90 protein-coding genes, 8 tRNA genes, 2 rRNA genes, 1 other RNA gene and 1 pseudogene (1 of these 102 only partly in view) are annotated in these 115343 nt (G+C 30.3%); 19 read left to right on the forward strand and 83 right to left on the reverse strand.

The window, feature by feature from the left end:
* The first annotated feature begins 1238 nt into the window (after window positions 1-1238).
* Together tkt and dapE are read left to right on the forward strand one after the other, a co-directional pair.
* On the forward strand, window positions 1239-3251 hold the full coding sequence (tkt, locus tag Bamer462_RS02660; RefSeq protein ID WP_500837568.1) for a transketolase: 2013 nt from the start codon (window positions 1239-1241) through the stop codon (window positions 3249-3251).
* A gap of 187 nt (window positions 3252-3438) precedes the next feature.
* The gene (gene dapE, locus Bamer462_RS02665) at window positions 3439-4602 is read left to right on the forward strand and encodes a succinyl-diaminopimelate desuccinylase (RefSeq protein WP_500837569.1); all 1164 of its coding nucleotides are present in this window, start codon (window positions 3439-3441) and stop codon (window positions 4600-4602) included.
* Between the two features lie 93 nt (window positions 4603-4695).
* Here dapE and Bamer462_RS02670 read toward each other — a convergent pair whose 3' ends face one another.
* The gene (locus Bamer462_RS02670) at window positions 4696-4986 is read right to left on the reverse strand and encodes a hypothetical protein (RefSeq protein ID WP_500837570.1); all 291 of its coding nucleotides are present in this window, start codon (window positions 4984-4986) and stop codon (window positions 4696-4698) included.
* Window positions 4987-5032: 46 nt separating this feature from the next.
* A complete protein-coding gene (dapA, locus tag Bamer462_RS02675) occupies window positions 5033-5932 on the reverse strand; it encodes a 4-hydroxy-tetrahydrodipicolinate synthase (RefSeq protein ID WP_500837571.1) in 900 nt (299 codons plus the stop codon).
* A gap of 524 nt (window positions 5933-6456) precedes the next feature.
* On the opposite strand from dapA, the gene bcp reads away from it, so the two are divergent.
* Window positions 6457-6945 (forward strand): thioredoxin-dependent thiol peroxidase, encoded by a 489-nt coding sequence (gene bcp, locus Bamer462_RS02680; protein ID WP_500837572.1) that lies wholly within the window; start codon window positions 6457-6459, stop codon window positions 6943-6945.
* A gap of 189 nt (window positions 6946-7134) precedes the next feature.
* Here the strand turns inward: bcp and upp are convergent, their stop codons facing one another.
* The 10 genes from upp to Bamer462_RS02730 all read right to left on the reverse strand — a co-directional run bounded on the left by upp (window position 7135) and on the right by Bamer462_RS02730 (window position 17678).
* On the reverse strand, window positions 7135-7761 hold the full coding sequence (gene upp, locus Bamer462_RS02685; RefSeq protein ID WP_500838004.1) for a uracil phosphoribosyltransferase: 627 nt from the start codon (window positions 7759-7761) through the stop codon (window positions 7135-7137).
* Between the two features lie 1170 nt (window positions 7762-8931).
* A complete protein-coding gene (gene ureG, locus Bamer462_RS02690; protein ID WP_500837573.1) occupies window positions 8932-9552 on the reverse strand; it encodes an urease accessory protein UreG in 621 nt (206 codons plus the stop codon).
* Between the two features lie 74 nt (window positions 9553-9626).
* On the reverse strand, window positions 9627-10313 hold the full coding sequence (locus Bamer462_RS02695; protein ID WP_500837574.1) for an urease accessory protein UreF: 687 nt from the start codon (window positions 10311-10313) through the stop codon (window positions 9627-9629).
* 440 nt (window positions 10314-10753) lie between these two features.
* Complete coding sequence (gene ureC, locus Bamer462_RS02700) at window positions 10754-12457, reverse strand: urease subunit alpha (RefSeq protein ID WP_500837575.1); 1704 nt, start codon at window positions 12455-12457, stop codon at window positions 10754-10756.
* 2 nt (window positions 12458-12459) lie between these two features.
* Window positions 12460-12768 (reverse strand): urease subunit beta, encoded by a 309-nt coding sequence (locus tag Bamer462_RS02705; RefSeq protein WP_500837576.1) that lies wholly within the window; start codon window positions 12766-12768, stop codon window positions 12460-12462.
* Between the two features lie 29 nt (window positions 12769-12797).
* Entirely contained in the window at window positions 12798-13100 is a 303-nt protein-coding gene (locus tag Bamer462_RS02710) for an urease subunit gamma (RefSeq protein WP_500837577.1), read from the reverse strand.
* Between the two features lie 17 nt (window positions 13101-13117).
* Complete coding sequence (locus tag Bamer462_RS02715) at window positions 13118-13954, reverse strand: urease accessory protein UreD (protein WP_500837578.1); 837 nt, start codon at window positions 13952-13954, stop codon at window positions 13118-13120.
* Window positions 13955-14347: 393 nt separating this feature from the next.
* Window positions 14348-15925, reverse strand: coding sequence for a glutamine-hydrolyzing GMP synthase (gene guaA, locus Bamer462_RS02720; protein WP_500837579.1), 1578 nt, complete (start codon window positions 15923-15925; stop codon window positions 14348-14350).
* Between the two features lie 120 nt (window positions 15926-16045).
* Window positions 16046-17515 carry an IMP dehydrogenase gene (guaB, locus tag Bamer462_RS02725; RefSeq protein ID WP_500837580.1) on the reverse strand — a complete coding sequence of 490 codons (1470 nt, stop codon included), beginning with the start codon at window positions 17513-17515 and terminating at the stop codon, window positions 16046-16048.
* Window positions 17516-17519: 4 nt separating this feature from the next.
* Window positions 17520-17678 carry a hypothetical protein gene (locus tag Bamer462_RS02730; RefSeq protein ID WP_500837581.1) on the reverse strand — a complete coding sequence of 53 codons (159 nt, stop codon included), beginning with the start codon at window positions 17676-17678 and terminating at the stop codon, window positions 17520-17522.
* 425 nt (window positions 17679-18103) lie between these two features.
* On the opposite strand from Bamer462_RS02730, the gene mqo reads away from it, so the two are divergent.
* Window positions 18104-19666: a malate dehydrogenase (quinone) gene (gene mqo, locus Bamer462_RS02735; protein WP_500837582.1), complete on the forward strand. Its 1563-nt coding sequence runs from the start codon at window positions 18104-18106 to the stop codon at window positions 19664-19666.
* Window positions 19667-19735: 69 nt separating this feature from the next.
* Here mqo and der read toward each other — a convergent pair whose 3' ends face one another.
* From der to Bamer462_RS02765, 6 genes are all read right to left on the reverse strand, one after another.
* A complete protein-coding gene (gene der, locus Bamer462_RS02740) occupies window positions 19736-21148 on the reverse strand; it encodes a ribosome biogenesis GTPase Der (protein WP_500837583.1) in 1413 nt (470 codons plus the stop codon).
* A 341-nt stretch (window positions 21149-21489) separates the two neighbouring features.
* The gene (gene hisS, locus Bamer462_RS02745) at window positions 21490-22800 is read right to left on the reverse strand and encodes a histidine--tRNA ligase (RefSeq protein WP_500837584.1); all 1311 of its coding nucleotides are present in this window, start codon (window positions 22798-22800) and stop codon (window positions 21490-21492) included.
* Between the two features lie 24 nt (window positions 22801-22824).
* Entirely contained in the window at window positions 22825-23955 is a 1131-nt protein-coding gene (ispG, locus tag Bamer462_RS02750) for a flavodoxin-dependent (E)-4-hydroxy-3-methylbut-2-enyl-diphosphate synthase (protein ID WP_500837585.1), read from the reverse strand.
* A 302-nt stretch (window positions 23956-24257) separates the two neighbouring features.
* Window positions 24258-25388 carry a dual-specificity RNA methyltransferase RlmN gene (gene rlmN, locus Bamer462_RS02755; RefSeq protein ID WP_500837586.1) on the reverse strand — a complete coding sequence of 377 codons (1131 nt, stop codon included), beginning with the start codon at window positions 25386-25388 and terminating at the stop codon, window positions 24258-24260.
* Window positions 25389-25584: 196 nt separating this feature from the next.
* On the reverse strand, window positions 25585-26013 hold the full coding sequence (gene ndk / locus Bamer462_RS02760) for a nucleoside-diphosphate kinase (protein ID WP_500837587.1): 429 nt from the start codon (window positions 26011-26013) through the stop codon (window positions 25585-25587).
* 455 nt (window positions 26014-26468) lie between these two features.
* Window positions 26469-27641 (reverse strand): IscS subfamily cysteine desulfurase, encoded by a 1173-nt coding sequence (locus Bamer462_RS02765; RefSeq protein WP_500837588.1) that lies wholly within the window; start codon window positions 27639-27641, stop codon window positions 26469-26471.
* 807 nt (window positions 27642-28448) lie between these two features.
* Here Bamer462_RS02765 and Bamer462_RS02770 point away from each other — a divergent pair.
* Entirely contained in the window at window positions 28449-29252 is an 804-nt protein-coding gene (locus Bamer462_RS02770) for an inositol monophosphatase family protein (RefSeq protein WP_500837589.1), read from the forward strand.
* 93 nt (window positions 29253-29345) lie between these two features.
* Here Bamer462_RS02770 and glyA read toward each other — a convergent pair whose 3' ends face one another.
* The 7 genes from glyA to lepA form a co-directional block, all read right to left on the reverse strand.
* A complete protein-coding gene (gene glyA / locus Bamer462_RS02775) occupies window positions 29346-30608 on the reverse strand; it encodes a serine hydroxymethyltransferase (protein ID WP_500837590.1) in 1263 nt (420 codons plus the stop codon).
* Window positions 30609-31037: 429 nt separating this feature from the next.
* Window positions 31038-31526, reverse strand: coding sequence for a tRNA adenosine(34) deaminase TadA (tadA, locus tag Bamer462_RS02780; RefSeq protein ID WP_500837591.1), 489 nt, complete (start codon window positions 31524-31526; stop codon window positions 31038-31040).
* 209 nt (window positions 31527-31735) lie between these two features.
* Window positions 31736-32113: a holo-ACP synthase gene (acpS, locus tag Bamer462_RS02785; RefSeq protein ID WP_500837592.1), complete on the reverse strand. Its 378-nt coding sequence runs from the start codon at window positions 32111-32113 to the stop codon at window positions 31736-31738.
* A gap of 2 nt (window positions 32114-32115) precedes the next feature.
* Window positions 32116-32850: a pyridoxine 5'-phosphate synthase gene (gene pdxJ, locus Bamer462_RS02790; RefSeq protein WP_500837593.1), complete on the reverse strand. Its 735-nt coding sequence runs from the start codon at window positions 32848-32850 to the stop codon at window positions 32116-32118.
* 577 nt (window positions 32851-33427) lie between these two features.
* The gene (gene rnc / locus Bamer462_RS02795) at window positions 33428-34117 is read right to left on the reverse strand and encodes a ribonuclease III (protein WP_500837594.1); all 690 of its coding nucleotides are present in this window, start codon (window positions 34115-34117) and stop codon (window positions 33428-33430) included.
* 125 nt (window positions 34118-34242) lie between these two features.
* Window positions 34243-35238 (reverse strand): signal peptidase I, encoded by a 996-nt coding sequence (gene lepB / locus Bamer462_RS02800; RefSeq protein ID WP_500837595.1) that lies wholly within the window; start codon window positions 35236-35238, stop codon window positions 34243-34245.
* A 19-nt stretch (window positions 35239-35257) separates the two neighbouring features.
* A complete protein-coding gene (gene lepA / locus Bamer462_RS02805) occupies window positions 35258-37060 on the reverse strand; it encodes a translation elongation factor 4 (RefSeq protein ID WP_500837596.1) in 1803 nt (600 codons plus the stop codon).
* A 385-nt stretch (window positions 37061-37445) separates the two neighbouring features.
* On the opposite strand from lepA, the gene ung reads away from it, so the two are divergent.
* The gene (ung, locus tag Bamer462_RS02810; RefSeq protein WP_500837597.1) at window positions 37446-38117 is read left to right on the forward strand and encodes a uracil-DNA glycosylase; all 672 of its coding nucleotides are present in this window, start codon (window positions 37446-37448) and stop codon (window positions 38115-38117) included.
* A gap of 401 nt (window positions 38118-38518) precedes the next feature.
* Here the strand turns inward: ung and grpE are convergent, their stop codons facing one another.
* Entirely contained in the window at window positions 38519-39109 is a 591-nt protein-coding gene (gene grpE, locus Bamer462_RS02815) for a nucleotide exchange factor GrpE (RefSeq protein ID WP_500837598.1), read from the reverse strand.
* A gap of 131 nt (window positions 39110-39240) precedes the next feature.
* Between grpE and nadK the strand changes: the two genes are divergently transcribed.
* Together nadK and Bamer462_RS02825 are read left to right on the forward strand one after the other, a co-directional pair.
* Window positions 39241-40134 carry an NAD(+) kinase gene (gene nadK / locus Bamer462_RS02820; protein WP_500838005.1) on the forward strand — a complete coding sequence of 298 codons (894 nt, stop codon included), beginning with the start codon at window positions 39241-39243 and terminating at the stop codon, window positions 40132-40134.
* A 125-nt stretch (window positions 40135-40259) separates the two neighbouring features.
* A complete protein-coding gene (locus Bamer462_RS02825; protein WP_500837599.1) occupies window positions 40260-40595 on the forward strand; it encodes an outer membrane protein assembly factor BamE in 336 nt (111 codons plus the stop codon).
* A 107-nt stretch (window positions 40596-40702) separates the two neighbouring features.
* On the opposite strand, the gene Bamer462_RS02830 is transcribed toward Bamer462_RS02825, so the two are convergent.
* Window positions 40703-41149 (reverse strand): type II toxin-antitoxin system RatA family toxin, encoded by a 447-nt coding sequence (locus Bamer462_RS02830; protein ID WP_500837600.1) that lies wholly within the window; start codon window positions 41147-41149, stop codon window positions 40703-40705.
* A gap of 158 nt (window positions 41150-41307) precedes the next feature.
* Between Bamer462_RS02830 and smpB the strand changes: the two genes are divergently transcribed.
* The 4 genes from smpB to pssA all read left to right on the forward strand — a co-directional run bounded on the left by smpB (window position 41308) and on the right by pssA (window position 44790).
* On the forward strand, window positions 41308-41778 hold the full coding sequence (gene smpB / locus Bamer462_RS02835; RefSeq protein ID WP_500837601.1) for an SsrA-binding protein SmpB: 471 nt from the start codon (window positions 41308-41310) through the stop codon (window positions 41776-41778).
* Window positions 41779-41835: 57 nt separating this feature from the next.
* Window positions 41836-42228, forward strand: a transfer-messenger RNA (tmRNA) gene (ssrA, locus tag Bamer462_RS02840).
* Between the two features lie 374 nt (window positions 42229-42602).
* Complete coding sequence (locus Bamer462_RS02845; RefSeq protein WP_500837602.1) at window positions 42603-42932, forward strand: DMT family transporter; 330 nt, start codon at window positions 42603-42605, stop codon at window positions 42930-42932.
* A 481-nt stretch (window positions 42933-43413) separates the two neighbouring features.
* Window positions 43414-44790 carry a CDP-diacylglycerol--serine O-phosphatidyltransferase gene (pssA, locus tag Bamer462_RS02850; RefSeq protein ID WP_500837603.1) on the forward strand — a complete coding sequence of 459 codons (1377 nt, stop codon included), beginning with the start codon at window positions 43414-43416 and terminating at the stop codon, window positions 44788-44790.
* Window positions 44791-44873: 83 nt separating this feature from the next.
* On the opposite strand, the gene Bamer462_RS02855 is transcribed toward pssA, so the two are convergent.
* The 3 genes from Bamer462_RS02855 to Bamer462_RS02865 all read right to left on the reverse strand — a co-directional run bounded on the left by Bamer462_RS02855 (window position 44874) and on the right by Bamer462_RS02865 (window position 49999).
* Window positions 44874-47863: ribosomal RNA gene (locus Bamer462_RS02855) — 23S ribosomal RNA — on the reverse strand.
* Between the two features lie 353 nt (window positions 47864-48216).
* A tRNA-Glu gene (locus Bamer462_RS02860) sits at window positions 48217-48289 on the reverse strand.
* A gap of 137 nt (window positions 48290-48426) precedes the next feature.
* Window positions 48427-49999: ribosomal RNA gene (locus tag Bamer462_RS02865) — 16S ribosomal RNA — on the reverse strand.
* Together the 16S and 23S rRNA genes with 1 tRNA gene alongside form the textbook arrangement of a ribosomal RNA operon.
* Before the next feature lie 401 nt (window positions 50000-50400).
* Between Bamer462_RS02865 and purH the strand changes: the two genes are divergently transcribed.
* Window positions 50401-52035: a bifunctional phosphoribosylaminoimidazolecarboxamide formyltransferase/IMP cyclohydrolase gene (gene purH, locus Bamer462_RS02870; RefSeq protein WP_500837604.1), complete on the forward strand. Its 1635-nt coding sequence runs from the start codon at window positions 50401-50403 to the stop codon at window positions 52033-52035.
* Window positions 52036-52623: 588 nt separating this feature from the next.
* Here purH and rpoC read toward each other — a convergent pair.
* The 17 genes from rpoC to aroK all read right to left on the reverse strand — a co-directional run bounded on the left by rpoC (window position 52624) and on the right by aroK (window position 76223).
* Entirely contained in the window at window positions 52624-56889 is a 4266-nt protein-coding gene (gene rpoC, locus Bamer462_RS02875; RefSeq protein WP_500837605.1) for a DNA-directed RNA polymerase subunit beta', read from the reverse strand.
* A 91-nt stretch (window positions 56890-56980) separates the two neighbouring features.
* Window positions 56981-61006: a DNA-directed RNA polymerase subunit beta gene (gene rpoB / locus Bamer462_RS02880; RefSeq protein WP_500837606.1), complete on the reverse strand. Its 4026-nt coding sequence runs from the start codon at window positions 61004-61006 to the stop codon at window positions 56981-56983.
* A gap of 267 nt (window positions 61007-61273) precedes the next feature.
* Window positions 61274-61648 (reverse strand): 50S ribosomal protein L7/L12, encoded by a 375-nt coding sequence (rplL, locus tag Bamer462_RS02885; protein WP_500837607.1) that lies wholly within the window; start codon window positions 61646-61648, stop codon window positions 61274-61276.
* 95 nt (window positions 61649-61743) lie between these two features.
* Window positions 61744-62235, reverse strand: a complete 492-nt coding sequence (rplJ, locus tag Bamer462_RS02890; RefSeq protein ID WP_500837608.1) for a 50S ribosomal protein L10 — start codon at window positions 62233-62235, stop codon at window positions 61744-61746.
* A 328-nt stretch (window positions 62236-62563) separates the two neighbouring features.
* A complete protein-coding gene (rplA, locus tag Bamer462_RS02895) occupies window positions 62564-63268 on the reverse strand; it encodes a 50S ribosomal protein L1 (protein ID WP_500837609.1) in 705 nt (234 codons plus the stop codon).
* Between the two features lie 4 nt (window positions 63269-63272).
* On the reverse strand, window positions 63273-63698 hold the full coding sequence (gene rplK, locus Bamer462_RS02900) for a 50S ribosomal protein L11 (RefSeq protein WP_500838006.1): 426 nt from the start codon (window positions 63696-63698) through the stop codon (window positions 63273-63275).
* Window positions 63699-63848: 150 nt separating this feature from the next.
* On the reverse strand, window positions 63849-64394 hold the full coding sequence (gene nusG / locus Bamer462_RS02905; protein ID WP_500837610.1) for a transcription termination/antitermination protein NusG: 546 nt from the start codon (window positions 64392-64394) through the stop codon (window positions 63849-63851).
* Between the two features lies 1 nt (window position 64395).
* Complete coding sequence (secE, locus tag Bamer462_RS02910) at window positions 64396-64773, reverse strand: preprotein translocase subunit SecE (protein WP_500837611.1); 378 nt, start codon at window positions 64771-64773, stop codon at window positions 64396-64398.
* Window positions 64774-64850: 77 nt separating this feature from the next.
* Entirely contained in the window at window positions 64851-66035 is a 1185-nt protein-coding gene (tuf, locus tag Bamer462_RS02915) for an elongation factor Tu (RefSeq protein WP_500837612.1), read from the reverse strand.
* Window positions 66036-66098: 63 nt separating this feature from the next.
* Complete coding sequence (gene fusA, locus Bamer462_RS02920) at window positions 66099-68210, reverse strand: elongation factor G (RefSeq protein ID WP_500837613.1); 2112 nt, start codon at window positions 68208-68210, stop codon at window positions 66099-66101.
* 179 nt (window positions 68211-68389) lie between these two features.
* A complete protein-coding gene (rpsG, locus tag Bamer462_RS02925; RefSeq protein WP_500837614.1) occupies window positions 68390-68860 on the reverse strand; it encodes a 30S ribosomal protein S7 in 471 nt (156 codons plus the stop codon).
* A gap of 147 nt (window positions 68861-69007) precedes the next feature.
* A complete protein-coding gene (gene rpsL, locus Bamer462_RS02930) occupies window positions 69008-69382 on the reverse strand; it encodes a 30S ribosomal protein S12 (protein ID WP_500837615.1) in 375 nt (124 codons plus the stop codon).
* Window positions 69383-71157: 1775 nt separating this feature from the next.
* On the reverse strand, window positions 71158-71739 hold the full coding sequence (locus Bamer462_RS02935) for an anthranilate synthase component II (RefSeq protein WP_500837616.1): 582 nt from the start codon (window positions 71737-71739) through the stop codon (window positions 71158-71160).
* A 451-nt stretch (window positions 71740-72190) separates the two neighbouring features.
* The gene (trpS, locus tag Bamer462_RS02940; RefSeq protein ID WP_500837617.1) at window positions 72191-73198 is read right to left on the reverse strand and encodes a tryptophan--tRNA ligase; all 1008 of its coding nucleotides are present in this window, start codon (window positions 73196-73198) and stop codon (window positions 72191-72193) included.
* Window positions 73199-73441: 243 nt separating this feature from the next.
* Window positions 73442-74110 carry a ribulose-phosphate 3-epimerase gene (gene rpe / locus Bamer462_RS02945; RefSeq protein WP_500837618.1) on the reverse strand — a complete coding sequence of 223 codons (669 nt, stop codon included), beginning with the start codon at window positions 74108-74110 and terminating at the stop codon, window positions 73442-73444.
* A gap of 437 nt (window positions 74111-74547) precedes the next feature.
* Complete coding sequence (gene aroB / locus Bamer462_RS02950) at window positions 74548-75633, reverse strand: 3-dehydroquinate synthase (RefSeq protein WP_500837619.1); 1086 nt, start codon at window positions 75631-75633, stop codon at window positions 74548-74550.
* A gap of 53 nt (window positions 75634-75686) precedes the next feature.
* A complete protein-coding gene (gene aroK, locus Bamer462_RS02955) occupies window positions 75687-76223 on the reverse strand; it encodes a shikimate kinase AroK (RefSeq protein ID WP_500838007.1) in 537 nt (178 codons plus the stop codon).
* Between the two features lie 1261 nt (window positions 76224-77484).
* Here aroK and Bamer462_RS02960 point away from each other — a divergent pair.
* Window positions 77485-78075 carry an NfuA family Fe-S biogenesis protein gene (locus Bamer462_RS02960; RefSeq protein ID WP_500837620.1) on the forward strand — a complete coding sequence of 197 codons (591 nt, stop codon included), beginning with the start codon at window positions 77485-77487 and terminating at the stop codon, window positions 78073-78075.
* A 159-nt stretch (window positions 78076-78234) separates the two neighbouring features.
* Here Bamer462_RS02960 and asd read toward each other — a convergent pair whose 3' ends face one another.
* Window positions 78235-79341, reverse strand: a complete 1107-nt coding sequence (asd, locus tag Bamer462_RS02965) for an aspartate-semialdehyde dehydrogenase (RefSeq protein ID WP_500837621.1) — start codon at window positions 79339-79341, stop codon at window positions 78235-78237.
* A gap of 243 nt (window positions 79342-79584) precedes the next feature.
* On the opposite strand from asd, the gene Bamer462_RS02970 reads away from it, so the two are divergent.
* Window positions 79585-80178 carry a YhgN family NAAT transporter gene (locus Bamer462_RS02970; RefSeq protein WP_500837622.1) on the forward strand — a complete coding sequence of 198 codons (594 nt, stop codon included), beginning with the start codon at window positions 79585-79587 and terminating at the stop codon, window positions 80176-80178.
* A 504-nt stretch (window positions 80179-80682) separates the two neighbouring features.
* Here Bamer462_RS02970 and yigL read toward each other — a convergent pair.
* The 11 genes and pseudogenes from yigL to dapF form a co-directional block, all read right to left on the reverse strand.
* Entirely contained in the window at window positions 80683-81519 is an 837-nt protein-coding gene (yigL, locus tag Bamer462_RS02975; protein ID WP_500837623.1) for a sugar/pyridoxal phosphate phosphatase YigL, read from the reverse strand.
* Between the two features lie 371 nt (window positions 81520-81890).
* Window positions 81891-82835, reverse strand: a complete 945-nt coding sequence (gene corA, locus Bamer462_RS02980) for a magnesium/cobalt transporter CorA (protein ID WP_500837624.1) — start codon at window positions 82833-82835, stop codon at window positions 81891-81893.
* Between the two features lie 462 nt (window positions 82836-83297).
* A complete protein-coding gene (locus Bamer462_RS02985) occupies window positions 83298-83594 on the reverse strand; it encodes a 3'-5' exonuclease (protein WP_500837625.1) in 297 nt (98 codons plus the stop codon).
* Window positions 83540-83776, reverse strand: a complete 237-nt coding sequence (locus Bamer462_RS02990; protein WP_500837626.1) for a hypothetical protein — start codon at window positions 83774-83776, stop codon at window positions 83540-83542. Before Bamer462_RS02990 ends, Bamer462_RS02985 begins: the two co-directional genes overlap by 55 nt.
* A 180-nt stretch (window positions 83777-83956) precedes the next feature.
* Window positions 83957-84435: pseudogene (locus Bamer462_RS02995) on the reverse strand (3'-5' exonuclease).
* A 12-nt stretch (window positions 84436-84447) separates the two neighbouring features.
* Window positions 84448-84495 (reverse strand): hypothetical protein, encoded by a 48-nt coding sequence (locus tag Bamer462_RS03000; protein ID WP_500838008.1) that lies wholly within the window; start codon window positions 84493-84495, stop codon window positions 84448-84450.
* Window positions 84496-84520: 25 nt separating this feature from the next.
* Entirely contained in the window at window positions 84521-84712 is a 192-nt protein-coding gene (locus tag Bamer462_RS03005; protein ID WP_500837627.1) for a UvrD-helicase domain-containing protein, read from the reverse strand.
* On the reverse strand, window positions 84691-84957 hold the full coding sequence (locus tag Bamer462_RS03010) for a hypothetical protein (protein ID WP_500837628.1): 267 nt from the start codon (window positions 84955-84957) through the stop codon (window positions 84691-84693). Before Bamer462_RS03010 ends, Bamer462_RS03005 begins: the two co-directional genes overlap by 22 nt.
* Window positions 84958-85006: 49 nt before the next feature.
* Entirely contained in the window at window positions 85007-85090 is an 84-nt protein-coding gene (locus tag Bamer462_RS03015; protein WP_500838009.1) for a hypothetical protein, read from the reverse strand.
* Window positions 85091-85327: 237 nt separating this feature from the next.
* Window positions 85328-86044 (reverse strand): 5-amino-6-(5-phospho-D-ribitylamino)uracil phosphatase YigB, encoded by a 717-nt coding sequence (gene yigB, locus Bamer462_RS03020; RefSeq protein WP_500837629.1) that lies wholly within the window; start codon window positions 86042-86044, stop codon window positions 85328-85330.
* Between the two features lie 199 nt (window positions 86045-86243).
* Entirely contained in the window at window positions 86244-87068 is an 825-nt protein-coding gene (gene dapF / locus Bamer462_RS03025) for a diaminopimelate epimerase (RefSeq protein ID WP_500837630.1), read from the reverse strand.
* A 1112-nt stretch (window positions 87069-88180) separates the two neighbouring features.
* On the opposite strand from dapF, the gene hemC reads away from it, so the two are divergent.
* Entirely contained in the window at window positions 88181-89086 is a 906-nt protein-coding gene (gene hemC / locus Bamer462_RS03030; protein ID WP_500837631.1) for a hydroxymethylbilane synthase, read from the forward strand.
* A 58-nt stretch (window positions 89087-89144) separates the two neighbouring features.
* Entirely contained in the window at window positions 89145-89894 is a 750-nt protein-coding gene (hemD, locus tag Bamer462_RS03035) for a uroporphyrinogen-III synthase (RefSeq protein ID WP_500837632.1), read from the forward strand.
* Window positions 89895-90034: 140 nt separating this feature from the next.
* Here the strand turns inward: hemD and Bamer462_RS03040 are convergent.
* The 19 genes from Bamer462_RS03040 to rpmE form a co-directional block, all read right to left on the reverse strand.
* Window positions 90035-90108 (reverse strand) — tRNA-Pro (locus Bamer462_RS03040).
* Window positions 90109-90220: 112 nt separating this feature from the next.
* Window positions 90221-90306, reverse strand: a tRNA-Leu gene (locus tag Bamer462_RS03045).
* A 31-nt stretch (window positions 90307-90337) separates the two neighbouring features.
* Window positions 90338-90410, reverse strand: a tRNA-His gene (locus tag Bamer462_RS03050).
* 56 nt (window positions 90411-90466) lie between these two features.
* A tRNA-Arg gene (locus tag Bamer462_RS03055) sits at window positions 90467-90540 on the reverse strand.
* A gap of 595 nt (window positions 90541-91135) precedes the next feature.
* The gene (gene rho, locus Bamer462_RS03060; protein WP_500837633.1) at window positions 91136-92395 is read right to left on the reverse strand and encodes a transcription termination factor Rho; all 1260 of its coding nucleotides are present in this window, start codon (window positions 92393-92395) and stop codon (window positions 91136-91138) included.
* 430 nt (window positions 92396-92825) lie between these two features.
* Window positions 92826-93164, reverse strand: coding sequence for a thioredoxin (gene trxA / locus Bamer462_RS03065; protein ID WP_500837634.1), 339 nt, complete (start codon window positions 93162-93164; stop codon window positions 92826-92828).
* 222 nt (window positions 93165-93386) lie between these two features.
* On the reverse strand, window positions 93387-94868 hold the full coding sequence (gene ilvC / locus Bamer462_RS03070; protein WP_500837635.1) for a ketol-acid reductoisomerase: 1482 nt from the start codon (window positions 94866-94868) through the stop codon (window positions 93387-93389).
* Between the two features lie 63 nt (window positions 94869-94931).
* Entirely contained in the window at window positions 94932-96482 is a 1551-nt protein-coding gene (ilvA, locus tag Bamer462_RS03075) for a threonine ammonia-lyase, biosynthetic (protein WP_500837636.1), read from the reverse strand.
* A gap of 9 nt (window positions 96483-96491) precedes the next feature.
* Complete coding sequence (gene ilvD / locus Bamer462_RS03080; RefSeq protein WP_500837637.1) at window positions 96492-98342, reverse strand: dihydroxy-acid dehydratase; 1851 nt, start codon at window positions 98340-98342, stop codon at window positions 96492-96494.
* Window positions 98343-98419: 77 nt separating this feature from the next.
* Window positions 98420-99340 (reverse strand): branched-chain amino acid transaminase, encoded by a 921-nt coding sequence (locus Bamer462_RS03085; RefSeq protein ID WP_500837638.1) that lies wholly within the window; start codon window positions 99338-99340, stop codon window positions 98420-98422.
* A gap of 58 nt (window positions 99341-99398) precedes the next feature.
* Complete coding sequence (gene ilvM, locus Bamer462_RS03090; protein ID WP_500838010.1) at window positions 99399-99635, reverse strand: acetolactate synthase 2 small subunit; 237 nt, start codon at window positions 99633-99635, stop codon at window positions 99399-99401.
* A 7-nt stretch (window positions 99636-99642) separates the two neighbouring features.
* On the reverse strand, window positions 99643-101283 hold the full coding sequence (gene ilvG, locus Bamer462_RS03095; RefSeq protein WP_500837639.1) for an acetolactate synthase 2 catalytic subunit: 1641 nt from the start codon (window positions 101281-101283) through the stop codon (window positions 99643-99645).
* 1280 nt (window positions 101284-102563) lie between these two features.
* A tRNA-Trp gene (locus Bamer462_RS03100) sits at window positions 102564-102637 on the reverse strand.
* 18 nt (window positions 102638-102655) lie between these two features.
* Window positions 102656-102729, reverse strand: a tRNA-Asp gene (locus Bamer462_RS03105).
* Between the two features lie 155 nt (window positions 102730-102884).
* Window positions 102885-102957, reverse strand: a tRNA-Ala gene (locus Bamer462_RS03110).
* A 413-nt stretch (window positions 102958-103370) separates the two neighbouring features.
* Window positions 103371-104207, reverse strand: coding sequence for a glutamate racemase (gene murI, locus Bamer462_RS03115; protein WP_500837640.1), 837 nt, complete (start codon window positions 104205-104207; stop codon window positions 103371-103373).
* Between the two features lie 450 nt (window positions 104208-104657).
* On the reverse strand, window positions 104658-105548 hold the full coding sequence (metF, locus tag Bamer462_RS03120) for a methylenetetrahydrofolate reductase (protein ID WP_500837641.1): 891 nt from the start codon (window positions 105546-105548) through the stop codon (window positions 104658-104660).
* Window positions 105549-105955: 407 nt separating this feature from the next.
* A complete protein-coding gene (gene metB, locus Bamer462_RS03125; RefSeq protein WP_500837642.1) occupies window positions 105956-107104 on the reverse strand; it encodes a cystathionine gamma-synthase in 1149 nt (382 codons plus the stop codon).
* 290 nt (window positions 107105-107394) lie between these two features.
* The gene (gene rpmE / locus Bamer462_RS03130; protein WP_500837643.1) at window positions 107395-107661 is read right to left on the reverse strand and encodes a 50S ribosomal protein L31; all 267 of its coding nucleotides are present in this window, start codon (window positions 107659-107661) and stop codon (window positions 107395-107397) included.
* Window positions 107662-109052: 1391 nt separating this feature from the next.
* Here rpmE and Bamer462_RS03135 point away from each other — a divergent pair.
* The gene (locus tag Bamer462_RS03135) at window positions 109053-109802 is read left to right on the forward strand and encodes a ferredoxin--NADP(+) reductase (RefSeq protein WP_500837644.1); all 750 of its coding nucleotides are present in this window, start codon (window positions 109053-109055) and stop codon (window positions 109800-109802) included.
* A gap of 233 nt (window positions 109803-110035) precedes the next feature.
* Window positions 110036-110812, forward strand: coding sequence for a triose-phosphate isomerase (gene tpiA, locus Bamer462_RS03140; protein WP_500837645.1), 777 nt, complete (start codon window positions 110036-110038; stop codon window positions 110810-110812).
* 181 nt (window positions 110813-110993) lie between these two features.
* Here the strand turns inward: tpiA and pfkA are convergent, their stop codons facing one another.
* From pfkA to Bamer462_RS03165, 5 genes are all read right to left on the reverse strand, one after another.
* Entirely contained in the window at window positions 110994-111956 is a 963-nt protein-coding gene (gene pfkA / locus Bamer462_RS03145) for a 6-phosphofructokinase (protein ID WP_500837646.1), read from the reverse strand.
* Window positions 111957-112682: 726 nt separating this feature from the next.
* A complete protein-coding gene (cysE, locus tag Bamer462_RS03150) occupies window positions 112683-113435 on the reverse strand; it encodes a serine O-acetyltransferase (protein WP_500837647.1) in 753 nt (250 codons plus the stop codon).
* A 54-nt stretch (window positions 113436-113489) separates the two neighbouring features.
* On the reverse strand, window positions 113490-114509 hold the full coding sequence (gene gpsA / locus Bamer462_RS03155) for an NAD(P)H-dependent glycerol-3-phosphate dehydrogenase (RefSeq protein WP_500837648.1): 1020 nt from the start codon (window positions 114507-114509) through the stop codon (window positions 113490-113492).
* 461 nt (window positions 114510-114970) lie between these two features.
* The gene (gene grxC / locus Bamer462_RS03160) at window positions 114971-115252 is read right to left on the reverse strand and encodes a glutaredoxin 3 (protein WP_500837649.1); all 282 of its coding nucleotides are present in this window, start codon (window positions 115250-115252) and stop codon (window positions 114971-114973) included.
* 13 nt (window positions 115253-115265) lie between these two features.
* Window positions 115266-115343 carry the 3' portion of a rhodanese-like domain-containing protein gene (locus Bamer462_RS03165; protein WP_500837650.1) on the reverse strand. 312 nt of this gene lie beyond the right edge of the window, so only the last 78 of its 390 coding nucleotides appear in the window; its start codon lies off the right edge, out of view — the gene reads right to left on this strand; it ends in the stop codon at window positions 115266-115268.

The following is a 115343-nucleotide window of genomic DNA, read 5'->3' on the forward strand; positions in this document are numbered from 1 at the left end:
TAAAGACTACATCTAAATATTAAATTTTTACCAATAAAAATTATTTTATTATTTTAGTGGAATAATCCTGATGTAAAAATATTGATATATGAATTAATATATTTCTTATAGATATATAAAGTTCAGATATTGCAAATTGCGATGCACAATGCAACTTATATACAATATATATTTATTTTTAATAAAAACGTATTTCTATAAATAAAAAGTACGTAATAAATAATATTTAATTATAAGCATATTTTTTATGAATTAAAACAATCTAAAATATCACTAAATATTATTTTAGCTATGAAATGTAATACAAAGTCAATGATGAATCCATCCAGGAATTTAAAAAAAATCCTCCATAATTATAAAGAATATCACAAATATTAACGCTATTTATTATCGCAACCCACCAATTACTATCACTCATCCGTTTCTTGATTTAGAAACGATTCTTTTCGATTCTTATTATTCATCATCTAAATACACATTAATATATACTAAAAATTATAATATACCCCCTACATACAACTCACGTAAACAATAAGTTCACCGCTAATATCAGCTCTAAAATTTTAGAGAGTATTTCAGGAAGAATTTCTATTAAAGTAAATATAGGATTTCCCAATAATAAATATATACAATAAGAAATATTATATATTCATTGCAATCTATCAAAAAAAATACAAATATATATCATATTATTATCATAATTTCTACTAATTGGAAAAATATTAAAACAGCAGAAAAATTAAAAAACATATAATATCCAAATTAATTTAACACTTTTCCTTCTTTTACTCAAAAATATACACGTACATCAAACATACGCTTAATTTTATCATTTGTAGGTGTTGCTCACGATTGATATAATCAACATAATCTATTAAACAAATATATGATTTATAATTATCCTGACATGTAAATAATAAATAAAAAATTATTTTTTTCACAAATAACATCATTTAGATAATATTGTTATAAATATTAATTTAGTATAGTTGCTCTAACCATAACTATAAATAACTTAATTATTATAAATTTTCATACACAGCCGCCTGAATGTTATATGATTCCTTTTATAAACAAAATATTTAATCAATCTATTTTCACATATAAATCAACTTTTATAACACATAATAAATAAAATAATTATAGGAAAATTAACTACATATATGTAACAATTCTCTATATATTAATAACATCCAATAATCTTTTAATGAAAACACTCAATATTAGGGAAACACTTTATGTTAACAGAAAAAACATTAGCTAATGCTATACGCATACTAAGCATAGATGCTATACAACGAGCTAATTCTGGTCACCCTGGTTGTCCCATGGGTATGGCTGATATTGCTGAAGTATTATGGAGGGATTACTTAAATCATAATCCAAATAATCCAAATTGGATTAATAGAGACCGATTTGTTTTATCGAATGGCCACGGATCAATGTTGTTATATAGCATACTACACTTAACCGGATACAACATATCTATAGAAGATCTGAAAAATTTTAGACAATTAAATTCTAAAACACCTGGCCATCCAGAACATGGGCATACTGACGGGATTGAGGTTACAACCGGGCCATTAGGACAAGGCCTAGCTAATGCTGTTGGATTTGCAATTGCTGAACGGACACTAGCAGCTCAATTTAATCGCGCACAATTTAATATTATTAATCACTATACCTATGCGTTTTTAGGAGATGGATGCATGATGGAAGGTATTTCTCATGAAGCTTGTGCGCTAGCTGGAACTATGAAGTTAAATAAATTAATCATATTTTATGATAATAACGGCATTTCTATAGACGGAAATGTAACAGAGTGGTTCACTGATGATACTGCTATGCGCTTTGAATCTTATGGATGGCATGTGATACGCAGCATAGATGGCCATAATAGGAATGCTATTAAAACTGCAATTGATCAAGCCAGAACCACATTAAATAAACCATCATTATTAATATGCAATACTATTATTGCTTTTGGATCTCCTAATAAAAGCGGGACACACAGCGCTCATGGCGCTCCATTAGGACAAGAAGAAGTCGCTGCTACTCGGGCAGCTCTTTATTGGAATATGCCTCAATTTGTTATACCCAAAGAAATATATAAATTATGGAATGCCACGATACTAGGACAAAAAAAAGAAGATACTTGGCAAAAATTGTTTTATAAATACAAGATTGCTTATCCTAATTTAGCAAAGGAATTAATAAGACGCATACAACGAAAATTACCTGACGATTGGCGTAAAAAAACACAAAAATTTATTTCAAATTTACAAATGCACCCACAAAATATTGCTACCCGTCAAGCTTCTCAAATCATCATTGAATCTTTTTCTGAAAAATTGCCAGAGCTTTTCGGTGGATCAGCAGACTTAACACCCAGCAATTTAACAGCTTGGTCGCGATCTTCTTCCATTATGAAAAATCCTGCCGGAAATTACATTCATTACGGTGTACGTGAATTTGGAATGACTGCTATTGCTAATGGAATTGCTAATTACGGATCATTTTTACCTTATACTGCAACATTTTTGACATTTGTTGAATACGCACGTAACGCAGTTCGTATGGCGGCATTAATGAATAGCCACCATATCATGATTTATACTCATGACTCTATTGGATTAGGAGAAGATGGTCCAACTCATCAACCTGTAGAACAATTGGCAAGTTTACGTATGACCCCAAATTTAATAGTATGGCGTCCCTGCGATCAAGTAGAAACAGCAGTTGCCTGGAAATCAGCAATTGAACATCTTGGACCAACCGCACTAATTTTATCTAGACAAAATCTCATACAACAAGAACGTACATCAGCACAAATTAATAACATTGCTCGAGGAGGATACATTCTTAAAGACTGTCAAGATATCCCTGAATTAATTATAATTGCTACCGGCTCAGAAATAACACTAGCAATACATGCATATCATCGTTTAACCGATGAAGGATATAAAATACGAGTTATTTCTTTACCTTCTACTAATATATTTGATCAACAAGAAAAATCATACCGCGAATACGTATTACCAAATGAAGTAATTAGTAGATTAGCTATTGAAGCTAGTAGCGCTGATTACTGGTATAAATATGTTGGATTATATGGGGAAATCATTGGTATGAATACATTTGGAAAATCAGCTCCATCAAATCAATTATTCAAATTTTTTAACTTTACTGTGGATTATGTAGTCAATAAATCACATAAATTGCTAACAAATCCTAAACAAACCAATCAATAAAAATTATGATTAAAAAATATATTTATACATATACAGTAGTTAATATTGATAAACATATATATATATTGTAAATATATATATGTTTATCATCCTAATGACATACTATTTGTAAATGTAATTTACTCATGTGTAATCATTAAACTGAAGATGTTTTATCATTATAACTATTATAATAGGAAAATATAATATGGATTGCTCGTCATTAATAACATTAGCTCAGAAACTAATTCAACAGCCCTCAGTAAGCCCAAAACATCACAGTTGTCATGAAATAATTGCGGATTATTTACAAAAACTAGAGTTCAATATAGAACTAATGCGTTTTAATGACACTCTTAATATGTGGGCATATCGTGGTTGTAAAAAAAAACAAAATCGCACATTGTTATTTATTGGTCATACTGATGTAGTAGATCCTGGAAATCTTCAATGTTGGGATTATCCCCCATTCTCAGGATTAGTGCATAATAATATACTATATGGAAGAGGAGCAGTGGATATGAAAGGCGCGTTAGCAGCTATGTTAGTAGCTGCTAATAATTTCATACACCAACATCCAGACTATCAAGGCCGACTTGCATTTATTATCACTTCTGACGAAGAAGGAAGCGCCATTAACGGAACCGTAAAAGTTATAGATTCTCTAATGCTGCGCAAAGAACGTATAGATTACTGCATAGTAGGAGAACCATCAAGTCAGTATCAACTAGGCGATGTTATAAAAAATGGTAGGCGAGGTTCACTTACTGGTCAATTAATAGTATACGGATCACAAGGACATGTTGCATACCCTCAATTTTCAAAAAATCCAATACATTTAATTATTCCAGCGCTATCGGATCTACTAAACACTACATGGGATCAAGAAAAAAGTACATTATTTCCTCCTACTGCTATACAAATCAGCAATATCTATTCTAGCGATAGCAATAATAATAATATTATACCTCATAAAGTTATATTAAATTTTAATTTACGCTTCAATAATAAATGTTCTATTGATAATATTAAAAAACATATCAATGCAATACTTACACATCATACTTTAATTTATAATATTGATTGGAAACTTTCTGCAGAACCTTACTTTAGCAACCCTGGTAAATTAACTAATATTGTAATCAATGCGATTAAATATTACCAAAAATTTGAGCCTCGTTTAGAAACTACAGGAGGCACTTCTGATGGACGATTTATAGCTAAAATGGGAGCGGAAGTTATAGAATTTGGCGCATGTAATCATACTATCCATAAAGTTAATGAACATATTCATCTCATCGATTTAAAATTACTTAGCTCCATATATCAAAAGATTATAGAAGATGTACTTCTAACACATAATCAATTTTAATCACATCAATGATTCTAAATCTAGAATACAATATTATTATTGTTTATATAATTAAAAATAAAAAATGATAATAAATATATCAGTTTAATTTAATTAATCTTCGTTTTTAATTATACAAGATTCATGTAACATTTCATCCATAGACCAAACTAATGGAGGGCATATGTTTAATTGCTTGCCTATTTTTTGAGTGCTAATATTATCTGCGCTAATAAAAGGAATAACATAATCATCATATAATTTAGATGATGTAATCCCAATCCTTAAATCTTCTGGTAAATTTAATTCCGATAAAGATGTAGTGTTTAAATATGATACATCACCATTAATTTTGCACCGATCTACTTTATACGTTCCACAGGAACAATCTGATAATAATATCATGCACAAAATCTTTAAAAAATTTACACTGTAGCCCCTATATGCATAATTATGCATAATTAGATTTCGCATAAAATAATCCAGAATCTATTAAAGCTTGCTTTAACACATTGCGATGCGCTTCAGATAAAGAAGTCATAGGTAAACGTAACGTATCATGCGATATTAACCCCAACTCCTTGCAAGCCCATTTTACTGGAATAGGATTAGAATCAATAAATAACGCTTGATGCACAGGCATTAAGCGTTGATTGATATGTTGTGCATGTAAAAAATCGTTTTCATTTGCTAATTTACATAACTCAGCCATGTCCTTTGCTGCGATATTTGCTGTAACAGAAATTACTCCAGTACCTCCAAGTTTCATAAAATCTAATGCGCTTAAATCATCTCCGCTGAACAGCATAAAACCTTCATGAACCAACTGTTTTAATTGATTTACTCGATTTAAGTTTCCTGTTGCTTCTTTAATACCAACTATATTTTTTATTTGTGATAAACGAGAGACAGTCATTGGTAATATATCACAACCGGTACGCATCGGAACATTATATAGTATCTGCGGTAATGCTGTACTTTCTGAAATAGCTTTAAAATGTTGAAATAATCCTTCTTGATTAGGACGATTATAATAAGGAGTTACACTCAAACAAGCCGCTATATCACTATCATTAAATTTATTAGTTAATGACACAGCCTCTGCTGTTGAATTCGCCCCAGTGCCTGCTATAACAGGCAACCTACCATCGCTAAACTCTAAGGTCCGCATAACCACATCAACATGTTCTTCATGTGTCAGACCAGACATCTCACCAGTTGTACCGACAGAAACAATAGCTGATGTACCACTGACTACGTGATGATCAACAAGTTTTTTTAAACTTATTCTATCTACAGCACCCTGTGAATCCATCGGGGTAATTAACGCTACTATACTTCCCGTAAACATGAACTATTATCTCCAATAAACAGAATCTATAAGACATTTCTATTTAAATCAAACATTAAATAAAACAATAACAAATATCACGTACAATTATGCCATTATCTACACATAAGAACCATATTGTAACTTTTTTAATTACACAATAAATACTCAGTGAATTGATTCATCTGTAAATCATACAATCATATAAATAATCATATTAAATATTATATTGATATATACATATGTATATCATTTACTATCGTTTAATATTTTAAATTAACTGAAAATTATTTTCATTATATTTTTGATTATTAAGTAAATTATTCTTTGTTAACGGTATATGAAGACACATGATTAGAATTTAAAAATAGTTTTTTATAGCTTCCTAAATTAAACTCTAATTCTTATATAATCACGTATAAGCATAAAAAATTTTTGTTAAATAATTTATTCATATTCTATACAGGAATCAAAAATAGTATTAAAATTAACTGCAAATTATTTAATTCATACGATCTATTAATCATTAACGGGACATTGTTACTATGATATTACTACAACCTGGAGATACAGCGCCACACTTTAATTTACCCGATCAAAATGGTGTTTTAATTAATCTTGATTCTTTGATAGGAAAAAAAATTCTTATTTATTTCTATCCTAAAGCTATGACACCAGGATGCGCTATGCAAGCATGCAAATTAAGAGATAGTATAAATAAATTCAAAAAATTTAGCATAGAAATCATTGGGATTAGTAGCGACAAACCAGAAAAACTTTTAGAATTCTCTAAAAAAGAAATGTTAAATTTTACTTTACTTTCTGATGAAAATCACCAAATTACTAAAAAATTTGGGGTATGGGGAGCAAAAAAATTCATGGGAAAAACATATAATGGCATACATCGCGTTAGTTTTATAATAGACCAAACTGGTGCTATCGAACAAGTGTTTAAAAATTTTAAACCCATTGATCATGATCAAATTATATTACGTTACCTAAATACAAACAATATTGTTGGTATGAAATATTAAATATGAAATAATCGATTTTGTTATATCATTAATAATTATTAATTACATTGATCTACTCTATAAAATATATTCAGTAAGGAATTTTAAAAATACACAAATTATTATAATTTTATTTTTATCTGTTATTTTTAAGTCAAAATTCACAAATAACTTTTAAATAAATATTCTTTAATTATAAAGGATCATATATTATTTAGTTCCGAATGTTTTATCACCAGCATCTCCAAATCCTGGTATTATATAACCATATTTGTTAATTTTTTGATCTATAGACGCTAAATATAATTCAATATCTGGATGTTTTTTCCCTAAGGCGTCGATGCCTTTTGGAGCCGCTACTATTGATAAAACTTTTATATTGTTACATCCAAACTGCTTCAATAAATCAATAGCAGCAATTATTGATCCACCAGTAGCTAGCATAGGGTCTAATACCATAGCCATTCGTTCATTAATATTAGACACTAATTTATGAAAATATGGAACTGGCTCGAGAGTAATCTCGTTACGATAAATTCCAATTATGCTAATGCGTGCGCTTGGAAGATGCTCTAATACACCATTCATCATACCTAATCCGGCTCGTAAAATTGGTACCACCGTTATTTTTTTTCCTTTAATACGTGAAATTTTAACTAATCCACACCACCCTTTGATAGTTATTATCTCCGTTTCTAAATCATCAGTAGCTACATAAGTTAATAAACTTCCTAATTCTGAAGATAATTCTCTAAAACGTTTAGTACTAATATCACTCATGCGCATGAGTCCCAATTTGTGTTGTACTAATGGATGTTTAATTTCAACTATTTTCATATCAATTTCGTTCTCCATGAAAGCAAATACCCAAAATTGAGATATTATACTTTCTAATATCAATTAAATAATATCCTATATTTATTAAATAAATATAGGATATTATTTAATTGATATTAGTAGATCTTATTGATAGTATAGGAACTTATATAAAATATATTAAATCACTTATTCTCCTATATACAACACAAATTAAATTTAAATATTAAATATATATAACATGCTCTATTTATTATTACTATTATTTAAATAAATAATTGTTTTAACTACAACATTAGTATACAATTATGATAATTATGATGCATTATGTTTATCACAAAATAAATTTTTAAAAATACAGCACACATAAATATAATAACGAACACTTAATCTTAAATAAAATAATGTAAAAATATTCCTCAATTAAACTTATTACAAAAAAAATAGAAGTGTCTACTATTATAATATTTATACAATTCTAATAATTATTAGAACCCTATGCCTCTAGGTGTAACATGATTATATCATGATCAACATAATTAAATTATTTAACAAAAAAATCGTTTATAATGCATGATTAACCTTATACAAATAAGTCATCTTAAAAATAAAATTTAATAACTTTTATTAATTTTAATCTAATATTTTTCAGATTCAAAGCAACATATATTATCACGAAAAATATTATGTAATAATAATACATTTTTAATAAATAATCATTTTATCATTTAACAAAAACATATACCTTATTCAAGATTGTGATATTATAGTATAAAATGTCACATTCAAACTATCTCAATAAATTGCTAGTTCTTTTCATGAAAAGAAAGAAAAAAAAAATACGTGTTACTAAATGGATATTGTTAATAAGTTTTACGATATTATTTGCTAGGTTAATCTACGCCTCTATAAACGCATGGAATTATCATAAAAACAATAACAATGTTTATACCGTATTAAATAATAATATATAATTACACTGAACACTACACTATATATATGCATAATCATCAATATATGTCATAAACATTCTCAATTAATCTTATATCTTTACAAATATATGCTTTCCTCTAAGTTTGCAAGATATTTTAAAATAAAAAATATAGATATATATAAAACATAAAATAAATCAGTAGCTATACATGCATGTATAATTTTACACATTCGTTATTTATAAAATAATATCTTTTATTATAAAGATGGTCGTTGCGCCAAAATAAAATCAATAACAGATTGTACGCCATGACCCGTTTTTAAATTAGTAAAAGACCACGGTAAATCTTTACGCATATGATTTGTATCTCGAGTCATAATTACTAATGATGCTCCCACATACTCAGCTAAATCAACTTTATTAATTATTAAAAAATCTGAACGTGTAATACCTGGGCCACCTTTTCGAGGTATCTTATCGCCTGCAGCTACATCAATAACATATAAATTTAAATCTGATAATTCTGGACTAAAAGTAGCGCTCAAATTATCTCCACCGCTTTCAATAAAAATAATATCTAAATTATTGAATGTAGATATTAATTCTTCTACAGCTAATAAATTCATAGAAGCATCTTCACGAATTGCAGTATGCGGACATCCTCCAGTTTCTACTCCGATAATACGATCAGCCGATAAAGCATTTGCATCTATCAAAATACGCTGATCTTCTTTAGTATAAATATCATTGGTCACTACTGCTAGTTGATAGCTATCCTTCATTCTTTTACATAAAACTTCGAGCAACGCAGTTTTTCCTGATCCTACCGGACCCCCTACACCTATACGAAATGGCTGTTTATATTGATTAAATAGCACAATATACTCCTTCAATCAAAATTAACGATTATACAATATAATACTATATATATTATTATTAGAAGTAAATGTCTTTAGGATCTAAATAATCGAGAATATTGTGTTTCATGACAAGAAGATGCTATAGCTTGCAATGGAAAACTGCTTCCTAATTCATGGTCTGTTATCATATCAGCTTTCTTCCAAGCATTCGGAAGAAACTCCATCAAATGTCTTAGTAATTTCTGAGCAGTTCCTTGTCCAAAAGGAACTAATTTTACTCCTGCTATTACGGCAGATTCCAACATATTATAAGCATACCCTAACGCTAAATTTTCTAATGGAATATCCCACATACACCCTAACCACGCTATAGATGCTAGACCACTATGTTCTAAAGCAGATAACCAAATCTCATCATAAGTAAGTGGATACCATTGTAAAATTATTTTTGATAACGCTTTCCCGCGCTGTTTTTCTTCTAATCTAAACTCTCGAGTATCACGATATGACAATATTCTTAATGCGCATTTAAAAAAACTTACACCATCTCTAATTTGAGTATAATAATAACAACGCTTAAGCATAGGCCATTCTAAATATACCAATGGTCCATCAATCCATTGTTGTTGCCAACAAAAAAAGGTCTCCGTAGAATTAACCCAATTACATTCTACCGCCCACTCTAAACCTCGTGAATAAGAGAATCCTCCCACAGGAAAATTAGAACTAATCAATTGCATTAAAGATAATAACGAACTAATACTTCGAGTATCGTACATAGTATAACGATTTAGAATCATTTATAAATTACTGATTATAAATATTGTTTTAGCTTTAAATCATTTTCAACATATTAACCATTATCTAGTTCTATCCCTATTAAAAATAAAATATCAGATAACATTTTATCAAAAACACACTCATATATATTTTATATACATATCTATATCTCATCTCGCATTTATATTAGCAAAATATGCAAATATTCATATAACATTGAATACTTAATCAGATCACAAATACTCATCCTTTACATAGATATATAGATTAAAAATATATCCGTTATAACTTATATTTATAACTGTCGTCATACAACACAACCACAAAGATATATAATCATATCTTATCAAACTGATCAAAAACCTAATAATTTTAAAACATCTAACCACAAAACACTGGTCAATATATATATCCGTCTACAACACTATATTTCATATTGTTAAAATAAAAAATAACGTTGTGACATTGGTAATACAGATGCAGGTTCACAAGTTAACAAATCTCCATTTGCACGCACTTGGTAAGTCTGAGAATCTACCTCGATAATTGGTTGCCAAGAATTATTAATCATGTGATTTTTTTTAACATCTCTACACTGACGTGCCTCACCAATCAAACTAACCAACTTTAAACGACTTATTAATTCTGAATTATAAGCAACTTGAGATACAAAAGTCATACGTGTAGCATGTTTTGTATTACCTCGCGCTCCAAACATTAATCGATAATGTACTGGTTGTGGGGTAGGTATAGAAGCATTGGGATCTCCCATAACAGAAGACACAATCATACCACCTTTAATTATTAATTCTGGTTTAACCCCAAAAAATACAGGAGACCATAGTATTAAATCTGCTAATTTCCCTATTTCAATAGAACCAACTTCATGAGAAATTCCGTGAGTTATTGCAGGGTTAATTGTATACTTAGCAATATATCTTTTTATGCGAATGTTATCATTATATTTATCATCACCTAATAATAACCCTCTCTGTAATTTCATCTTATGAGCTGTTTGCCAGGTGCGCAAAACAACTTCTCCAACTCGTCCCATAGCTTGAGAATCAGAAGAAATCATAGATAAAGCCCCAAGATCATGTAGAACATCTTCAGCTGCAATTGTCTCCCTGCGAATTCTGGATTCTGAAAATGCCATATCTTCAGGAAGGTTGGCATTAAGATTATGACAAACCATCATCATATCCAAATGTTCATCTATTGTATTAACAGTATACGGCATAGTAGGATTAGTAGAAGATGGTAATATATTGTTAAATCCACACATACGTATAATGTCTGGAGAGTGCCCACCACCTGCGCCTTCAGTATGATAAGCGTGCACCGTTCTGCCTTTGATCGCAGATAAAGTATCTTCAACAAATCCTGATTCATTTAAAGTATCAGTATGAATAGAAACCTGAATATCAAAACGATCAGCTACATCCAAGCAACAATCAATAGCAGCAGGCGTTGCCCCCCAATCCTCATGCACCTTTAAACCAATCGCCCCAGCAATTATTTGCTCTTCTAAAGCTATAGGTAAAGAAGCACTACCTTTACCGGTAAATCCAATGTTAACAGGTAAAGTATCCGCTGCTTGTAGCATACGAGACAAAAACCAAGGACCTGGAGTACAGGTAGTTGCATTACTTCCCGTTGTCGGACCAGTACCTCCTCCAATAAACGTAGTAATCCCAGAACATAATCCCTCTTCTACCTGTTGAGGACAAATAAAATGAACATGAGCATCCACTCCTCCAGCTGTAACAATTTTCCCTTCTGCTGCTATTATTTCTGTACCAGGTCCAATGAATATTGTTACACCTGGTTGTACATCTGGGTTACCTGCTTTTCCAATACCTGATATACGGCCATTATTTATACCGATATCTGCTTTTATTATCCCCCAATAATCAATAATTATTGCATTAATTAAAACTAAATCAACACAATCTTTACTACTCATTTGTCCTTGACCCATACCATCTCTTATAACTTTACCGCCCCCAAATTTTACTTCTTCCCCATACACAGTAAAATCTTTTTCTATCTGTATCCATAATTCAGTATCTGCTAATCGCACAGAATCACCTGTAGTTGGTCCAAATAGAGAAGCATAATCATGTCTAGATAATATATGCATAATTAATTTAATTTACCCATAATAGCCTGACAAAAGCCATAAATTTTAGATAAACCTGAATATCTTACAAGTTCTACAGTCCTAGACTGTCCTGGTTCAAAACGTATTGCTGTTCCTGATGGAATATTCAAACGAAAACCACGAGCAATAACTCGATTAAATTTTAAAGCAGTATTAACTTCATAAAAATGAAAATGCGAACCAATTTGTATAGGTCTGTCTCCATAATTTATAACAGTTATTAACACTTGTTGTCTTCCAGCGTTCAATTCTATTTCTCCCTGAGAAATATGTAGTTCACCTGGTATCATATTATTGTTACTTATTATTAATAAATTAATTAAATTATTGGATCATGTATCGTCACTAATTTAGTGCCATCAATAAAAGTTGCCTCTACTTGTACATTACTAATCATTTCAGGTACTCCCGTCATAACGTCATCTCTAGTTAATACATGTTTTCCTATATCCATCAATTCAGCAACATTTTTCCCCTCACGAGCACCCTCTAAAATTACAGAACTAATTAATGCTATCGCTTCCGGATAATTTAATTTCAATCCTCGATTGCGACGTTTTTCTGCTAACATTGCTGCTGTGAAAAGCAACAATTTATCTTTTTCTCGAGGTAACAATTTCATAAATAAATTTTCCTTACTTATGTCAACCAAATACGAGGTATTATCGCTTCTCTTCCAATTATACAAGGACGTATAATATACCAAATATGATGAAGTAATTGTTTTAAACACTGATTATCATTACCTAATAACCGTACTATAAGTATCTCATCTAACAACGTAGCACCTCCAACTTGTAAATGATTACCTGATGCGATTAATTTACGCACCTTATTCAATATTTTGTTATCTGATGGAACAGCAAAAAGCAAAGCGCTGATTTGAAATCCGCCTAACTTTACAATACAATTTGATTCATTGATCAGCAAATGTTCCCGTAATCCAATAGAATCAGATAAACCGATATTTAAATAAATATCCACTTCTTCTGGATAAGCATGAATACCGAATGATAAATTTCTAAAACATAACATTTCAAAAGAAATAACTCTAGATCCCTGTTCTATAATAAAATGAGTATTTATTTTTACTTTTGTTTTAGGAAAAAAAATGCTGCTTTGAGGAACCCATTCTAAAGCAGCATCACGCTTTAATCTAAACGTTTGTTTCTGTGCCGCATACATACCATTACTACGATAAAATTTAGCAGCGCCAGGTGTTGTCAACAATGCCCGACTACCTGACTCCAGCTGAACGTCAAGCACCAACCTATCTCCTCCAACCAAACCACCAGGTGGATATAATAAATATACATGTGGAGTATTATCATTTGCTGCATAAAAACTTTTTTTCACGTAAAACGGACCAACATGCTTGCATTTAGTTAACACACTCCGCCCCTTACGCAAAGAAAAATTTAATTTTAACTCTCCTAACCAACCATCAATTAACTTCTGGGATAATTTTTTATTCATTAATACGAAATATGAAATATTTTTCACAATTAAAACAATAAATTCATCCACACACAAAAAATCACCATTATGGTGAAATCATACTAAACTGTGTTGAACATAATAAACAACTGTTACATACACACATATTGTCTTTGTTTCAATAAAAACTACACCATATATTATTATGTACAATATATATACACAAATAAAAATATTGAAATATATAGATGCCTAAAATACAATTTGTACAACACTTGATACACGATTTCGCTGCCATCAATTTTTATCAATAATATATATATACAATAAATGCATTATTCTCAAAATCACTACAAACACACATATCGCATTAAAATTATTAAATTACTAATCACATAAATCAATAAAACTAAAAAATTTAAATTTATATGTTTATTCCCACTCAATAGTAGCTGGGGGTTTAGAAGAAATATCATATACTACACGAGATACCCCCTCAACTTCATTAACAATACGATTAGATACCTGTTTCAAAAAATCATAAGATAAATACGCCCAATGTGCTGTCATAAAATCTGTAGTTTCTACCGCACGAAGAGCTATCACCCATTTATATTTACGCTGATCACCCTGTATGCCTACTGAATGGATTGGTAAAAACACTGCAAAAGCCTGACTCATTTTATAATATAAGTGTTCGCGCTTAAGTTCTTCAATAAAAATAAAATCTACTTTACGTAAAATATCGCAATATTCTCTTTTTACCTCACCCAATATCCTAATAGCTAACCCAGGACCGGGAAATGGATAACGATAAACTATATCATAAGGCAACCCTAAATCTAAACCAATACTACGAACCTCATCTTTAAATAAACTTCTTACAGGTTCCAATAACTGAACATTCATGATTCCAGAAAAACCACCTACATTATGATGCGATTTAATCACATTTTTAAAAGAAGATAAAGATACGCCAGATTCAATAACATCTGAATATATGGTACCTTGAGCTAACCATTTTACAGATATTAAATTATTAATTTGTTCTTCAAAAACTTCTGTAAAAACTCTACCAATTATTTTTCTTTTCTCCTCTGGATCACTAATTCCAATTAAAGCATCTAAAAATCGTTCTTCTTTTGATAAATGAATAATATCTAAATTACAATTTTTAGCACAAAAATTCTTAATTCGATCAAACTCATAATTTAACAATAATCCATTATCAATAAAAATACAGATAAATTGATTGCCAATTGCACGTTGTAATAACAAAGCTGTAACAAGAGAATCAATTCCACCTGAAAACCCAAGAGCTACTTTGTCATTCCCCACTTGCACACGAATATCCGTAACAATTTTATCGATGATATTAACTATCTTCCAAGAAGATTTACAACGACAAATACACATAATAAAACGTTCTAAAATATTTTTTCCTTTTTTAGTATGAGTAACTTCCGGATGAAATTGTACACCATACAAATGGCGATCCTCATTAGCCATCATGACAACCTGATTATATTTATTAATACCAATAACAGTAAAATCTTTAGGAACAGCAGTCACAACATCCCCATGACTCATCCATACATCAAGCGTTAAACGCCCTGTAACGCCATCAACATAATCATAAATATCGTTTATAAGAACACTTTTAGAAAGAATTGTTATTTGAGCACAACCAAATTCACGTCGCGTAAATGCATGGTTCACTTTCCCACCTAATTGCAAAGACATAATTTGCATACCATAACAAATTCCAAATATAGGGATGCCTAATTGAAAGACAAATTTAGGAATACACGGCGGATGACTATCGATAACACTATGAGGACCTCCAGAAAGAATAATACCATTAGGATTAAATGCATATAACTGAGATTCACTAATATTCCAAGAACATAATTCAGAATACACCCCTAATTCACGAATTATTCTTAATAACAACTGAGTATATTGAGATCCAAAATCTATTACTAAAATACGATGATCATTGCAGTTCACATTATAATTTATTTTATTATTTATACTAAACATTCATTAATTCACCATATATTTAATAACTAATCATACTCACTACACCCCATAAATAATGTATTTATATATATAGTTTTTAACTATCAATCATCTTAAACGATAATTAGGTGATTCCTTTGTTATAATTACATCATGCACATGACTTTCCTGCATACCAGAATAACTTACACGGACAAACTTCGCTTGAGTTCTTAAATCCTCAGTAGTAGAACAACCTGTCAAACCCATGCAAGAACGCAAACCACCCATCAATTGATGTATGATCGTCTCTAATTTACCTTTGTAAGGAACGCGTCCTTCTATACCTTCCGGTACTAGTTTATGAAAAGTCATAACATCTTGTTGTTGAAAATACCGATCAGCAGATCCTTGATTCATGGCTCCCAAAGAACCCATACCTCGATAAGTTTTAAAAGATCTACCCTGATAAAATTCTATATCTCCTGGCGATTCCTCTGTACCTGCTAACAACGAACCAACCATGACACAATGCGCACCGGCTACTATAGCTTTAGCAATATCTCCAGAAAAACGAATACCACCATCTGCTATAACCGGAATATTTGTTTTTTTTAATGCTTCTGCTACATTAGAAATAGCCGTAATTTGTGGAATTCCTACGCCAGTAACAATGCGAGTTGTACAAATTGAACCAGGTCCAATGCCAACTTTGACTGCGCTAACACCAGATTTTACTAATGCTAATGCACCCTCTTTCGTAACAACATTACCACCTATAATAGATAAATCAGGATACATGTTTCGAACCGTTGCAATACAATCCAAAACCCTATCTGAATGCCCATGAGAAGAATCAACAAGCAATACATCTAAACCAGCATCCACTAAACCCTCCACACGTTCTTTATAATCACTTCCCACTCCAATGGCAGCTCCAACACGCAAACTTCCATAATTATCTTTACATGCATGTGGTTTACGTTCTGCCTTTTCAAAATCCTTTGCTGTGATCATACCTTTAAGACGAAATAAAGAATCAATTAATAAAATTTTTTCTACTCTTTTATCATGCATCTTACGTAACACTATTTCCCTATTTTCTTTTTCCAAAGCCGTAACTAACCGCTCCTTGGGAGTCATAACAGAAAAAACAAGGTTTGATAAATCACTGACAAATCTAACATCACGACTTGTAACAATTCCCACCAACTCATTCGTATTCATCACCACTGGGTATCCAGCAAATCCATTACGAGCAGTTAACTCCTTTACTCGCAATAAAGTCGTATCGGGAGTAACACACTGAGGATTGGCCACTATTCCGCTCTCATAACGTTTAACCCGACGTACTTCATTAATTTGTTGATCTAACGACATATTTTTATGAATAAAACCTACACCACCTTCTTGTGCTAAAGCAATAGCTAAATCTGATTCAGTTACTGTATCCATTGCTGATGATATGACAGGAATATTTAAAGAAATAGAACTAGTCAAAAAACTAGTCAAAACAACCTCTGCAGGAAGCACCCTCGAACAAGAAGGAACGATTAACACGTCATCGAAAGTTAAAGCCTCTTTATCAAAACGCAACATTGCGTCAGGAAACACAATCAAAGGCTACATGAATTACATCACTACAAATACAACATAATCCCATTATCACACCTTCACGACTATTATAAAATACTAAAAACCTACTATAATCCCAAAATAATACACACCATAAACACAGGACACTAATAACTAAATTCAACACGAACATTTAACACCAACAATTCTAATTTCAAATGCTTAAGGTATACATAAGCTATTTTGTATGCTAAAATATATTATATTTAACATGAATTATATAATTAATCAAGTTTTAGAATATAAGTCATAAAAATTAATAATTACAGATTTGTTGAGATTATATGTATCCCAAATACAGTATGATTGCGATATATAGTCTTATGTAAATTTTTTATACAAATTATATTTGTACCTGAAAATATAATTTAGTAATCTTAATTATATATAATCTTAATAATTTAAATATAATCAAACATTATTTAATAATATACAGAAATAAACACAATAAGATACGTTATTTTATAAACAATATATATTGTTATTAAAAGTTTTGTTGTTTATTATTAAACTAAACAAATACGATACACATAACGTTATTAAATGATAAAAATGAGTGATGTTGCTATCATAACTCAACGACAACGGTCGGTTAAAATTACATCTTCGGCAGATGTAGTATTAATTGGTGCTGGAATTATGAGTGCAACCTTTAGTATGTTTTTAAAAATTCTTGAGCCGACTTGGAGAATTCATATATATGAACGTCTTAACACGCCAGCACAAGAAAGCTCTAATGTATGGAATAATGCTGGTACTGGACATGCAGCATTTTGTGAGCTTAATTATACCCAATATAACAATAAAAATTGTTCAATTGATATTTCAAAAGCCATTGCTGTTAATGAAGCGTTTGAAATATCACGCCAATTCTGGGCATACTTAGTACAAACAAAAACACTTAAACATCCGAGCTCTTTTATTAATAACATGCCCCATATGAGTTTCGTATGGGGTGAAGAAAATGTAAGGTTTTTAAAAAAACGTTTTCAAGCACTACAAAATAGCATCTTGTTCAGCGGCATGGTATATTCAGAAAATCTACAACAAATTCGCCAGTGGATTCCCATTGTTATTAACGGGCGTAGTACATCTCAAAAAATTGCAGCTACTCGTATGGAGATGGGTACAGATATTAATTTTGAAGCACTTACGCAACAATTATTAAATGAACTAAAAAAAAGTACAAATTTTAAAATGTATTTACAACATGATGTTGAATATGTGAAACATAATGATGATACAACTTGGAATGTGTACATAATCGATCAACAATGTAACCAAAAAAAATGTATTCGTACAAATTATGTCTTTATAGGAGCTGGTGGAAGATCTCTTAGTCTTTTACAAACATCTGGCATTCCAGAAGTTAACGGATATGCTGGATTTCCGGTAGGAGGCCAATTTTTAGTTACAAAAAATCCAAAGATAGTTGTGCAACATTTAGCTAAAGTATACGGAAAAGCATCTGTTAATACACCGCCAATGTCAGTACCTCATATAGATACTAGAATATTAAATGGCAATAAAATTTTACTCTTCGGTCCATTTGCCACTTTTAGCAGTAAATTTTTAAAATATGGCTCATGGTTAGATTTATTTCGTTCTTTAAATAAACATAATTTTATTCCGATACTTCAAGCTGGAATAGATAATTTTGACTTGCTCAAATATTTAATTAGTCAGTTAATTATGTCAGATATGAAACGTATTAACGAGCTACGAGCATACTACCCAACAGTCAATCCCTCAGATTGGACTTTAGTAAAAGCAGGGCAACGCGTCCAAATCATTAAAAAAAATAGCGATAACAGAGGTATATTACAATTTGGAACAGAAATCATCAATTCTAGTGATGGTACTTTATCGGCGCTTCTTGGCGCATCTCCGGGAGCATCCACTGTAGTTGCAATAATATTACAACTTTTAAATACAATGTTTGATAATAAAATTAACAGTGACTCTTGGAAAAATAAACTTGTAGAGATGATACCGTCATATACTAAAAGTTTAAATGGCAATCCTATATTAGTAAATAAAATTAGACAACATACTTGTAATATTTTAGAGCTAAATTATATAGAAGCGACAAACAATTTAAACCCAATATATTGATAATTTACCTATCACATGAATATTGTGATTATGATCAATTCTTCTGGTATATGTTTATATTAAATATTCTTATTTATTAAGAAATGGATTAATGGTATCTCTAAATTGTATGTGTAATAAAATACCCGTGATATTTAACATGCGACAAAAATATTTTCTTAAATATCGTTTATAATCATCGGGCAATTTACTAACATGAATACCATGAATTATTATAGTTAATGGTTCGTTTTTAACAACATGAACGTATTTGGGTTTAATCCTTCTGCCGCATAAAAATGGAGGAGGATACTCAGTGGTAGCTGCATGCATGATACGGATTAAACGTGCTGTATTAATAGTTTTCATAGAGTAAGAACAAAGAGATGTTTCCTGAATTGATTGAAATAAATTTTTAATACCGTTACCATATAATGCTGAAATAAAGTGTATGTGAGCGAAATTAATAAAATTTATTTTTTCGTATAATTTTTCCTTGGTTTTACTGCGTAAAGCTGGAGATATCTTATCCCATTTATTAATAATAATTATTAATGCTGTACTGTTATCTACAATAAATCGTAACAAATGTAAATCTTGGTTAGATATTCCCAACTTTACGTCTCCCATAAATAATATAATTTGTGCAATTTTGACGATTTGAAATGTTTTTAAGATAGAAATTTGTTCTGCCATATTATCTATTTTTTTTCTTTTTCGTATGCCTGCTGTATCAATTAATGTATATTGTTGTTCGTTATATATTATAGATGTATGAATACAATTCCGAGTAGTTCCCGGGGTACTACAAGTAATCATACGATTTTCTCCTAAAACATGATTAACGAAAGTAGATTTACCAGAATTAGGACGTCCTACGACAGCTAATGTAATAGTAGGACCTGTTTTATTAACAAATGAATTTATGTACTTTTGATAAACAGTTTTATCTATGTTAATTTCAGGGATTTTATTTTTATTAAAAAATACATTTTTTGAAATTAATAAAGACATATTTTTTAACAAATTATCAATTCCATGCCCATGAATCGCAGAAACAAAGATAATATTTTTTATACCAAAAAAAGAATAATCCCATGTCATAGTGTGTATATGGTATGGGATTCTATCTATTTTATTAATAACAACAAATATATTTTTTTTTAATTTTTTTAAAAAATTAAAAAAATAATAATTTATAGACGTCCCTACAGATTGCCTATCCATTATAAATAACAGAATATCAGATTCTTGTATCGCAAGAGTTGTTTGATAAGCTACATGATTCTGAATGCTTTCTGATTTTATATTAAAAAATTCATCAATACCTCCAGTGTCAATAAGAATAGATTTAAATTGTCTGCATTGAAAATAACCGTATTGTCGGTCTCGTGTTAATCCCGGGTAATTAGATGTTAAAGCATCATATGTATGTGTTAATTTATTAAATAAGGTAGATTTACCTACATTTTTTTGTCCAACTAACGTAATAATGGGCAACATTATTCAATAATCCATAAATAATCGATGCATATATTCATTAAAATGAATCCCAATGTTAAATATCATAATAAAATTATTCCCATTTTTTAAATAACTATTTATAACGACGATGCAATATAATTACTAGAAATGACAGTATTAATCTCATTAATAACTGTAATATGATTACGAAAATTAACTTTATGGTCTTGCAATCGTGTTGTATAGACAATTAATATTTTACATCTTTAATCAATATTTCTATAATTTTATTTACATAGATAATACACCATCAGTATCTACATAATAAATTATGTATCAAAGATATTAATCTTGATAAAATTAGATATCTTTGTGATACATTATCTATTAAAAATAGGATTAAGTGTACTATACAGTATGAATTTCAATCTTTCAGCAACTGCATCATGCTTTAATATTTCTTGGGTTTTTGTTTGTAAATTTTTTAAAATAATCGTTTTTTCAAAAGCGTTTTTTTCATTCATGATTAATACAATTTGTGTTTTATGCTTATTAGCGCAATAAAATTGTTTTTTTATATTTCCTCCTCCATGATGTACTATTAACCGTATAGATGGCAATACTGAATGAATATGTTCAGATAATAGCATTGAATGTTTTTGAGAATTGCGGCCCAAACTAATTAAATATACGTCAATACGTATATTTTTATTTAAAATAACATTATTATTAATTTCTCGCATCAACAATATTACACGTTCTAATCCTATGGAAAACCCGATAGCAGGTATTGCATGTCCTCCTAATTCTTGCGCTAATTCATCATAACGACCACCAGCGCAGATAGTTTTCTTTACACCTAAGCTATCAGTAACCCATTCAAAAACTGTTCTGTTATAATAATCTAAACCACGCACTAAATATGGATTAAGTGTATACGACACTCCTAAATGATCTAATAACTGACATAACTCAGAAAAATGATCACGTGCATCATCATCTAAATAATCGTTTAATATAGGAGCATGAACTAATAATTCTTTAGTTTTACTATTTTTAGTATCCAAGATTCGCATTGGATTAGAGTATAAACGGCGTAAATCATTATGATCTAAATTACTTGAATTTTTTTCTAAAAATGTTATTAATTTCTTACGGTAATTTATTCTAGCCGATAACGAACCGATTGAATTTAATTCTAAGGATACATGATGATCAATTCCTAACTTTTTCCAACAGCGAGCAGTAATTAAAATTAACTCGGCATCTATATCAGGTCCTATTTGACCAAAAGCCTCAGCACTAAATTGATGAAATTGTCTATAACGTCCTTTCTGAGGACGTTCATAACGAAACATTGGGCCCAGATACCACAAACGTTGTTCTTGTTGTTGATAAAACAATCCATGCTGAATACCTGCTCGAACACACCCAGATGTTCCTTCCGGGCGTAATGTTAAACTATCACCGTTACGATCATTAAAACTATACATTTCTTTCTCAATTACATCCGTCACTTCTCCAATAGAACGTTTAAACAAATCTGTGCTCTCAACAATAGGAAATCTAATCTCCTTATATCCATAACTCTCTAGTATAGTTACAAGTGCATTTTCTATATATTGCCATATAAATGTATCTTTCGGCAAATAATCATGCATACCTCGGATAGATCGAATATTTTTTACCATATTTAACCATGTATTAATTTTAGATTATTTGTTTATTGCATGTGATACAATAACGCGCTTATTTTTATTTAATAATTTAGATTTAGCTCGAATACGACGTTCCAGTTCTTCAACTATTGATACATTATCACAACGTGATTGTTGTCGTATTCCATCCTCATATACGCCACTTTTATTACGCGCACCAGCAACGCCAATTGTCGATTTCAATGCTTCTCCTGGACCATTAACTACACATCCAATAATAGATACATCCATAGGTGTTGTAATATCACTGACTTTTTGCTCTAAAGCATTAACTACATTAATTACATTAAATTCTTGTCTCGCACATCCCGGACAAGCTATAAAATTAATTCCATGATCTCGAATCTTTAAAACCCTCAAAATATCAAATGCTACTTTCACTTCTTCTACAGGATCTGTAGCTAATGATATACGTATAGTATCCCCAATTCCCTCGCTTAATAGAAAACCTAAAGCCATTGCAGATTTTACTGTTCCATTACGTAAAGCTCCGGCTTCAGTAAGACCTATATGTAATGGTTGATCTATTTTTGACGCTAATGCACGGTATGCTTGTACTGTTATTGGTACATCAGAAGATTTAACGCTGACTTTAAATTGATGAAAGTTTAATTTATCTAAAATATCTACATGCCTCATTGCTGATTCTAATAAAACATGTTCTGTTGGATTTCCATCATATTTTTTTTGTAAATCACGTTCAAGGGACCCAGCATTTATGCCAATACGAATAGATATATTTTTGTCTTGAGCACAATGAACTACAGATCGAATACGTTTATTATTTCCAATATTACCAGGATTGATACGCAAACAATCGGCTCCATACTCAGCTACTTTCAATGCAATACGATAATCAAAATGAATATCTGCTACTAATGGAACATTAGTTATTTGTTGTTTAATTATTTTAAAAGCTTCAGCTGCATCCATAGTAGGTATTGATATACGAACAATATCCACTCCTGCCTTTTTTAAGGCATTAATTTGTTTAACTGTCTCTAAAATATTTGTAGTACGAGTGTTTACCATAGATTGCACCGCAATTGGAGCGCCATTTCCAATAGGGATATTACCAACATAAATACGTGTAGATTTTCGACGAAAAATATCCGTAATATTATTCATATTCTCTCCAATATTTTTATGTTAAAAAAAATAAATGCATGAGTATATAATACTTTATGTATTATATACTCATATACTCATGTTAAAAACAATTATATTTGTTTGAATTTATTGATTATATCAAAATGAAAGACAAAATTATATTGTCTTCAGAAACCATAATTTTAAAATTATGATATATATAATGAACAGATAATTATTATATTAAATTTACAATTTTTTTAATTTTTATTATTAAAATAAAGATACAACCTATTGATTATATAAATTATAAATACCTTAAAATAATTCCATTGTGTCAATTATCTAATAGTATTCGACACAATGGAATTATTTGTAGTATAACGAATAATATTGCAATTAATGCGATTCATTACTTCTCCTGTTAATTGCCCGCAAGCAGCATTAATATCTGCTCCTCTTATTTTTCGTATAATAGTTGTGATATTATGTTTTAATAAAACTTTAAGAAATGCATGCATACGGATATGGGAACTACATTTATATTGTATATTCGGAATCGGATTCCAAGGAATCAAATTAATTTTACACGGAATACCTTGAAGTTGTTTTACTAATTGATACGCATGACAAACTTCATCATTAATATGACTCAGTAATACATATTCTATCGTTACTCGGCCATGATTAGATTTGGTTTGTTTCAAATACTCACGCACTGCTTCCAATACATTATTAATATTATATTTTGTATTAATTGGCATAATCTTATTTCTGATAATATCATTAGGAGCATGTAAAGATATAGCTAATGGTACATCGATCATATTTTTTAGTTTTTCTATACCTGGAACAATTCCAGCAGTCGAAAGAGTAACATGTCGTTTCGATAATCTAAAACCAAGATCATCTAATATAATTTTTATTGCTGATACAACATTAACAATGTTTAATAACGGTTCCCCCATGCCCATAAATACTATATTAGTAATAGGAAACTTATTTGTTATATTATTTTTTTTATTGAAAGAAATAAGTTTTGCCGCTCTCCAAACTTGGCCGATTATTTCTGATACACGTAAATTTCTGTTAAAACCTTGCTGTGCTGTTCCACAAAAATTACATCCTAAAGGACATCCAATTTGAGACGAAATACACAAGGTGGTTCTCATATTTTCAGGAATATAAACTGTTTCAATTTGTTGGTCATCAATTTTCATAGCCCACTTAATTGTTCCATCTGAAGACAATTGTTCTCTTGTAATTATTGGAGCACGAATTTCAGCTATTTGATTCAATTTTATTTTTAAAGATTTACTTAAATTTGTCATCTGATAGAAATCATCACAGTAATAATGATATATCCATTGCATTACCTGATGAGAACGAAAAGGTTTTTCACCTAATTTAGTAAAAAAAAATAATAACTCTTCTTTGTTCATATTAAGAAGATTAACTTTTTTTACACACATAAAATATATCTCGCACGATCAATATTTTTATAAAAAATCAGATTAATATTAATATTCTATTTAAACGAAGCTAACACAAATCTAATCCCATCATCATGATTGCATACTTGCAATATATTCATATTTTGTACTACTACTATATTAGTAAACAATTTTTTTCAAACCATTTTTTATATAATAAATAATACAATAATATTTATACATATTCATTTTTTGTTGTCTTAAAAAAATAAAAAATCTCACGTTCAGCAGATTGATTGGAATCTGATCCATGAATAGCATTTTGAGTGCAATCACAACCATAATCAGATCTAATAGTACCTGCTAATGCATGTGCTGGATTAGTAGCTCCCATAATTTCTCTATTACGTTGTATTGAATTCTTACCCTTTAATATTTGTACAAATATTGGACCAGAAATCATAAAATTTATTAAACTGTCAAAAAATATTTTTTTTTGATGCTCAAAATAAAATTCAGAAGCTTGCGCATATGTTAATTGCAGCATTTTAGCTCCCACCAAAACAAGACCAGAAGCTTCAAACCTACTAATTATAGGTCCGATTATATTTTTAGCAACTGCATCTGGTTTTATAATTGACAGTGTGTTTTCCGCATAAAACATACACACTCCTATTAATTTCTATTAATACTATTGTTTAAAAACAAGTGAATAATACTTATTATTAAATCAAACTTAAAATAAAAACAAAACAAATAAATAACCATATCATATATGTAAGATATACTATGATATCATCTTTTCGTATATTCCATCGATATTATATTAATAGAATACAAAAATCATTACACCATTTATAATGAATATCTATAAAATATTTAGTTTAACATTAAATAAAATATTTCAACACGAAAAACACAATTAATTATATGTAGTATTCAATAATAAAAACATTACAACAATAAAAGATCAAAATCTAACATACAAAAAATACTCTTCAGAGGTTATCTATTATTTATATATCTAATTATATTAATAAATTATAATTTTTTATAAATACACTACTCATCATAAAAATTTCATATTTAAAAATAAATAAAGACATTTAATCAAAGAAGTTATAATAAATGTATCATTGCATTTAACTTTATAACAGTAGTTACTATATGATGAATGGCATACTCTATTTCTTCTTCAGTTGTAAAACGCCCTAAAGAAAATCTAATTGAATTATATGCTAATTCATTATCTCTCCCTAACGCTTGTAATACATGTGAAGGGTTTAAAGTATCAGAGGTACAAGCAGAACCTGAAGATAATGCAAAGTCTTTTAATGCTATTATTAATGTTTCTCCGTCGATATGACTAAAACTAATATTTAATAATGTACCTATACTATGATCTAAATCGCCATTAATCAATACTCCTTCAATTTGTTGTAATCCTTGCCATAAACGATCTCTCATTTTTTTTAAATAAATCATTTCAGTTAACATTGTTTCTTGTGCTAAACGATATGCTTCAGCCATCCCAACAATTTGATGAACCGGTAATGTACCAGAACGTATACCAAATTCATGTCCTCCGCCATGTATCTGAGCATTAATATTAATTTTTGGGTATCTATTATGTCGCCGTACATATAAACCACCGATACCTTTTGGCCCATATAGCTTATGTCCATTAAAAGACATTAAATCTACCGGTAACACAGATAGATCAATATGTAACTTACCAACGCTTTGGGTTGCATCCACATGAAATATTATATCATGTAAACGACATAATTTACCAAGTTTTGTGATATCTTGAATTATGCCAATTTCATTATTTACATGCATAATAGATAGTAAAATGGTATCGTCACGTAATGCATTATTGATTTGTTCAATATTAATTAAACCATTAGATTGCGGAATTATACGAGTAATTTTAAATCCTTTGTTCTCAAGATATTGGCAAGTATCTAAAACTGATTTATGTTCTGTCATGCTGGTAATAATATGTTTTCCTTTTTTACGATAAGCTTGAGCTATTCCCTTAATAGCTAAATTCACTGATTCAGTAGCCCCTGAAGTAAAAATAATTTCACATGACTCAGCCCCTATCAACTGAGCAATTTGTCTACGAGCTACATCTACCGCTTCCTCTGCTTTCCAACCATAATAATGAGAACGAGAAGACGGGTTACCAAATATACCGTCTAGAGTAAAATATTGCATCATTTTTTCTACTACTCTAGGATCTACCGGAGTAGTAGCAGCATAATCAAAATATATTGGTAACTTCATCTAACATACTCCAGAAATAAAAATTTTTCTGATATACAAAATATAAAAATTATATAATCAACACCATTAATTATAAATTATTAAATTAGATATTCTAAAATATATTTATTCTTAGGTTTGATATATATATTTTGCATCAAAACATTATTTTATATGATATTATTAATCGTTACTATAAAAAATGTTATAACCTACTTTATATTTTTTATCTTTATTAACACTTAATTTAAACATAGATAAAACATATGTTAAACATATCATTAAAATAAAAATATATTTCTCACGTTATTTGTATACTACAAACAATGTTAGTTAATTAATTGTAAAAAAAATGGAATTTTTTAGTTAAAAAAAATCAAAAACAATAAATAATTAAAAGTATTAGCATTATTTATAATATTAGAAACTAATAATTTATAAAACAATATTTTTGTAACAGTAATACGTTTTATTTATCACAAGAAATAAAATAAAAACGATTGTATACCATATACATATACTTATTATTATTGTAATTTTATCAATCTGCTTATACATAACACTTAATTTTAATTAGTTTTGAAAACTTATATTTATATATTATATATCCGCCACATTATTTCTATAATTAAAATAAATATTTCTTTGTAATATAAAAAATTCAAAGATTCTTAATGATTATATATTTAAATATGTATGTATTACGTGATGTGCATGTAATACAATATCTGTGTTGCTTAGAAAGAGATAATTCTTCTAACACATAATACTTAATATATTTTAAATTTTATTTTTTTTAATTTATGAGAATTACTGGATGAACAATTTATGCATCCGATACTTAACGTTGCTATTCAAGCTATAAGAAAAGCGGGGAACTTTATCGCTAAACGATATGAGATGTTTGATAAAAACAATATGCAGGCAAATTATATTAATAATTTTATCTCTGAAATAAATAAAGAAGCATACTGTATCATGACGGCGATCATTCGAAAATTTTATCCATTACATACCATTGTTACTACATGGAATGATCACAATATTTATGATACGAATTGTAAAGATAACATTTGTTGGATAATTGGAGCGATAGATAATGACGTTAATTTTATTAAACAGTTTCCTTTTTTTGCTTTATCTGTCTCTATTTTCTTGAAAGGAAAAATTGAAATAGGAGTAATATACGATCCTATCCATAATGAATTATTTAGTGCTTGTCGTGGAAAAGGAGCGCATCTTAATGGTTACCGGATTCGTGTAGGTACCGCTAAGAATTTACACGAAGCTATTATTGCAATTTCTTGTTCTTATCAAAATCAACATCATATAATTATCAATCTACTCAATAAATGTAGTAATAAACATGTATATTTTCGTTACACTGGAGCAACTATTTTAGATTTAGCTTACGTTGCAGTTGGTCGAGTAGATGGATGTGTTGCCATTTTTTTTAAAAATACTACTAACAATACAAATGCATTAGCTAGCGGTGCTTTAATAATTCGTGAATCAGGTGGATTAATTATTGATTTTGCCGGATCTGATAATTATTTACTGTCTGGAAATATAATTGCGGGTAACATGAAGATAATCAAGGCCATTTTGCCAAAAATGCGATCATCTGAATAAATAACCTAAACAATGTTAATAAATTTTCTTAAACTTTTGAAAGAATAATGTTTATTACACAAAAATACATAATATATGCATGAACGATATCACTTAATTAATTTTTTTATAACGTTCATTATATATAGGATGCTGAAAACATACATTTAAAACTTTAGTTTTTATAGATAAAATAATTGCATCATTATTGATATGATTTAATATATCACAAATCCAATGAGATAATTGTTTCACATCATTTTCATTAAAATCGCGTCTAGTTATCGCTGGTGTACCAATACGTATACCAGAAGTAATAAAGGGGCTTCTAAAATCATTTGGTATGGTATTCTTATTAACAATAATATTAGCTCGTTCTAAAGCTGTACTAGCAGCTTTTCCAGTGATATTTTTATTTCTTAAATCTAATAAAAATAAATGATTATGAGTCATTCCAGAAATTACTTTAAATTCACGTAATGCAAATTCCTTAACCATTGTCTGAGCATTTTGAACAACTTTTTGTTGATATATCTTAAAGGATGGATCCATAGCTTCTTTAAAAGCAATTGCTTTCGCTGCAAGAACATGCATTAAAGGCCCCCCTTGAGAACCAGGAAAAACAGAAGCATCTAGTTTTTTATATAACTCAGAATCACCTCCATTAGCCAAAATTAAGCCACCTCTAGGTCCTGCTAATGTTTTATGAGTAGTGGCGGTCACTACATGTGCATGTGGGAGTGGATTTGGATATACACCCGCTGCGACTAATCCTGCAATATGAGCCATATCAATAAATAAGTATGCTTGAACAGCATCAGCAATTTGACGCATTTTAGACCAACTTATGATACCAGAATATGCAGAAAAACCTCCTACAATCATTTTAGGTCGATATTTTATAGCTAAACAATATAATTTTTCATAATTAATATGACCAGTTGCATCAACCCCATAAAATATAGCATTATATAATTTTCCTGAAAAATTTACCCGCGCTCCATGTGTTAAATGTCCTCCATGATCTAAATGCATACTTAAAATCGTATCTCCGGGCTGTAATAAAGCATTATACACAGAAAAATTAGCTTGTGAGCCAGAATGCGGTTGTATATTTGCATAATCTGCAGAAAATAATTTTTTTGCACGATTAATGCCTAACTGTTCAATCATATCGACATATTCACAACCGCCATAATAACGTTTACCTGGATATCCTTCGGCATATTTGTTAGTAAGTTGCGAGCCCTGTGCTTGCATGACTTGAGAACTCACATAATTTTCAGACGCTATCAAATCAATATGTTCCTCTTGTCTAATAATTTCTTGCTTTATTATTTCCCATAATTCAACATCATAATTTGCACGCATAGACATAATAGCCCCTATCTTGCTAAAATATATATAATATATACACATATATATTATATATATAAGATCATCTTAATTGCAATTAAACCATAATTATTTATTACAAATTCATTAACAACAATAGTGTGCTAAAAAAATACTATTTTTTTAAAATTGTTAAATAAATAAATACATGAAAATACCAATTACTTTATTAAACAAATAAATCAATATTAAAAGTTATTTTTGAAATTTTTTATAAATATGATATTAAACATACTATGTATTTAAGCATGTTAAATATCTGTAGCGATGAAAGAAAAAGTAATTTTTTATTTTTTATATGAAATAAAAAACATTTTTATATGGTTATTTAAGCATTTAAATACATAATTATTCGGTAGTGCTTTATTATTTTAATATAGATGGGCAGGCCTATTGTATATCCTAATTTTGTTAATATTTTTGAGATGAAATCAAAACTTGACGTCGACGCCTAAAGAATTTATTTAACTGAGAAGCACACTCCTTTTCTAATATCCCAGTTGTTAAAGATACATGATGATTATTCATAGGATGATGGAGTGTATTTCTGAACCATGATGATTGTCCTATTTTGTTGTTTTTCGCACCACAAACCAATCGATGAATACGAGCATGGATTATTGCGCCGATACACATCATGCACGGTTCTAAAGTAACATAAAGAGTAGTACCCAATAATCGATAATTACCTAAAACACCCCCCCCCATGCGTAATGCTATAATTTCTGCATGAGCACTTGGATCATGGCATATAATAGAAGAATTCCAACCGCAACTTATAAATTTGTCATCCTGAATTAAAACAGCTCCTACTGATATTTCTCCAATAATCTCAGCATGATCAGCTAATGCGATAGCATGACGCATCCATATCATATCTATATTTTCTTTTTCATTCATATAATCTTTTCCGCATATAACACAAAATATTATCAATACATAATCGATAAATAATTTTTATATAATATTTAGATACTAATCTTTTATTGCAATAAAATATCGAAATAATTTTCAATTATATAAGTCATAGACCTCTATATCATAAATTATTCACATTCAATTAAGATTATCATACAATATATGTATGCTATTACATTTACTTGTTTAGTTTATCGTTCCAATATAACGAATGCGCACGCATATGAATTGGTATCGGATAAGGTAATATGCATTTTTTTTAATGATAATTTATTAGCTAATAATGCTGCATATGAGAATAAATGCAACATTGGTTTTCCTAATTTGTCATTAAATATTTCAATTTGATTAAACGTCACGCCTTGACTTACTCCAGTACCAAATGCCTTAGCTACTGCTTCTTTTGCAGCAAAACGTTTTGCCAAAAAATACACAGGATATTTTTTATTTTTATATATTTTCCATTCTGCCGCACTAAGTACCCGGTGAGCTAGTTTATCTCCACTATGTGTTATGATTTTTTTTATTTTTCTAATATCGACGATATCTATACCAATTCCGTGAATCACTACTAACCTCTTCTTGATTCTTGTATCAATCTTTTCATATCTCGAATAGCTTTAGGTAATCCGCAAAATACTGATCGGCTAATTATAGCATGCCCTATATTTAATCCTTGTATCTCTGGTAACATCGCAATAGGTCCTACATTGTAATAATTAAGACCGTGGCCAGCGTTAATTTTTAAACCTTTACTCGCAGCGTATTGTACACTTTTTTTAATACGTTTATATTCTAAATTTCGAACCATTGGATCTATAGAATCAGAATACACGCCAGTATGTATTTCTATACAAGAAACACCTATATTATACGCAACCCCAATCTGTTGTTCATTAGGGTCAATAAATAATGAGACCTGAATTCCAGCATCAGTAAGCTTAAATATTAACTCTCGTAATTTATTTGATTTATTTATGACATCTAAACCACCTTCAGTTGTTAATTCTTGACGTTTTTCAGGCACTAAACAACAATGATGGGGTTTTAATGCACATGCAATATTAATCATTTCATCTGTTGCTGCTATTTCTAAATTCATAACTGTTTGTATGGTTTTACGTAACATTTTAACATCTCTATCTGTAATATGACGACGATCTTCCCTTAAATGCACAGTAATACTGTCTGCTCCTGATTGTTCTGCAATGAATGCAGCATATACAGGGTCTGGATGCGCAGCACTCCGTGTATTACGTAACGTTGCGATATGATCAATGTTTACTCCCAATAATAAATTTGACATTATATGTACTCTCTTTAATGCAGTATTTGCGCCTAATTGAATATAAATATATAATATATGGTATATTTTATTTTTAAATATATCTTTTTTACTATTTCAAAATTATAGTTTTATATATAACTTTTAATTATTGAAAGAACTTCATTAAAATTTATGATTTCAATTTATAATCGTATTATCACAACTATCAATGTTAATTGACAATAAATATTACTAATATAAATTCGATATGCAATATTATTGCATATCGAATTTATATGTTTCGGGAAATCGACATTATTAATTAAAGTTATGGGTACAAAATTTATTAAAAATAATAATAAACAAATATCATGATAAATACATGTATTTATCATGATAAAAAATATACGATTATATATATGTATAATCGTATATTTTTCAAGAGATAATGATCGATAATTATTTCACTTAATTCCAATGATTGCGAAGCTATATTTGAAATAGCAGATATATCTTTAATAATTACATGATTATTTACCTGAAAATTTAATCGGCGTTAAATTATTTGTTAGGATCTAAATATGTCAAAATTATAATAAATAATAATTTAATTAGATCATATGCATTCATTATGTTCCAATACTTCCAAAACTTTTTTTGCTGCATTTTGTTCAGCTCTACGTCGACTAGAACCGAATCCATTAACCGGTTGTGTTAATTCACTAACTTGACAGTTTATGCTAAATATTTGATTATGCGCTTCTCCATCTATTTGATTAATCCAATATATAGGTAATGGCAAGCGGCGGTGTTGCATATATTCTTGTAGACGAGTTTTTGGATCTTTTTGTTTATCGTACGGATCCATTTGATCTAAACGAATTTTGTACCAATTAATAATTAATATTTCAACAGTTTTTATATTACTATCTAAAAATATACCACCGATTAACGCTTCTATTGCATTAGCTAAAATAGATGCACGTCGATATCCACCGCTCTTTAATTCACCTTGTCCTAATTGTAGATAATCTCCTAAACTGAACTCTCGTGCTAATGTTGCTAAGGTATTTTCGCGTACCAAATTTGCACGCATCCTACTCATATCTCCTTCAGTAATATGAGGAAATTTATGATACAATAAGTTAGCGATCACATAATTCAAAATGGCGTCTCCTAAAAATTCCAATCTTTCATTATGTTGATTACTGGAACTTCTATGAGTTAGTGCTTGCATTAATAAATCATATCGCGTGAAAACGTAACCAAGTTTTTTTTGAAGTATATTAACTAACATAATATTCATGTATTATACATCATATATTATAACTATGATAAAAACTGTTTTGCCCAACCATAACCAAAAAAATTGATTATAAAAAATATAATGACAGAATATTTTATCTGTAATTAGCAAAGATAAAATATCTCTCATTGTATATTACCAATTCTATTAAATTGTATACTAATTGGCCACACCCCTTCTTGCTGTTTTTTTATATTTATCCAAATTATTGTTGCTTTTCCTACTATATTACGTTCAGGAACAAACCCCCAGTAACGACTATCTGCGCTATTATCCCTATTATCTCCCATTACAAAATACTCATCTTCAGGTACGAACCATTCAGACACTAAATGTTTTGTATGTTGATCATACATTTTTATTAAGTTTTGATCACCGGGTGGTATCATTGTTAAAATATTATGTTCCATACCATTAAACGATTCTGTAGTACGAATTAATCTAATCCCATGAGAATATTTTTGATTTTCTCCTATTTGAATAAAGGTAGAATTAACTTTTCCATTGATATCACTACTAAATACCTGAATAAAATTACTAGGAACAACATTACTATAAACAATTGGCAATAGCTGCATACATGTAATACCAGATACATTATGAGGATATATAGTTAATTGTTTAGTAATTATATTATAAATAACTTTATCTCCTGGTTCCCCAATTATTCTTTTAATATAATTTAGTGTGGGATTTTTAGGGTACTTGAACACTATTACGTCTCCACGTTTTGGATGTCCAACATTAACTAACGTTTTTTGAGTAATAGGATTTTTAATGCCGTATACAAATTTGTTTACTAAAATGAAATCTCCTATTAACAAAGTTGGCATCATGGATCCAGAAGGTATACGGAATGGTTCAAAAACAAATGATCGTATCATAAATACTAATAATAATATTGGAAAAATTGAAGATATAAACTCATAAATTTTTGAACAATATAAAATTATTAATAAATAAGCACTTCTTGACTGCTGATACATTTCATTTGATTTCTGAATAAATATTTTTTTATTTTGATAACGATTACACATTATCGTACATAGTTGTTTTATACCCCAAAAAATACCTGATACTCCCGTAATAATTGCTAAAATTAAAGAAAATGTGCTAACCATACAAATAAAATCCTTTAAATTATTTTTTATTGTTATTAACATCAAAGATCGTTAGAAACACAGTATGTGGTAAAATGACATTACCTATTTGTTTCATACGTTTTTTCCCTTCTTTTTGATTATATAATAATTTTTTCTTTCTTGTTATATCGCCCCCATGACATTTTGCTAAAACATTTTTTCGTAATTGCTTTACAGTATCGCGTGATATTATTCGTTTACCAATAGTCGCTTGAATTACAATATCAAATTGTTGTCTTGGGATTAATTTTTGTAATTTATTCACTAAGATACGTCCACGATACACAGATTTGTCTTGATGTGTGATCACTGTTAATGCATCAATACGTTTTCTATTGATTAATATTTCTATACATACTATCCTTGATACCTGGAAACGACTAAACTTATATCCAAATGAAGCATATCCACGAGATGCTGATTTTATTCGGTCAAAAAAATCTAATATTATTTCGGACATAGGTAATTCATAACTCAACGTAATCTGAGCATCATGATATACTATAGAAATTTGAGTGCCTCTTTTTTCAATGCATAAAGCAATAATTTCTCCTAAATATTTTTTTGGAAGTAATATATTACATAAAACAATAGGTTCACGTATTTCTTTAATTTTAGTTAAAGCAAGTAATTTAGATGGACTATCTACATATATTATCTGATCTTCAACGGTTAATATTTCATAAATTACCATTGGGGCTGTCACAATTAGATCCAGCGAGTATTCACGTTTTAATCTCTCTTGTATTATTTCCATGTGTAATAACCCAAGAAATCCGCATCGAAAACCCAAACCTAAAAATTCTGATCTTTCTGGTTCATAAAATAAAGAAGCATCATTTAAACTAAGTTTGTATAAAGCTTCACGAAAAATTTTTTGATTTTTAAAACCTACAGGAAATAACCCTGCATAAACATAAGGCTGAAGTTTTTTAAAACCATGACATACTTTTTCTGCAGGGTAAGCGGATAACGTCAACGTATCTCCTACAGGAGTCCGTATAATATTTTTATTAGCACACACCAACCAACCCACTTCTCCACAAGTTAACATTTCGCGTTTTACTTGTTTTGGCGTAAAGATACCCATTTGATCAACAATATATTTCTGACCTGTATTCATGGATTGTAATATATCACCTTTGTATAATTTTCCATTTTTAACGCATATTAACGATACAACGCCTAAATATTTATTAAACCAAGAATCAATAATTAGCGCTTGCAAAGGGGCGTATGCATCTCCTCGGGGATGAGGAATATTATGGATTAAACTTTCTAATAATTCTGGTATACCATAGCCAGTTTTAGCCGAACATTGTATTGCATTATCTGCATCAATACCAATGATGTTCTTAATCTCCTGAGACACTCGGTTAGGATCGCCTGTTGATAAATCAACTTTATTTAATGCCACAATAACTTTTAAATTCATTTCTGAAGCAATTTGATAATTAGCTACAGTCTGCGCTTCTACTCCTTGAGTAACATCTACTATTAATAAAGCTCCTTCGCATGCTGCTAAAGATCGAGAAACTTCATAAGAGAAATCAACATGCCCGGGAGTATCAATAAGATTTAATTGATAAAATTGCCCAGTTTTAGACTTATAATTGAGTGTCACACTTTGTGATTTTATAGTAATACCACGTTCACGCTCTAATGCCATAGAATCCAATACTTGAGGTGCCATTTCACGTGCGTCCAATCCACCACAAGTTTGAATGAACCGATCAGATAATGTCGATTTTCCATGATCAATATGTGCAATAATAGAAAAATTACGTATGTATTTTATCATCATTCATATTAGTTAAACGTAAAACAAAAATAATTAGCGCAAAAACTATAATTAGTTAGTGTATGATACGATATCATGAATAGATATGAAAACAATTGTATAAAAGATCTATAATATTAAAAATTATTCATAATATGTGTAATTAATTATACAGTACTAACTATATCTCTCTAGTATAAATTGCTTATATAGTGGTAATTTGATAAATTATATGCAACATTAATGCAAATTGTTTTTTAATATTAATATTAAGATTCAAAATATTATTCATAACAACAACTTATATTTATTGAAATTTATAAATTTTAGTAATTAACAGAATGAAAAAGATAAACAATAAATTTATTTAAATCATTACATAAACTGTATAGTATGGAAATACGCTATGATTCAGAAATTAAATTGGAGATATTTTTTATCAAAAGAAAAAACATTATCATACTTTAAAAATATATTGTTTGTTATAGAAAATCGTAAAAAACAAGGAGTTACAGTTTATCCAATAAAACAAAATATTTTTAATGCATTCCGTTTTACTAGTTTTGAGTCCATTAAGGTTGTTATTATAGGTCAGGACCCTTATCATGGACCGAATCAAGCACATGGCCTTGCTTTTTCCGTATTGCCTGGTATTCCGATACCTCCTTCTCTACAGAATATTTATAAAGAGCTCGCTTCTGATATACCTAATTTTGTAATACCAAATCACGGTTGTTTAAAAAGTTGGGCGCAAGAGGGAGTATTCCTGCTGAATAGTATTTTAACTGTAGAAGCAGGAAAAAGTTGTTCTCATGCTAGTATTGGATGGGAACTATTCACAGATAAAATAATACGCATACTAAATACTTATAAGGAAAAAATTATATTTATACTATGGGGTGGGTATGCTCAGCAAAAAGGAAACATCATTGATCAAAAAAAACATTATATTTTAACCGCGCCACACCCTTCTCCCATATCAGCTCAACGTGGATTTTTAGGATGTCGACATTTTTCTAAAGCTAATATATTATTGAAACAACAAAATAAAAAAATTATCAATTGGCACCTGGAATAATTGACCACAGACTAACACAAATTAAAAATCTTTCCTAAAAGATGTTTCCTTTATGCAATTTTTTAATAATATTACCCGTGTTATTACACAATTTGAATTATTTTATATTTTGTGCTTTTAAATAACATGTTTGTTTATTGTTATAAATTATTCATCATAAATTCATAATTTATAACACATTCCAAAAAACTATTTACATCAAATAATTAAATTATTAGTTCAATTTTAACAAATTAAATAATTACAATCACATTATTTTTACAACAATTTCGTGTAAAATATTAGAATGTTTAGTTAAATCATAACTATTATGATGCTGTTTTTAATACGAACACAATAAACATATCTAGATAACAATACATATTATCTTTAATATAATATTTTTCAAACGCATATAACACCTAGGGTTTAGATTGTGTTACTGTAACCATAGCAGGTCGAATTAATCTACCATTCAGAATATACCCCTTTTGAATAATTGTTAATACTTGATTTGGTTTTTGGTTTTCAGATTCCACTATAGATATTGCTTGATGTATTTCAGGGTTAAATGGAACACAAATTTCATGTATGGATTCTAGTCCAAATTTATGTACAGTATCTAAAAATGATTTCAATGTTAACTGAATACCCTCTATTATAGAGGATAACAAGGTATTAGAATTATCTGAAATATTTAATGTGCGTTCTAAGTTATCAATAACTGGTAACAATTCAAAGATAAATCGTTCTAATCCAAATTTATGTATTTTTTCTATTTCTTGCGCGTTGCGCCGACGAATATTTTCTATTTCAGCCGTAAGACGTAATACAGTATTACGTTCATGTTCTTGCAATTGAGCTAATTCGATTTTTAATTGAATAATTTGATCATTTTTAGGATCCATAATGTTATCTGTTGTAGAAACAGATTCCAATAATTCTTCTTTTTCTACTTTTTCACTCTGTAATGTATTTTCATCAATATTGTTTTTCGTATTATTGTTTATCATGAATTTTCTACTCCGTTCCTGAATTATATATTCTATAATTCAGTTATTATAAGGATGAATGATAGCTATTCAAGACATCATTTATTATGAATAAAAGTTATAATAAAAAACAGAAAGGATTCAATAATCATATGACTTCTTCTATTTTTCGCACTGTTGGTATTGTAGGGTATTCTCGTTATCCACAAGCTGTACATACATATGATATTTTATATCATTGGTTGTGCAATAAAGGAATTACAGTGATGATTGAACATCATGCTGCGAGTCTATTAAATGCACAAAAAGCGATTATAGGTGATTTAAATGACATAGGCAATTGCGCAGATTTAGCTATAGTTATAGGTGGAGATGGCAATATGCTTCGAGCCGCAAACATTTTAGCACAACACGATATTAAAGTTATTGGTATTAATCGTGGCACCCTTGGTTTTCTTACCGATTTAGATCCTAATTCAGCATTAATGGAATTATCTGATGTTTTATCAGGTCATTTTCTCAATGAAAAACGCTTTTTATTAGATGTAACAGTACAACGTTATAATAATCTTATTAGATTAGGTAGCGCTATTAATGAAGTTATTTTACATACAAATACAATCAGACATATGATTGAATTTGAGCTATATATTGATGATAATTTTATTTTTTCCCAAAGATCTGATGGGTTAATTATTTCTACTCCAACTGGATCAACCGCATATGCTTTATCTGCTGGGGGACCTATTCTTAGTCCAACAGTAGATGCTATTGTATTAGTACCAATATGCCCTCATACTTTGTCGTCTAGACCAGTTGTAATTAATAGTAAAAGTATAATTTGTTTGAAATTTTCTAAGGTAACATCTGAATTAAAAATTGGTTATGATAATCAAGCTCCTATTTTTATATGTAAGGAAGAAAAAATTTTTATCCAACGAAGTAAGCATTATCTTGATTTGATTCATCCTAATAATTATAACTATTTTAGAACGTTAAATATTAAGCTCGGTTGGTCAAAAAACATCTCTAAAACAAAAAAATAATATTGTAATTGAGAATAAATTTATGAATTATAACTAAATAATTATAAATATAATTAAACAATAACCGCATAAATATTAATTTCGATATTACAACTAGAAAAATAAATTAAAAGGAGATAACTTAATTGAAGAAAGTATTTTATAATACGTTAAATACCATCGTTGTTGCAACAACGATGGTATTTAACGTAAATTGTACTATATTTCAATATACGCCCAAATCTTTCAATATTAAACAGGGCAATTATTTACATGAATACGATATCAATAAGATTCATATTGGTATGACAAAATTTGAAATATCTTCTAATATTGGAAACCCAACGCTACAAGGTTTATTAGAACCAAATATATGGTATTATATTTTTTATCACCGTAGTGCTAACAAAATAATAGAGCATCAAATTTTAGAATTAAAATTTGATGCTCGTGATGTTTTAATAATGATCAACAAAAAATAATAATCACTACTTTAGTAATGAAATTACTTATATTTAATATAATTTTTTACTATTATTAACTTTAAATTATATAAAAAGTAATAATACTATATATATATATTTTCATGCTATAATATACGATATGTACCATATATTGTATAAGCTCTGGAAACAAATGCATTAATTATGTTTTTATATTTTTGTTTAAAAATATAATCAAAAAATTTTTCAAGAAATATTGATTTAAATTCGTAATGAGAAAAATATTCAATTCTACTGATAGTAGCAGTCACGGGAATAAACCTCCAATACCCATAAAATGATTTGAATGGTCCTTTTATTAAAAAAATTTTAATATTTTTGTTATTTACAAAAAAATTATGAGTCACTAATGACTGAACGATCCCGTTGATCATTATATTTATTTCAGCAATTAATTCGTTATTGTTTTGTTCTAAAATTTTACTTGCATTACATCCAGGAACAAATTTAGTATAAGAATTAATGTCATTTACTAAATGAAACATTTGTTCTACACTATACGGAACTGAAATAAAGTATTTGATGCACGACATATCTATCCTATTACATGTTTTTAAATTCTGTATGTATACTAACAGTTAACTATATTAAAAACAAAAATCAATTGTACTATAAGGTACATAATGTATTTTACCAATGAATATGTTTATCTCTGAACAATAAAAAAATCAATATTTTTTGAAAAATTTCTATGAATCAATCAATTTTAAAAAAAATCACGCAAAATAAACACGCTTATCATGAATATTTTATTGAAAAAAAAATTGAATCCGGAATTGCATTGTTAGGATGGGAAGTGAAATCTGCACGTTCTAATACAGTAACTATCGATAACAGTTATGTATCTTTTTATAATAGAGAAGCGTATATTTATAATTCTATATTTCAATCAAATACAAATACAACTCAATTGTTTCATGAAGATCATAATTCAGTTCGCATGCGTAAGTTATTATTAAAAAAAAATGAATTATTATTCTTAACAGAAAAAGTTAATAAACGAGGTTTTTCCATAATTATTTTAGATTTGTATTGGAAAAATTCTTGGATCAAAGCCAATATTGGGATTGCTAAAGGCAAAAAAAAATATGATAAAAGAAATATAATTCGTTTGAATACATGGGAAAAAGAAAAAATACATATCTTAAAATATATAAAATAAATAATGTTTGTATATATAATATTTTCATGATACCATAATCAAGTTTAGTTTTAAGGCGGGGCTGATTTTGGATTCGACGGAATATTTAATATTTAAAGTGCATGCCGAGGTAAGGTGGCCTCGTAAAAAACCTTAAAAAAATAACTGCAAATAGTATACATAATGAATCTGTTGCTTTGGCAGCTTAAATCAGATTAATACCCTGAAGGTTCCCTCTCAATTTTAATATGTACTCTTAAATATTAAAATAAAAAGAAGAGAGGTCATATAAATAAGAGCGAACGTGATGCTTGCTTTTGGCTTAACGTTAAGTTTATAAAAAGGCTAGTTAGTTTGGCGTTTGGTCTGAATACCTCCAAACTAATTAAATATTATATCAGACCTAAGCATGTAGGTTACTGAGAATAAAAAGTTTTCTGGACGCGGGTTCGAATCCCGCCAGCTCCACCAAAAGCTTTTAAATATTTAATCGATAAAAAAATGAATGATAAAAAATAATATTTTTTATATAGCTATAATAACTATTATATTATCTAAGCGATCTATTTATAAAAAATAATATAATAAAATTAGCTGAAAAAAATAAAATACGTATGTTCTGATATAATTTAAATCTTATGTATAATTTATTCAATAGATAGAAAATTTTTTATTATCGTACCACTCAAAATTTCTTTGATAAGATCATGTTTATTTTATTTTTTATTATTTTTACGAACGAATAGCAAAATTTGCTATTCGTTCGTAAAAATAATTTTATTTAATACAAAAATATCCCTTGTATATAATATAAAAATTATTTAAGAATGAAAAAATAAAATTCTATGGATTATTTATATTTATTTATTGCTATTCTGTCAGAGGTTATCGCTACCGCTTCCTTAAAAGCATCTGAAGGATTTAGTAAATTATTTCCTGCTATTATAGTAGTAATCGGATATACTATTTCCTTTATATTATTATCTTTAGTATTACAAACAATCCCAATGGGTATTGCATATTCCTGTTGGGCTGGACTTGGTATTATATTTATTACTGTAGCAGGATATGTTTTTTATGATCAAAAATTAAATAGTTTAGCTATTATTGGTATTACTTTAATTATTATTGGCGTTGTCTTAATTAATGTATTTTCTGGAAAAACAGAACACTAATTATATCTTCATACATTTAAAAATAATTGCAAATTAATTACACTTTAAAATATATATAAATATACATCAAAAATACCGGTCCTATATTTAGGTAACATACGAATAGATTATTTTAATAAATTATATGTAATATATAATTCATACTTATAATAATTTAATTTTATCTCATAACTAATATTTTTAATAAAAACAGTATTTTTTTAAATATTATTTAAAATTAATACTTAAATTTTATCTAGATTAAATATGTATTTATATGATATTATATTAGTAATATAAACACTAAAATAATTCTATAATAATTTAGTTTTGTAATAAAAGTTTTCTTAAAAAAGATCTAAATCAAAATATTATGATGTTTATTTTCTTTCTATATATGCATATAAAATTTTAATGAATTTATTGAACCATTATCTAATACATAATAATTAAAGTATTTCAGTATCTATTATTAACGTTAAGATAAGATATTTCGTTTGCTATGATAAAAAAAAAATTTAATCATTGGAATAAACATGATGATCATCAAAAATTTCTTGTAGAATTACCTAAAATTGTTCAAAAAATAGATTATTTTAAAATTTTATATAGCCCTAAGGAATTTAGATATGAATTACTATATGCTATTTCTCATGCATTTAATCATATTTATTTAGTAACACTATATTTAGATAATGACCAAGGTGGTAAAAAAATTATTGATGCTTTACTTGAAGTAAAGAAAATTCGTCCTCAAATTAAAATCAATATCTTAGTAGATTGGCATCGAGCACAGAGAGGCCGTATTGGCGCATCTAAAAAAAAATATACAAATATTGACTGGTATATAAACATTATAAAAAAATACCCTAATATTGGAATCGCAATATATGGAATACCAATCAACATAAATGAAGCATTAGGAGTGCTACATTTCAAAGGATTTATTATTGATGATCAAGTATTATATAGCGGGGCTAATTTAAGCGACGAATATTTGCACGTCAGCTCTAAATATCGATATGATCGATACCACATGATACGTAATCAACAATTATCTAATATTATGCTAAATTATATTAATAAGGAATTACTATCTTCAAAGGCAGCTAATAATTTAGGATACGAAGTTTCTCTAAGAAAACGAGGTAAAAATAGGAATAACATTCGTCTATTACGTCGTAACTTACGAAAAGTTTGTTATTGTTATCAAGGTGACGCTGGATTTAATGAATTAGCAATTACTCCCTTAGTTGGTTTAGGTAAAAATAGCACACTTAATCAAACTATTTATCATTTGATTTGTTCAGCAAAAAATAAAGTGGTATTATGTACCCCTTATTTTAATATGTCTAATATATTAAAACGCGCTTTAGTTTGCTTATTACGTCAAGGAATAAGCATAGAAGTAATCGTAGGAGATAAAATTGCTAACGATTTTTATGTTCCTGTACATCAGCCATTTACTTTCATTAGTGCTCTGCCATATTTATATGAGTTAAATTTACGTTGTTTTTTGAAAAATTTACAAAAATATATAGATAATACACAATTAATAGTACGAATGTGGAGAGAAGGCGATAACGGATATCATGTTAAAGGGATTTGGGTAGATGATGAATGGCAATTACTTACCGGGAATAATTTAAATCCTAGAGCTGTAAGATTTGATTTGGAAAACGCTTTACTTTTACATGATCCATGTAAGGCATTGATTCATCAAAAGAATGAAGAATTAAATACAATCCGTACGTACACAAATATTGTGAAGCACTACACATCATTACAACATATATCTGATTATCCTACAAAAATAGGACAATTACTTTATAGAATGCATAAAATTAGATTTGATAAGTTAATTAATCGCATTTTATGATATATAAATATAATTAAGACATTTTATTAGTTTTACATTTCATATAAATTCATTAACTCCTCATAAAAATCTCAGGTATTGCGAAGTTAAGCTCTCACGGGTCATTAGTATCGGTTAGCTTAACGTCTCACAACGCTTACACACCCGACCTATCAACGTCATAGTCTTTAACGTCCCTTCAGGGGGACTTTAATCCCCAGGGAAGACTCATCTTGAGGCAAGTTTCCCGCTTAGATGCTTTCAGCGGTTATCTTTTCCGCACATAGCTACCGGGCAATGCCATTGGCATGACAACCCGAACACCAGTGGTGCGTCCACTCCGGTCCTCTCGTACTAGGAGCAGCCCCTCTCAATCTTCCAACGCCCACGGCAGATAGGGACCGAACTGTCTCACGACGTTCTAAACCCAGCTCGCGTACCACTTTAAATGGCGAACAGCCATACCCTTGGGACCTACTGCAGCCCCAGGATGTGATGAGCCGACATCGAGGTGCCAAACACCGCCGTCGATATGAACTCTTGGGCGGTATTAGCCTGTTATCCCCGGAGTACCTTTTATCCGTTGAGCGATGGCCTTTCCATACAGAACCACCGGATCACTAAGACCTGCTTTCGCATCTGCTCGAATCGTCACTCTCGCAGTTAAGCTAGCTTATGCCTTTGCACTAACCTCACGATTTCCAACCGTGATTAGCTAACCTTTGTGCTCCTCCGTTACTCTTTGGGAGGAGACCGCCCCAGTCAAACTACCCACCAGACACTGTCCTTGATCCGGATAACGGATCTAAGTTAGAACACCAAATATTCAAGGGTGGTATTTCAAGGGCGGCTCCATAAGAGCTAGCGCTCTTATTTCATAGCCTCCCACCTATCCTACACATCAATATTTAATATTCAGTATCAAGCTATAGTAAAGGTTCACGGGGTCTTTCCGTCTTGCCGCGGGTACGCCGCATCTTCACGGCGAATTCAATTTCACTGAGTCTCGGGTGGAGACAGTCTGGCCATCATTACGCCATTCGTGCAGGTCGGAACTTACCCGACAAGGAATTTCGCTACCTTAGGACCGTTATAGTTACGGCCGCCGTTTACCGAGGCTTCGATCAAAAGCTTTTCTTTTTGACAAAAGATAACCTTCTCAATTAACCTTCCGGCACCGGGCAGGCGTCACACCGTATACGTCCACTTTCGTGTTTGCACAGTGCTGTGTTTTTAATAAACAGTTGCAGCCAGCTGGTATCTTCGACTGGTTTCAGCTCTAGAAGCAAAATTCTGTTCTTTCACCTACATCCCAGCGTGCCTTCTCCCGAAGTTACGGCACTATTTTGCCTAGTTCCTTCACCCGAGTTCTCTCAAGCGCCTGAGTATTCTCTACCTAACCACCTGTGTCGGTTTATGGTACGATTAGATATAACCTGAAGCTTAGAGGTTTTTCCTGGAAGCATAGCATTAATTCCTTCGCCATCAAGATGGCTCGTCATTACGCCTTAGCGTTAAGAAGAATGGATTTTCCAAGTCCTTCCGCTTACACGTTTAAACCGAGACTACCGATCCTCGGAGAACCTAGCTTTCTTCGTCACCCCATCGCAGTTATATCTAGTACAGGAATATTAACCTGTTTCCCATCAGCTACGCCTGTTGGCCTCACCTTAGGGGTCGACTCACCCTGCCCCGATTAACGTTGGACAGGAACCCTTAGTTTTTCGGCGAGCGGGTTTTTCACCCGCTTTATCGTTACTTATGTCAGCATTCGCACTTCTGATACCTCCAGCATGCTTTACAACACACCTTCTCAGGCTTACAGAACGCTCCCCTACCCAATAAATATATTATATTCAATACGTTATTATTATTACTACAACACATAAAATATTAAACTATAAAGCATTTATTGCCGCAGCTTCGGTACATGATTTAGCCCCGTTACATCTTCCGCGCAAGCCGACTCGACCAGTGAGCTATTACGCTTTCTTTAAATGATGGCTGCTTCTAAGCCAACATCCTGGCTGTCTATGCCTTCTCACATCGTTTTCCACTTAATCATGATTTGGGGACCTTAGCTGGCGATCTGGGTTGTTTCCCTCTCCACGACGAATGTTAGCACCCGCCGTGTGTCTCCCGTAATAACATTCTTTAGTATTCGTAGTTTGCATCGAGTTGGTAGTCTGGGATAGACCCCTATTCGAAACAGTGCTCTACCCCTAAAGATGAATTTACGAGGCGCTACCTAAATAGCTTTCGGGGAGAACCAGCTATCTCCCGGTTTGATTGGCCTTTCACCCCTAACCACAAATCATCCGCTAATTTTTCAACATTAGTCGGTTCGGTCCTTCAGTCAGTGTTACCTAACTTTCAACCTGTTCATAGTTAGATCACCGGGTTTCGGGTCTATATCCTGCAACTTAACGCCCAGTTAAGACTCGGTTTCCCTACGGCTTCCTTATTCAGTTAACCTTGCTACAGAATATAAGTCGCTGACCCATTATACAAAAGGTACGCAGTCACATAAATACATACAATTTATGCTCCTACTGCTTGTACGTACACGGTTTCAGGTTCTATTTCACTCCCCTCGCCGGGGTTCTTTTCGCCTTTCCCTCACGGTACTGGTTCACTATCGGTCAGTCAAGAGTATTTAGCCTTGGAGGATGGTCCCCCCATCTTCAGACAAGATACCACGTGTCCCGTCCTACTCATTGAGTTACAATAACTAATATATTTTCAGATACGAGGCTATCACTCTATATTGCCAATTTTTCCAAATTATTCTCTTAATATATCAGTTATACGATATAACTCTGGCTGTTCCCTGTTCGCTCGCCACTACTAAGGGAATCTCAAATTGATTTCTATTCCTCAGAGTACTAAGATGTTTCAGTTCCTCTGGTTTGCTTCATTTAGCTATGAATTTACTAAATGATAATGCACAATTTAAATTGCATTGGGTTTCCCCATTCGGAAATCACCGGTTAAAACGCTTCACATCAGCTTACCGATACTTTTCGCAGATCAGCACGTCCTTCATCGCCTTTGACTGCCAAGGCATTCACCGTGTACGCTTAAATTACTTAACTTCGCAATCCTCAGACTTCTAATTTGTTATTAGATGAATTATATATAACTTAAAGGATTAATATGTTAATTAGCATTTATATCACACTAATATAGTATTACAAATATTTAAAATTTTTACAATACAATACCAATGCAATTATTATCACGTTAAAACTTCATTATATAAATAAAATATCATATCACTTATATTTTAAAAGTATCGTGAACACAATTTATATACTAAAATCATTTCAAAATTTAAGTTTTAAGCTTTATCCTAATTGTTAAAGAACAAAAAATACTAAATTCGTACTCATGACGAGTATAACAAACAATTCATCTATTATTCTTTTCTTTTTACAAAATCTACAATGTCCCCTAGGGGCTTCGAACCCCTGTTGCCGCCGTGAAAGGGCAGTGTCCTAGACCTCTAGACGAAGGGGACTGAGCTCTAGTAACAAAAAATTAAAAAATGTTATATATATATATATGTATATATAACATTAGTAGTTATGTAGCTATGTATGCATAAAAGACATTAGATAATAGATGTGGGCACTTTACTCATATTATTTTAATAAGTAAGGAGGTGATCCAACCGCAGGTTCCCCTACGGTTACCTTGTTACGACTTCACCCCAGTCATGAATCACAAAGTGGTAAGTGCCCTCCCGAAGGTTAAACTACTCACTTCTTTTGCAACCCACTTCCATGGTGTGACGGGCGGTGTGTACAAGGCCCGGGAACGTATTCACCGTGACATTCTGATCCACGATTACTAGCGATTCCGACTTCATAGAGTCGAGTTGCAGACTCCAATCCGGACTAAGACGTACTTTATGAGGTTTGCTTTGCTCTCGCGAGTTTGCTTCTCTTTGTATACGCCATTGTAGCACGTTTGTAGCCCTACTCATAAGGGCCATGATGACTTGACGTCATCCTCACCTTCCTCCGGTTTATCACCGGCAGTCTCCTTTGAGTTCCCGACTTTACTCGTTGGCAACAAAGGATAAGGGTTGCGCTCGTTGCGGGACTTAACCCAACATTTCACAACACGAGCTGACGACAGCCATGCAGCACCTGTCTCAAAGCTCCCGAAGGCACTCTCATATTTCTATAAGACTCTTTGGATGTCAAGAGTAGGTAAGGTTCTTCGTGTTGCATCGAATTAAACCACATGCTCCACCGCTTGTGCGGGCCCCCGTCAATTCATTTGAGTTTTAACCTTGCGGTCGTACTCCCCAGGCGGTCGATTTAACGCGTTAGCTCCGAAAGTCACAGATCAAAGTCTACAACCTTCAAATCGACATCGTTTACGGCATGGACTACCAGGGTATCTAATCCTGTTTGCTCCCCATGCTTTCGTACCTGAGTGTCAGTTTTCGTCTAGGGGGTCGCCTTCGCCACTGGTATTCCTCCAGATCTCTACGCATTTCACCGCTACACCTGGAATTCTACCCCCCTCTACGAAACTCTAGCTTGCCAGTTTCAAATGCAGTTCCTAAGTTAAGCTTAGGGATTTCACATCTGACTTAACAAACCACCTACGTACTCTTTACGCCCAGTAATTCCGATTAACGCTTGCACCCTCCGTATTACCGCGGCTGCTGGCACGGAGTTAGCCGGTGCTTCTTGTATGGGTAACGTCAATTAATATCGATATTAGCAATATTAAGTTCTTCCCCATTGAAAGTGCTTTACAACCCGAAGGCCTTCTTCACACACACGGTATAGCTGCATCAGGGTTTCCCCCATTGTGCAATATTCCCCACTGCTGCCTCCCGTAGGAGTCTGGACCGTATCTCAGTTCCAGTGTGGCTGATCGTCCTCTCAGACCAGCTAAGGATCGTAGCCTAGGTGGGCTATTACTCCACCTACTAGCTAATCCTATCTGGGCTCATCCGATGGTATAAGGCTATATCCTTGTTTTATCAAGGCAAGTCCCCTACTTTGGTCTCATTGACTTCATGCGGTATTAGCTACCGTTTCCAATAGTTATCCCCCTCCATCGGGCAGATCCCCAGACTTTACTCACCCGTTTGCCGCTTGCCAGACAGAGCTACATACATTTATGTAGCTCTCTGTTGCCGCTCGACTTGCATGTGTTAAGCTTACCGCCAGCGTTCAATCTGAGCCATGATCAAACTCTTCAATTTAAATCTATTTCCATTTATAAAAAAATAAGCTCGTTAATTTTATAAAATAACCATCAATCAACTAACCATTACTTTTTATAAACGAAATCATACTACATCTTACTTTTGATCAAGTGCCCACATCAATTATCTAATAACCCAATTGTTAAAGAACTATGATATATAATAATATACGCTTTGTATCTTTTTAAAATAAAACAAATACATCATTATCATTAATTTTAGTTAATGTCAATAGTATTTATGTTGTTTCCATAATTTAACGGTGTTAATTTACAATATTTAACTATATGTCATGAGACATGACATATAATAATATTATATTATATATATAGTAACATATATATAATATTTGTTAAACTAAATTAGTATCGTAATTTAACTATTATTATGAGGATATTATGACTCAATCATCATTATCAATTCGTCGTGTATTAATTAGTGTATTTGATAAATCCAATATTTTAGAATTTGCTCAATCACTAATTCAACGAGGTATTCAATTATTATCTACCGAGGGGACAGCTCAAATATTGTCTGATGCTGGACTGCCAGTCATTAAAATTTCTGATTATACTAAATTACCGGAAATAATGCATGGACGCATTAAAACATTACACTACAAAATATATGCTGGAATCCTTGGAAGACGAGGATTAGATGATGCTGTAATGAATCAATATAATATTCCACCAATTGATATGGTAGTAGTGAATTTTTATGCATTTACTTCTTCTTTTGAAAAAAATACAAAATATTCTCAAGAAGAAATATTAGAACATATTGATATCAGCGGCCCAAGTATGGTAAGAGCAGCAGCAAAAAATTATAAAAATGTGGCTATTGTAGTCAATAGCGATAACTATAAAGAGATTGTAGATGAAATTAATCATCATAACGGATTGATTAGTCTAACAACTCGTTTTAATTTAGCTGTAAAAGCATTCAAATATGTTACTGAATATGATAATACAATTTCTAATTACTTCGATCATCAGTTACAAACTAATCGTCACACGTCCACTACTAACAACCACAATTATAACCAATCTCATCATCATTTTCCTAAAAATTTAACTTTTATGGATCTTAAATTCATAAAAAAACAGGATATGCGTTACGGAGAAAATCCACATCAACGAGCAGCGCTTTATGTGGATACATATGCACAACAACAATCAGGATCTATTGCTACTGCTCAACAATTACAAGGCAAATCATTATCTTATAATAACATAGTAGATATGGACACGGCCTTAGAATGTGTAAAAACGTTCGAAGACCCAACCTGTGTAATCGTTAAACATACTAATCCATGTGCTGTAGCTACATCTAATACCATTTATGATGCATACGCTAAAGCCTATCAATCAGATCCTATCTCTGCATTCGGAGGAATTATTGCTTTTAATAGATCTTTAGACAAAAAAACAGCTCAATCTATTATTGAACAACAATTTATAGAAGCAATCGTTGCTCCAAGTATTAATCAAGATTGTTTTAATATTATATCTAGCAAAAAAAATATACGAATATTAAGCTGCGGTACGTGGACCTCACGTACATCAGGTATAGATTTAAAATTAATTAATGGAGGACTATTAATACAAGATTGCGATCTTGTAGCAAATTTAAAATATTTGGAAGTAGTTAGTATTCGTCAACCAACAAAAGAAGAAATAAAAGATGCATTGTTTTGTTGGAAAGTAGTCAAATTTGTTAAATCTAACGCAATTGTTTGTGGCAAAAATCGTCAAACTACCGGTATTGGAACCGGTCAAATGAATCGGATATATGCAGTAAAAATCGCAACTTCTTTCAAAGAACAACAAAAAGGTACATTGAATATTCAAGGATCAGTGATGGCTTCTGATGCTTTTTTTCCTTTTTCTGATGTAATACGTATTGCATCTGAAATAGGTATAAACTGTATTATCCAACCAGGAGGATCTATTAGAGATCAGGAAATCATTAAAACTGCCGATCAATATAATATTGCTATGATTTTTACACACATCCGTCACTTTAGACATTAACTATTCTAAACTTAAAAAAATTATTTTTTTACTCTTTCATACCATATGAAAATGTAAATATTTTTGATAATTAAAGCGATTATGTGAAAAATATAACTTGTTTAAATATAAGTGATTATATTAAAACTATTGATTAGTATCATGTATTACCTTTAAGAGCATCAGTAATACTTGTTAAAAACACATGATCATTAACAAAAATTAATTTTGTAATTCTGTAAATTTCAACATAAAAATTGATTTTTTTATACACAAAAAATACAAATATGCTGTGTAACAATATTTATTTGATCAAAATATTTTAAAATGCATTACCAAAATGAATAGTTATTTAAACTAAATATATTAAATAACTGTATTTGATTAAAATATCTACTTAATTGAAAAACATAACTTATATTACGAATAAATTATATAACAAGTATAATAATTAATCAATAATTTTAGTTTATCATACAGAAATTTTTTTTAATACCCAAAAATAGATTATATGCTAGTTTCGATATAAAATTTAAAAAAACACAATCATACTCTTAATTTTCAGTATAAGTTCTATAACATAACCATTAATAATTAAAGTATTTAAATTTACTTAGAAGAAGTTGCATTCAACAATTCAGTTAAGTTTGCCGATGCTTCATCTGCTGTAATTTGAACAGAAATATTTTTTGTTGTTGCAGTAGATGTTTCTATTTCATTTTGATTACTGACATGACGATGATGATGTATACGTTCCTGATGATAAGCATAACCAGTTCCTGCAGGAATTAACCTACCAACAATGACATTTTCTTTAAGACCGCGTAATTCATCTCGCTTTCCTGCCACAGACGATTCTGTTAATACACGTGTTGTTTCTTGAAAAGATGCTGCAGAAATAAATGATTCCGTAGCTAATGACGCTTTAGTTATGCCCAATAAATTACGTATAAAACTTATTTTAACTTTCCCTTCGTTTTCTAGTTTCCGATTAGCAATTTTAATACGCGAATATTCTACCTGTTCGCCAACTAAAAAATCAGAATTTCCTGACTGAATTACAGTAGCTTTACGTAACATTTGACGAATAATAACTTCTATATGTTTATCATTAATTTTTACTCCTTGTAAACGATATACATCCTGTACTTCATTTACAATATAGTGAGTTACTGCATGTACTCCACGCAATCGCAAAATATCATGAGGAGATTCCGGTCCATCAGAAATAATATCGCCTCGATCTACATATTCGCCTTCAAAAACGTTAAGATGACGCCATTTAGGAATCATTTCTTCATAAATTTCCCCGGTGCCACCATCCTCAATAGGAGATATCATTAAGCGACGTTTACCTTTAGTTTCTTTTCCAAAAGAAATTATCCCGCTAATCTCTGCTAGAATCGCTGATTCTTTCGGACGACGCGCTTCGAAGAGGTCAGCAACACGTGGTAAGCCACCGGTAATATCTTTAGTCCCACTACTTTCATGTGGTAATCTTGCTAATGTATCCCCACAGATAATTCTCGATCTATCCACTAATTGAATTACACTTTTACCAGGTAAAAAATACTGCACGGGAACATCTGTGCCTGGAATAACAATGTCATAACCATTAACATCTACTATTTTTAATGTAGGTCTTAAATCTTTGGCGCTGCTCACACGTTCTGAAGTATCCAATACTACAATAGAAGTTAATCCTGTTAAGTCATCTGTTTGTTTAACGATACTCTGACCATCTATCATATCAACGAATTGAACAAATCCACTTACTTCTGCAATCACCGGCATAGTATGTGGATCCCAATAAGCTACTATCTCTCCATGCATTACTGTTTCTTCATTTTTCTTAGTTATTATAGCTCCATAAGGTACTTTATAACTTTCTTTGGTACGAGAAAATTGATCAATAATTTTAAGCTCGGTATTACGAGAAGTAACCACTAATTTTCCTTCCCCATTTGTTACAGATTTAATATTTTTTAAATGAACAATACCCTTATTTTTAATTTGAATACTTGATTCCGAAGCAGATCGAGAAGCAGCACCACCAATATGAAAAGTACGCATAGTTAATTGAGTACCTGGCTCACCTATAGATTGAGCAGCAATGACACCAACTGCTTCTCCTTTATTTATAAGTTGACCTCGAGCTAAATCTCGACCATAACATTTAGAACAGACGCCAAAATCAGTATCACAAGTCACAACAGATCGTACTTTAATAGTATCAATTGAATACGTATCTAAAACATCACACCAATATTCATCCAATAAAGTATTACGTATGATCAATACTGTATTATTATTTCCATTAGATTCTACCACATCTTCTGCTAAAACTCGTCCTAATACACGATCTCGTAACGGTTCTTTGACATCTCCTCCTTCAATAACAGGACTCATTACAATACCTGAAAATGTATTACAATCGTCTTGTGTAATAACCAAGTCTTGAGCTACATCTACTAAACGACGTGTTAGATAACCAGAATTAGCCGTTTTCAAGGCAGTATCAGCTAATCCTTTACGCGCTCCATGTGTAGAAATAAAATATTGCAATACATTTAATCCTTCTCGAAAATTTGCAGTAATAGGTGTTTCAATAATTGATCCATCCGGTTTTGCCATTAAACCGCGCATACCAGCAAGTTGTCTAATTTGCGCTGCTGATCCGCGAGCTCCTGAATCTGCCATCATAAAAATATTGTTGAATGATGCCTGAATTTCCACATGCCCATTACGATTTATCACAGTTTCAGTGGCTAAATTATCCATCATTGCTTGCGCAACACGTTCATTAGCCGCAGCCCAGATATCAATAACTTTATTATAGCGCTCCCCTGCTGTCACTAATCCAGTTTGAAATTGGTCTTGTATTTCTACCACTTCAGACTTTGCTTCATCGATGATATCAGCTTTTTTCACGGGAATAATCATATCATCAATACCGACAGAAGCACCAGAACGAGCAGCATATGCAAAACCAGTATACATAATTTGATCCGCCAAGATAACAGTAGCTTTCAATCCTAATAAACGATAACAACTGTTCAACATTGTTGATATAGCTTTCTTTCCTAATACTTGATTGACCAATATAAATGGCAATCCTTTAGGAACAATCATCCAAAATATAGCGCGTCCTATTGTGCTGTTAACAAGATTTATTTTTTTTAACCATTCTCCATTTTTATCGTATTCATACTCAGTAATACGTATTTTAATACGAGCATGTAATTCAACTAAACCTAAACGATAAAGACACTCTGCTTCTTTTGGTCCAGTTAATACCATTCCCTCACCTTTAGAATTTGCACGTTCACGAGTCATATAGTACAAACCTAATACTACGTCTTGGGATGGAACAATAATAGGTTCCCCATTAGCAGGAGATAAAATATTATTAGTAGACATCATTAAAGCTCTAGCTTCTAATTGAGCTTCTAGCGTTAATGGTACATGTACTGCCATTTGATCTCCATCAAAATCAGCATTGTAAGCAGCACAGACTAATGGATGTAATTGAATAGCCTTTCCTTCTACTAACACTGGCTCAAAAGCTTGAATCCCTAATCTATGTAATGTAGGAGCACGGTTTAACATCACTGGATGCTCTCGAATTACATTTTCTAAAATATCCCACACTACAGATTCTTCTCGATCTACCATTTTTTTAGCGGCTTTGATAGTGCTAGCAAAACCTTGTAATTCTAATTTTCCATAAATAAATGGTTTAAATAATTCTAAAGCCATTTTTTTAGGTAATCCACATTGATGTAACCTTAAATAAGGACCCACAGTAATTACTGAACGACCAGAATAATCAACACGTTTCCCTAAAAGATTTTGACGAAATCTACCTTGTTTACCTTTGATCATATCAGCTAAAGATTTCAAAGGACGTTTGTTAGAACCAGTAATTGCACGACCTCGCCGCCCATTGTCTAACAATGCATCTACTGCTTCCTGCAACATTCTTTTTTCATTACGTACTATGATTTCTGGAGCAGCTAAATCTAATAACCGCTTTAATCTGTTATTTCTATTAATAACACGACGATACAAATCATTCAAATCAGAAGTAGCAAAACGCCCTCCATCTAATGGGACTAACGGCCTTAAATCTGGGGGCAATACTGGTAACACATTTAAAATCATCCACTCAGGTTTATTTTCAGAATATATAAATGATTCAATTAATTTTATACGTTTTGTTATTTTTTTACGTTTAGTTTCAGAATTACTATCTTCTAATATTTCTCGTAAACATTCACATTCGTTTTTTAAATTTATATTTTTTAGCAAAATTTGAATAGCTTCGGCTCCCATTTTAGCTTCAAACTCGTCCCCAAATTCTTCTAATGCGTCCAAATATTCTTCTTCAGTTAAGATTTGACGGCACTCAAGACTAGTCATACCGCTTTCCACTACCACATAAGATTCAAAATATAGAACACGTTCTATATCACGTAATGGCATATCTAATAACAAACCAACTCGTGAAGGTAATGATTTTAGAAACCAAATATGAGCAGTAGGAGACGCCAATTCGATATGTCCCATGCGCTCACGTCGTACTTTACTCTGTGTTACTTCCACCCCACATTTTTCACAAACTACCCCACGATGTTTTAAACGTTTGTATTTACCACATAAGCACTCATAATCTTTAATAGGCCCAAAAATGCGCGCACAAAATAAACCATCCCGCTCTGGTTTAAAAGTACGGTAATTGATAGTTTCTGGTTTTTTTACTTCACCAAAAGACCAGGATCTGATCATGTTTGGAGAAGCAAGTTCAATTTTAATTGCATTAAATTCTTCTATTTGAGTATGTTGTATCTTAAAAAATTTAAGTAAATCTTTCACAGACGAACCTTTATTAGAGTTATACTTGTCGAGTGCATAAATATTATATGATGATAAAGTATATCTATTACATAGATATTAATTTTAAGTATTAATCTTCTAATTCAATATTAATTGCTAGAGAACGAATTTCTTTTAATAAAACATTAAAAGACTCGGGCATTCCAGGTTCCATTGTATGATTGCCATCAACGATATTTTTATACATTTTAGTGCGCCCATTTACATCGTCTGATTTCACAGTTAACATTTCTTGCAAAGTATATGATGCGCCATAAGCTTCTAACGCCCATACCTCCATTTCTCCAAAACGTTGCCCACCAAATTGAGCTTTCCCACCCAATGGTTGCTGTGTTACTAAGCTATAAGACCCAGTGGAACGTGCATGCATTTTATCATCCACTAAATGATTGAGTTTCAACATATACATATAACCTACAGTAACTTGCCTCTCAAATGCTTCCCCTGTACATCCATCGAATAAAGTAATTTGACCAGAAGTTGGTGATCCAGATAATTTTAAAAGATCTTTAATCTCTTTTTCTGTAGCCCCATCGAACACTGGGGTAGCAATAGGCATACCTTTTTTCAAATTATTAGCTAATTTCAATATCTCTGCGTCTGAAAATTTATTAAGATCAATATGTTGACGCGATCTTTCTCCTAAATTATATGCTTGTTGAATAAATTGTCTTAATTGACTTGCATCTTTATGTTGTTGCAACATATAGTTTATTTTATCCCCAATACCTTTTGCTGCCATACCAAGATGAGTTTCTAAAATTTGACCAATATTCATACGAGATGGTACTCCAAGGGGATTAAGCACTATATCTACCGGTATCCCGTCTTGATCATACGGCATATCTTCAATGGGATTTATTTTAGAAATTACTCCCTTGTTTCCATGTCGCCCTGCCATTTTATCACCGGGTTGTATCTGACGTTTTACAGCTAAATATACTTTAACTATTTTTAGTATACCAGGCGCTAACTCATCTCCTTGGGTAATTTTACGATGTTGAATTTCAATTTTTTCTTCAAACATGCTTTTTAAATCAAAATATTGCTTAGTTAATTGAGACAATTGATATTGTTTTGCCTCATCTGATAATACCAAATTTAACCAAGAATTACGGTTAGTTTCAAATAATTTTTCTCTCTTCATACCGCTAGAAATTAATACATCATAGACACGATCAAATAAAGCTGATTCAAAAATTTGTAATTCTTCACTTAAATCTTTTTTGATCTGTTCTAATTTTGCAGATTCAATTGTTAATGAACGTTTATCTTTGTTAATACCATCTCTAATAAATATTTGCACGTCAATTACAGTGCCACATACCCCATTAGGAACGCGTAAAGATGAATCTTTTACGTCAGAAGCTTTTTCACCAAAAATAGCACGTAGCAATTTTTCTTCTGGTGTTAATTGGGTTTCTCCTTTAGGTGTAACTTTTCCGACAAGGATATCTCCTCCCATTACTTCTGCGCCAATATAAATAATTCCAGATTCATCTAATTTAGATAAAGCTGTATCTCCTATATTAGGGATATCAGCAGTAATTTCTTCAGGTCCTAATTTAGTATCACGAGATACACAAGTTAATTCTTGAATATGTATACTTGTAAATCTATCTTCTTGTACTACTCGCTCTGAAACTAACATTGAATCTTCAAAATTATATCCATTCCAAGGCATAAAAGCAATTCTCATATTTTGACCTAAAGCCAATTCTCCTAAATCAGTAGATGGACCATCTGCTATAACATCTCCATGTTCTACCAGTTCTTCTAAAGACACACAAGGTCGTTGATTGATACAAGTATTTTGATTAGATCTAATATATTTTGTTAAGTGATAAATATCAATGCCTGATTCCTCAGGACGTGTTGTACCCCTGTGCGCATGTATTACAATACGAGATGCATCTACATATTTAACGGTGCCACCGCGTTTAGCTACTACTGTAACACCGGAATCTATGGCTACTGCGCGCTCCATTCCAGTACCTACTAACGGTTTTTCGCTACACAAGACGGGAACAGCTTGGCGTTGCATATTTGCACCCATAAGAGCGCGATTAGCATCATCATGTTCAAGAAAAGGGATTAATGAAGCAGCAACTGAAACTATTTGTTGAGTAGAGACATCCATATAGTCAACCTGATCTTTCCTAAACAGACCAGATTCACCTTGATTTCTACAAGTTACTAAATCGTCAATAAATTCTCTTGTGGAACTTAAGTTTGTATTTGCTTGAGCAATAACAAAATCACCTTCTTCAATTGCAGATAAATAATGAATATCATTGCTTACAATACCATTTTGAACTTTACGGTATGGAGTTTCTAAAAATCCGTATTCATTTGCTCGAGCATATACAGACAATGAATTAATTAAACCTATATTCGGCCCTTCTGGCGTTTCAATTGGACAAACTCGCCCATAATGTGTAGGATGCACATCACGCACTTCAAACCCGGCCCGTTCTCTTGTTAAACCTCCTGGCCCTAAAGCAGATATGCGGCGTTTATGAGTAATTTCTGATAATGGATTATTTTGATCCATAAATTGAGACAATTGACTAGAAGTAAAAAATTCTCTTACTGCGGCAGAAATTGGTTTAGCGTTAATCAAATCTTGAGGAGTCAATACATCTAAATCACCTAAAGATAATCGTTCCTTCACTGCACGTTCTACTCTAACTAATCCGATTCTAAATTGATTTTCTGCCATTTCACCTACAGAACGAATACGTCGATTTCCCAAATGATCAATATCATCTACCTCTCCTTTACCGTTTCTAATATCAATCAACTTTTTTATTACATCAACAATATCCTCTTTTTTTAGTATCCCTAAATCTTCTATCTGTACTCGTTGCAACGAACGATTAAATTTCATTCTTCCTACAGCAGACAAGTCATAACGCTCTTCTGAAAAAAATAAATTTTCAAATAAATACTCAGCAGCTTCTTTAGTAGGAGGTTCCCCTGGACGCATGACGCGATAAATTTCTACTAACGCATCAAATCTATTGGTAGTAGTATCAATACGTAGAGTTTCAGAGATATAATTACCGTAATCTAGGTCGTTGCTAAACAATGTTTCTATGGTCTCATATCCTGATTGCATTAATTTATGCAATATATCATCAGATATTTCTGTATTAGCCTCGACAATAGGTATATTTGTATGTTTATTGTGATAGTCTTTTATAACAACCTTACCAATTATATAATCTATAGGTACTTCAATTTTTGAAATATTATCTTTTTTTAATTGACGAATATGTCTCGCTGCAACACGCTGTCCCTTTTTTACATATACAACACCATTCACACTGATATCAAAAGATGCTGTTTCACCACGTAATCTTTCAGGTACTAGATGCATATATAATATATTATCCTGAATTTCATATACTACTTTGTTAAAGAATATATTTAATATTTGGTCAGTAGTATAATTTAAGGCACGTAATATTACTGTTGCCGGTAACTTTCGTCGTCGATCAATTCGAACAAATAAATTATCTTTTAAATCAAATTCAAAATCTAACCAAGATCCGCGATATGGAATAATACGCGCATTATATAATACTTTACCAGATGAATGTGTTTTGCCTTTATCGCTATCAAAAAATACGCCAGGACTTCTATGTAACTGAGACACAATAACCCGCTCAATACCGTTGATAATAAACGTACCATTATTGGTCATGATCGGAATTTCACCCATATATACTTCTTGTTCTTTAGTATTTTTTATTATTCTATTTAATCCATCTCGTTCATAAATAATTAAACATAGACGTACTCGTAATGGCGCAGAAAAAGTAGCCCCGCGTGTTTGACACTCTTTCACATCAAACGTAGGTTCTCCTAATTGATACGTGATGTACTGCAACTCAGCGTTTCCGTTATAGCTCCTAATGGGAAAAACAGATCTAAAAGCTGCTTCTAATCCGCATTGTGTCTCTGGATCTTGCTTAATAAATTGTTGAAAAGAATCAATCTGAATAGAAAGAAGATACGGAATATCCAGAACTTGAGGACGTTTTCCAAAGTCTTTACGAATACGTTTCTTTTCAGTATAGGAATACACCATAAAGTTCCTCGATTAAGTTAATATGGACGATTTTTTGAGAATAAGCTAGCTACTATGCAATTATCTATTGCATAGTAGCTACATATATTATTATTATTTTAGACTCAGATATATAAAGTACTCATATGCTGTTGTTGTTAACACGCATAAAATGTTGAAATACCACAACGCCTGCGATACACAGATATTATGTATCGCAGGCTATGTAAATGATACAAAACCACATGAAAAATAAACCAATAACAACAAATTGTTATTGGTTTATTTTTACTTAATTTCAACAGTCGCACCTACTGTTTCTAGAGTTTTTTTTAGTGTTTCAGCATCAACTTTACTAATTGATTCTTTCAAAATAACAGGTGCAGATTCCACTAATTCTTTTGCTTCTTTTAATCCTAACCCAGTAATACTGCGCACAGTTTTAATAACAGGAATTTTGTTATTACCAATAGCAATTAAAAAAACATTAAACTCAGTTTGCTCTTCTTCCACAATTGTCTCTGGTACATCAGATTCAACAGTGGTTAACGAATTAACAGCAGGCACACCAAATTTTTCTTCCATCATAGAAGTTAACCGAACTATATCCATAACAGACATATTGGAAATAGCATCTAAAATTTGTTCTTTTGTGAGAGACATAAAAATTTCCAAAAATATAAAATATCAAAAGTATCACGTAATCAAATTACTATTTTTTTTAAAAATACCTTAAGTATTGTTTAAGGAATTATAATTTATTTTTTTTGATTAGATAATACATATAAAATTCGAACTAAATTTCCTATACTACTCGTTTTAATAGCCATTATTAATCTAAAAATAGCCTCTCTGCGATCAGGCAGAGAAGATAAAAGATTTATTTTTGATGCAGGAATAAACTTACCTTCAAAAGCCGCTCCTTTTATCTTAAAATTTTCATGACTTCTAGCAAATTTTTCAAAAACTCGTGCAGAATCACGAGATTGATGCACAGAAAAAGCAATAATATTTTGTCCTGTTAAAATTTCTCGTAAACATGCTAAAGGTGTATGTTCAATTACTCTCCGCATTAATGTATTACGAATAACCTGCACGTAAACGTCAAGATCGCGTGCCTCCTTTCTTAATTTAGTTACTTCATTAACAGTAACACCATCCAAAGATGCTATTACAGCAGCTAAAGCTTTTTTAGCTATTTCGTGAATCTTATAGATAATTTCTTCTTTTTTTTGCAGGCTTAATGCCATTACTAACACCGTACTATAAGTTTAATATATACCAATACATATAAAACACAAAATTTCAAACTTCCTTTGCATGCTGACAGGTCACTTTACAATTCTAAACATAAAGCTATCAATACCATTGATATAGTTACAACAATAATAATAAAAAAATAACAACATAATTAAATTTGATATAAAACTCACCATAAATCATATTTATATTATTTTAATTAAAAATTACCGTTCATATCAATAAACACTAAAACTGAACAAACAAACACAATACTCCAACAAATTCTAAACTAATTTACAAACCATGTAAAGAATCTATCAATAAAAACAATTAATATTAAGTAATTGCAATACATAAACTACTTCTATCAACAGATATAGACCTTCCCATAGTAGTAGAAATAGTTACTTTTTTGATGTATGTTCCTTTGTATGAAATTGGTTTCACTTGTTTTAAGGATACTATTAACGCTTCTAAATTTTCTTTAAGTTGTATAACATTAAAATTAATTTTTCCAATAGTAGAATGAACAACACCATTTTTATCATTTTTATAACGTATTTGTCCTGATTTAACATTTTTAACAGATTCTGCTATATCATGAGATACAGTCCCCATTTTAAGACTAGGCATTAAACCTCGTGGTCCTAAAATAGGGCCTAGCTTACTTACTACATTCATAACATCAGGAGAAGCAATAACCACATCTGGGCGATATTTCTCCTTTTTTATTTGATCATACAAATCTTCTAACCCAACTACATCGGCTCCTGCTTTTTTAGCTAATACTATATTTTCACCTTGAGTGAAAACAGCAACATGAACATCATGACCGATACCGTGCGGTAAAATTACGTTACTACGTACGTTTTGATCAGATTTACGCGCATCAATTCCTAAATTAATAGCGGTATCAACACTTTCAACAAACTTAACGCTTGTCATTTTTTTTAATAATTCTAACCCATCTAATATATTATATTGCATAGACGCATCTGCGCAGTTTTGTGTCATACGCATTCTTTTACTTAATTTGCCCATATAATTAATCTTCCACTTCAATTCCTATAGAACGAGCCGTACCTATGATAGAACGCGATATTGATTGTATATTAGCGCCGGTCATATCAATGGCTTTAATTTTTGCGATCTCATAAATTTGAGCACGCGATATTTTAGCAACATTTATTATATTTGGTTTTTTAGATCCAGATTGAACATTTGCAGCTTTTTTTAACAGTATTGAAGCAGGAGGAGTTTTAGTAACAAATGAAAAAGAACGGTCACTATACACAGTAATGATAACTGGGATTGGTAATCCTGTTTCAAGTTTTGCGGTACTTTCATTAAATGCCTTACAAAATTCTATAATATTAACGCCTTGTTGACCTAGCGCGGGTCCAACTGGAGGGCTAGGATTAGCAGCTCCAGCAGAAATTTGTAGTTTAATACACGCTTTTACTTTTTTCATCGCCATATAAATCGCCCTAGTCAATAATATAAATAATACTCGGTTTTTTATTTTGATTAGTTTGTCCAGCAATTATAATTACAAAAGAAATAATGGTTATTTAATCGTATACACTTAAATGCATCATTTTTTCAGTATAATAATTGATAATTAAGATTTTTCAACTTGAGAAAAATCCAGTTCTACCGGAGTGGCTCGACCAAAAATAGATACTGATACTTTTAAACGATTTTTTTCATAATCTACTTCTTCTACTACAGCATTAAAATCAGAAAAAGGCCCATCACTAACTCTAATAAGCTCCCCCGGCTCAAACAATGTTTTAGGACGAGGCTTATCTCCCATCTGTTGCAATCGATTAATTATAGCATCAACTTCTTTATCTCCAATGGGGGCAGGTTTATCGCATGTTCCTCCTACAAAACCCATAACACGTGGAACACTTTTTACTAAATGCCAACTAGAATCATTCATTATCATCTGTACTAATACATAACCAGGAAAAAATTTACGTTCACTTTTTCTACGTTGTCCAGCCCGCATCTCAACTACCTCTTCTGTTGGAACCATAATCTCGCCAAACATTGTGTTCATATCGCGTAATTTAATATGCTCACGTAAAGAATAAGCTACACGGTTTTCAAATCCAGAAAATGATTGAATAACATACCAACGTTTTTTCAAAGTATCAGTCATATTATAACCTTAATCCAAACGATATCACATGCACTAAAACAGTATCCAAACCCCATAATAACAATGACATAAATATCGTTACTCCTATCACGATTAAAGTAGTATTGAATCCGTCCCGATAAGTAGGCCACATCACTTTTCGCAACTCAGTACGTGATTCATTGGCAAATATAACTATTAACTTTCCTATTTTAGTAGTCGAGACAATGCATGCAGCAACAGCAATAATAATACATACTACCGCGCCTCTCATTAAAACATCATAATGACGATATAAGTAATTTCCCACAATCGATGTTATAACCAATCCCACAATACTAACCCATTTCATTACTTCTAACACATACAATTTTTTTTTACTTTCATTTTTACCACGCATATCAATACACTGTATTATTATTATTACAAATTTAGTTATTATATAAAAATATAGTTATATTTACATGAATTATATAATTAAAGTATAACTTTAGATACAATACCAGCGCCTATAGTACGACCACCTTCTCTAATAGCAAATCTGAGGCCGTCCTCCATAGCTATTGGTGCGATCAGATTAACAATCATTCTAATGTTATCGCCAGGCATCACCATTTCCATCTCCTCTGGTAATTCAATAGTGCCAGTGACATCTGTGGTACGAAAATAAAATTGAGGGCGATACCCTTTAAAAAAAGGCGTATGTCTTCCTCCTTCATCTTTATTTAAAATATACACCTCTGATTCAAAATGAGAATGGGGTTTAATATACCCCGGTTTTGACAGCACCTGCCCACGCTCTACTTCATCTCGTTTAGTACCACGCAATAAAACACCAACATTTTCCCCAGCGCGCCCTTCATCTAATAATTTTCTAAACATCTCTACTCCAGTACACGTGGTTTTTATTGTATCTTTTATGCCAACAATTTCTATTTCTTCCCCTACTTTGATAACACCACGTTCAATACGACCTGTTACAACTGTGCCTCTTCCAGAAATAGAAAATACATCTTCAATAGGCAACAAAAATGGTTGGTCTATAGCACGTTTAGGTTCTGGGATATAATTATCCAATACATCTGATAATTCTAAAATTTTATTAGACCATATTTCATCATTTTCTAATGCTTTTAAAGCAGACCCTCGAATAATTGGCGTATTATCTCCTGGAAAATCATATTGGGATAACAACTCTCTCATTTCCATTTCAACTAATTCTAGTAACTCCTCATCATTAACCATATCACATTTATTCATAAATACAATGATATGAGGCACTCCTACTTGTCTAGCTAACAAAATATGCTCACGAGTTTGGGGCATCGGTCCATCAGTAGCAGCCACCACTAAAATTGCTCCATCCATCTGTGCAGCTCCAGTTATCATGTTTTTTACATAATCGGCATGTCCAGGGCAGTCAACATGCGCGTAATGTCGATTTGCAGTATCATATTCAACATGAGAAGTATTTATAGTAATTCCTCGTGCTTTTTCTTCTGGAGCATTGTCAATTTGATCAAAAGCACGAGCATAGCCGCCATACTGTTTGGATAAAACAGTAGTTATAGCAGCGGTTAGAGTAGTTTTCCCGTGATCTACATGACCAATGGTGCCTACATTAATATGTGGTTTTACGCGTTTAAATTTTTCTTTGGACACCTCTAAACTCCTTAGGTTTTTTATAGTTTTTGAAAAAAAATGAAACCTAAATATTATTTGCTATTACTTAATTTGACGAGAATTTATAATAAACTGTGCTATATTGTTTGGTACTTCGTTATATTTTAAAAATTCCATAGAATAAGAAGCACGTCCTTGAGTTTGCGAGCGCAAGCCGGTAGCATAACCAAACATTTCAGATAAAGGAACCTGAGCGCAAATTATCCTTCCATTCGTTGTAGAATTTTCTAAACCACTAATGATACCTCGTCGACGATTTAAATCTGCAATAACATCTCCCATATAATCTTCAGGTGTTGCAATCTCTACATTCATAATAGGTTCTAACAATACAGGATGAGCCTTCATAAACCCTTCTTTAAATGCTATAGAGCCTGCTATTTTAAATGCTATTTCTGAAGAATCAACCTCGTGATAAGAACCATCAAAAATAGACACACAAATATCTACAATTGGATATCCGGCAAGAATACCGTTGCTTATTTGTTCTCGCACACCTTTGTCTACGGCAGGTATATATTCCTTAGGCACAACTCCTCCTACTATTTCATTTACAAACTTATAACCCCCTTCATGTGTACTCATAGGTTCAATGCGTAACCAAACATGACCGAATTGACCTCGGCCTCCCGATTGGCGAATAAATTTACCTTCTTGTTTTACACTAGTACGAATGGTTTCTCTATAAGCAACTTGAGGTTTTCCGACATTAGCTTCAACATTAAACTCCCGCCTCATACGTTCTACAAGAATTTCTAAATGCAACTCACCCATTCCGGCAATAATAGTTTGTCCAGAGTCTTTATCTATCCATACTCGAAATGACGGATCTTCCTGAGCTAGACGATTTAAAGCTAAACCCATTTTTTCTTGATCTGATTTAGTTTTAGCTTCTACCATCACAGAAATCACTGGTTCCGGGAATTCCATACGTTCAAGTATAATTGGTGAAGACGGATCACATAAAGTATCTCCAGTATCAACATCTTTTAAACCAATAGCTGCGGCAATATCGCCTGCATGAACGGCTTTAATTTCTTCTCGTTTATTGGCATGCATTTGTACTATCCGACCAAATCGCTCACGTTTTTCTTTTATAGGATTTAACACACTATCTCCGGAACTAACAACACCAGAATACACTCTAAAAAAAGTTAAGTTTCCTACAAATGGATCAGTAGCTATTTTAAATGCTAAAGCTGAAAACGGTTCTTTATCATTAGAATGACGTTTAACTTGTGTGGATCCATCTTTTAATACACCCGTAATAGATCTTACATCACTTGGAGATGGCAAATATTCTACAACAGCATCGAGCATCGCTTGCACCCCTTTATTTTTAAAAGCAGATCCGCACGTTACTAATACAATCTCGTTGTTTAATACTCTTTGGCGTAACGCTTGTTTAATTTCTTGTTCTGTCAGATGATCAGTATTCGACAAATACTTATCCATTAACTCTTCAGATTCTTCAACAGCAGATTCTATTAAATGTTTACGCCATATATTGGATAATTCTATTAAATCGTCGGGTATTGCGCTATAAATAAAAGTGACTCCTTGATCTGCTTCGTTCCAATGAATAGCCTTCATCTTGATCAAATCAATAATTCCAGTAAATTTATTTTCTGAACCTACAGCTAACTGTATAGGCACAGGATTAGCAAATAATCTAGTTTTCAACTGTTCTACAACTCGTAGATAATCTGCACCCACTCGATCCATTTTGTTTATAAATGCAATACGTGGCACTTTATATTTATTTGCTTGACGCCATACCGTTTCAGATTGGGGTTGTACGCCTCCTACAGCACAGTAAATCATTACTACCCCATCAAGTATACGCATAGAACGTTCTACTTCAATGGTAAAATCCACGTGTCCAGGAGTATCTATGATATTAATGCGGTGTGAATCAAATTGATTAGCCATACCTGACCAAAAACAAGTAGTAGCAGCAGAAGTAATTGTTATACCCCGTTCTTGCTCTTGCTCCATCCAATCCATAGTAGCAGAACCAGTATGCACTTCTCCAATTTTATGATTTACACCTGTATAAAATAAAATTCGTTCAGTGGTAGTTGTCTTTCCAGCGTCAATATGCGCACTTATACCAATGTTACGATACCGTACAATCGGTGTGACACGTGTCATTCATTGAAGTCCTCAATAGTATATTATAATTTAATGAAAATATTTATTATATTTGACAAAATACCGTTGTTAAATAACATTCAAATGCATTTAAATCATTCAAATAAATAACACTAAATAATTTAAATTTACGCTAAAAGTTTGAAAAAATTAAATAATATCTATCCAACAGGACTCTATTACCAACGATAATGGGCAAAAGCTTTATTTGATTCTGCAATACGATGTATTTCTTCACGTTTTTTTACAGCATACCCTTTACCCTCTATAGCGTCTAAAAATTCATTCGCTAAACGTAGCTCCATAGATTTATCATTTCTTTTACGAGCCCCTTCAACAATCCACCGCATCGCTAGAGTATTTCTACGAACCAGACGTACCTCTACTGGTACCTGATAAGTAGAGCCTCCAACACGTCTAGATTTTACTTCTACAATTGGACGAACATTATTTAAAGCTATTTCAAATGCTTCCAAACAGTCTTTATTAGACCGTTTAAATAAAATATCTAAAGCGGAATATACTATTGTTTCTGCGATAGATTTTTTTCCATTTAACATTAATATATTGATAAATTTAGCTAACAGATCGGATCCAAATTTTGGATCCGGAAAAATATTACGTTTAATAACGATACGTCGGCGCGGCATTAAGTATAGTTCCTATTTAACTATTAACATTTAATTTCACAACAAATACCAATATTACTAAAATTAAGCTAATTAATATTGCTCATGCTTAAAATTAACTTACATCAAAAACAAAAAGAAACTTTCTATATTTTATTATTCTACATGCTACAATTTTGGTTTTTTTGTTCCATATTTAGAACGACCTTTCTTACGAGCATTAACTCCTGCACAATCAAGAGCACCCCGAATAACATGATATCGCACACCTGGCAAATCTTTAACCCGGCCTCCTCGAATCAAAATTGAAGCATGTTCTTGCAGATTATGTCCTTCTCCTCCAATATAAGCAGTCACCTCTAATCCATTGGTCAAACGAACACGACATACTTTTCGCAATGCAGAATTTGGTTTCTTTGGGGTAGTAGTGTATACTCGCATACATACCCCCCTTTTTTGTGGACAAGAACCCAATGCCGGTACACTACTTTTAAAAGTCCTCGTAGGACGCACATTACGGACTAGCTGATTAACTGTGGTCATGACTACAATCTCCAATCTTGTTCTGATATACACTACACCTAATATTGTACTATTCGAATATAATCCTCCTCAAACTTCGAACAACAGCTCACGCTATTGAGATTATTACGTTGTACAGTCAAAAATATCATCACCACATAATCGGTGATTATGGGCCAAATTAAATTCATAAAATGCAGCGTTCATAGTCATGAACGTGAACGATAACACATCTATTTTTTTACTAACTTTTATAAACTAATATTTAACAATCTTCATTCTTTTAAAAAAAACTAAAATAGTTATCTTAGTTACTAAGATAACTATTTTAGTTTACAACATCGCACAACAAAAGTATAACTTTTTATTACAATATTACATCTTTATTTTTTTTAAATACTAAGATCTATACTATCCTAAATAAACTATTCGTTATTGCATTATAATGAATTATATTTCTCACGAAATTTAACATAATATTTCAAGTTATAAAATTATCTGGTTTATAACCATAATGTAGAAATACATATGAGGTTCAATTTGTACATCAATATAAATATATTAAATTTAGATATAAATTGTTATTAATATTCCCCAGTGTTCTCAGAGAGAACGGCTAACAGATAATGCCAGTCAAAGCAAGAGAAACAATGCAAATAAATAAAATGAATTTCACAAATAATGGTTTCATAATTTCACCTTTTGTAAAGACAGTTTTTATTTAATATAGTTATGATATATTGTATAATTGTTAATTATCAGTATATATATTTATTAGAAAATATACATAACTTGACATTAAGTCATGTATATAACTAATATGTATATACAATATAGTCTACTAATATCAGTGATATATTAACAATATTATTATATATTTATATTTATCAAAAAATTTTTATAATCTATTAGAATAGAACACGAAATATTTTAAAACTTGCAACTTTAATAATTTTAATATAATAGATGCTATCTATATAGATATTCAGATCATTACTATCTAAACATTTTATAATTTTAAGATTTAAATCTCATAAAATAAATATGAAAAAGTTATTAAATACTGTTTTCTTATGAAAATTAAAGATGATATTAAAATTTTGTTTTTAATTGTTTATATTATGTATTTGTGATACATCATCGTTCAATTTGCTCATGCTTTTCATTATTAATACAAATCATTGTATTAACAGTATAGTTAAATTATTAAAATTCACTAATTGACGTAATTGAATTATTACATAATACTAGATAACTTAAAAATGTTCACTCTCAGATTATTTCTGTAATTAATTTTATTTTTTTATGAATTGAATTATGACATTTTCATGATAAAAAATACATATTTAAGAGTTAATGTAACAATAAAATTTGAATACATTTAAAAAATGTATATATAAAATTTTTATGTTATTAACAAATAGTTTCAAACGAATCTTATACTGTTATATAAGAAGATTACATATATATCATTTCCCATGCATATATTTTTAAGTAACATACTAAATTTATAAATAAACTGATTATAAAAAAAACTATATACATGTATAAAAATGTAATTTAAAAAATAAAAATATTAATGCTATATTATATATTTCATTACTCATTACACTTGCATTAGTACCTAAGCCTGCAATGCACTTTATCCTAAGAAATAATATCGATACACTATTACATCACCATCTAATATATGAAAATTTCTGATTGCATACATTTTTTAAAAGACTAATATAATAATAACACGTAGTTACTAAAAACATCATTTTTAAACTTTTACAAATTTAGTAAATTTTAAGTTAATACTTCATGAAATTGGCTAACATTTGATAGCCTTGTTCACTTAATATACTTTCTGGATGAAATTGTACGCCTTCTATAGCTAATTTACGATGGCGGATACCCATAATTTCAATATGTTTATCACAACATGTGCTCCATGCGGTTATTTCTAAACAAGCCGGAATAGTGTTTGAATCTATCACTAGAGAATGATATCGTACTACATTTAAAGGTTGTATTACTTCAGTAAATATTCCATTCCCATTATGATGAATTAAAGAAGTTTTCCCATGCATTATTTTTTTAGCATGTTTCAATTTAGCTCCAAAAAATTGAGCTATAGCCTGATGCCCAAGACATACCCCAAGAATAGGTATCTTATTATGAAAATAATAAATCGCATCTAAAGAGATACCTGCATCATCTGGTGTACCAGGTCCAGGAGAAATAACTAAACCTTCAGGAGATAATTGTTCAATATCTACAATATTTAAGGAATCATGTCTCCTAACTTCCACTACTCCACCCATTTCTCGAAAATATTGATAAAGATTCCAAGTGAAGGAATCATAATTATCAATAATAAGAATTTTATTCATTACCGTTCTACAATTATACTGAGCTATTTATTGATTAATTATATTAATACACTTTAAAATGGGTATCGCATAGTTTTATGAGATTAAAATGAATCAAATCAATAATTTAAAATATCCCATATCACATATTTATCGAAATAACACAAACAACATAAATACATAACTTATTTGATACAAGACAACAAAAAAATCAAACAACAATTGTAATTGTTCATATCATTTAACCGCATATATACTAATGTTTCAAATCAATATAAATGGTTAATTTTATAGTCCATAACAGATTCAGAATTACTTCATAATTAATATATTATAATAATAACTGCATTGCGTATAATGCGTGTTTATTTGTAAATTTAAGAAATATCTAACTACTATTATTATCCAAAAATACTTATCTGATACTTAATTAGATATATCATCCATTATTAATATAATAATAACTGCTCTCTTAATTATCGTCACTAAGCAGTCCTATTGCTTTATGTACTTTTTTTAAAGTAATATTAGCTTTTTTACGTGCTCTTTTTGCCCCTACACGCAATATAGAACGTAATCTGTCTTCATTAGAACGTTCAGTATAGTAACAATTTTGTAATTTTGTCAACATCAATGATATTGATTGAATAATCTCATTCTTTAACTGAAAATATGTTTTATCTTTAAACGTTTTTTCTAGATAAATGATAGGTTGCTCTCTGATTCCAGAGAGAATTTCTAATAAATTAGAGATACCGGGTTTGGCGATAGGATCATATTTAATTCTTGGAGGACAATCAGTATCAGTAACAGCACGTTTAATTTTTTTTGATACCATATTAATATCATCTAAAAGAGTAATCATATTATCAGAGTTATGATCTGATTTAGACATTTTTTTATTCGGTTCCAACAAAGACATGATACGAGATCCACATGTAGGAACAAATACCTCTGGAACAATAAAAACTGCGCCATGTGTATCATTAAAACGTTCGGCAATATTACGCGTTAATTCTAAATGTTGTTTCTGATCAGAACCTACTGGCACCAAATTAGTTTGATATAATAAAATATCTGATGCCATCAGTATCGGATAGTTAAATAACCCAATGTTTACTTTTTCTTTTTGTTGTATTAATTTTTCCTTAAATTGAGTCATACGATTTAGTTCTCCAAAATATGTATAACAATTCAACAACCAGTTTAATTGACTATGTTCTGGAACATGAGACTGAATAAATATTATACTATTATTCGGATCAATGCCGCACGCTAAATATAAAGCCAATGTGTCTAATGATGTTTTATGTAGTTGATGTAAATTATTTCGAGTTGTAACTGAATGTAAATCCACTATACAATATATACATTGATAATCGTGTTGCATTTTAACCCATTGACGTATTGCTCCAATATAATTACCAATAGTAAGTTTGCCTGATGGTTGAGCCCCGCTAAATACAATTGGTTTATTCATACAAATATTTTCCGTAGTGTTTAATACAAAACAGATATAATGTTATTATACTAAAATTTACATAATAAAAATTATACGATAATATGATTTATATATTATACAAATCATATAAATTAGAAATAAAATTATTTTTCACAGCATATCTACATATCGAATAATGTTTTAACTAAACAAAATCACTCTGTAATAAATACAGAGTTTTCTTTAATTCTTTATCTCTAGTACGATACTAATTATCTTTCATCATTGATTTGATAAAATAGAGCGAAAAACATGCATAACTTCGCAATAATTTGAAGATTCAAAAATAGCTGATCCTATAATAAACATATTTGCGCCAGCTTTTAAAATTGAGTGTATGTTTTGAACATTAATACCTCCATCCACTGCTAAATCAATATTGTGATTGACGTTGTCTATTAATTTACGAGTTTGACGTATTTTGTTTAAAATCATAGGAATAAATAATTGCCCACTAAACCCAGGATTCACTGACATTAATACGATCAGATCAATTTTATGCATCACATATTCCAAATGGTTAATAGTAGTACTAGGATTCAAAACCAATCCTGCTTTACATCCGTGTTCTTTAATCAATTCTAATGAACGATCAATATGTTCTGTTGCTTCTGGATGAAAACTAATATAATTCGCACCAACAGCAGCAAAATCTAATATTAATCGATCTATTGGTTTTGCCATTAAATGAACATCAATAGGGATGCTAATGCCATAACTGCGTAACGACTGCAATACCATGGATCCTATGCTTAAATTAGGAACATAATGATTATCCATAACATCAAAATGCAAAATATCTGCACCTGCAGCTATAATATTAGTAATATCTTCGCCTAATTTAGCAAAATTAGCTGACAAAATAGATGGAGCTATGAAGCAACGTTTCATATAATTTCCATTAAAAATTGCAATACCATAAATATTAACTAATTTAAAACAATATATTTATTAACTTTAATTTCATCACATCGAACAGTAATCCAATCTTACAAAGCATCATATTACTATCCTCTATATAAAATATTTATTTATATAAATATATAAAAACAAAATTTTTAAACAGGATTTATATTTTATAATTTGCAAAAAAAAATCATATTAATTGGATATGGATTCAAATCTATTTATATCGCTTACTCTATATTATATATTTTAAATACAGATCCTAACATAGTTAAAACAAAAACATATAAATACGAGTATCTATATTTACGATTCAATTGCACTGTACTTTAATAAAAATGTTATTTATTATACATTATATAATGTGCTTATCATATTAAGTATGACTCTTTTTATATTTTCTCATCATTTAGTATAGTTATTTAATTGCTGATATCCTGAATGGATGCAGATACTAACTCACGGTTCACATTAAAAACAGTTTCTACCTGTCCTATAGAAACGGGTAAAACTAAGTTAAGTTCTCCTGATGTAGATTTTTTGTCACGTATCATATACTCCAAGTAATTTTCTGATATCATTCCTTTTGGACCTCTTACAGGCAAACTAGCACGTATTAATAGCTGTTGTATGCGTTTCACATCGCTAAAATTTAACTGATTTAAACGCAACGCAGTATTTGCTGCCATCATAATACCTGCAGCTATGGCTTCACCATGAGACCATTGTGAATAATTTAAATAAGATTCGATAGCATGACCATAAGTATGCCCAAGATTTAGTGAACTTCTAATTCCATGATCGCGCTCATCCACTGCAATTATGGATGCTTTTAATTCACAACAACGACGAATACAATACATTAAAGATGGCAAATGTAAGATTAATAAATCATCTAAATGATATTCCAACCAACTAAAAAAACCAGAATCAAGAGCAACAGCATACTTAATTATTTCAGCTAACCCAGAAGAAAATTCTTTCATAGTTAATGTATGCAAGACATCTAAATTAATAACAACAGCAATAGGTTGATGAAAAGCTCCAATCATATTTTTACCAAGTAAATGATTAATACCAGTTTTACCTCCAATAGACGCATCTACTTGTGCAAGTAATGTTGTTGGTACTTGAATAAAACGTATTCCACGTTGATATGTTGCAGCTGCGAACCCAGTTATATCTCCAACGACACCGCCTCCAAGAGCAATGAGTATCGTTCTACGATCATAATTTTGTTTTAACAATTTAGTAAATATTATATTTAATGTAGTTAAAGATTTATTTTGTTCACCATCCGGTAAAACTAGTGTATCAATGATAACACCTGATCTAGTTAACAAACCACACAATACATTTAAATAAATCGGTGCCACTCGATCATTAGTGATCAATACCACTTTATCCCCAATATTTAACGGCCAAAAAGATGAAAAATTATCAAATAATTTGTCCGAAATAATAACTGGATAACTTCTTTTTTGTAATTTTATGATTATTTTTTCCATAATAAAATCATGAAAACTTGCATATTAAAATGATTTAATTTAAAGTTATGGCACTATATTCTATTCTTGTTGCGAAGAATAATAATTTTATTCACAACAATTCTGATATTTTGTTCATCAGTAGATATTCTTATATCTGCGATTTCTTCATACAACGGATTACGTTCTTTAGCTAACATTTCTAATAGTTCTTGAACATTTCCCGATACCGATGATGATCTTAGCAATGGACGTCTTTTATCATGCTGCGTTCGAATTAATTGTTTTGCAATAGTTGTTTCTAAATATACCACTAATCCACGATTAGAAAGATTGTTTCGAGTTATATGAGATTTAACAGAACCACCTCCTGTAGCTAATACAACTCTTTTCTTTTTTGTTAATTCATCAATAATTTTTTCTTCACGATCCCGGAACCTTGCTTCTCCTTCTACATCAAAAACCCAGCTAATATTTGCACCAGTTCGAGTCTCAATTTCTTGATCAGAATCAAAAAATTCCATATTTAATTGATGCGCTAATTGACGCCCAATAGTACTTTTTCCTGCTCCCATAGGGCCAATTAAAAAAATATTATGTTTTTTTAACATATTATTATTATATGAAAATGATTTCTTCATTATATATGCTTCATCATTTTATATGAAGATCCAACTATCTATAAATGTATAACTACGAAATATAAGGTATTATATCATTGATATATAACCACGTACTGTATTGTAATACAAATCTTCATTCGGATACAACTCAGAAACTTATTTATTCTGATAATGTAAAGAAATATTAATAATAAATAAATAAATACAATTAAACACGAATACAGACATTTGATTAAATTCCATAGAGATAGATAAAATATTACTAATTTTTTTTATAAAAATAATTTTTATCTATATTAGTAATACATAATATTCATTATTTTAAATCATAAAACATTATGCTTTTATAAAAAATAAATAATTGCGTAGAAAAGATTGTATATGCAGATTTTCCACATTTTTATAATTAATATTTACCATAAAATAATATACTGAAAACTATAATAAATATATATTCATAACGTATTCACATATTCGTTATTATAGTTATAGATCTATTTTATAAATATTAAAATTAAAACATTTCTTATTATTAGCACTATTAATGTTTCTGATAACAAAAGAAAGACGTCATTAAATTTAATCAGAAACAATTAAAAATTAAAATATTAAGTTCATTTAAACTATTGTGAATTTATACCTAATAATATCTACAACATTTTCCTGGAATGAGTTGTATTTATTAGAAAATGAATGACTGAAATTTTTAACAACTACACTGTGATGTTTACATCACAAAAATTATTTTTTATAATAAAAACGCAAGCGTCACAGCTTTTTCATTGCGTATTTGATTACTAATTAATATTTCCACTATTATCAGTATTTGAGTTGTAATAGATACACTAATTATCATACAATAAAAGATATGATTTTGGTTCTGTTTATATTATACATTTCCAAATAGTTTAAATATTTGCCGCTAATCTTTTAAAAATGTAATACATATATTCTATATGCACATATAGAATATGTTTAAAAATGCAAGATATATACAATGCTTATATATAAGTTTATTATATGTTTATTTACTACTTTATGTATATGTAGTTAACATTTCTTAACTACATTACATGCAATATGCTAATTATTTTTAATATACTATCATGCTATTATAAAAGATATAAAAATATCATACATATACTGAAAACATATAAACATATATAATTTTCTCTAGATAATTTATGAAACACATGCTACAATAAAAATGAGAGATTGTTACGTTGTTAAATGATTTGGTGAACATCATATGATTTATATAACCTCTGTTGCGCAAAAATATTTTGCTAGGCTTCTAGCGGATAAAAAACCAGGCACTCAAATACGAGTGTTTGTAATTAAACCAGGTACGATTAATGCAGAGTGTGGTGTTTGTTTTTGTCCTCCAGAAGAATTTAAACATAATGATGCCGTCATTGAATTTGAACTAGTTTCTATACGTGTTGATCAGCTATATGTCTCTTTTCTTAAAGACGCGAAAATTGATGTTATGACTGATAAATTAGGTGCTCAACTTACTATTAGAGCTCCTAATTCTAATAAAACATGTAATAACACAGCAAACAATATACATAACGATTCGTTAGAAGAACAAATTAGACGTGTATTACAATGTCAAATTAACCCACAATTAGAAATGCATGGAGGCAGCGTCTCACTCATGCATATTACCGAAGATTTATTAGCAGTCATCAAATTTTACGGAGGATGCAACGGCTGTTCAATGGCGCATAATACTATAAAAGAAGGAATAGAAACTACCTTAAAGAATTTCTTTCCAGAATTGAAAGGAGTATTAGACATTACTCAGCACCAACGTGGAACCCACTCTTTTTATTAATCATTCTTTTATACTACTACTTAGTTAAAAAATTTTAATAAAATAATTGTGAGTTTCATTATATATTATATTGATTTGTAATTTGTTACCCGTCACAATCGCTGTCTCTATTCGTGCCTATATTACGCATTATGAGCAATTTACTTAGAATCAGAAATTTTATAGTAATTTACCTAACATCCTACGCAATGGCTCAGCAGCGCCCCATAGTAACTGATCTCCTACACTAAAAGCTGAAATATATTTGTTCCCCGCATGCAATTTACGTAACCGCCCAATAGGTATCTTGAGTGTTCCAGATACCATAACAGGATTTAATTTATCTAACGATTGCGTGATGTTGTTTGAAACTACTTCTACCCATTTGTTGTGGGATCGTAGTAATTCTTCTATTTCTATCAAGCACATATCTTTCTTAAGTTTTAAAACAAATGATTGGCTATGACAACGTAATGAGCCAACACGTACGCATAAACTGTCCACTGTTATGATTTCGGGGGTATTGAGAATTTTATTAGTTTCCGATTGGCCTTTCCATTCCTCTTGCGTTTGGCCATCGTACATATAATCGCCAATCCAAGGAATAACATTACCTACTAAAGGAACTTTGAAGCAATCTACTAACAAAGCACCAGTTCTACTAAATTTAGAAATTGTATGTTCAATATCTAAAATAGCCATTGCAGGAGACGTTAATAAATCAGATACTGTATTATACACTTGACCCATCTGTATTAATAGCTCACGCATGGCACGCGCTCCACATCCAGAAGCTGCTTGATAAGTAGAAGCAAACACCCATTCGATCAAATTTTGAGCAAATAATCCACCTAAAGACATTAACATTAAACTTACCGTACAATTACCACCTACAAACGTTTTAACACCATTATTTATCCCTTGTTCTATAAATGCTTTATTGACGGGATCTAAAACAATAATCGCATCATCATTCATTCTCAAAAATGATGCGCTGTCAATCCAATATCCTGTCCAACCGGTTTTTTTTAATTTCGGATAAATAAGTTTACTATATGCGCTGCCTTGACATGTAACAACAATATCTAAAGAATTAAGGAGCTCGATATTAAAAGCATCTTGTAACAAAAATTCCTGTGCTCCTTGAACTTTTGGGGCATGTCCTCCTACTTGGGATGTAGAAAGAAACGTTGAGTAAAAATGCTCAAAATCCTGTTCCTCTTGCATACGGTTCATTAATACCGAACCTACCATTCCTCTCCAACCAACAAACCCAATATTTTTCATTATCAATCTCTCAGTAATTATTAAGTATTGTATATCCAAAAAAATATATGTATCTTGGGTATTATGAGATATATAATATTTATTAAAAATATGCTGTATATTGTATAAAAATTATATATATATATAGTCAGCCTACATGTATCATAAGTAATATGATGCTACATATTTATATATGATATTTATAATTTACTTTATAAAAATCGTGATGTATATAAAATACGAATAACTTCTGGGAAAATAATAATGAATGAAATGATATCAGCCACAGTTCTATTATTTTTAATTATGGATCCAATCGGAAATTTACCAATTTTTATGTCAATACTGAAAGATTTAGAACCAAAACGGCGTCAAATTATAATAATTCGAGAAATGATAATTGCTTTATTATTAATGTTAGGATTTTTGTTTATTGGTGAACATATTTTAAAATTTCTTAATTTACACACAGAAACAGTTTCAATTTCTGGAGGTATTGTATTGTTTTTAATTGCTATAAAAATGATATTTCCCGCAGAAGAAGGAAACAATACTGGATTTTCAGATGGAGAAGAACCTTTTTTAGTGCCACTTGCTATTCCTTTAGTTGCAGGGCCTTCAATTCTAGCAACGTTACTATTACTATCTCATCAATATCCTCAAAAAATCAATTTTTTAATATTAGCATTAATTGTAGCTTGGGGATTATCCATGTTAATTTTGATGTTATCTAATATATTTTCTCGTTTATTAGGTAATAAAGGTATCAGCGCGTTAGAAAGATTAATGGGTTTATTATTAGTAATGATTTCTATTCAAATGTTACTGGATGGGATACATAGTTATTTATGCGTATGATATTTTTTTAAATTATCATCTTTTATATCAATAAATTTAGATATTTTGACATTAATTTGTAGTAGATTAGTTTAAATTCACTAACAATAAATATTGTTTAAGAATTAAATAAAAAAATTATAAACTTATTTCACTATTTACATTGAGGATACGAAGTACTACTTTTACTGTAGTAAAAACATATAAAATAATAATGCTTATGTCAGATCGATCTCTATACTTTCATTGATTTCATTTTAAAAATATATTTTATAGCATTCAAATTATAATTAATCAGTTTTTTGTATAATTTTTCATTATAAAAAATATTTTCTTAAAAATTCTATTTATTGATTGATCACAATTATTCTCACTGTTTAACTGCCAAATGTTATTGTCAACTAACACTATACAACTAAAATCCTGCCATAAAACAACATCACATGTAATTTTTGAAAATTTATAAAATCATTCATCGCATGATTTTCTTCGACTTAATTCCCAATATTTCAATCAAAATATTGATCAAAAATAATTATTTGTTAGTAATACATCAGACCTCTTATTAAAATAAATATATTGCAAATAACGAGGAACCGCGTCATCTTTATTGCTACCGATAACTTCTAATAATGGAAGAGTATCTTTTAGTCGCTGCAGTGCATTACTCATTATGCATCCTTTACCTGTCATTGCTAACATTTCTTGATCATTCATTCCATCACCAAACGAAATACAATCTTTAAGTTGGCATCCTAATGATTTGGCTACTTGTTCTAAAGCATGTCCCTTAGACACTCCTCCTGGCATTACTTCAAGACATGTAGGAAGTGAAAAGCTAATATTAATACGATGGTCCCATCGATCATTTAATCTTTTTTCTAAAGACAACAATCGTTGATAATTATTACTAGTGAAATACACTTTGCAGATATTATCCAAAGGTAATGTATCTTTTGTATACATATGATAACTAGAGCTATACCCGTTAGAAAAATAATTTCGATCTGATATCGGTCGATTAATTAACCATTTATTATTGCAAAAAACATTAGTAACAATTTGATCATCATCATGCGCTACACATAACAAATCAGATACAATTTCTGTATCCACATTATAAGAAGCAATTAATTTCCCATTAGCATTATGTATTCTAGCCCCATTAGAAGTAATCATATAGGAATTGATTTTCAAATTATCACGTATTTTCATAACATCTGTGTGATGACGGCCAGTGGCAAAAACAAAATGAATATTATGAGCAATTAATAATTGTAGAATCTTTTTAGTGAAAGGTGTTAATCGGTGATCTGGTGTTAGCAGGGTTCCATCTAGATCAGACGCAACGATGCGAAACATTTATTACCTCGCTTATTGTTCTATTAAAATGTAATAATAATATTGATTATACACCAATAGCTGCATTATGGTATAATAAACTTATTTATAATATAGGCATCATACTAAATTAGTATTTAGTGTGTAATTTTTTTTCAATTACTATAGTAATAGTTTTTATTTATACAATAAATTCTTATTACGCCAATGTTCTTATAGGTGTAAGAACATAACGATAAATAATAACTTTAAAATATTAAATATATTTAACTTTTCACCGTGGTGAAATATTATAAGATATATGTACGTATAATTTAAAGTACTTAAATTTTATTAAATTAATACTTTTTTTAAAATAATTATAATGTATGTAATACATACATTATAATTATTTATAACCAATTTTTATATTTAAAATAAATATAAGGAGCAAGTCCTGCTAAAATCATTAAAACAATAGCACTAGGATAACCAAAGGACCATTGTAATTCTGGCATAAACTCAAAATTCATTCCATAACTAGATGCAATTAAAGTTGGGGGTAAAAAAATAACTGAAAAAATTTTTATGATTCTATTTTGTTCAATATTAATAAATCCCATTGCTGATTGAGTTAAAGAACTCACTTGATGGAATACATATTCGTTATGAGGTAATAATAATGTAATATCGCTCAAAATATCATTAGCATATTGTTGTTGTTTGACAGGTAATTTTACTTTACGTAGTAGAAATTTTATTGCTCGTTCAGTATCTAATAAATTAACACGAATTTTCCAACCCATATTCTCTAATATTGCTAAATCAGAAAGCGCATGATCATAATCATCGATTTGTTGTCCATTCATAATAACAGAACTCAATGTTTCTAAAGTTGAATAAATATTCTCTATCTTATTGGCTAGATCATCAAGTTTTACCTCAAATAAGTTTAATAATAATTCATAGGCATTACCATCAATTAACAAATGGTTATGCAAGTGCTCTTGATACATACAAAATACTGGAAATTCTTCTTGACGTGAAGTATATAAACATCCATCGCGGATAGTAAAAAATACAATGGCATTATCTATTTGTTCTTGATTCTTATATGAAAAGAAAAAAGAACGAATATGCAATCCATTTTTATCTGTAAAAAAACGTGTGGTTTTATTAATATTTTTCAATTCAAAAAATTTTATTTTTCGGTGAAGCAATACGTTTTTTATATAATTACGATCATCATCATTGGACTCTATTATATCAATCCAAAGAATATCATTTTGAAATAATATTTCATCTGTTTCATTGACACGAAATAAATGATTATTTTTTAATTGAAATATGTTAAACATATATCATTACTTCCCCAAAAGATATAAATTAGAACGCATTAGATCACGATAATTAAATTAAATAATAAACAATTATTTTTAAGCTATATAATTTTGAAAATATACTCTACATAATAGAATAGTTATGGCAACCGTCATTAAATAACAAACATCTATAACGATTCAAACAACTTGTAGGTGCTGATCTATTTGACAATAAATATAATTATTATGATAATTAATTAAATACTCAGTAGATATTACTCGCTAAGATATTATAAGTGCGATCTACATACATTAGAACGCGCTCTGATGTGATTAAAATACAAAGGTTGCAATATTTATCAATTCTTTTTTATAATAATATAGATACATCTCATTATATAATAATCCGATGAGATTAAAGTAATAACTTTCTGAAAATTCAATAAAATAGAAATTTAATTTATAAAAATAATGGACATTTATTCCTGATGAACAATGTTAACATACCTCTAAACAATCTGTTGGCAGTTCGCTAACAAATCTAGATGGTGATTGAATTACCATCTCTTTTCCATAAATATGACGAGCTTCTGAATAACTAATTGTTAATTTACGCATAGCGCGTGTGATACCAACATATATTAATCTACGTTCTTCTTCTAATAATTCTGTATTAGTTAAGGTAACGTAATTTGGGCAAATCCCCTCTTCTAAGCCTATAATGAAGACTTGATAAAATTCTAATCCCTTTTCTTTGAAGCATGTAACATCATTAATTGCACTGCATCTAAACACGAATTAGATGAATTCTCTTCAAATTCTAAAGCAATATACGATAAAAACTGTTGTAATGGATGCATATTTATTTTTGATTCTAATAAAATATTGTATTGATTGCTCATTGCGATCAACTCTTCAATATTTTGTATACACTCATAATATTTTGTTGCTAATATATCTTTCTGATACATCTCCATAATCCGACTCGCCTAATAATATAACAAATTTGCTCATGCAAGGGTGATGTAATTAATATTTGTCTTCTTAATAACTCTATCAATGTAATGAATTGTTGTAAAGCAATAGCGGATTTTCCCTTAATAATCTCTTTGTTTAAAACACATAGACTACTTTCCCACAAACTTAAATGATTTAAATTAGCATACTGTGATTAATAACCTCTCAGTGCGTCGGCCAATACCTCGATTAGGTGTGTTAACGATTCGCATATAAGCAGTATCATTATTATGATTTATAATAAATTTTAAATAATAAGCTACAATATTTTTGATTTCTTTGTGCTTAAAAAATCCTGGCCCTCCATATATTTGATATGGTATATTTTTTTTAATAATATTTTTTCTAACAAACGAGATTGAAAATTGTTTCGATATAATACAACACACTCATTCAGCAAACCATGACGTTCCTTCCAACTTATCAAATTATTTGCTACAAACAAAGCTTCATCTGTTGCATCAAAGGCACAATAAAGAGAAATAGCATCTCCCTTATTTTCTAGTGTCCATAAATTTTTCTTGAAACGTGTGTTGTTTTTACAAATAAGAGCGTTAGCAGCTTTTAAAATATTATTAGTTGAACGATAATTCTGATCTAATGTAAATAATTCGTACATGTATAAAATCTTCTAAAAATCGTTGAAAATTTTTACTTGTGCTCCTCTCCAACCATAAATAGATTGGTCGTCATCGCAACGATCATTAAATTATTTTTTCTCCTGATAACAAACGTAACCAGGCATATTGGACTTTATTGGTATCTTGGAATTCATCTACTAAAATATTAGTAAATCGTTGTTGACAATAACGTAAAATATCTGGACAATTTAAACATAGCATATATGCGCGTTTTAATAATTCATTGAAATCTACTAATCCAGAACGATTAAACATATCTTAATAAGACTGATAAATTTGAACCATATCGTTTCTATCGCACTTCTATCGATATCGATATTTATATTCCGAATATTTGAAATTTTATCTTTTTCTATATCGATATAGCGCATAACTTGATATACACCGTACTTAGTTTCGTCCAAGTTAAGTGAACGTATTAATTGTTTTAACAGGTGAATTTGATCATTATTATCTAGGATTTGAAAATTTTTCGGTAAATTTGCATCTACATGATACATGCGTGGCAACCAATTCGAGAATCCATGAAAAGTACTAATCCATACATCATTATTTTTTTTGTACCCCCCCAATCAAAGATTGTACACGTTTACGCATTACTACAGCAACTTTATTCGTAAAAGTAACCGCCATTATTAACTTTGGGGGTATGTTTTTTTACCAATTGTAACACCAGACAATACGATTTACTAATACTCGAGTTTTCCCACTACCAGCCCAGATAATACCAATATATTTTTATCATTAGAGGTTACTGCTTCTTGTTGTTTATCATTTAATTCATCAAAAATATTATACACATTCATAAGATACTACAACATAGTGTAAATGATTATTATATAAATACATTATTAACAATAATCATTAACATTATAACAAATATGTTAATGATGTTAATTTTGAAATTTTTAAATGTGGTGATAATTTTGAATCAATTACATAAAATTGATCTAAATTATATTGATTGGTCCAACAAGATTGCATCCCGGCATTCATTGCTCCTTTCACATCTGTTTTTAAGTCATCTCCTACATGTAAAATATTTTTACAAGACATCCCAAAACACTTTGAAGCTAAATAATACATATCCTTATAAGGCTTAGCACGACCATTTATACCAGCACGCAGTACATCCTGAAAATATTGTTGTAATCCAAAAGAAATAGGATTTGCATTCCCATTAGTAATTGCAATTAATGGCCACTTAGAACTTAATGCTGATAATGTATTATGCGTGCTAATAGGGATATCAATTTTATTCCTCCAATATATAATAATTTCCATGGCACAATCGGCACCTGATTGTGCTTCACTCTTACTCAATCCTGCTTGTAGTAAAGTCATCGTTAAAGATTTCCAACGCCAATAATTTACATCATGGTAAACATCTGGTTCTATAAATCGAAGTATTTGACGTGATTTATAATAATCTCTTCTTTGTATTTTAGATAATGCAGGATGATATTGCTGCAAAAATAATACTGACTTTTCTTCAGCCTGATTCATCACTGGATAATTATTGTATAATGTGTTATCTAAATCTAAAGTTATAGCATGAAAAGGCTGTAATACACGATAAAAATGCATAAATTATACCATTAATATTATATACAATTGAAATATATATATTTTCAATACAATACCTACATTCTTATTCCTCATATAAGAGGAATATATCTAACAATTAAATACTAAGCACAATTTAAATACTAAAAGTTTGTGAAGTTTGAAAATACTATTCTTCAGGATGAAACCTACAAATAACGTAATTCTTAATATTATATATTTATAAATTTATATATCCATCATATACATATGATGCTGATCCAATCATATGCAACGGATTATTTATACCTTTCCAATTTACCGATAAAATACCTCCGGGTAAGCTTGCTTCTACTGATTCAGATAATAATCCCTGTTGAATACCTACAGCGACTGCTGCACAAGCAGCAGTCCCGCAAGCTTGAGTTTCTCCTACACCACGCTCATATACTCGTAATCGAATACTGTTACGGTTAATAATTTGCATAAAACTTACATTGACCCGTTCTGGAAAACCATGATGATTTTCTAATGCTGATCCTAATGATGCAACTGGAGCAGTTTCTACTGTTTCAACTAAAATAACACAATGAGGATTACCCATGGATACTACACCACATAATATTATTTGTGTAGACAAAAATAAAATATAAATTTTTTGATATTCTGATGCATAAAATGGAATAAGTTTTGGATCAAAAATAGGTAAACCCATATTGACAGATATGAGATTATTATTCAATATAGACAATGTTAGATGATGGGTACGCGTACTGACATTAATGTTTTGTTTTTTAGTTAATTTTTTTAAGTAAACAAATTGCGCAAAACAACGAATACCATTCCCGCATTGATTTACTTCTGTTCCATCCGCATTATAAATTCGACAATGAAAATCTATTTGTGGATCATAAGGAGGTTCTACTATTAACATCTGATCAAATCCGATACCATAATATCGATTCGATAAATATCTAATATTTGCAGATGTAAGATGTATATTTTGTGTAATAGCATCTATGATGACAAAGTCATTGCCCAATCCATTCATTTTTGTAAATTTCATACTTTTCTCATATAAAATCAAAAAAATTGATATACGAAGTCGATTTCTAGAAATTGTTTGAATATTTAATTAAAAGCGATTATCATCCATTTTTATATCTATATCAATATCTAAAAACAACGTAATACTGCTGGTGACACTATTTAAAAGTAAAATAAATAATATTTTTTATCATGTATTATTAATACAAATATACGATCACACGAGGCATAACGTGTCTTTTATGGTTTCAAAAATATAAACTCACCGCATATAATACTGTTATCAGGCTAACATATTACAAAAAAATAATACTTTATATATCCCTCTTCTTCTATTACAATACATATTGTATTAAATTTTATATAATAGTTATATGAATCATATAAACATTTTTTATTATTAATTATATTATTATAACATTATATATCTTAACAATCGCTATAACATATATTTGTTAAAAAAGCATCGACTTTCAATAAGAATATAATTCCTATTAAAACAGATATCTTCTAATCTATTGATCAAGACTGATATGATCTAAATAACTAAAATTTTTACCATTTAATTTAATAAATAGTCAAATATTGTTCATGTCAAATACATAGACAAACTAACGTTATAAGCTTTCAATAACATTATCTTTTTTATTTTTAATCGATGATTAAAATATTACATCGAAATAATTAAATTGATTTTTTTTACTTAACAATATTTAATTATGTTATAAAATACTTTTATTCTGAATATATTATAAATATATACATAATATAAAAAATTAACATTACAAATACAACAATAGAAACATTGAAAATTAAAAATACAATAATAATTGTTTTATAATTTATAAATAAACAATATTTCAATATTAAATTACTAATATCAGAATTCTATAATTCTATATAATTAGTTATATATACAACTCACTAATGATTTATAGAAATATTTTAATGATATAAAATACCAGAGATCTAATCAAAAAACACTCTAATCATTTAATTATAAAAAAAACAATTCAAATTGATTAATTAGTAAATATCATCTATTTTAGAAGTTTTGTAGTTTATATATATATATATAAAAAATATTTAAATTAATTCAAGATTAAAATCATATATTTTAGTATAATCACAATGAATAAAACTAACATTTTAAGAATTGCTACACGAAAAAGTCGCCTTGCTATTTATCAAGCTCAGTATGTTTGTGACGAATTAAAACGTTTTCATCCAACTGTACACATGGAATTAATTCCTATCATAACAACAGGAGATAAATTCTTAAATATTATTGCAAAAAATAAAATCAAAAAAGGTGCATTTATTAAAGAGCTAGAGCATGCATTAATAGATTTTCGTGCTGATATCGCTGTTCATTCCATGAAAGATATTACGGTACCTTTACCAAATGAATTAACTCTTCCAATTCTATGTAAACGCGATGATCCACGCGACGCTTTTGTTAGTTTAAAATATCATAACATAGACACACTACCCATTGGTAGTATTATAGGTACATCAAGTTTACGCAGACAATGCCAAATACGAGCACGACGTCCAGATTTAATAATTAATAACTTGCGAGGTAACGTTGATACTAGATTGAAAAAATTACAATACGGACAATATGACGCAATAATTTTAGCTGTAGCTGGATTAAAACGTTTACAATTAAGTAAACATATTCAAGATTATATCGATCCATCTCATCTACTACCAGCTATGGGACAAGGCGCTATAGCTATTGAATGTCGATCGGCAGATATCAACGTTTTGTCATTATTGTCGCCTTTATATCATCAAGAAACTACATTGCGTATTAGAGCAGAACGCGCAGTAACTACTTACTTAGAAAGTTACTGTCATTTACCAATTGCCAGTTATGCTGAAATTACAGGAGATCAAATTTGGCTACGTGCGCTCATTGGATTACCTGATGGCACTAAAATCATTCGTACCGAAGGACGCGCACCTTTAGATCAAGCAGAAAAATTAGGTTTCATTCTTGCTGAAGATTTATTAATTAAATTTAAAAGATAATATACTTTAATGCAATTGATATGATACATATCAATAACATGTAATATACTTAATAACTATGAATATCTTAGTTACTCGTCCTTCTCCATATGGAGAAGCATTGGTAAAAAAACTAATTTCTTTTGGTAAATTTGCATATCATTTACCGTTAATTTATTTTGATATAGGAAAAACATTATCATCGCTAGAACAACAATTAAATATGCTTTCCGAAGGGGATTTGTTATGTATCATATCACAACATGCAATTAAGTACGCACACAACCAGTTAATAACTGTAGGAATATCTTGGCCCACTAAATTAATATATTATTCCATTGGTCGAGCAACCAGTACAAAAATGTACAAATTATCAGGAATATTAGTAAAATATCCTGCAGGTCAAGAAACTAGTGAAAATTTATTACGATTACCTGAACTAATGTATAGTCATGGAAAGCGTGCTCTTATTTTAAGAGGTAACAATGGACGTACTATTTTAGACGACACTCTCCAAAAAAGAGGAGCGTTAGTTTCATCTTGTGAATGCTATAGCAGACAACCATTGCAGTACAATGGAGAAGAACAATCCCATAAGTTATTAGAATTGAATATTAAAACAGTAGTAGTGACTTCTGGAGAAATACTAAATCAGTTATATTATTTAATTCCTGAATTTCATCGAATATCTTGGTTACTACGATGTAGGCTGGTAGTAACAAGCTTGCGTGTAGCTAAATTAGCTACACGTTTAGGTTGGACAAACATCGTCATAGCACAATCTGCAAACAATGATGTACTTACACATATTTTAATTCAGAAATCATAATATATACAAACATATCTAAATCCAAGACCTTTAAATAATTAATTTTTTTTACAAACACACACACATATATATATATATATATATTAAGAAACACGATAAAAAAAATTTAATCATGTGCTCGTATATAAATCATATGAGCATCGGCGAGAGAGGATTCGAACCTCCGACCCACTGGTCCCAAACCAGGAGCGCTACCAAACTGCGCCACTCGCCGATAACTTATTAATTTAATTGTGATCATTGTTTTTCATATAAATATTCTAAGATAAAATATTCAATTCCACCATAATAACTAATCATTTGTATATAACACATAATTACCTGCTTGCGAAGGAAGGGGTTTGAACCCTCACGTCTCAATAAAGACACTAACTCCTGAAGTTAGTGCGTCTGCCAATTCCGCCACCTTCGCTTCATGTTATTTTTACTTTCGTGTTTTTATGGGTGATTGATGGGACTCGAACCCACGACTTCTGGAACCACAATCCAGAGCTCTACCAACTGAGCTACAATCACCATTAATCAATTTCATTTTTTTCATCATAAAAATTTAAAATATTTACACAAATTAACGCGTCCGACAGGATTTGAACCTGAAACCTTTGCCTCCGGAGGGCAGCGCTCTATCCAGTTGAGCTACGGACGCCGTATAGATTCATCGTGCATACCTAATTTAGATTTATGTCAATAAAATATATTAAATATATCGCATTAATAATCTTCATACATGCCAAAAAAAACCGTTCATCAACCGTTAGTGAACAACACAACATGTAATAAGAATAACTATGAAAAAAAAATCAAAAATCATTTTACAATATATCATGTATCTTTCAAAAAAAAAATCATCTAGAATCATAATATATTTACACAAACTAAATAACAGGTAAAATAACAAAGTGTAAAATATTATCAAACTTTAATGATATATATGCAGATATATTATTAAAATAAAAAAAACAATTACTTAATTCTTACCGATACATAATGATATTAAAAATATATAATTTTATGATTTTTTATAGCATTTTAATGCTTAATTCACAAAAAAATAAGTGACTATATAAAAATTATATATCTAACAATAACTTTTTTTTGAAAAGAAACGATCAAAAAATTTATATAAATAATTTCGAACAAATTTTTATAAAAAAATCTGATAAACTGGTCATATTAAAGGTATCAAATAATCTATTATTCAAATATATTTTAAAACAATAAACCATTTTTATGACAAAAAATTAGCAGCGCTTCATCATATCAAAGAATTCATCATTAGTTTTAGTCATAGATAGTTTATTCATCATGAATTCCATTGCATCAATTTCACTCATAGGATGAATAATTTTACGCAAAATCCATATTTTCTGTAGTTCATCTTGAGTAGTTAATAATTCCTCTTTTCTAGTACCAGAACGATTATAATCAATAGCCGGAAAAACACGCTTTTCAGCTATTTTTCTTGATAAATGCAGCTCCATATTACCAGTGCCTTTAAATTCCTCATAAATTACTTCATCCATTTTTGACCCAGTATCTATTAAAGCAGTAGCTATAATAGTTAAACTGCCTCCTTCTTCCATATTACGAGCAGCCCCAAAAAAACGTTTTGGACGATGTAAAGCATTCGCATCAACTCCTCCTGTTAATACTTTTCCAGATGAAGGTACAATAGTATTATAAGCTCTAGCTAATCTAGTGATAGAGTCTAATAAAATAATAACATCTTTCTTATGTTCTACTAATCGTTTAGCTTTCTCAATTACCATTTCAGACACTTGTACATGACGAGACGCTGGCTCATCAAAAGTAGATGCTATCACTTCTCCGTGCACTAAGCGTTGCATCTCAGTAACCTCTTCTGGGCGCTCATCTATCAAAAGTACTATTAAAACACATTCTGGATAATTATGACTAATACTTTGTGCAATATTTTGTAAAAGTATAGTTTTACCAGCCTTAGGAGGTGCCACAATTAAACCACGCTGCCCGCGCCCGATAGGTGATGCTAGATCCAATACTCTGGCAGTCAGGTCTTCTGTAGAACCATTCCCTCTTTCCATACGCAACCGTGAATTGGCATGTAACGGAGTAAGATTTTCAAACAAAATTTTATTACGAGCATTTTCTGGCTTTTCATAATTTACATCACTTACTTTGAGCAATGCAAAATAACGTTCCCCTTCCTTCGGGGGGCGAATTTTTCCAGAAATAGTATCCCCGGTACGTAAATTAAAACGACGAATTTGACTAGGAGATACATAAATATCATCCGGTCCAGCAAGATAAGAGCTATCACTAGACCTAAGGAATCCAAAACCATCTTGCAAAATCTCTAATACGCCATCTCCAAAAATATCTTCTCCAGTTTTAGCATGTTGTTTAAAAATAGCAAAAATAATATCTTGCTTACGCATACGCGCTAAATTTTCTAGACCCATGCCTTCTCCAAGATGCACTAACTCAGAAACCGGTATGTTTTTTAATTTTGTAAGATTCATAATTATGGGTTCTTTAATTGGGGTTATATATACTTTAGTATTATAGGGATACGATGCATATACTAAAATAATGTAATAATTTCCTAAATAACACAATCTCGATTAATTATTCATAATCAACAATACCGATTATCAAAAAACTTCAAATATTACTTTTTATCGGGTTATCATATAAAATAGACTGATAAAAAATTTACCAATAATCTCACAACTACCTTAGAAACTTTATTTATGTTAATGTGATAATTGTATCACATGATTGTTATTGCCACTATCGCGATAGTGGCAATCTATTAGCGTTTATTGCAAACTAGGTATTTATAATTGATTACGAACAGCACACCACTATTCTACTGCAATCTTAAAGAAACGTCTACTAACATATAAAAAATTTTAAAAACTACAAATGTATAAAACATAAATATCACATTTATATATATGTCTTTAAAAATTCCTGTAATTTTTTTTTAGATAATAATCCTACCTTAGTAGATAACACTGTTCCATGACGAATTAATAATAAAGTTGGAATACTCTTAATTCCATATTTTTTAGTAGTTATAGGATTTTCGTTTATATTTAACTTTGCCACTGTTAGTGTATCCTTAAATTCAATAGCTATATCTTCTAAAATAGGCGCCATTACTTTACAAGGATTACACCATTCGGCCCAAAAATCAACTAAAAACAGTTTGCTTTCTTGATCGATAATATTTAACACATTTTCTTTAAAATTAGAATCTGTCAGATGTACAATAATTTGATTCATTTATCCCCCTCATAATTTATTTGCCGCTCATCATTATACATTATATATTTATATATATATATGCAAAGTCATTACAATCATTAGCTGTATATTCCATTTTTTTACCGTTTTAATTAAAAATATTGATACTATTTAGATCATCACCTAAAATGGTTGCACATAATAAAAACAATAATAATAATAATAAAGTAACTGAGTCATCAGTAATCAAAATTCTTATATCTAATCATTAATAAATGACAAACTTTTCATATTTTTCATATACTGTCTTAGTTTAATTCCAACTTTTTCTATCGCATGGTTTCTAATCGTTTCATTAATATTACGCAAAATAATGTTATCTATTTTGATGTTTTTGGATGATATACCTAAATCTCCTTTTTTTAAAATAGGTATTACAGAATTTTTTAATAAAGGTACTACTGTGTTACAAAATAAATAATTACCATATTCTGCGGTATCAGAAATAACCATATTCATTTCATATAATTTTTTACGTGCTATAGTATTAGCAATTAAAGGTAACTCATGTAATGATTCATAATATGCTGATTCTGGTGCTATTCCAGCCTTTATCATTATGTCAAAAGATAACTCCACGCCTGCTTTTATTATAGCTACCATTAACGTTCCATAATCAAAATAAGTTTGATCCAAAATTTCTTCTGAATAATCTGGCACCTGTTCTAATGGAAGTTGACTGGTCTTTTTTCGCCAATTAAGTAATTTATAATCATCATTTTTCCAATCTAACATCATTTCTTTAGAAAATGATCCATCAAGTATATCTTCCATATGTTTTTCAAAAACTGGCTTTAATATATTTTTTAACTCCTCAGATAATATAAAAGCACGTATTTTAGAGGAGTTAGATAATCGATCCATCATCAATGTAATACCTCCTTGCTTCAATGCTTCAGTTATAACTTCCCACCCATATTGAATGAATTTTCCCGCATATCCAGCCTCAATACCATTATCAATCATATAATCAAAACAAATAATCGATCCGGTTTGTAACATTCCACATAAAATAGTTTGCTCCCCCATAAGATCTGATTTAACCTCTGCTACAAATGACGATTCTAGTACCCCAGCACGATGACTACCAAGTGCAAACGCCCAAGATTTTGCTAATGCCATACCTATATCATAGGTATCATTTTCCTCATGTACAGCAATCAAAGCTGGCACTCCAAATCCTCGTTGATATTCTTGACGCACTTCTGTACCAGGACATTTTGGGGCGACCATTATAACCGTAATATCTTCACGAATTTTTTCCCCAACTTCTACAATATGAAACCCATGTGAATAGCCTAATATGGATCCGTGTTTCATTAAAGGCTCTATTTGCTGTATTACTGATGTATGATGTTTATCTGGAGTTAGATTAATAACAATATCTGATTTTGGAATAATTTCATCATATGTTCCCACAGGGAATCCATACTGTGTTGCTTTTAACCAGGATTCTCGTTTATTAAAAATAGATTCGCGACGTAAAGCATATACGATATCTACACCCGAATCTCGCATATTTAAACCCTGATTTAAACCTTGAGATCCACAACCTACGATAGCTACTTTTTTAGATAATAACGCTTGAATTCCGTTGGAAAATTCATTTGGATTCATAAATCGGCATTTTCCCAAATGTTTTAATTTTTGTAAAAAAGTTAATGTATTAAAATAATTAGCCATAAAATATCTCTTTTAATAAAGTTAAAAATGATTTTTTAATATTTTTTCTTAAAAATATTCTCATTAATTTAAAAATGCTGTAAACACTGGGTTCGTTGTAACATCATGCCATTCGTATCCTAATTTAGATAAATATTGTTCAAATTCTGATTTTTTTTGATTAGATAATTCAAATCCGGCTAAAACACGTCCATAATCAGTACCATGATTTCGATAATGGAATAAAGAAATGTTCCAATTAGCTCCTAAAGTATGCAGAAACTTTAATAATGCTCCAGGAGCTTCTGGAAACTCAAAACTAAAAATTCGTTCCTGTAAAGGCTGGAATAAACGCGCTCCTACTCCTACCATATATCTAACGTGCAATTTTGCCATTTCGTCGTCAGATAAATCTACAACCTGAAAACCATTAGCGAGTATTTCTTGTACTATCACTTTTCTTTCGGACCGCCCGTTTTTCAAACGTATACCAATAAAAATACGAACATTTTTAGATCCAGTAAAACGATAATTAAATTCTGTTACTGATCGGTTTCCTAGTATTTTACAGAATTCTAAAAAACTACCTTTTTTCTCCGGGATAGTAATTGCCATTAACGCTTCTCGTTGTTCTCCTAGTTCACAACGCTCTGAAATATAACGTAATTCATGAAAATTTATATTAGCACCTGAAAGAACATGGGCTAATCTTTCACCGCGAATTGCATATTTTTGAATATATTTCTTCATTCCAGCTAATGCTAAAGCACCTGAAGGCTCAGCAATAGCGCGTACATCTTCAAATAAATCCTTTATAGCAGCACAAATTGCGTCATTATCTACTGTAATTACATCATCTAAGTACTCTTGGCATAAACGAAAGGTCTCGTTGCCAACACATCTTACAGCTACTCCTTCAGCAAATAGACCTACTTCATGCAGCCATACTGGCATCCCAGCTGATAATGCGGCACACAAAGACGCCGATTCTGCTGATTCAACACCTATAACTTTTATTTGAGGCATAAGATATTTAATTAATACAGAAACACCTGCAGCTAACCCCCCCCCTCCTACTGGAACAAAAATACGATCTAAATGAGCATCTTGCTGCAACAATTCCATCGCTAATGTTCCTTGACCTGCAATTACTGTTGGATGATCAAACGGAGGGATAAAAGTCAATTGATGTTTATCGGCTAAATACATGGCTTTAATTTTCGCTTCATCAAAATTAGCTCCACATAATAATGGTTTTCCTCCAAAATTACGTACTGCATCTATTTTTATGTCAGCAGTACTTATGGGCATTACGATCAAAGATGCAATACCTAAATGAGTAGCAGCAAAAGCTACTCCCTGAGCATGATTACCTGCTGAAGCCGTAATAACTCCAGAAGATTTTTGTGTTTCATTAAGACTCGAAATCATGGCATAAGCTCCGCGTAGTTTAAAACTATGTACTGGCTGTCTATCCTCGCGTTTAACTAATACTGTATTTTCAAGTCTTTGTGATAATTTACTCATAATTTGTAATGGAGTTATTTGAGCTACTTCATATACATGAGAACGTAAAGCAGTACATAGATATTCTGCAGGACATGGTCCATGAGAAAAAGAATTAAATTTCTTCATTTAAGATATTTATTCTAATAATTTAGATTTATCACGAACCGCACCCTTATCCGCACTTGTCACTAATTGAGCATATGCTTTTAAAGAAATAGACACGTTTCTTTTTCTATTTATTGGGGTCCATGCTTTAGTTCCTCGCGCAATTTCTTCTGTATATCGCATTTTTAATACATATTCAGACACTTCTAAGATAATACTACGTGTGCTAATATTAATGCTGATTATATCTCCATCACGCACTAATCCTATTAATCCTTTATTCGCTGCTTCTGGAGATACATGACCAACAGATAATCCTGATGTCCCACCTGAAAATCTACCATCTGTAATTAAAGCACAACATAAATCTAATCCCATAGATTTAAGAAAAGATGTCGGGTATAACATCTCTTGCATACCTGGTCCACCTTTTGGTCCTTCATATCGAATTACGATAATATCTCCAGAACGCACATTACCTGTTAAAATTGCCTGAACAGATTCTTCTTGACTCTCATACACTTTAGCCGGTCCACTAAATTTTTGAAGGTTTATATGAACTCCAGCTGTTTTGACAAGACAACCATCTTCGGCAAGATTACCATATAATACTGCTAAACCACCATCTTGACTATAAGCATACTCACGAGAACGAATACAGCCAGAGCAACGATCTACATCTAATGAAGCCCACCTGTTGTTTTGAATAAATGCTTGTGTAGTACGTTTTCCTGCTGGTGCTGCAGCATACATATGTTTCGATTCAAAACTATTACACGAAACAATATCGTAATTTGCCAATGTTTCTGATAAAGATTTATTCAATATATTTCGTGTCTCTTCATGCAATAAACCACACCGATATAATTCACCAAGTATACCCATGACTCCTCCGGCTCGATGAAAATCTTCCATATGATACCGTTGAGTATTTGGAGCTACTTTACACAAATGTGGTACTTTTCGAGATAATCTGTCAATATCTGCCATAGTGAAATCTATCTCTCCTTCTTGAGCGGCCGCAAGCAAGTGCAATACAGTATTAGTCGAACCACCCATTGCAATATCTAACATCATTGCATTTTCGAAAGAAGATTTATTAGCTATATTACGTGGTAAAACAGAATAATTATTTTCCTCATAATAAGATTTAGCTAAATGAACAATATATTTCCCAGCATTTAAAAATAATTTTTTACGATCAGAATGAGTAGCCAATAATGATCCATTACCTGGTTGAGCCAATCCTAATGCCTCTGTTAAACAATTCATGGAATTTGCAGTAAACATCCCCGAACAGGATCCGCATGTAGGACATGCTTCTAATTCAATGTTTCGTTGATCAACATCAGAGATATCAGGATTTGCAGCATAAGTAATTGCATCAATTAAATTTAATTTAACATTTTGATTAGATAAATTTATTGTTCCAGATTCCATTGGCCCACCTGATACAAAAATAACTGGAATATTTAAACGTAATGCTGCCATTAACATCCCAGGTGTTATTTTATCGCAATTAGAAATACATACCATAGCATCAACACAATGAGCATTAATCATATATTCTACAGAATCGGCGATAAGATCCCTAGATGGCAAGGAATACAACATACCGCTATGGCCCATGGCGATTCCATCATCTATTGCGATAGTATTAAATTCTTTTGCAACTCCTCCACTAATATTAATCTGTTCAGATACTAATGCTCCTACGTTTCTTAAATGCACATGACCAGGAACAAATTGGGTAAATGAATTAACTACAGCAATAATCATTTTATCAAAATCTTCAGTGGTCATGCCTGTAGCACGCCATAATGCTCGAGCACCTGCCATATTACGACCACGCGTAGTAGTAGTAGAGCGATATTGAGGCATATTCAAACTCCAGTATCTTATACTATTAAATATTCGATTATTTAAAAAATTAATATTTGCATATTAATTAATGTTTGTTAGTGAACTAGATCCAACCAATTCCACTGATCTTCAGTAATTCCGGTAAATAAGTTAAAAAATAAACGTTGTAATTTTTTAGTAATAAATCCACATGTACCAGTGCCTACTATAATTCCATCTACACTACGTACAGGGGTTATTTCGGCAGCAGTACCAGACATAAATATCTCATCGGCTATATACAAAGATTCACGAGACAACACTTGTTCTTGTACTTTCAAACCCGCATTGACTGCCAACGTAATAATAGCATCGCGTGTAACTCCAGGTAATACAGAAGAAGTACACGGTGGCGTCAAAATAATGTTATTTTTAACTTCAAATAAATTTTCACCAGCACCTTCTGAAACATAGCCATGTATATCTAACCCTATGCCTTCTTGATAACCATTGCGATGAGCTTCACTGCTAATTAACATAGATGATAAGTAATTTCCACCAGCTTTGGCTATGCTTGGCAGAGTATTTGCTGCTACTCTATTCCAAGAAGATACCATAACATCAATCCCTTGTTTTAAAGAATCTTCCCCCAAGTAATTCGGCCAAGCAAAAGCTGCTATAGCAACATCGGTAACATAGCCAGGAATCGGGTCAATTTTCATCCCTACGTTTCCAATAAACACCACAGGACGAATATATGCATCAATTAAATTATTCTCGCAAATAATAGATCTACAAGCTTTCATTAAATCATCAATACTCCACGCGATAGGCATCCGATAAATTTTTGCAGAATTATACAATCTCTGTATGTGTTCTCGATGACGAAATATAACCGGGCCTTTATATGAGTTATAACATCTCATGCCTTCGAATACTGATGATCCATAATGCAAAGCATGGGACATTACATGTACTTTAGCTTCCTGCCATGGTACAATATCCCCGTTAAACCAGATAAAGTTTGCTGTATTCATCTAATATCTTCCCTAGTAATTTAGTCTAAGAAAATATGAGTTTAATTATAATATTAACTCATTTAATTTGAATATAATATACATCCGTTAGTTTATTTAATTGAGCAGATAATAAACATATTGCTTTGTTACTGAACACAGTCAATAAAATGTTCACTTTTTTATTATTAAACTTACTATAAAATAACACATTTAATGTATGTAATTCAAATCCACGATGACGAATCACCCGAAGAATGCGTTCAAGTACTTCTGGACAAAACCTGGCTTTAATAAATAAAGAATAATGTGTCATCATTATATTACTGCTCCAACATAGCATCATTTGACGCACCAGGTGGCACTAACGGCCAAACGTTTTCATGTTCATCAATCAGTACATGCAGCAAAAAAGCCCCTGTATGTTCAAATAACATATTAATTGCATCTAACATTTCAGATGTATAAGTGATACATATCCCGTGAATATCAAATGCTTTAGCTAAAACAAGAAAATTGGGATTATCTGTTAATTTAGTTTCACTATAACGTTTATTGAAAAATAACTGTTGCCATTGACGTACCATTCCTAAACGTTGATTATCTAACAAAACAATTTTAACAGGCAAATTTCTCCGCTTAATAGTGGCGAGTTCTTGTATGTTCATCATAAATGATCCATCACCAGAAATACATATTACCATATTATGTGGTCGACCAATTTGGGCTCCAATAGCTGCTGGTGTTCCAAATCCCATGGTGCCAAGCCCTCCAGAAGTAATAAAATTTTCTGGACGACTAAATTGCATATGTTGGGCCGCCCACATTTGATGTTGTCCAACATCTGTAGTCACTACAGTATCGTAAGGAGCATTATCACTAATTGACCGCAATAAAGTTGGAGCATAAATTTTGTCGTTAGATGATTGATAGGACCAACGATATTTAAATTTTAAGAATTTTACTTTTTTTCTCCATATATCAATAGATAAGGATTGTGTTAGTGCAGATAATAAATCGCTTAAATTTCCTGATAAAGAAACATGAGCTAAACGCAATTTGCCAAATTCTGCAGGATCAATATCCAAATGAATTACTTTTGCTTGCGGAGCAAAAGTATGCAATCGTCCGGTTACTCTATCATCAAATCGAGCTCCTATTGCAATTAATAAATCACATTTTTGTACCGCTAAATTGGCTGCTTGATTTCCATGCATCCCTAACATTCCTAAATAACAATCTTCTGTATAATCTGGCGCACCTAGTCCTTTTAATGTTACTACAGTAGGTATTTTTGTTTTGGAAATAAATGTACGTAATGAAGTTACTGCTCCAGCCATGCCCACGCCCCCGCCTACATAAAGTATCGGTTGGCACGATTGAAGCATTAGCACACGAGCTTTTTCTAAATCACCTTCGATATTACAAACGTATTTTTTATTAATACAATGGTTCGATTTTAATTTTCCAGTAGATAATTGAATGTCTTTTGGTATATCTATTAATACTGGACCCGGTCTTCCTGTTGAAGCAATAAAAAAAGCTTCATCGATAATATTAGGTAACATATTTAACGAATGAACTAAAAAGCTATGTTTGGTACAAGCCAAGGATAACCCTAACACATCTATTTCTTGAAATGCATCAGTACCAATAAATTCTAGTCCCACTTGCCCAGTAATAGCTACTATGGGAATAGAATCCAATAAGGCATCAGCTAATCCAGTGATAAGGTTAGTAGCTCCTGGACCAGAAGTCGCAAAACATACACCAGTTTTCCCAGTAGCTCTGGCATATCCTATAGCAGATATAATCGCCCCTTGTTCATGTCTACATAATAAATGCTCTACTTCAGAATCAAATAATGCATCATATATTGGCATGATAGCCCCACCTGGGTAACCAAAAATAATTTCTACACCTTTGTCTCTCAGTGCCCTTATTATCCACTGAGCTCCGTTCATATTTATTTCCTCATATGGTTTTGTAAATGAAATAATAATTTAATCAGACTACTTATTGTGAAAAGATCGATTTTTTTGAATCAATCGCAAAGTTGTATAAAAATTACACATTATTTAATAGATTTAAGTAGATTTGAAATATCTGTAAGATATTGTATAAAACAATGTTAAAAATAGTTTTGTTGTGATTCAATAATTATTGATATTGCATATATTCAATATATGATGTAAGTCTTCTATTTCATATTAACTGTATGAAAAAATACTTCACTATTTGTAAAAAAATTAAATGCAATAATGTTGTTGATGTACATCAAACCCTTTATTTATGAATAAATTTTATTCTATATAATTATTGAATGTTAACTCTTGAAATGTCCATTTCATTATATATTCTATTAAAAAAATAACAATAATTTTTAAAAAAGTAATTTCTGCGTTTTTTATATAAATATTCACAATATTACTATTGATGTTATTTATTAGACTATTGTAGCTATTTCGTAATAAAACTGTACGCATTATCACGCTAATAAAATATTAAAAATGTTGATACTCTTAATATTAAAAATATAAGAAGTTTGTTTTATTCTCAATGCTTCTTTTTTATTAAATAATTTTTACTAAGATATAACACATAATTTATTTAGTTATATAATAAAACTTCATTATATTTTTTTATATATCATAGATATTAATATTTGACAATCATGTTTGATAAATAATGTTATTTTACATAATCACCAATTGTAATTACTATTATCTAATTGCATCATCATCAAGTTTATTATTTATAATAATAATAATGATTATCCTATTTCGTGTATAATGGTGTCAAGCATTTGTGCTTACCAAAAAATTTTTTTAAAAAGCATTTGTCTACTTTAGAACAGAATAATACATGCATCATCATTAGGCTGTAATTTTCCCAATATTTATAATTTTAATTTACATCATGAGTGTATCTATCACAGCGTGACGTAACAACAATTTATAAAACTCAAACAATAAACATAACCTAATAATTTATAGAAATATTAAATAAATTAAGTGTATCGCATATCACTTGAATCAAGTGATATGCGATACACTATCAAGATATATTTAACATGATGTGAAATATTGATTTTTAAAAAAAATAAGATGTGCTTCAGTTTATAGTGATAATATTTCTAAAAAAAATTATAAACATGACCGCTATTTTAGAGGCCATATCTACTTTCATGCAGAACACAGCACCTAAGTTTAATTTTTTTTATATTAAAATATTTGTAAATTTACAGGGGTGAAGAGACTTGAACTCCTAACACCCGGTTTTGGAGACCGACGTTCTACCCATTTGAACTACACCCCTTTTGTTATATAAATAATACGGTGCGGACGGGACTTGAACCCGTGACCCTCGGCGTGACAAGCCGATATTCTAACCATCTGAACTACCGCACCGTATTATTTATATATTTTTATTCACACCATCATCATAGTGATTTCTTAAAACACTTAAAATTTTATTGAAAATATTATATAAATTTTCACTTGTTGTATTTTACAGAATGTACAATTCTACGATTCATGTATAAAAGTATCCATACATATAGATATGGAGCTAAGCGGCATCGAACCGCTAACCTTCTGCGTGCAAAACAGATGCTCTCCCAATTGAGCTATAGCCCCACAATGGCCATCTGCATTGTAGCAATTTTTCAAATTAATATGCAAATATAAAATAATATATAATTACAATTTTTGATCATCTTAAGTCAAATAAACTTGACAATATTCCAATGTATAAAGAACAATAAATATTCTTAATAATATATGATTAGTAGTAAGATTGCTAATTTTACTATAAAGTCAATATAACTACATAAACAATCATATTTTCACATAAAGTTAATTGTCGGTTCAATTTCAACCTGTTGATCATTAAGTAAATTAATAGATATATACATCAAAAAAATTTATGTAGATATCTTATATGTTAACATATAAGATATCTACGAATAAAATAGTTTAATTTTTAAGTCATTCATTAAAGCTAATAAATCTGTATATGTTATATTAAAAAAAACAAGATGCGCTTCAGTTTATATTGATAATATTTCTAAAGAAAAAAAATCATAATAAGACAATAAAATAGATTTTAATTTAGTAGCCTCTACTGTATTCATGGAACAGTAGATTTTATTTGATTTAAAAGAACAAAAATTGCTTACAGGACTATTTATATTCTTATATAATAAACGTAAACTATGTTTTGCAACCAAATGTCTCGAATCTATTAAATAGCTATCTGAAGATAGCACTGCAATTAATTCTTTTTTTAATAAAGAAAAATGAGTGCACCCCAACACTATGGTATCAGGTGGTTGTTTCATCTCCAACCAGGGAGTAAGGATATTACGAAACCTTGATATTGGTATTGTTTTGCCATATATCTTAGATTCAGCCAAATTTACTAATTCAGATGTACCCAATAACATGACCTTGCATTTATTTGCAAAACGTTTTATAAGAGTCCAAGTAAAATTATGATTTATGGTACGATGGGTTGCCAATACTCCAATAACACCATTTTTAGTTACTTTAGATGCTAATTTAATCGCGGGTATTACCCCAACAATAGGACATAAAAAATGATTTTGTAATATTTTTAATGAAACCACACTTGCGGTATTACAACCAATAATTACAAGATCTAATTGATGCTGATTTTGTACAGCTCTAATTATAGAAATCACACGATTTATAATAAATAATTCCGAGCGTTCACCATAAGGAAAAGCTTGATTGTCAAAAAAGTATAAATAACGTACATACGGCAATAATTTTCGCATCTCGGTATAAATAGATAAACCACCTACCCCAGAATCCAATATTAAGATTGTCGGTTGTTTATGTGTCTTTTTAAAAAAATCAGTCATATATCCTTATTAATTATTTATTTTATACCCATATATATATTATTAGTACAATAAAATATAAACAGAAATTGTAATGTATTTTTAGTTCTTTCTATAATATAAAACACGTATTTTTTATCAACAGTCTTTGTGCTTTATAAAAGCATTATATAACAACTTTATTGTCTATGTTTTAATATAAACATTATACACAAATATATTCCTTAAGTTTCTATCTATAATTAAATAAATACTGTTATATATAGATAATCTCGATATATTGGTCTAATAATTAACAATCATTATTAGTACAATACATACTTTTTACATAAAATACAAATATAAATGTAGATATAAGTGAATCTACAAAACAAATCTATATTAAAATGTTTTTTTAATTAATTTATTATGATGTATGCGGGGTCACTATTCAAATAGTGACCCCGCATCTCATTCGAAAGTTACACGATGTTATTTTTTATTTTTTATTCCTAAGGTATGGCATATCGCATATGTTAAATCTGACCTATTAAGAGTATAGAAATGAAAATTTCTTACTCCCTCCTTCAGAAGAATTCTGATCATATCTATTGCCACAAACGTTCCAAGCATTTTCTGTGTTTCTAAGTCATTATCTAATCCATGAAAAATTACATATATCCAATGCGGTATCTTTACCTTAGTAAAAGTAATGAAATGCTGCAATTGACGAAAATTAAAAATAGGCAATATTCCAGGAATAATTTCTATATCAATTCCAACAGATACACAAAGATCTCTAAATCTCAAATATTGTTCTACATCAAAAAAAAATTGAGTAATTGCTCTATTAGCACCAGCATCAATTTTTTTTTTCAAATTAATTAAATCTGATTGCGCATTTTTTGCCTCTGGATGTACTTCCGGGTAAGCAGCCACTGCAATATCAAAATTTCCAATTTTTTTTAATAAATATACTAAATCTGAAGCATACATAGACGATTGATGGTTTTTTTTTATTTGATCCCCTCTCAATGCAACAATGTTATGAATGCCATTATTCCAATATTCTTGAGCAATAATTTGTAATTCTTGAGGAGTTTCATTAATACATGTTAAATGAGGAGCTGCTATTAATCCAGTGCGTGTTTTTATGTCTTTAATTGTCTTATCAGTATAATTTCGTGTACCAGAATTAGCGTTATATGTTACAGAAACAAAAATAGGATTTAATTGACTCAACTTATGTATAGTTTTCCACAATATTTTTTCCATTTCATCAGTACGTGGAGGGAAAAATTCAAATGAAACATTAATATTTCCTTGTAAATCAACCAAATATTGATTTAATATTTCTCGTTGAGTAGCATGAAACATACTCATGTTTTACCCTCATGAATCTATGAAATGATATTTATATATATTATATAGCCATATCGCAGTAATTATTGCATACTATACATCTATTTTAATACAAATTATTATCACATAAATACCTTTTAATTAATGAATTAAAAAAATTATATTATGGATACTTTACAACTAATGAAATATTCCGTATGTACATTACATTAGTATGAAAAAATTATTATTTTATTTATGTCTTAAATAAAGCTTAGATAGATAGTTTTCTTTAAATAACACATATACATATCAATTTAAAACATCAATTATATATGTATATAAATTTTTTAATTATTCAGTTGATCAATTAAGCAATAATATTGCATGTGTATTTTTTCGCAATCTTGTTGTAGATGATATCAATATTATAATGATACAGTAACGCTTCACTGTATTGATGCAAATGCTTGCTCTAAATCAGCAATAAGATCATCGCTATCTTCTAGTCCCACTGAAACACGAAGCAACATATCATTAATCCCAGCACGTTTTCGAGCATGTTCTGGCATAGCAGCATGTGTCATAGTAGCCGGATGAGCAATTAAAGTTTCTACACCTCCAAATGATTCTGCTAATGTAAATAATTTTAATGATCGCAAAAATTGTAGTAATACATTCTTAGTACCTTTGAGCTCAAAACTAAATATCGATCCGAATCCACTTTGTTGTTTGCAGCTGATATCATGTCCAGGGTGAGTAGATAGTCCCGGATAATATAGTACGTTAATTTGAGACTGTTTTTGACAAAAAGCAATAATATTTTCAGCATTACTTTGTTGTTGATAAACACGAGGCATTAAAGTACGCATACCACGCAATAATTGATAGCTATCAAAAGCACTACCAGTGATACCAAGTGTATTTCCCCACCAATTTAATTTATCAGAAATGTACGTATCCTTAGATATTACTACCCCTGCTATTAAATCCGAATGCCCATTCAAATACTTACTACAAGAATGTACTACTAAATCTGCACCTAAAATTAATGGATTTTGAAACACTGGAGTCATGAATGTATTATCTACAACATATAATATATCTTTTTGGAAATTACAAATAGCATGGATATCTATTATTCGAAGCATAGGATTACTTGGAGTTTCTATAAAAATTAATTTTGGTTTATATGCCAACGATTTCAGTAATATTTCTGTATCATTTTGATCAATAAATAATACTTTACATGCTCCTTTTTTATGTAATGCATCTAATAATCGATATGTACCTCCATAACAATCATGAGGCGCTATTAATAAATCATTTGATTCAAGTAAAGCCGAACATATTAAATAAATAGCGGACATGCCGCTACTTGTCACAATTGCTTGTTTTCCATATTCTAGATTTGACAAAGTTTGCTGAGCTATGTCACGAGTAGGATTTTTACGTCGTGAATAATCATAAGGACGAGGCTGATTTAATCCCAAAAAATTGTAAGTAGTTGAAAGAGTGATAGGAGGAACAACACACCCATGTTGTTCATCGCTATTTAAACCGCTTCTAACACTAATTGTAGATTTTTTTATTTTCATAATAATAACTGATTCATCTATATCTTTAAAAAATACTGTCAATTTAATAAATACAGAAATTTTTATTTATATGTATGCAATATTTTCATAATTAATTTTATTATAAATTCCTCAATAACATTGATATCCCATATAATTTGTTTATAATTATTATAACGATGCATATATATTTCAATATAAATTATCCGTAGCAATAAAACCTAATAATTTATATTTGTTGTAATAGCTCTACTAATATTCTTTATTACATCACATGTAGTAATATATTTATATTCAGATTTAAATAATATCTATATTATTCTATACATTTGTTTTTTGTTTAATTTTTTGTTAACAGGCAAAAAATCAGCATCAACAGAAATATCGAAGCGCTTATTAAAAATATTTACACGTCCACGTGTATCTACTATACGTTGTGTGCCCGTATAAAACGGATGACACAAATTGCAAACATCCAAATTTAAATCATGATCTAAAGTAGATCTAGTCTTAATAACATTGCCACATGAACAACATGCAGATATTTCACCGTATTTTGGGTGAATATTTTTCTTCATGATATATCCTTCTGCGAGATAATATTATATTACTAATAATCAGTAAAATATCATAACAAATATAAATTATGAATTTATTTCGTAGTAAATAACAGATTAAATGTATATAGACATTTGTAACTAAATTATTACATTCATTAATTATTAACATATATAATAAATTGATGATATGACAAATGAAAATTTCATATAAAAATTACAAAATTTATTATATTTAAATGAAAATATATACATTAAAAACTTAAAAGTATTATTTCAATAACATTGCGTTTTATATAAAATATAAACAAGTAACACGCAACCTATTATTACTAAATTTAACAATAATTTATAATTAATATTATATATGTTAGCTAAGATAAATTTTCACTTAATTTATGCATCTACGTCGATCCCATTAATAATTAATTATTCTTATAAATATTTATGATGATAACAATCTATTGATGTAGTATACCATAACCATATGAAAATATATGTAATTGTATTCATAATATTTATGACATCTTAATACCTGTAAATAATTTAAATGTTTGTTGTAAATATAGTCTTATTAAAGAAGAATTTTATTGAATTTTTCAATTAAATTAATGTAAAATATCTGCAGATATCTTTTTATATAATGGTGTATGGATCAGGTAAAATACACAAAAAGAACATAAAATTCATATATGAATTACAACAATAAAACATGTTAAATGTTAACATATTTATAACACTTTAAATACCCTTATATACTTTCAATCATCAATATACTGGGTATTATATATAATAAAACTGCGACTCAAATATGAGTAACGATATGTATTTATTATTTAAATCATAATTTTTTTAATAACTAGCATAGATTGTTATGTATCTTCTTAATATTATTTTTTAAAAATAATGGTGATTAAATATTTTTTAACGATAAAATTCTCAAAAATTGCAATAAATTAATTAAATTAAAGTGTAGTTAAAATACGTTTTTATGAAAAAATAATTTACTCATCAGCAACTTTAATAATTTTAATTTATAAATAAATTAATTTGAAAATATTTTGAACAAAAATGCTCAAAAAATTTTCACATACATTATGTATATTTCCTTATAAATCAAAGAGGCTACGCATAAGATATTTTAGATATCTATCACATTAAAACACCTGATTAAGTGCACAATATCTTACTATCATAAAATTGTGATTAAACGAATAAACAAATGATTTAAAAAAATATTTTTATATTAATTTTTATTAGATAAAGCTTTTTATATCAACATCCTAAATTATTTTTTTTATAAAGGTTATAAACAATAAATTATATATACCTCAATGCTAATCTTTATCATATCAATTTAATAACTTAATAAAAATTAAATATTTAAATGCAACTAAATATAGGTACACTCCATGTCTACTTGGGTCACCGGAAAAATTATTGATATAAAACACTGGACAAATCGATTGTTTAGTCTTGTTGTGCAAGCTCCAGTTAATACATTTATTGCTGGACAATATACTAAAATAGGAATAAATATAGACAATATAATTATACAACGTGCTTATTCATATCTTAATGCTCCACATAATCCAAATCTAGAATTTTATATAGCTACTGTGCTGGATGGTAAATTTACTCCATTATTATGTACTTTATGTCCCGGTAATACTCTTATGCTCACTAAGAAAGCATACGGACATTTTATACTAAATGAAATTCCAAATTGCACCAATTTATGGATGTTAGCTACTGGAACAGGAATTGGTCCATATTTGTCAATACTTGAAGATCATAATCAAAGATTAGAACAATTTTCAAATATTATATTAGTACATGCGGTACGGTTTTATAAAAATTTAAACTATTTACCTCAAATGAAAAAATTACAAAATTTTTATAACGGCAAATTACATATACAAACAATTATAAGCCAAGAAAAATCTTCTCATTCACTTTTCGGTCGTATACCTACTCTGATAGAAAATGATTCTTTAGAAAATACAATAGGATTGCAGCTAAATATTAGCAACAGCCATGTAATGTTATGTGGAAACCCACAGATGATATATGATACTAAAAAAATATTAAATAAAAAATATGGAATGATAGAACACTTGCGACGTAACACTGGCCATATCACTCAAGAGCGGTATTGGTAATACAAGTAAATGTCTAATATCAGAGCGTATACATTATGGCTAGTAGCCATAATGTATACGCTAATCATTAAAATCGCAATTTTTTTAATATTAACATGCTACGACTCACAACTGATGCATTTTTATTATGCATATATAATCCTATTAATACAATATATTGCTGATTTTATTTATATTATTAATATTGATATATAATAGTTACTATACAGAGTAATTTTTATAGGAAAAACAATATGAAGCGCCCATTAATAATAGGAAACTGGAAATTAAACGGCAATAAAAATACCATAACCAATTTAATTGTTACATTAGTTAATGAATGTGCTAATATCTCCAAGTGCGATGTAGCCATAGCTCCCCCCGTGATGTATCTAGATATAGTGAATCGTTATCTACTAAATAGTCAAATTCAGTTATGTGCTCAAAATGTAGATATTCATCTATCTGGAGCTTTTACTGGTGATATTTCTGCAGAAATGCTGCAAGATCTGAACACTCGATATACCCTTGTAGGTCATTCTGAACGACGGATATATCATAATGAAAATGATACATGTATTGCTAAAAAATTTTTTATTTTAAAAAAAATAGGATTAATTCCTATTTTATGTATAGGAGAAAATCAAAAAGAGCACAATTCTGGATCCACTCAATCAGTATGCATTAACCAAATTAAAACAGTCATTAAATTAGTTGGTATAGAAGCTTTTAAAAATTCAATTATCGCTTATGAGCCTATATGGGCCATAGGAAGCGGGGCGTGCGCATCTCCAGAAAATGTACAAATAATTCATAAATTCATCCGGGATTATATTGCAAGTTATGATATATCTATAGCCAATAAAATAATAATTCAGTATGGAGGATCCGTAACGCCAGAAAATGTCACTCAATTTTTTGACCAAAAAGACATTGATGGTGTATTAGTGGGAGCTGCTTCTCTAAACGCGATTAGTTTCTCTAGAATTGTACAAACAGCTGAAAAACATAAAAAACTATATTATGATTAATAATAATCTACATGAGATATGGATCACTAAAATATAATACTAACAATCTAAAGCATCAAACAAATGATCATGCGCACATACCTGTATATGATTACATCGTGCGAAGATGTTTCAATATACATTTATATATTACATAGCGATCATCTTTATAAGAAAAACAAATTCATGTAACAACTGCAATTTAAAACAGTTTTTTAGCTGTGTTTAATAAATCCTGACGAAACGGACGCTGCATATGCCGTATAGCATCTTTAATATCATGATGTACTAATTTTTCATTTTGTACCCCAATACAACACCCTACATAACCTTGTAATAATAATTCAATTGAATATGCTCCCATCCTAGACGCTAAAATACGATCATACGCAACAGGTTTTCCTCCTCGTTGAATATACCCCAAAACAGTAGCACGGGTCTCTCTACCAGTTTTTTCTTCAATATATCGCGCTAAATAAAATATATTACAAATGCGTTCTGTAATAGCTACTATTGCATGCTTTTTTCCTGTAGAAATACCAGATTTAATCTCATTTACTAAATCTTGTGCATTAAATGCTACTTCAGGAACTACAATAAATTCGCAACCCCCGGCTATTGCCGCTGCCATCGTCAAATCACCACAACAACGCCCCATCACTTCTACAATAGAAATACGTTGATGCGAAGAAGATGTATCTCTCAATCTATCAATCGCATCCACAATCGTTTCTAAAGCTGTGAAGTAACCGATAGTATAATCTGTTCCAGCAACATCATTATCGATAGTACCAGGTAATCCGATACAAGGAAATCCTATGTCACTCAATCTCTTAGCCCCCAAATAAGACCCATCTCCTCCAATTATTATGAGCGCATCAAGATTGCGTTGATTTATATTATTCATAACAATTGCTCTAATGGTATCCTCTTTAAATTCAGGAAAACGAGCAGAACCAAGAAAAGTTCCTCCACGATTTATTATATCTGAAACACTACGACGACTCAATTGTATCATTCGATCTTGAAACAACCCTAAGTAACCATCATATATTCCATAAATTTCTAGCCCTTCAGAAAGACCCGCCCGTACCACACCTCGAATGGCCGCGTTCATTCCTGGTGAATCACCACCACTTGTTAGTACTCCTACTTTTTTTATCATAAATAAAAAACTCTATTATATTGTTATTAGTAACAACTCATAACTATGCTTTTATATAAAATATATGATAATAAAAAAATACAATTATACTATGAAATTAAAAAAAACAAAAAATCTACATTAAATACGCATTATTTAATAATATGTAAAATTACAGCACCATTTTTAATTTATTAAACTTATTAAATTATAAAAAATTTAACTAATAGGATTTTCTAAACATTGAATATTGAAATACTGTTTATTTAATTGTTTATTTATGATAATTTTGTCATATTATATTAACTTGCAATATAATATATTAGTTACCAAAAATTCATGATACCCCACGTATATATAATCGCATTATCATCAAACGATTTAAATTACATGAATCATATAACAAATTATACTTTAATATGTAAAAATATGAAATATATACTTGTTCATCAACATAATTAATATACTAAATATATGGCTACTTTAATTTCGTATAAAAATATTCAAAGTTATCTCATAACCAATCTTTAATACATTATATATCAATATGTAATATATCTTTATTCGTAGTAAATATTATTGATATTACTCGTAATCACACAAACACTTTTTAATATAGTTAAAACTATTAATAATACTAATTTTTTAAATATTACATACGATAATACCCACTAAAATAGAATACTTTTTAAATAGCCGTATAAATAGCACTTCATATCTTTTTATTTTTTAAAACAATAAATTATATTACGATTTATTAATTTTTTTTATAAGTTTAGCGGGTTTCCCAGCAACTGTGGCATAGGGCGGAACAGAATGCAGTACAACAGAACCAGCCCCAATCTTAGCTCCGTATCCTATCTCAATATTACCTAAAACAACAGCACCGGCTCCGATCATTACTCTTTGTTTAATTTTAGGATGACGATCACCACTTATTTTACCAGTTCCACCTAAAGTTACAGATTGCATTATAGATACATTATTTTCTATGATCGATGTTTCTCCGATAACTACTCCAGTTGCATGATCCATCATCACACCATATCCGATACTTGCAGCAGGATGAATATCTACATTAAAAATAGTAGAAATATGATTATAAAAATACATAGCTAATTCCTGACGATTATGTTGCCATAACCAATGAGAAATACGATATGCTTGCAATGCATGAAATCCCTTTAAATATAAAAAAGGAGTAAAATACTTAGTTACAGATGGATCGTTTAAACGTATTGCATGAATATCTTGTGCAGCAGAAATAATGATATTATCATCAGCACTACATATATCTTCTAATATTCTAATTACTTCAATTGTAGATATATCTTCATTAGTTAATTTTTTAGATAATATATAAATTAATGCATCTTTAAAATTTTTATGTCTTAATAGAGTCATATATATGAAACTACTCAATATAGGCTCAGAGTCAATTAATAATTGCGCTTCAACCCTAATATTACTCCAAACCATTTCTAATACATTTAAAGACATAAATTTTTTACCTGATCATCTATTAATAATAATTTAAATCTGTTACTGATTATTTTAACTATTAATTTTCTCTTCTTTTTGTGCCCGTTTCAATAAAGAGTAAGCCGCATCATGAACATTTTTGTTTTGGTATAATATCTGATATACTTGTTCAGTAATAGGCATATCTATTTTATATTTAATGGATAACATATACACTTCTTTTATATTATAGAGTCCTTCTATTACTTGCCCAATACTTTTTTGAGCACAATGTATGTTTAAACCTTGTCCTAATAATATTCCAAAACGACGATTACGCGATTTATCATCAGTGCAAGTTAATATCAAATCTCCTAATCCAGCTAATCCCATGAAAGTATCTGGTATGGCCCCCATTGATACACCAAGACGAGACATTTCTACTAAACCACGTGCAATTAATGCCGTTCTCGCATTTGATCCAAATCCTATACCATCAGAAATACCTGCCCCAATAGCGATGATGTTTTTCACTGCACCAGCTACTTGAATACCAATAGTATCTGTATTGCTATATATTCTAAAATTTTTATTGCAATGTAGTATATTTTGTAGATCATAACTGAATATAGCATCATTAGAGGCTAATGTTATAGCAGTGGGTAATCCCATAGCCAATTCTCTAGCAAAAGTCGGACCAGATATAATTGCAATAGGAATGTCTTTTCCCAAAAAATCACGAGCCACATCTTGTAACAAACGACCAGTTTTTGGTTCTAATCCTTTGGATGCTATAATAATACGAGTGTTATCTTGTAAATCTGATTTTATTCGCATTAAAATATGACCAAACACACGACTTGGTACTGCAATTAATAAGTTGGGACAAGCAGATAAAGCTACAGATAGCGATTCTTCTAGATATAACGATGACGGAAATGAGATATCTGGTAAATAAGTTTGATTACATCGATTAATTTTAAGTGTTTGAACATGAGTGGAATTATGACCCCATAACAATACTATATTCCCATTTCTAGATAATGCAATAGCCATAGCTGTACCATAAGAACCAGCTCCAATAACTGTTATAATAGGACATACAATAGACACAATAATTAAAAACAACTACTTTAGGATATTAACTTTTAAGCACATCATTATATTTATTTGGAAAAAACTAATAAATAAAATATCGAACTTAATTGAATCTAAATTAAATCTTAGTAAACCTCTGAAAGACTCCTGGCCACCTTTATTCCTTGACTGGGATAAAGGAATAAATAAAAACATCTGATTTAAATTATTCTCAACATTTAAACCTGCACCCCATAACAACAATGCATGATCTCAATGCATATACGTTATATATAATATTATTTAACATTAATATTGAAACATACTTTATATTTTTTTTAATTATAAGTAATTTGAAAACTCTTAAAACATTCTCTTCTTCATATTGAAGACTGTTAACATGATTTCTTTTCGTACGAAACAATACATCATAACTGTTTCTTCTCTCTAATACAAAACGCACCGTATTTACTACACCAAATATTAACAAACAATAATTAATTATCAATCGTCTTATTCGTTAAGATCAGATCTAATTTACCGTGGTCATGTAAAAACACTAAATCATCTGATCCTCCTACATGTATACCATTTATAAAAATCTGGGGAAATGTAGAACGCCCGCCAGATCGTTGTCTCATTTCGATACTCCTGCTATCTGATAAATTGTTATTATCTATTAGAATCTCTGTAAAATCCAGAGATTTTTTTATTAACAATGTTTTAGCGCGATCACAGTAAGGACAGTTTTTTTTTGTATAAATTTCAATATGAGCCATTTTTTTTCTCTTATTATTTTAATAATTTATCTTTTAATAACACAGGAAAATTATTAGCTTTCCACCCAACCATGCCGCCATGCAGCACATA

The sequence above is a fragment of the Candidatus Blochmannia americanus (nom. nud.) genome (assembly GCF_059934915.1).

Coding starts and splice junctions, on each gene's coding strand:
- tkt (WP_500837568.1), top strand. CDS start 1,239: ATGTTAACAGAAAAAACATTAGCTAATGCTATACGCATACTAAGCATA.
- dapE (WP_500837569.1), top strand. CDS start 3,439: ATGGATTGCTCGTCATTAATAACATTAGCTCAGAAACTAATTCAACAG.
- Bamer462_RS02670 (WP_500837570.1), bottom strand. CDS start 4,986: ATGATATTATTATCAGATTGTTCCTGTGGAACGTATAAAGTAGATCGG.
- dapA (WP_500837571.1), bottom strand. CDS start 5,932: ATGTTTACGGGAAGTATAGTAGCGTTAATTACCCCGATGGATTCACAG.
- bcp (WP_500837572.1), top strand. CDS start 6,457: ATGATATTACTACAACCTGGAGATACAGCGCCACACTTTAATTTACCC.
- upp (WP_500838004.1), bottom strand. CDS start 7,761: ATGAAAATAGTTGAAATTAAACATCCATTAGTACAACACAAATTGGGA.
- Bamer462_RS02695 (WP_500837574.1), bottom strand. CDS start 10,313: ATGTACGATACTCGAAGTATTAGTTCGTTATTATCTTTAATGCAATTG.
- ureC (WP_500837575.1), bottom strand. CDS start 12,457: ATGCATATATTATCTAGACATGATTATGCTTCTCTATTTGGACCAACT.
- Bamer462_RS02705 (WP_500837576.1), bottom strand. CDS start 12,768: ATGATACCAGGTGAACTACATATTTCTCAGGGAGAAATAGAATTGAAC.
- Bamer462_RS02710 (WP_500837577.1), bottom strand. CDS start 13,100: ATGAAATTGTTACCTCGAGAAAAAGATAAATTGTTGCTTTTCACAGCA.
- Bamer462_RS02715 (WP_500837578.1), bottom strand. CDS start 13,954: ATGAATAAAAAATTATCCCAGAAGTTAATTGATGGTTGGTTAGGAGAG.
- guaB (WP_500837580.1), bottom strand. CDS start 17,515: ATGTTGCGTTTTGATAAAGAGGCTTTAACTTTCGATGACGTGTTAATC.
- mqo (WP_500837582.1), top strand. CDS start 18,104: ATGAGTGATGTTGCTATCATAACTCAACGACAACGGTCGGTTAAAATT.
- der (WP_500837583.1), bottom strand. CDS start 21,148: ATGTTGCCCATTATTACGTTAGTTGGACAAAAAAATGTAGGTAAATCT.
- hisS (WP_500837584.1), bottom strand. CDS start 22,800: ATGGTAAAAAATATTCGATCTATCCGAGGTATGCATGATTATTTGCCG.
- ispG (WP_500837585.1), bottom strand. CDS start 23,955: ATGAATAATATTACGGATATTTTTCGTCGAAAATCTACACGTATTTAT.
- rlmN (WP_500837586.1), bottom strand. CDS start 25,388: ATGTGTGTAAAAAAAGTTAATCTTCTTAATATGAACAAAGAAGAGTTA.
- ndk (WP_500837587.1), bottom strand. CDS start 26,013: ATGTTTTATGCGGAAAACACACTGTCAATTATAAAACCAGATGCAGTT.
- Bamer462_RS02765 (WP_500837588.1), bottom strand. CDS start 27,641: ATGAAGTTACCAATATATTTTGATTATGCTGCTACTACTCCGGTAGAT.
- Bamer462_RS02770 (WP_500837589.1), top strand. CDS start 28,449: ATGCATCCGATACTTAACGTTGCTATTCAAGCTATAAGAAAAGCGGGG.
- glyA (WP_500837590.1), bottom strand. CDS start 30,608: ATGTCTATGCGTGCAAATTATGATGTTGAATTATGGGAAATAATAAAG.
- tadA (WP_500837591.1), bottom strand. CDS start 31,526: ATGAATGAAAAAGAAAATATAGATATGATATGGATGCGTCATGCTATC.
- pdxJ (WP_500837593.1), bottom strand. CDS start 32,850: ATGTCAAATTTATTATTGGGAGTAAACATTGATCATATCGCAACGTTA.
- rnc (WP_500837594.1), bottom strand. CDS start 34,117: ATGAATATTATGTTAGTTAATATACTTCAAAAAAAACTTGGTTACGTT.
- lepB (WP_500837595.1), bottom strand. CDS start 35,238: ATGGTTAGCACATTTTCTTTAATTTTAGCAATTATTACGGGAGTATCA.
- lepA (WP_500837596.1), bottom strand. CDS start 37,060: ATGATAAAATACATACGTAATTTTTCTATTATTGCACATATTGATCAT.
- ung (WP_500837597.1), top strand. CDS start 37,446: ATGATTCAGAAATTAAATTGGAGATATTTTTTATCAAAAGAAAAAACA.
- grpE (WP_500837598.1), bottom strand. CDS start 39,109: ATGATAAACAATAATACGAAAAACAATATTGATGAAAATACATTACAG.
- nadK (WP_500838005.1), top strand. CDS start 39,241: ATGACTTCTTCTATTTTTCGCACTGTTGGTATTGTAGGGTATTCTCGT.
- Bamer462_RS02830 (WP_500837600.1), bottom strand. CDS start 41,149: ATGTCGTGCATCAAATACTTTATTTCAGTTCCGTATAGTGTAGAACAA.
- smpB (WP_500837601.1), top strand. CDS start 41,308: ATGAATCAATCAATTTTAAAAAAAATCACGCAAAATAAACACGCTTAT.
- Bamer462_RS02845 (WP_500837602.1), top strand. CDS start 42,603: ATGGATTATTTATATTTATTTATTGCTATTCTGTCAGAGGTTATCGCT.
- pssA (WP_500837603.1), top strand. CDS start 43,414: ATGATAAAAAAAAAATTTAATCATTGGAATAAACATGATGATCATCAA.
- purH (WP_500837604.1), top strand. CDS start 50,401: ATGACTCAATCATCATTATCAATTCGTCGTGTATTAATTAGTGTATTT.
- rpoB (WP_500837606.1), bottom strand. CDS start 61,006: ATGGTGTATTCCTATACTGAAAAGAAACGTATTCGTAAAGACTTTGGA.
- rplL (WP_500837607.1), bottom strand. CDS start 61,648: ATGTCTCTCACAAAAGAACAAATTTTAGATGCTATTTCCAATATGTCT.
- rplJ (WP_500837608.1), bottom strand. CDS start 62,235: ATGGCATTAAGCCTGCAAAAAAAAGAAGAAATTATCTATAAGATTCAC.
- rplA (WP_500837609.1), bottom strand. CDS start 63,268: ATGGGCAAATTAAGTAAAAGAATGCGTATGACACAAAACTGCGCAGAT.
- rplK (WP_500838006.1), bottom strand. CDS start 63,698: ATGAAAAAAGTAAAAGCGTGTATTAAACTACAAATTTCTGCTGGAGCT.
- nusG (WP_500837610.1), bottom strand. CDS start 64,394: ATGACTGATACTTTGAAAAAACGTTGGTATGTTATTCAATCATTTTCT.
- secE (WP_500837611.1), bottom strand. CDS start 64,773: ATGCGTGGTAAAAATGAAAGTAAAAAAAAATTGTATGTGTTAGAAGTA.
- fusA (WP_500837613.1), bottom strand. CDS start 68,210: ATGACACGTGTCACACCGATTGTACGGTATCGTAACATTGGTATAAGT.
- rpsG (WP_500837614.1), bottom strand. CDS start 68,860: ATGCCGCGCCGACGTATCGTTATTAAACGTAATATTTTTCCGGATCCA.
- rpsL (WP_500837615.1), bottom strand. CDS start 69,382: ATGACCACAGTTAATCAGCTAGTCCGTAATGTGCGTCCTACGAGGACT.
- Bamer462_RS02935 (WP_500837616.1), bottom strand. CDS start 71,739: ATGAATAAAATTCTTATTATTGATAATTATGATTCCTTCACTTGGAAT.
- trpS (WP_500837617.1), bottom strand. CDS start 73,198: ATGAATAAACCAATTGTATTTAGCGGGGCTCAACCATCAGGCAAACTT.
- rpe (WP_500837618.1), bottom strand. CDS start 74,110: ATGAAACGTTGCTTCATAGCTCCATCTATTTTGTCAGCTAATTTTGCT.
- aroB (WP_500837619.1), bottom strand. CDS start 75,633: ATGGAAAAAATAATCATAAAATTACAAAAAAGAAGTTATCCAGTTATT.
- aroK (WP_500838007.1), bottom strand. CDS start 76,223: ATGTTAAAAAAACATAATATTTTTTTAATTGGCCCTATGGGAGCAGGA.
- Bamer462_RS02960 (WP_500837620.1), top strand. CDS start 77,485: ATGATTTATATAACCTCTGTTGCGCAAAAATATTTTGCTAGGCTTCTA.
- asd (WP_500837621.1), bottom strand. CDS start 79,341: ATGAAAAATATTGGGTTTGTTGGTTGGAGAGGAATGGTAGGTTCGGTA.
- Bamer462_RS02970 (WP_500837622.1), top strand. CDS start 79,585: ATGAATGAAATGATATCAGCCACAGTTCTATTATTTTTAATTATGGAT.
- yigL (WP_500837623.1), bottom strand. CDS start 81,519: ATGTTTCGCATCGTTGCGTCTGATCTAGATGGAACCCTGCTAACACCA.
- corA (WP_500837624.1), bottom strand. CDS start 82,835: ATGTTTAACATATTTCAATTAAAAAATAATCATTTATTTCGTGTCAAT.
- Bamer462_RS02990 (WP_500837626.1), bottom strand. CDS start 83,776: ATGGAGATGTATCAGAAAGATATATTAGCAACAAAATATTATGAGTGT.
- Bamer462_RS03005 (WP_500837627.1), bottom strand. CDS start 84,712: ATGTTTAATCGTTCTGGATTAGTAGATTTCAATGAATTATTAAAACGC.
- Bamer462_RS03010 (WP_500837628.1), bottom strand. CDS start 84,957: ATGTATCATGTAGATGCAAATTTACCGAAAAATTTTCAAATCCTAGAT.
- Bamer462_RS03015 (WP_500838009.1), bottom strand. CDS start 85,090: ATGGCGGTTACTTTTACGAATAAAGTTGCTGTAGTAATGCGTAAACGT.
- yigB (WP_500837629.1), bottom strand. CDS start 86,044: ATGCATTTTTATCGTGTATTACAGCCTTTTCATGCTATAACTTTAGAT.
- dapF (WP_500837630.1), bottom strand. CDS start 87,068: ATGAAATTTACAAAAATGAATGGATTGGGCAATGACTTTGTCATCATA.
- hemC (WP_500837631.1), top strand. CDS start 88,181: ATGAATAAAACTAACATTTTAAGAATTGCTACACGAAAAAGTCGCCTT.
- hemD (WP_500837632.1), top strand. CDS start 89,145: ATGAATATCTTAGTTACTCGTCCTTCTCCATATGGAGAAGCATTGGTA.
- rho (WP_500837633.1), bottom strand. CDS start 92,395: ATGAATCTTACAAAATTAAAAAACATACCGGTTTCTGAGTTAGTGCAT.
- trxA (WP_500837634.1), bottom strand. CDS start 93,164: ATGAATCAAATTATTGTACATCTGACAGATTCTAATTTTAAAGAAAAT.
- ilvC (WP_500837635.1), bottom strand. CDS start 94,868: ATGGCTAATTATTTTAATACATTAACTTTTTTACAAAAATTAAAACAT.
- ilvA (WP_500837636.1), bottom strand. CDS start 96,482: ATGAAGAAATTTAATTCTTTTTCTCATGGACCATGTCCTGCAGAATAT.
- ilvD (WP_500837637.1), bottom strand. CDS start 98,342: ATGCCTCAATATCGCTCTACTACTACTACGCGTGGTCGTAATATGGCA.
- Bamer462_RS03085 (WP_500837638.1), bottom strand. CDS start 99,340: ATGAATACAGCAAACTTTATCTGGTTTAACGGGGATATTGTACCATGG.
- ilvM (WP_500838010.1), bottom strand. CDS start 99,635: ATGACACATTATTCTTTATTTATTAAAGCCAGGTTTTGTCCAGAAGTA.
- ilvG (WP_500837639.1), bottom strand. CDS start 101,283: ATGAACGGAGCTCAGTGGATAATAAGGGCACTGAGAGACAAAGGTGTA.
- murI (WP_500837640.1), bottom strand. CDS start 104,207: ATGACTGATTTTTTTAAAAAGACACATAAACAACCGACAATCTTAATA.
- metF (WP_500837641.1), bottom strand. CDS start 105,548: ATGAGTATGTTTCATGCTACTCAACGAGAAATATTAAATCAATATTTG.
- metB (WP_500837642.1), bottom strand. CDS start 107,104: ATGAAAATAAAAAAATCTACAATTAGTGTTAGAAGCGGTTTAAATAGC.
- rpmE (WP_500837643.1), bottom strand. CDS start 107,661: ATGAAGAAAAATATTCACCCAAAATACGGTGAAATATCTGCATGTTGT.
- Bamer462_RS03135 (WP_500837644.1), top strand. CDS start 109,053: ATGTCTACTTGGGTCACCGGAAAAATTATTGATATAAAACACTGGACA.
- tpiA (WP_500837645.1), top strand. CDS start 110,036: ATGAAGCGCCCATTAATAATAGGAAACTGGAAATTAAACGGCAATAAA.
- pfkA (WP_500837646.1), bottom strand. CDS start 111,956: ATGATAAAAAAAGTAGGAGTACTAACAAGTGGTGGTGATTCACCAGGA.
- cysE (WP_500837647.1), bottom strand. CDS start 113,435: ATGTCTTTAAATGTATTAGAAATGGTTTGGAGTAATATTAGGGTTGAA.
- grxC (WP_500837649.1), bottom strand. CDS start 115,252: ATGGCTCATATTGAAATTTATACAAAAAAAAACTGTCCTTACTGTGAT.